114 protein-coding genes, 1 tRNA gene and 3 pseudogenes (2 of these 118 running past the window's edge) are annotated in these 110,899 nt (G+C 59.2%); 54 read left to right on the plus strand and 64 right to left on the minus strand.

What is annotated here, in order from left to right; genetic code table 11:
* A protein-coding gene (locus tag P1M51_RS08085) for an FAD-binding oxidoreductase (RefSeq protein ID WP_276247695.1) crosses the window boundary here: on the plus strand, window positions 1-402 show its final stretch. Its footprint begins 747 nt before the window's first position; the window shows 402 of its 1,149 coding nt (coding positions 748-1,149); its start codon lies off the left edge, out of view; it ends in the stop codon at window positions 400-402.
* A 1-nt stretch (window position 403) separates the two neighbouring features.
* Here P1M51_RS08085 and P1M51_RS08090 read toward each other — a convergent pair whose 3' ends face one another.
* The gene (locus P1M51_RS08090) at window positions 404-583 is read right to left on the minus strand and encodes a hypothetical protein (protein WP_276247696.1); all 180 of its coding nucleotides are present in this window, start codon (window positions 581-583) and stop codon (window positions 404-406) included.
* A gap of 100 nt (window positions 584-683) precedes the next feature.
* Here P1M51_RS08090 and hisF point away from each other — a divergent pair, with 100 nt between their 5' ends.
* A complete protein-coding gene (gene hisF, locus P1M51_RS08095) occupies window positions 684-1,496 on the plus strand; it encodes an imidazole glycerol phosphate synthase subunit HisF (protein ID WP_276247697.1) in 813 nt (270 codons plus the stop codon).
* Between the two features lie 12 nt (window positions 1,497-1,508).
* Here hisF and P1M51_RS08100 read toward each other — a convergent pair whose 3' ends face one another.
* The 4 genes from P1M51_RS08100 to P1M51_RS08115 form a co-directional block, all read right to left on the minus strand.
* Entirely contained in the window at window positions 1,509-1,793 is a 285-nt protein-coding gene (locus tag P1M51_RS08100) for a DNA-directed RNA polymerase subunit L (RefSeq protein ID WP_276247698.1), read from the minus strand.
* A gap of 108 nt (window positions 1,794-1,901) precedes the next feature.
* A complete protein-coding gene (locus P1M51_RS08105; RefSeq protein WP_276247699.1) occupies window positions 1,902-2,276 on the minus strand; it encodes a YlbF family regulator in 375 nt (124 codons plus the stop codon).
* 47 nt (window positions 2,277-2,323) lie between these two features.
* Window positions 2,324-3,598, minus strand: a complete 1,275-nt coding sequence (locus P1M51_RS08110; RefSeq protein ID WP_276247700.1) for a glycosyltransferase family 2 protein — start codon at window positions 3,596-3,598, stop codon at window positions 2,324-2,326.
* Window positions 3,599-3,640: 42 nt separating this feature from the next.
* Window positions 3,641-4,255 carry a LysE family translocator gene (locus P1M51_RS08115; protein ID WP_276247701.1) on the minus strand — a complete coding sequence of 205 codons (615 nt, stop codon included), beginning with the start codon at window positions 4,253-4,255 and terminating at the stop codon, window positions 3,641-3,643.
* Between the two features lie 110 nt (window positions 4,256-4,365).
* On the opposite strand from P1M51_RS08115, the gene P1M51_RS08120 reads away from it, so the two are divergent.
* Window positions 4,366-5,712: a hypothetical protein gene (locus tag P1M51_RS08120; RefSeq protein ID WP_276247702.1), complete on the plus strand. Its 1,347-nt coding sequence runs from the start codon at window positions 4,366-4,368 to the stop codon at window positions 5,710-5,712.
* Window positions 5,713-5,739: 27 nt separating this feature from the next.
* Here the strand turns inward: P1M51_RS08120 and P1M51_RS08125 are convergent, their stop codons facing one another.
* Together P1M51_RS08125 and P1M51_RS08130 are read right to left on the minus strand one after the other, a co-directional pair.
* Window positions 5,740-7,029: a hypothetical protein gene (locus P1M51_RS08125; RefSeq protein WP_276274346.1), complete on the minus strand. Its 1,290-nt coding sequence runs from the start codon at window positions 7,027-7,029 to the stop codon at window positions 5,740-5,742.
* 287 nt (window positions 7,030-7,316) lie between these two features.
* Window positions 7,317-7,787: a hypothetical protein gene (locus P1M51_RS08130; RefSeq protein ID WP_276247704.1), complete on the minus strand. Its 471-nt coding sequence runs from the start codon at window positions 7,785-7,787 to the stop codon at window positions 7,317-7,319.
* Window positions 7,788-8,014: 227 nt separating this feature from the next.
* Here P1M51_RS08130 and dph2 point away from each other — a divergent pair, with 227 nt between their 5' ends.
* Window positions 8,015-9,052, plus strand: a complete 1,038-nt coding sequence (gene dph2, locus P1M51_RS08135) for a diphthamide biosynthesis enzyme Dph2 (protein WP_276247705.1) — start codon at window positions 8,015-8,017, stop codon at window positions 9,050-9,052.
* Window positions 9,053-9,099: 47 nt separating this feature from the next.
* Window positions 9,100-9,594 carry a hypothetical protein gene (locus P1M51_RS08140; protein ID WP_276247706.1) on the plus strand — a complete coding sequence of 165 codons (495 nt, stop codon included), beginning with the start codon at window positions 9,100-9,102 and terminating at the stop codon, window positions 9,592-9,594.
* A gap of 1 nt (window position 9,595) precedes the next feature.
* Here P1M51_RS08140 and P1M51_RS08145 read toward each other — a convergent pair whose 3' ends face one another.
* A complete protein-coding gene (locus tag P1M51_RS08145; RefSeq protein WP_276247707.1) occupies window positions 9,596-9,853 on the minus strand; it encodes a hypothetical protein in 258 nt (85 codons plus the stop codon).
* A gap of 165 nt (window positions 9,854-10,018) precedes the next feature.
* On the opposite strand from P1M51_RS08145, the gene P1M51_RS08150 reads away from it, so the two are divergent.
* Both P1M51_RS08150 and P1M51_RS08155 read left to right on the plus strand, forming a co-directional pair.
* Complete coding sequence (locus tag P1M51_RS08150; protein ID WP_276247708.1) at window positions 10,019-10,408, plus strand: hypothetical protein; 390 nt, start codon at window positions 10,019-10,021, stop codon at window positions 10,406-10,408.
* The gene (locus P1M51_RS08155) at window positions 10,408-11,028 is read left to right on the plus strand and encodes an METTL5 family protein (RefSeq protein WP_276247709.1); all 621 of its coding nucleotides are present in this window, start codon (window positions 10,408-10,410) and stop codon (window positions 11,026-11,028) included. The genes P1M51_RS08150 and P1M51_RS08155 overlap by 1 nt, the downstream gene beginning before the upstream one ends.
* Here the strand turns inward: P1M51_RS08155 and P1M51_RS08160 are convergent, their stop codons facing one another.
* Entirely contained in the window at window positions 11,029-12,672 is a 1,644-nt protein-coding gene (locus tag P1M51_RS08160) for a rhomboid family intramembrane serine protease (protein ID WP_276247710.1), read from the minus strand.
* Window positions 12,673-12,770: 98 nt separating this feature from the next.
* On the opposite strand from P1M51_RS08160, the gene P1M51_RS08165 reads away from it, so the two are divergent.
* From P1M51_RS08165 to aceB, 6 genes are all read left to right on the plus strand, one after another.
* Window positions 12,771-13,601 (plus strand): MBL fold metallo-hydrolase, encoded by an 831-nt coding sequence (locus tag P1M51_RS08165; RefSeq protein ID WP_276247711.1) that lies wholly within the window; start codon window positions 12,771-12,773, stop codon window positions 13,599-13,601.
* Between the two features lie 81 nt (window positions 13,602-13,682).
* Window positions 13,683-14,996, plus strand: a complete 1,314-nt coding sequence (locus P1M51_RS08170) for a hypothetical protein (protein WP_276247712.1) — start codon at window positions 13,683-13,685, stop codon at window positions 14,994-14,996.
* Window positions 14,997-15,038: 42 nt separating this feature from the next.
* Window positions 15,039-15,965, plus strand: a complete 927-nt coding sequence (locus tag P1M51_RS08175; protein WP_276247713.1) for a hypothetical protein — start codon at window positions 15,039-15,041, stop codon at window positions 15,963-15,965.
* Window positions 15,966-16,222: 257 nt separating this feature from the next.
* Complete coding sequence (locus P1M51_RS08180) at window positions 16,223-16,372, plus strand: hypothetical protein (protein WP_276247714.1); 150 nt, start codon at window positions 16,223-16,225, stop codon at window positions 16,370-16,372.
* Between the two features lie 4 nt (window positions 16,373-16,376).
* Window positions 16,377-17,390: an isocitrate lyase gene (gene aceA, locus P1M51_RS08185; RefSeq protein WP_276247715.1), complete on the plus strand. Its 1,014-nt coding sequence runs from the start codon at window positions 16,377-16,379 to the stop codon at window positions 17,388-17,390.
* Window positions 17,391-17,475: 85 nt separating this feature from the next.
* Window positions 17,476-18,777: a malate synthase AceB gene (gene aceB / locus P1M51_RS08190; protein ID WP_276247716.1), complete on the plus strand. Its 1,302-nt coding sequence runs from the start codon at window positions 17,476-17,478 to the stop codon at window positions 18,775-18,777.
* Between the two features lie 114 nt (window positions 18,778-18,891).
* Here the strand turns inward: aceB and P1M51_RS08195 are convergent, their stop codons facing one another.
* Together P1M51_RS08195 and P1M51_RS08200 are read right to left on the minus strand one after the other, a co-directional pair.
* Window positions 18,892-19,143 (minus strand): translation initiation factor eIF-1A, encoded by a 252-nt coding sequence (locus tag P1M51_RS08195; protein ID WP_276247717.1) that lies wholly within the window; start codon window positions 19,141-19,143, stop codon window positions 18,892-18,894.
* 126 nt (window positions 19,144-19,269) lie between these two features.
* The gene (locus tag P1M51_RS08200) at window positions 19,270-21,147 is read right to left on the minus strand and encodes a zinc-binding dehydrogenase (RefSeq protein WP_276247718.1); all 1,878 of its coding nucleotides are present in this window, start codon (window positions 21,145-21,147) and stop codon (window positions 19,270-19,272) included.
* A 171-nt stretch (window positions 21,148-21,318) separates the two neighbouring features.
* Between P1M51_RS08200 and P1M51_RS08205 the strand changes: the two genes are divergently transcribed.
* The 3 genes from P1M51_RS08205 (at window position 21,319) to P1M51_RS08215 (ending at window position 25,103) form a co-directional block, all read left to right on the plus strand.
* Window positions 21,319-22,935, plus strand: coding sequence for a long-chain fatty acid--CoA ligase (locus P1M51_RS08205; RefSeq protein ID WP_276247719.1), 1,617 nt, complete (start codon window positions 21,319-21,321; stop codon window positions 22,933-22,935).
* Window positions 22,936-23,085: 150 nt separating this feature from the next.
* A complete protein-coding gene (locus P1M51_RS08210) occupies window positions 23,086-24,588 on the plus strand; it encodes a Na+/H+ antiporter NhaC family protein (RefSeq protein ID WP_276247720.1) in 1,503 nt (500 codons plus the stop codon).
* A 161-nt stretch (window positions 24,589-24,749) separates the two neighbouring features.
* Window positions 24,750-25,103: a DoxX family protein gene (locus P1M51_RS08215; RefSeq protein WP_276247721.1), complete on the plus strand. Its 354-nt coding sequence runs from the start codon at window positions 24,750-24,752 to the stop codon at window positions 25,101-25,103.
* A gap of 40 nt (window positions 25,104-25,143) precedes the next feature.
* Here the strand turns inward: P1M51_RS08215 and P1M51_RS08220 are convergent, their stop codons facing one another.
* Together P1M51_RS08220 and P1M51_RS08225 are read right to left on the minus strand one after the other, a co-directional pair.
* The gene (locus P1M51_RS08220) at window positions 25,144-25,716 is read right to left on the minus strand and encodes an OsmC family protein (RefSeq protein ID WP_276247722.1); all 573 of its coding nucleotides are present in this window, start codon (window positions 25,714-25,716) and stop codon (window positions 25,144-25,146) included.
* 118 nt (window positions 25,717-25,834) lie between these two features.
* Entirely contained in the window at window positions 25,835-26,800 is a 966-nt protein-coding gene (locus P1M51_RS08225; RefSeq protein WP_276247723.1) for a glycerophosphodiester phosphodiesterase, read from the minus strand.
* A 123-nt stretch (window positions 26,801-26,923) separates the two neighbouring features.
* Between P1M51_RS08225 and P1M51_RS08230 the strand changes: the two genes are divergently transcribed.
* Window positions 26,924-27,655, plus strand: a complete 732-nt coding sequence (locus P1M51_RS08230; protein WP_276247724.1) for a tetratricopeptide repeat protein — start codon at window positions 26,924-26,926, stop codon at window positions 27,653-27,655.
* A 37-nt stretch (window positions 27,656-27,692) separates the two neighbouring features.
* On the opposite strand, the gene P1M51_RS08235 is transcribed toward P1M51_RS08230, so the two are convergent.
* Window positions 27,693-27,944 (minus strand): hypothetical protein, encoded by a 252-nt coding sequence (locus P1M51_RS08235; RefSeq protein WP_276247725.1) that lies wholly within the window; start codon window positions 27,942-27,944, stop codon window positions 27,693-27,695.
* Between the two features lie 148 nt (window positions 27,945-28,092).
* Between P1M51_RS08235 and pheA the strand changes: the two genes are divergently transcribed.
* Entirely contained in the window at window positions 28,093-28,896 is an 804-nt protein-coding gene (pheA, locus tag P1M51_RS08240; RefSeq protein ID WP_276247726.1) for a prephenate dehydratase, read from the plus strand.
* A 1-nt stretch (window position 28,897) separates the two neighbouring features.
* Window positions 28,898-31,867, plus strand: a complete 2,970-nt coding sequence (locus P1M51_RS08245) for an FAD-binding and (Fe-S)-binding domain-containing protein (protein ID WP_276247727.1) — start codon at window positions 28,898-28,900, stop codon at window positions 31,865-31,867.
* 27 nt (window positions 31,868-31,894) lie between these two features.
* Here P1M51_RS08245 and P1M51_RS08250 read toward each other — a convergent pair whose 3' ends face one another.
* The 4 genes from P1M51_RS08250 to P1M51_RS08265 all read right to left on the minus strand — a co-directional run bounded on the left by P1M51_RS08250 (window position 31,895) and on the right by P1M51_RS08265 (window position 36,137).
* On the minus strand, window positions 31,895-33,142 hold the full coding sequence (locus P1M51_RS08250) for a PLP-dependent aspartate aminotransferase family protein (RefSeq protein WP_276247728.1): 1,248 nt from the start codon (window positions 33,140-33,142) through the stop codon (window positions 31,895-31,897).
* 698 nt (window positions 33,143-33,840) lie between these two features.
* Window positions 33,841-34,437 carry a cysteine hydrolase family protein gene (locus P1M51_RS08255; RefSeq protein WP_276247729.1) on the minus strand — a complete coding sequence of 199 codons (597 nt, stop codon included), beginning with the start codon at window positions 34,435-34,437 and terminating at the stop codon, window positions 33,841-33,843.
* Window positions 34,434-35,201, minus strand: coding sequence for a YqcI/YcgG family protein (locus tag P1M51_RS08260; protein ID WP_276247730.1), 768 nt, complete (start codon window positions 35,199-35,201; stop codon window positions 34,434-34,436). Before P1M51_RS08260 ends, P1M51_RS08255 begins: the two co-directional genes overlap by 4 nt.
* Window positions 35,202-35,333: 132 nt before the next feature.
* Window positions 35,334-36,137: an MOSC domain-containing protein gene (locus P1M51_RS08265; RefSeq protein ID WP_276247731.1), complete on the minus strand. Its 804-nt coding sequence runs from the start codon at window positions 36,135-36,137 to the stop codon at window positions 35,334-35,336.
* Between the two features lie 139 nt (window positions 36,138-36,276).
* On the opposite strand from P1M51_RS08265, the gene P1M51_RS08270 reads away from it, so the two are divergent.
* Entirely contained in the window at window positions 36,277-37,335 is a 1,059-nt protein-coding gene (locus P1M51_RS08270; protein ID WP_276247732.1) for an NAD(P)/FAD-dependent oxidoreductase, read from the plus strand.
* 175 nt (window positions 37,336-37,510) lie between these two features.
* Here P1M51_RS08270 and P1M51_RS08275 read toward each other — a convergent pair whose 3' ends face one another.
* The 7 genes from P1M51_RS08275 to P1M51_RS08305 all read right to left on the minus strand — a co-directional run bounded on the left by P1M51_RS08275 (window position 37,511) and on the right by P1M51_RS08305 (window position 46,570).
* Entirely contained in the window at window positions 37,511-38,713 is a 1,203-nt protein-coding gene (locus tag P1M51_RS08275; protein ID WP_276247733.1) for an orc1/cdc6 family replication initiation protein, read from the minus strand.
* A gap of 1,380 nt (window positions 38,714-40,093) precedes the next feature.
* Window positions 40,094-40,558 carry a hypothetical protein gene (locus tag P1M51_RS08280; protein ID WP_276247734.1) on the minus strand — a complete coding sequence of 155 codons (465 nt, stop codon included), beginning with the start codon at window positions 40,556-40,558 and terminating at the stop codon, window positions 40,094-40,096.
* On the minus strand, window positions 40,555-41,433 hold the full coding sequence (locus tag P1M51_RS08285) for a ParA family protein (RefSeq protein WP_276247735.1): 879 nt from the start codon (window positions 41,431-41,433) through the stop codon (window positions 40,555-40,557). Before P1M51_RS08285 ends, P1M51_RS08280 begins: the two co-directional genes overlap by 4 nt.
* A gap of 807 nt (window positions 41,434-42,240) precedes the next feature.
* Window positions 42,241-44,505 (minus strand): amino acid permease, encoded by a 2,265-nt coding sequence (locus P1M51_RS08290; protein WP_276247736.1) that lies wholly within the window; start codon window positions 44,503-44,505, stop codon window positions 42,241-42,243.
* Window positions 44,506-44,507: 2 nt separating this feature from the next.
* Window positions 44,508-44,918 carry a universal stress protein gene (locus P1M51_RS08295; RefSeq protein ID WP_276247737.1) on the minus strand — a complete coding sequence of 137 codons (411 nt, stop codon included), beginning with the start codon at window positions 44,916-44,918 and terminating at the stop codon, window positions 44,508-44,510.
* Window positions 44,919-45,093: 175 nt separating this feature from the next.
* On the minus strand, window positions 45,094-45,870 hold the full coding sequence (locus tag P1M51_RS08300) for an AsnC family transcriptional regulator (RefSeq protein WP_369685095.1): 777 nt from the start codon (window positions 45,868-45,870) through the stop codon (window positions 45,094-45,096).
* Between the two features lie 385 nt (window positions 45,871-46,255).
* The gene (locus tag P1M51_RS08305) at window positions 46,256-46,570 is read right to left on the minus strand and encodes a BCCT family transporter (protein ID WP_276274347.1); all 315 of its coding nucleotides are present in this window, start codon (window positions 46,568-46,570) and stop codon (window positions 46,256-46,258) included.
* A gap of 597 nt (window positions 46,571-47,167) precedes the next feature.
* Between P1M51_RS08305 and tnpA the strand changes: the two genes are divergently transcribed.
* Genes tnpA through P1M51_RS08320 form a run of 3 tightly spaced genes read left to right on the plus strand, consistent with a single transcriptional unit; the run spans window position 47,168 to window position 49,237 of the window.
* On the plus strand, window positions 47,168-47,572 hold the full coding sequence (tnpA, locus tag P1M51_RS08310) for an IS200/IS605-like element ISHmu6 family transposase (protein ID WP_015763788.1): 405 nt from the start codon (window positions 47,168-47,170) through the stop codon (window positions 47,570-47,572).
* Window position 47,573: 1 nt separating this feature from the next.
* Window positions 47,574-48,818 (plus strand): transposase, encoded by a 1,245-nt coding sequence (locus P1M51_RS08315; RefSeq protein WP_276274348.1) that lies wholly within the window; start codon window positions 47,574-47,576, stop codon window positions 48,816-48,818.
* Between the two features lie 38 nt (window positions 48,819-48,856).
* Window positions 48,857-49,237: a PadR family transcriptional regulator gene (locus P1M51_RS08320; RefSeq protein WP_276247741.1), complete on the plus strand. Its 381-nt coding sequence runs from the start codon at window positions 48,857-48,859 to the stop codon at window positions 49,235-49,237.
* Window positions 49,238-49,253: 16 nt separating this feature from the next.
* Here P1M51_RS08320 and P1M51_RS08325 read toward each other — a convergent pair whose 3' ends face one another.
* The 3 genes from P1M51_RS08325 to P1M51_RS08335 all read right to left on the minus strand — a co-directional run bounded on the left by P1M51_RS08325 (window position 49,254) and on the right by P1M51_RS08335 (window position 50,950).
* The gene (locus P1M51_RS08325) at window positions 49,254-49,874 is read right to left on the minus strand and encodes a hypothetical protein (protein WP_276247742.1); all 621 of its coding nucleotides are present in this window, start codon (window positions 49,872-49,874) and stop codon (window positions 49,254-49,256) included.
* 270 nt (window positions 49,875-50,144) lie between these two features.
* Window positions 50,145-50,618, minus strand: a complete 474-nt coding sequence (locus P1M51_RS08330) for an SRPBCC domain-containing protein (protein ID WP_276274349.1) — start codon at window positions 50,616-50,618, stop codon at window positions 50,145-50,147.
* Window positions 50,615-50,950, minus strand: coding sequence for a helix-turn-helix transcriptional regulator (locus P1M51_RS08335; RefSeq protein WP_276247744.1), 336 nt, complete (start codon window positions 50,948-50,950; stop codon window positions 50,615-50,617). Before P1M51_RS08335 ends, P1M51_RS08330 begins: the two co-directional genes overlap by 4 nt.
* 99 nt (window positions 50,951-51,049) lie before the next feature.
* Here P1M51_RS08335 and P1M51_RS08340 point away from each other — a divergent pair.
* Window positions 51,050-51,183: pseudogene (locus P1M51_RS08340) on the plus strand (IS5/IS1182 family transposase); the annotation flags it as partial.
* Window positions 51,184-51,974: 791 nt separating this feature from the next.
* Here P1M51_RS08340 and P1M51_RS08345 read toward each other — a convergent pair.
* The 6 genes from P1M51_RS08345 to P1M51_RS08370 form a co-directional block, all read right to left on the minus strand.
* Window positions 51,975-53,357 carry an FAD-binding oxidoreductase gene (locus P1M51_RS08345; RefSeq protein WP_276274350.1) on the minus strand — a complete coding sequence of 461 codons (1,383 nt, stop codon included), beginning with the start codon at window positions 53,355-53,357 and terminating at the stop codon, window positions 51,975-51,977.
* Window positions 53,358-53,479: 122 nt separating this feature from the next.
* Entirely contained in the window at window positions 53,480-54,238 is a 759-nt protein-coding gene (locus tag P1M51_RS08350; RefSeq protein ID WP_276247746.1) for a winged helix-turn-helix domain-containing protein, read from the minus strand.
* 453 nt (window positions 54,239-54,691) lie between these two features.
* Window positions 54,692-55,087, minus strand: coding sequence for a hypothetical protein (locus P1M51_RS08355; RefSeq protein ID WP_276247747.1), 396 nt, complete (start codon window positions 55,085-55,087; stop codon window positions 54,692-54,694).
* 270 nt (window positions 55,088-55,357) lie between these two features.
* Window positions 55,358-56,035 carry a plastocyanin/azurin family copper-binding protein gene (locus tag P1M51_RS08360; protein ID WP_276247748.1) on the minus strand — a complete coding sequence of 226 codons (678 nt, stop codon included), beginning with the start codon at window positions 56,033-56,035 and terminating at the stop codon, window positions 55,358-55,360.
* Window positions 56,036-56,381: 346 nt separating this feature from the next.
* A complete protein-coding gene (locus P1M51_RS08365; protein ID WP_276247749.1) occupies window positions 56,382-57,464 on the minus strand; it encodes a transcription initiation factor IIB family protein in 1,083 nt (360 codons plus the stop codon).
* 625 nt (window positions 57,465-58,089) lie between these two features.
* Window positions 58,090-59,028 (minus strand): hypothetical protein, encoded by a 939-nt coding sequence (locus P1M51_RS08370; RefSeq protein ID WP_276247750.1) that lies wholly within the window; start codon window positions 59,026-59,028, stop codon window positions 58,090-58,092.
* Between the two features lie 269 nt (window positions 59,029-59,297).
* Here P1M51_RS08370 and P1M51_RS08375 point away from each other — a divergent pair, with 269 nt between their 5' ends.
* A complete protein-coding gene (locus tag P1M51_RS08375; protein ID WP_276247751.1) occupies window positions 59,298-59,579 on the plus strand; it encodes a helix-turn-helix transcriptional regulator in 282 nt (93 codons plus the stop codon).
* A 1,410-nt stretch (window positions 59,580-60,989) separates the two neighbouring features.
* On the opposite strand, the gene P1M51_RS08380 is transcribed toward P1M51_RS08375, so the two are convergent.
* Together P1M51_RS08380 and P1M51_RS08385 are read right to left on the minus strand one after the other, a co-directional pair.
* The gene (locus tag P1M51_RS08380; RefSeq protein WP_276247752.1) at window positions 60,990-61,181 is read right to left on the minus strand and encodes a hypothetical protein; all 192 of its coding nucleotides are present in this window, start codon (window positions 61,179-61,181) and stop codon (window positions 60,990-60,992) included.
* Between the two features lie 61 nt (window positions 61,182-61,242).
* Window positions 61,243-61,899: a site-specific integrase gene (locus P1M51_RS08385; protein WP_276247753.1), complete on the minus strand. Its 657-nt coding sequence runs from the start codon at window positions 61,897-61,899 to the stop codon at window positions 61,243-61,245.
* Between the two features lie 369 nt (window positions 61,900-62,268).
* Here P1M51_RS08385 and P1M51_RS08390 point away from each other — a divergent pair, with 369 nt between their 5' ends.
* Complete coding sequence (locus P1M51_RS08390) at window positions 62,269-62,550, plus strand: DUF6516 family protein (RefSeq protein ID WP_276247754.1); 282 nt, start codon at window positions 62,269-62,271, stop codon at window positions 62,548-62,550.
* A complete protein-coding gene (locus P1M51_RS08395; protein WP_276247755.1) occupies window positions 62,547-62,978 on the plus strand; it encodes a transcriptional regulator in 432 nt (143 codons plus the stop codon). The genes P1M51_RS08390 and P1M51_RS08395 overlap by 4 nt, the downstream gene beginning before the upstream one ends.
* 173 nt (window positions 62,979-63,151) lie before the next feature.
* Here the strand turns inward: P1M51_RS08395 and P1M51_RS08400 are convergent, their stop codons facing one another.
* Window positions 63,152-63,556 carry a hypothetical protein gene (locus tag P1M51_RS08400; protein ID WP_276247756.1) on the minus strand — a complete coding sequence of 135 codons (405 nt, stop codon included), beginning with the start codon at window positions 63,554-63,556 and terminating at the stop codon, window positions 63,152-63,154.
* A 43-nt stretch (window positions 63,557-63,599) separates the two neighbouring features.
* Window positions 63,600-63,914 (minus strand): hypothetical protein, encoded by a 315-nt coding sequence (locus P1M51_RS08405; protein WP_276247757.1) that lies wholly within the window; start codon window positions 63,912-63,914, stop codon window positions 63,600-63,602.
* A gap of 93 nt (window positions 63,915-64,007) precedes the next feature.
* Here P1M51_RS08405 and P1M51_RS08410 point away from each other — a divergent pair, with 93 nt between their 5' ends.
* On the plus strand, window positions 64,008-64,349 hold the full coding sequence (locus P1M51_RS08410) for a hypothetical protein (protein WP_276247758.1): 342 nt from the start codon (window positions 64,008-64,010) through the stop codon (window positions 64,347-64,349).
* A gap of 99 nt (window positions 64,350-64,448) precedes the next feature.
* Here P1M51_RS08410 and P1M51_RS08415 read toward each other — a convergent pair whose 3' ends face one another.
* Entirely contained in the window at window positions 64,449-64,892 is a 444-nt protein-coding gene (locus tag P1M51_RS08415; RefSeq protein ID WP_276247759.1) for a hypothetical protein, read from the minus strand.
* 143 nt (window positions 64,893-65,035) lie between these two features.
* Between P1M51_RS08415 and P1M51_RS08420 the strand changes: the two genes are divergently transcribed.
* Window positions 65,036-65,524: a hypothetical protein gene (locus P1M51_RS08420; protein ID WP_276247760.1), complete on the plus strand. Its 489-nt coding sequence runs from the start codon at window positions 65,036-65,038 to the stop codon at window positions 65,522-65,524.
* A gap of 104 nt (window positions 65,525-65,628) precedes the next feature.
* On the opposite strand, the gene P1M51_RS08425 is transcribed toward P1M51_RS08420, so the two are convergent.
* The 5 genes from P1M51_RS08425 to P1M51_RS08445 form a co-directional block, all read right to left on the minus strand.
* Window positions 65,629-66,228: a hypothetical protein gene (locus P1M51_RS08425; RefSeq protein WP_276247761.1), complete on the minus strand. Its 600-nt coding sequence runs from the start codon at window positions 66,226-66,228 to the stop codon at window positions 65,629-65,631.
* 134 nt (window positions 66,229-66,362) lie between these two features.
* Window positions 66,363-67,418, minus strand: a complete 1,056-nt coding sequence (locus P1M51_RS08430; protein WP_276247762.1) for a hypothetical protein — start codon at window positions 67,416-67,418, stop codon at window positions 66,363-66,365.
* 99 nt (window positions 67,419-67,517) lie between these two features.
* Window positions 67,518-67,886, minus strand: coding sequence for a hypothetical protein (locus P1M51_RS08435; RefSeq protein ID WP_276247763.1), 369 nt, complete (start codon window positions 67,884-67,886; stop codon window positions 67,518-67,520).
* Window positions 67,887-69,353: 1,467 nt separating this feature from the next.
* Window positions 69,354-69,731 (minus strand): hypothetical protein, encoded by a 378-nt coding sequence (locus P1M51_RS08440; protein ID WP_276247764.1) that lies wholly within the window; start codon window positions 69,729-69,731, stop codon window positions 69,354-69,356.
* A gap of 459 nt (window positions 69,732-70,190) precedes the next feature.
* Entirely contained in the window at window positions 70,191-71,186 is a 996-nt protein-coding gene (locus P1M51_RS08445; protein WP_276247765.1) for a DUF368 domain-containing protein, read from the minus strand.
* 321 nt (window positions 71,187-71,507) lie between these two features.
* Between P1M51_RS08445 and P1M51_RS08450 the strand changes: the two genes are divergently transcribed.
* From P1M51_RS08450 to P1M51_RS08460, 3 genes are all read left to right on the plus strand, one after another.
* Window positions 71,508-72,077 (plus strand): hypothetical protein, encoded by a 570-nt coding sequence (locus P1M51_RS08450; RefSeq protein WP_276247766.1) that lies wholly within the window; start codon window positions 71,508-71,510, stop codon window positions 72,075-72,077.
* Between the two features lie 148 nt (window positions 72,078-72,225).
* Complete coding sequence (locus P1M51_RS08455; RefSeq protein WP_276247767.1) at window positions 72,226-73,062, plus strand: hypothetical protein; 837 nt, start codon at window positions 72,226-72,228, stop codon at window positions 73,060-73,062.
* Between the two features lie 67 nt (window positions 73,063-73,129).
* A complete protein-coding gene (locus P1M51_RS08460; RefSeq protein ID WP_276247768.1) occupies window positions 73,130-73,618 on the plus strand; it encodes a hypothetical protein in 489 nt (162 codons plus the stop codon).
* 437 nt (window positions 73,619-74,055) lie between these two features.
* Here the strand turns inward: P1M51_RS08460 and P1M51_RS08465 are convergent, their stop codons facing one another.
* Window positions 74,056-74,316, minus strand: a complete 261-nt coding sequence (locus tag P1M51_RS08465; protein ID WP_276247769.1) for a hypothetical protein — start codon at window positions 74,314-74,316, stop codon at window positions 74,056-74,058.
* A gap of 215 nt (window positions 74,317-74,531) precedes the next feature.
* On the opposite strand from P1M51_RS08465, the gene P1M51_RS08470 reads away from it, so the two are divergent.
* Window positions 74,532-75,005 (plus strand): hypothetical protein, encoded by a 474-nt coding sequence (locus P1M51_RS08470; RefSeq protein ID WP_276247770.1) that lies wholly within the window; start codon window positions 74,532-74,534, stop codon window positions 75,003-75,005.
* A gap of 325 nt (window positions 75,006-75,330) precedes the next feature.
* Window positions 75,331-75,810, plus strand: coding sequence for a hypothetical protein (locus P1M51_RS08475; RefSeq protein WP_276247771.1), 480 nt, complete (start codon window positions 75,331-75,333; stop codon window positions 75,808-75,810).
* A gap of 209 nt (window positions 75,811-76,019) precedes the next feature.
* Here the strand turns inward: P1M51_RS08475 and P1M51_RS08480 are convergent, their stop codons facing one another.
* Window positions 76,020-76,775, minus strand: a complete 756-nt coding sequence (locus P1M51_RS08480) for a hypothetical protein (RefSeq protein WP_276274351.1) — start codon at window positions 76,773-76,775, stop codon at window positions 76,020-76,022.
* A 325-nt stretch (window positions 76,776-77,100) separates the two neighbouring features.
* Between P1M51_RS08480 and P1M51_RS08485 the strand changes: the two genes are divergently transcribed.
* Both P1M51_RS08485 and P1M51_RS08490 read left to right on the plus strand, forming a co-directional pair.
* Window positions 77,101-77,592, plus strand: coding sequence for a hypothetical protein (locus tag P1M51_RS08485; protein WP_276247773.1), 492 nt, complete (start codon window positions 77,101-77,103; stop codon window positions 77,590-77,592).
* 340 nt (window positions 77,593-77,932) lie between these two features.
* The gene (locus P1M51_RS08490; protein ID WP_276247774.1) at window positions 77,933-78,460 is read left to right on the plus strand and encodes a hypothetical protein; all 528 of its coding nucleotides are present in this window, start codon (window positions 77,933-77,935) and stop codon (window positions 78,458-78,460) included.
* Between the two features lie 302 nt (window positions 78,461-78,762).
* Here the strand turns inward: P1M51_RS08490 and P1M51_RS08495 are convergent, their stop codons facing one another.
* Entirely contained in the window at window positions 78,763-79,473 is a 711-nt protein-coding gene (locus tag P1M51_RS08495) for a hypothetical protein (protein WP_276247775.1), read from the minus strand.
* Between the two features lie 954 nt (window positions 79,474-80,427).
* Between P1M51_RS08495 and P1M51_RS08500 the strand changes: the two genes are divergently transcribed.
* The 3 genes from P1M51_RS08500 (at window position 80,428) to P1M51_RS08510 (ending at window position 81,863) form a co-directional block, all read left to right on the plus strand.
* Window positions 80,428-80,892: a hypothetical protein gene (locus P1M51_RS08500; protein ID WP_276274353.1), complete on the plus strand. Its 465-nt coding sequence runs from the start codon at window positions 80,428-80,430 to the stop codon at window positions 80,890-80,892.
* 125 nt (window positions 80,893-81,017) lie between these two features.
* Entirely contained in the window at window positions 81,018-81,338 is a 321-nt protein-coding gene (locus P1M51_RS08505; protein WP_276274354.1) for a hypothetical protein, read from the plus strand.
* Window positions 81,339-81,863, plus strand: a complete 525-nt coding sequence (locus tag P1M51_RS08510; RefSeq protein ID WP_276274355.1) for a hypothetical protein — start codon at window positions 81,339-81,341, stop codon at window positions 81,861-81,863.
* Between the two features lie 52 nt (window positions 81,864-81,915).
* On the opposite strand, the gene P1M51_RS08515 is transcribed toward P1M51_RS08510, so the two are convergent.
* Complete coding sequence (locus tag P1M51_RS08515; protein ID WP_276274356.1) at window positions 81,916-84,123, minus strand: hypothetical protein; 2,208 nt, start codon at window positions 84,121-84,123, stop codon at window positions 81,916-81,918.
* 510 nt (window positions 84,124-84,633) lie between these two features.
* Here P1M51_RS08515 and P1M51_RS08520 point away from each other — a divergent pair.
* A complete protein-coding gene (locus P1M51_RS08520) occupies window positions 84,634-85,668 on the plus strand; it encodes a site-specific integrase (RefSeq protein ID WP_276274357.1) in 1,035 nt (344 codons plus the stop codon).
* 733 nt (window positions 85,669-86,401) lie between these two features.
* Here P1M51_RS08520 and P1M51_RS08525 read toward each other — a convergent pair.
* A tRNA-Thr gene (locus P1M51_RS08525) sits at window positions 86,402-86,474 on the minus strand.
* A gap of 75 nt (window positions 86,475-86,549) precedes the next feature.
* A complete protein-coding gene (locus P1M51_RS08530; protein WP_276247780.1) occupies window positions 86,550-87,524 on the minus strand; it encodes a class I SAM-dependent methyltransferase family protein in 975 nt (324 codons plus the stop codon).
* Window positions 87,525-87,623: 99 nt separating this feature from the next.
* Between P1M51_RS08530 and dph5 the strand changes: the two genes are divergently transcribed.
* Window positions 87,624-88,457, plus strand: coding sequence for a diphthine synthase (dph5, locus tag P1M51_RS08535; protein WP_276274358.1), 834 nt, complete (start codon window positions 87,624-87,626; stop codon window positions 88,455-88,457).
* A 20-nt stretch (window positions 88,458-88,477) separates the two neighbouring features.
* Here dph5 and artA read toward each other — a convergent pair whose 3' ends face one another.
* The 6 genes and pseudogenes from artA to P1M51_RS08560 all read right to left on the minus strand — a co-directional run bounded on the left by artA (window position 88,478) and on the right by P1M51_RS08560 (window position 95,022).
* Window positions 88,478-89,440 (minus strand): archaeosortase A, encoded by a 963-nt coding sequence (artA, locus tag P1M51_RS08540; protein ID WP_276274359.1) that lies wholly within the window; start codon window positions 89,438-89,440, stop codon window positions 88,478-88,480.
* A gap of 174 nt (window positions 89,441-89,614) precedes the next feature.
* A complete protein-coding gene (locus P1M51_RS08545) occupies window positions 89,615-91,903 on the minus strand; it encodes a BGTF surface domain-containing protein (RefSeq protein WP_276274360.1) in 2,289 nt (762 codons plus the stop codon).
* 201 nt (window positions 91,904-92,104) lie between these two features.
* A pseudogene (locus tag P1M51_RS20120) lies at window positions 92,105-92,170 on the minus strand (surface glycoprotein); the annotation flags it as partial.
* Window positions 92,171-92,634: 464 nt separating this feature from the next.
* Complete coding sequence (locus P1M51_RS08550; RefSeq protein ID WP_276274361.1) at window positions 92,635-93,408, minus strand: VOC family protein; 774 nt, start codon at window positions 93,406-93,408, stop codon at window positions 92,635-92,637.
* Window positions 93,409-93,450: 42 nt separating this feature from the next.
* A complete protein-coding gene (locus P1M51_RS08555) occupies window positions 93,451-93,912 on the minus strand; it encodes a TIGR04206 family protein (protein WP_276247785.1) in 462 nt (153 codons plus the stop codon).
* Window positions 93,913-95,022, minus strand: a complete 1,110-nt coding sequence (locus P1M51_RS08560; RefSeq protein WP_276247786.1) for a GTP-binding protein — start codon at window positions 95,020-95,022, stop codon at window positions 93,913-93,915. It abuts the gene before it with no gap.
* A gap of 100 nt (window positions 95,023-95,122) precedes the next feature.
* Between P1M51_RS08560 and P1M51_RS08565 the strand changes: the two genes are divergently transcribed.
* The 11 genes from P1M51_RS08565 (at window position 95,123) to P1M51_RS08615 (ending at window position 103,171) form a co-directional block, all read left to right on the plus strand.
* Window positions 95,123-95,326 carry a hypothetical protein gene (locus P1M51_RS08565; RefSeq protein WP_276247787.1) on the plus strand — a complete coding sequence of 68 codons (204 nt, stop codon included), beginning with the start codon at window positions 95,123-95,125 and terminating at the stop codon, window positions 95,324-95,326.
* A gap of 59 nt (window positions 95,327-95,385) precedes the next feature.
* Entirely contained in the window at window positions 95,386-95,862 is a 477-nt protein-coding gene (locus P1M51_RS08570) for a 50S ribosomal protein L11 (RefSeq protein WP_276247788.1), read from the plus strand.
* A 134-nt stretch (window positions 95,863-95,996) separates the two neighbouring features.
* Window positions 95,997-96,632, plus strand: a complete 636-nt coding sequence (locus P1M51_RS08575; protein ID WP_276248486.1) for a 50S ribosomal protein L1 — start codon at window positions 95,997-95,999, stop codon at window positions 96,630-96,632.
* Window positions 96,632-97,678 carry a 50S ribosomal protein L10 gene (locus tag P1M51_RS08580; protein WP_276247789.1) on the plus strand — a complete coding sequence of 349 codons (1,047 nt, stop codon included), beginning with the start codon at window positions 96,632-96,634 and terminating at the stop codon, window positions 97,676-97,678. The genes P1M51_RS08575 and P1M51_RS08580 overlap by 1 nt, the downstream gene beginning before the upstream one ends.
* A 6-nt stretch (window positions 97,679-97,684) precedes the next feature.
* Complete coding sequence (gene rpl12p, locus P1M51_RS08585; protein ID WP_276247790.1) at window positions 97,685-98,020, plus strand: 50S ribosomal protein P1; 336 nt, start codon at window positions 97,685-97,687, stop codon at window positions 98,018-98,020.
* Window positions 98,021-98,147: 127 nt separating this feature from the next.
* The gene (locus P1M51_RS08590) at window positions 98,148-98,327 is read left to right on the plus strand and encodes a hypothetical protein (protein WP_276274362.1); all 180 of its coding nucleotides are present in this window, start codon (window positions 98,148-98,150) and stop codon (window positions 98,325-98,327) included.
* Entirely contained in the window at window positions 98,297-98,647 is a 351-nt protein-coding gene (locus tag P1M51_RS08595; RefSeq protein ID WP_276274363.1) for a tripartite tricarboxylate transporter permease, read from the plus strand. The genes P1M51_RS08590 and P1M51_RS08595 overlap by 31 nt, the downstream gene beginning before the upstream one ends.
* Window positions 98,648-98,744: 97 nt before the next feature.
* A complete protein-coding gene (locus P1M51_RS08600; protein ID WP_276274364.1) occupies window positions 98,745-100,298 on the plus strand; it encodes a uracil-xanthine permease family protein in 1,554 nt (517 codons plus the stop codon).
* A gap of 166 nt (window positions 100,299-100,464) precedes the next feature.
* On the plus strand, window positions 100,465-102,219 hold the full coding sequence (locus P1M51_RS08605) for an Nramp family divalent metal transporter (protein ID WP_276274365.1): 1,755 nt from the start codon (window positions 100,465-100,467) through the stop codon (window positions 102,217-102,219).
* Window positions 102,220-102,237: 18 nt separating this feature from the next.
* Window positions 102,238-102,654: a hypothetical protein gene (locus P1M51_RS08610; RefSeq protein WP_276247794.1), complete on the plus strand. Its 417-nt coding sequence runs from the start codon at window positions 102,238-102,240 to the stop codon at window positions 102,652-102,654.
* Entirely contained in the window at window positions 102,647-103,171 is a 525-nt protein-coding gene (locus P1M51_RS08615) for a hypothetical protein (RefSeq protein ID WP_276274366.1), read from the plus strand. Before P1M51_RS08610 ends, P1M51_RS08615 begins: the two co-directional genes overlap by 8 nt.
* Here the strand turns inward: P1M51_RS08615 and P1M51_RS08620 are convergent.
* From P1M51_RS08620 to P1M51_RS08640, 5 genes are all read right to left on the minus strand, one after another.
* Window positions 103,132-103,770, minus strand: a complete 639-nt coding sequence (locus tag P1M51_RS08620) for a CFI-box-CTERM domain-containing protein (RefSeq protein WP_276274367.1) — start codon at window positions 103,768-103,770, stop codon at window positions 103,132-103,134. The genes P1M51_RS08615 and P1M51_RS08620 overlap by 40 nt on opposite strands.
* Before the next feature lie 51 nt (window positions 103,771-103,821).
* Entirely contained in the window at window positions 103,822-104,379 is a 558-nt protein-coding gene (locus P1M51_RS08625; RefSeq protein ID WP_276274368.1) for a thioredoxin family protein, read from the minus strand.
* A gap of 86 nt (window positions 104,380-104,465) precedes the next feature.
* On the minus strand, window positions 104,466-104,954 hold the full coding sequence (locus tag P1M51_RS08630) for a hypothetical protein (protein WP_276274369.1): 489 nt from the start codon (window positions 104,952-104,954) through the stop codon (window positions 104,466-104,468).
* 40 nt (window positions 104,955-104,994) lie between these two features.
* Window positions 104,995-105,411 carry an EamA family transporter gene (locus P1M51_RS08635; protein WP_276247799.1) on the minus strand — a complete coding sequence of 139 codons (417 nt, stop codon included), beginning with the start codon at window positions 105,409-105,411 and terminating at the stop codon, window positions 104,995-104,997.
* A 36-nt stretch (window positions 105,412-105,447) separates the two neighbouring features.
* Window positions 105,448-106,707 carry an MFS transporter gene (locus tag P1M51_RS08640; RefSeq protein WP_276274370.1) on the minus strand — a complete coding sequence of 420 codons (1,260 nt, stop codon included), beginning with the start codon at window positions 106,705-106,707 and terminating at the stop codon, window positions 105,448-105,450.
* A gap of 100 nt (window positions 106,708-106,807) precedes the next feature.
* Between P1M51_RS08640 and P1M51_RS08645 the strand changes: the two genes are divergently transcribed.
* On the plus strand, window positions 106,808-107,623 hold the full coding sequence (locus P1M51_RS08645) for a carbon-nitrogen hydrolase family protein (protein WP_276274371.1): 816 nt from the start codon (window positions 106,808-106,810) through the stop codon (window positions 107,621-107,623).
* 1 nt (window position 107,624) lies between these two features.
* Here the strand turns inward: P1M51_RS08645 and P1M51_RS08650 are convergent.
* A pseudogene (locus P1M51_RS08650) lies at window positions 107,625-107,840 on the minus strand (glycine cleavage system protein H); the annotation flags it as partial.
* Window positions 107,841-107,899: 59 nt separating this feature from the next.
* On the minus strand, window positions 107,900-109,096 hold the full coding sequence (locus tag P1M51_RS08655; RefSeq protein ID WP_276247802.1) for an iron-containing alcohol dehydrogenase family protein: 1,197 nt from the start codon (window positions 109,094-109,096) through the stop codon (window positions 107,900-107,902).
* Between the two features lie 209 nt (window positions 109,097-109,305).
* Here P1M51_RS08655 and P1M51_RS08660 point away from each other — a divergent pair, with 209 nt between their 5' ends.
* Window positions 109,306-109,587, plus strand: coding sequence for a hypothetical protein (locus tag P1M51_RS08660; protein ID WP_276274372.1), 282 nt, complete (start codon window positions 109,306-109,308; stop codon window positions 109,585-109,587).
* Between the two features lie 112 nt (window positions 109,588-109,699).
* Here P1M51_RS08660 and ilvA read toward each other — a convergent pair whose 3' ends face one another.
* A protein-coding gene (gene ilvA / locus P1M51_RS08665; RefSeq protein WP_276274373.1) for a threonine ammonia-lyase crosses the window boundary here: on the minus strand, window positions 109,700-110,899 show its 3' portion. The gene runs 21 nt beyond the window's last position; 1,200 of the gene's 1,221 nt are visible here — the last part of the coding sequence; its start codon lies off the right edge, out of view; its stop codon occupies window positions 109,700-109,702.

A 110,899-nucleotide genomic window follows, 5' to 3' on the forward strand; every position in this document is an offset into this window, starting at 1 on the left:
GAGCGCGAGGGACAGGCCATCGTCGGCGGGCACTTTGCTGACGCTGATAGGGACGTCTCACCGGACCGATTCAGCGAGAAACTGGACATGGACTGGGCGGTGCGGGCAGTGGAGAACGCCGGAGACTGCGCGACCAACTTCGGCCTCGATTCGCGCATCGTCCGCGGATGGGCGGGCCTCTACGCGGTGACCCCTGACCACCACCCGATAATCGAGGAGTCGATGCCGGGATTCCTGACGGTGGCTGGCTTTTCCGGCCACGGCTTCCAGCACTCACCCGCCGTTGGAAACGTAGTCACAGAGCTCGTCTTCGACGGGAAGGCGTCGCTCGTGGACGTTTCAGGATTGTCGAGCGAGCGATTCGAAAGGGGCGAGGGACACGTCGAACAGAACGTGGCCTGACCTACGCCATCACGAACGCGAGGCCGAAGACGAGGGCGACGCCGATGAGCGTGACGATGAACCCCGTCGTGACCTGTCCCATCGTGAACTCCTGCATCGGCGAGGTGACGCGGCCGACCGATTCTCCTTCGTGGTGTTCGCCGTGACCGTCGTGGTCGTCGTCGTGTGAATGCTCGTCCATATCCGCACATTCGCCCGGTCCTACTTTGCTATGTCGGAGTCGGGTGGTTACCGCAGGCGAAACAGTCTAACCCCGAGGTTCCCTTGCCCAAACCAACTGAATGCTCACGAAGCGGATCATCCCCTGTATCGACGTGGCGCTGGACGACGACGGGAACGCGGCGGTCTACACGGGGGTCAACTTCACCGACCTCAAGTATACCGGCGACCCCGTAGAGATGGCGAAAGCGTACAACGAAGCGGGCGCAGACGAGTTCGTCTTCCTCGACATCACCGCGAGTTCGGACGGCCGAGAAACCATGCTCGACACCGTCTCCCGGGTGGCAGACGAGGTGTTCATCCCGCTGACCGTCGGCGGCGGCATCCGAACGAAAGACGACATCAAAGAGACCCTCCGGGCGGGCGCAGACAAAGTCTCGATTACGACTGGGGCGCTCGAACGCCCCGAACTTATCAACGAGGGCGCGGCCGCCTTCGGGAACCAGTGTATCGTCATCAGCGTGGACTCGCGGCGCGTTTTCGACGAGCAGGGCGAACACTACGTCGAAGTGGACGGTGAGTCCTGCTGGTTCGAGTGTACCGTCAAGGGTGGCCGCGAGGGCACTGGCGTGGACGTCGTGGAGTGGGCGAAAGAGGCAGAATCGCGCGGCGCTGGCGAGCTGTTCGTGAACTCCATCGACGCAGACGGCACGAAAGACGGCTACGACATTCCGCTGACTGCGGCGGTGTGTGATGCGGTTTCGACCCCGGTCATCGCCTCGTCGGGCTGTGGCGGACCGGAGGACGCCTACGAGGTGTTCACCGAAGCCAACGCGGACGCGGCGCTCGCGGCGTCTATCTTCCACTTCGACGAGTACAGCATCCGGGAAGTCAAGGAGTATCTCGCAGAACGGGACGTCCCAGTGCGCCTCTGAGAAACCGAATTTTCACTGCGCTGCTTCGAACGCGTCGCGGAAGGCCGAGGCCTTCTCTCGAACGCGGGCGGCACCCGCTTCGAGTGCTTCGAGTGGGTCTACCCCCTCGACCGTTTTCACGGTGAGGATGGGGTCCGTCTGCCCACCGGACTGCTCGGGGTTCATGTCGTACGTCGCCGCAGAGACGTCCTCGAGTTCGAGGAGGGCCCCCTTCAGGACGTTCATGAACGTGTGGTCTTCGCCCGCAATCTCGATGGAGAGTTCGTTCTCCGTCTTCTCGATGACCCGCAGTTCCATACTCCTATGTCCAAAAGCCGGGCGTTTGTACCTTTCGAAGGGCCACGCCCGCACGCCGGACGACGCAGGGGCTCAGGGTTCGCTGAAACCGGCCCAAAAGCGGGAGAATCAGTCCTGACAGCAGCCACCGGCCTTCTCACCGAAGTCGACGGCGAGTTCGGCGGAGATGGCGTCGTTTACGGCTGCGAGTTTTGCATCGAGGTCGGCCTGTGCGGAGAGGTAGTCGTCCATCACGGGCAGGTCGTGGAGGTCGGCCTGTGCGTTCTGGAGCTGGTGGAGGTCTTCCTGGGTCGCCTCGCCGGATTGGCGGGCGAGCATGAACTCCTGGCGGAGTTGTTCGAACTCCTGGACTCGGCGCTGGGCCTCTTCTGAGTTCTCGACGGCTTCTTTGGTCTCCTCGAACCGCTTGTACTCCGGCGACTCGGCGATTGCCTTGCCGAGTTCCGTTCCCATGTCCTCCAGTCGTGCGGTTTCTACGCTCATGGACGGCGCTAAGTGAGCGAAACGTTTGAAAGTGCCGGTCTGGGCGGTTATTTTGGCGTGACGGTGAAGCCAACGGCCCGCCGCTGGAGACGGAGTTTGACCGCTTGCAGGATGGGAATCGCCCAGAGCGTCGAATAGAGTGCCTGCGTGAAGGGGTTCGAGACGAGGAAGTACCGCCATTTCTCCGCACGGCTTTCGAAGGCGATGGCACGGTCTGCCGCACGGTACATGTCGACGGAGTAGAGCGTCCAGGTGAACAGGTTGATGGCGAGGATGACGCCGAACGGTTCTGGAATCGGCAGCGGTCCGTAGAGCGCGAGGTGGGCAAGCGCGTAGAAACCGGTCGGCACGCCGATGACGTTGACGACGGCCGTCACCTGGTTGATGAGGGCGTACGTGGCGAAGCGAATGCGGTCTTCGACCGAGAGTTTCGACGAAACGAACACCGAGTACGGGCCCGACACCCAGCGGCGCTTCTGTCGAATCCAGTCGCGAGATTTGGGTGGACAGAAGTCCTCCACGTAGCGGTCGATGATGCCGAGTCGATAGCCCTTCGCGTAGGCGTCGATGCCGAGAGCGAGGTCTTCCGTCGCCTCGTAGGGGTCCCAGCCGATGAGGTCGTAGAGGGTCGATGCCTCGATGAAATAGCCCTTCCCGAGCAACTGATACGGCCAGGTCGCAGCGCGCTCGTAGATATTCTGTGACCACGCGGCGATGCCCATCGCTTCAAGCAGCGGGAGCCACCCCGCCCGTCGGTTCGCCACCGTCTGTTTTGCCTGCACGATTTCGTACTCCTCCAGTCCCACGACGCCGAGTGAGAACAGGTCTGTGGGGATGGCCGTATCCGAATCGAGAACGGTGACAACTTCGTCCAGGTCGAGTTTGTAGAGCGCGTAGGTGAGCGCCCGGGCCTTGCCGCGTGGGAAGGCGAGTCCCGTCCACCGGAGCCGAGTCACCTCCTCCCAGACGGGGTCGTCTTTGCGAACCTCCACGAGGCGAATGTCGAGGTCCGGCAGCGAGTCGGCAACCGAGTCGGCGTAGGAAGTCACCACCTTGTCGTCGTCTTCGTAGATGAGGTACACGGTGATTCGGTCGAGCGGGTAGTCGCCGGCTGTGATTCGTTCGAGGGTCGATTCGAGGACCTCACGGCGCTCGCGGTAGGCCGGAACGAGCGTGTGTATCTGTCGATAGCGGTTGGGCGGCCGCTCTTTGACACGGCGTCTGGGCGTCGTGCGCAACCAGAGAAACGCCAGATTCGCCACGAAGTAGCAACTCTGGCTCATGAGAAAGAGCAAGAAAACGATGGGCACGAAATGTGACATACTGTCTCAACAGACGCCAGAAAAATATACCTTCACGTTGGCTTAGGTGTGGCTTCCACCGACGGCGAGGCGAAGTCCGAGTGCGACGAAGATGCTACTCGTCACCCACCGGAGCCCGCGATTTATCGACGGGCGAGCGGCGAGCAGGGTTCGCACGCGCCCCGAGAGCAGCGCGATACCGGTGAGATACGCGAGCGTCAACACCGCGTAGATGCCACCGAGTGCGAGAAACTGGCCGGTTGCGGCGGCCGAGTCGACGAACTGCGGGAGGAAGGCGAGGAAGAACAGTGCGACCTTCGGGTTGAGGACGTTGATTGCGACACCCTGGAGATAGCTGTGGCCCGCCTGTTCTTCGTTCTCGATGCTGAGCGGCTCGTCGTCGCGGAACGTCTGGATACCGAGATAGACGAGGTAGAGCGCCCCGACGTACTTGACCGCGGCGAACGCGGTAGCAGAGGTCTTGAGCAGCACTGAGAGCCCCAGAACGGCTCCGAGAGTGTGGACGAGGATACCCGTGCTGATGCCCGCCGCAGAGAGCACGCCCGCCCGACGGCCGTCGCTCACGCCTCGCGTCAGGACGTAGATGGTGTCCGGGCCGGGAGCGAGGATGAGCCCGACCGACGCGAGCACGAAGAGGTCGAGCGAATCGATTGCCATTGGGTCTTGGTGAGTCGCATTGAGATAAAAACATTCGGCCGGCCAGAACGGTCTTGAACCCCGTCCAGTCTGCCACAATTGTTAAGTGAACACAGTCGATGACCGTCTCAATGGCATGGGTGCGGACGCTGGTGTTGGTAGGGCTTCTACTAGCGCTCGCGCCGATGGCCGGCGTGGCCGTGGACCCTGCAACGTCGCCATCACTCACGGCTACGTCTTCTCGAACACCCGACGGCATTCGATACGACATCACGGTCGAACCGGCATCCGTAGAGGGTCTCTGGGTTGACCCGGGTGACGAGTTCGACGTCGTCGGGGTTTCCGGCCTCGAAGAAACGACGCGTGGGGAGCGGCGCGTCTACCGCTGGGACGGCGAGTCGTCGGTCGCGACACTCAGCCTCGAATACGAAATTTCCAACTCCGACGGCGTGACCGCTGGCCCTGAATTCACGCGGGCTGACGACTGGATGCTCGGCCCGGTTCCCGACCTCGAACTGTCGTGGAACGAGGACGGGCAGCTCACCACCCGTCGACCCTTCTCGGACCCGACCGACCCGGGCGTGACGATTACGACAGACGGTCCCGGCGTCGTTGGGGAACGCTACGCGTTCCTCGGGGCTCACGACCGCTTCGAGCAGCGCGGGTCGGGAACGACGGTGCAACTGGTCGTTCCGCGTGGCGTCGAGCTGGACCAGGCACCTGATACGATTCTCGATGCACTTCTAGCGAGCGAATCGATGCTTGACGTCGGTTCACCGTCAGAGGAAGTGCTCATCTTCGCGCTCCCGGACCCCGCACGAGGTGGCGGCGAATCGTTCCTCGGGGCGAACGAACTCTGGGTCCACGCTGAGTCACGCCTCGACACCCCCAACAACGTCTGGCTCCACGAGTACATCCACACGCGCCAATCGTTCATGCTGGCTCCGGAGATGGTCTGGTTGCGCGAAGCGTCGGCCGAGTACTACGGCGCGAAGTTGGCGCACGAGCACGGCTTCGTGAGCGAGACAACCGTCCACGAGTACGTCAGGAGGCCCGGGCACGAAGACACCGTGCTCGCGGACACGGAGACGTGGACCGAACCGGGCGTGCCCTACACGAAGGGAACCCGAACCCTCGCAAAACTCGACGAGCGAATCCGCGCCGCCACCGACGGGGAGCGGTCGCTCGACGACGTGATGCGCAGACTCAACGAACACGACGGCGTCGTCACCTACGCCGTCTTCGAACGGACGGTGGCGGCCGTCGCCGGCCAGTCGATGGACGAGTGGCTGTGGGAGCAGGTCCACGGGAGCGAAAACCCCAGGCCACTCACGACTCCGTGGGTCGTCCACCAGGCGAAAGCCCTGACCGGACCACTGACGCCACTCCCCACTGACTTCGGCTCGAAATCGCCCGCCGCTGGTCTCGGGGGCGTGCTGGCTGTGGGGTCTGGACTCGCGCTTCTCTCGCGAAAATAGCGTGACAGGTTGGGGACCGTCTGTCGCTCAGGGTTTGACCATGTAGCGGAGCACGAGTCCGACGCTGAGCAGCGCCCCGATGAGGATGAGCATCGTCGCGAGGCTGACGATGTTCATCCCGAACGAGCCGTACTGGTCGTCGAACAGTTCGCTGTGCGGCGGAGGCGGCTGGTTGAACACGTCGTCGACCGCCGGGGTCGTGTCGCCACCATCGACGTCCTCCACCACAGTCGGAAGGTCGGGCTCCGACGTCACCGGGTCGATGTCCGAGGACGAATCGTCGTTCGTACCGCCCTTCTTGTCGTCGTTCGGGTTCTTGTCACTGGCGTCGCCGCCGCCAGTCGCACCACTGTCAGCACCGCCAGTTGCTTGCTCCCCGTCGGTCGTTTCCCCGGACGAGCCTGACTGCTGGTCACCCGAGCCACCGGTGGCACTCTCGTCGGATTCACTACCGCCCGTGTCCGGGTCAGCGACGGCGTCAGATTGACCGTCGTCACCCGTATTCGTGTCTGGTTGCTCGCTCGGCTCAGGTTCTGGCTCGGGGGCTGGTTCTGGGTCCGGCTCTGGCGCTGGGTTCGGGTCAGCACGGTCCTCGGTGTCAGGGTCCGCCACGTCCTCGATTCCCTCGTCGCGTGGGGTTGGCTCGGCCGGTTCTGGGTCAGCGCGATTGTCTGGCTTCTTCTCGGGCCGTTCCTTTTCGGGTGGCCCGCGCTTGTCTTCGCCGTCCCATTTCTCGTGGAACTGCGCGTGTTTCTCTGCCCAGCGTTCGGCGAATTCACGGGCTTTCTCGTCCCATTTCGCGTTCAAGTCTGCGACTTTTTCAGCGTCAGCACCGTACTTCTCGGTCGCCTTGTCGATCCTATCGCGCTTTTTGTCCTCAAACTTCTTCGTGTCCTCTCTCGCCTCCTCGTGGAACTCCGCGTGCTCCGACTTGGATTTCGCTGCCTCCTCGCGTGCCTTCTCGGCCTCCTTGCGCTCCTTCTCCGCGCGTTTTTCGGCCTCATTTCGTTCTTTCTCCGCTTTCTTTTCTGCTTCCTTCTGTTTCTTCTCTGCCTCTTTGCGTTCCTTTTCTGCTTGCTTCTCCGCTTCCTCGCGTTCCTTCTCGTCTTCGTCCGCGGAGCCTGCGTTCAGAGCCGACGAGTGATAGTCGTCTTCGTCATCGTCATCGTCTCGTTCCCACTCGTCGTCATCGTCGTCATCGTCGTCGAACGTGCCGAGCGTTTGCACGTCGTTCGTCTGTTCAGTCGGGCCGAACGGTGCGGCTACAGCGACACTGGGGGCGAACAGAAGCGCGGCCACGACGACGAGAACGAACAATCGGCGTAGCAAATGTCGAGGAGCAGTCACAGCGTCCCTCCCCGTCGCTCGTTCGTGGGGACGTTCGTCTCGGATGACGCACCAATCATGACAACAAGTCTGCCAGCGGGTCGCTTTGTTATGGGCAGCGTGAATGTCGTCGTTCGGGCATTGAAGTCGGTAAGTAGAGATTAATTTGTAGACAGGTTCGCTGCACGGAGCGTCGAAAAATCGGTTGAGATAACTCTCACGCGTCGAATTTCGCGGAATTCAGATACGTGGCGGTCGGGAATCGAGGTCGTCGATCCTCACGCGGTCCCATTCTCGAGGCGAGCAATCGTTTCCTCGTACTGCGAGATGAGGTTCTGGCGCTTCGTTTCGTAGATAGCCACTTTTTGCTCCTGTTGGGCTTCGAACTGTCGGGCCGCCTTCGCGAGTTCGGATTCGAACCGATGGGCGTCACGCTGTTGCTGGGCTTCGAATTTCCCCGCTCGCGTGTCCAGTTTCTGCTCGAAAATGTTCGCGTCGCGGTCCTGCTGGTCCTCGAACGCGCGGGCTTCGCGTGCCAGCTTTTCCTCGAACGCGTTTGCATCGCGGTCTTGCTGGCCGGCGAAGTCTTGGTCGAGTTTCGCCAGGTTACGTTCGAACACCTCGGTCACCGCTTGAATCTGCTCCTCGGTCGAGGAGTCCGTCTCGCTAGCCGCCGCGAGGCCGGGCGTGGCAACGAGTGCGAGCGCGAGCAACACAGCGACAAATTTCGAGAGGCCCCGCTGTGTCATCGGTCCATCACCCGGTGGCGTTCATCAATCAGCAGGACGTACTCGTCGTGTGGAGAGTCATCTATTGAGGAGAGTCAGTGGTCGTTACCCTTTGTTATAGACAGGCCGACGAATTTGGGTCCGGCCTGCGATTCTGAAGGGCGCGCCTAACCCGCGTCTGGGGCTCTCACACACGGTCAGACGGGGAAACGCCGCTGTTAAACGTCAGTAGCCGCTACGAATCCGCAATGACCAACGAATCGGAGTACTCAGAGGGCGACCTCCGAAACACGGGACTCAGTCTCAAACACGACCGGGAGTGGGACTACGAGCTCGAACGCATCATTGAGGCGGTCGAAGAACGCGACGCGAAGAAAGTCGGGCTCCAGTTCCCAGAAGGGCTCAAACGCCGTGGCCCGGCCGTCGCAGACGATCTCCGCCAGCTTCTGCCCGACGACGTGACCGTGATGATTTCCGGCCAGCCGTGTTATGGCGCGTGCGACTTAGATACCTTCCTCATGCGCCGCACCGACGTGTTCGTCCACTTCGGTCACTCGCCGATGAAGGAATCTGACAAGATTATCTACGTCCCCCTGTTCTCCAACGTCGAAGTCACGCCCATCATGGAGGAGGCGCTCGCCGAACTCGACGGCGACGACGTCGGCCTCGTCACCACCGCCCAGCACATGAACCGCTTCGACGAGATGCGCGATTTCTTAGAAGACGAGGGCTTCACCGTCCACACCCGGCGCGGCGACGACCGCCTCACTCACGAGGGGCAGGTCCTCGGCTGCAACTACGCTTCGGCAGATATCGACGCAGACCAGGTCCTCTACGTCGGCGGCGGCAAGTTCCATCCGCTCGGCCTCGCCATGGAACACCCCGACAAGAAGGTGGTCATCGCAGACCCCGTCAACATGGTCGTCACCATCGCGGACACCGAGAAGTTCCTCAAACAGCGCTATGCCTCCGTCCACAAGGCAATGGACGCGGAGACGTGGGGCGTCATCTTCTGTACCAAAATCGGGCAGGGTCGCTGGGAAATCGCCCAGGAAATCCTTGAAAATAATGAGAACGCCTACCTCATCACGATGGACGAGGTCACCCCAGACCGCCTGCTCAACTTCGGCTTCGACGCCTACGTGAACACGGGCTGTCCGCGTATCACGACCGACGACGGGCCCCGGTTCAACAAGCCGATGCTCACGCCCGGCGAGTACGAGATTGCCATCGGCGAAAAACCGCTCGACGAACTCGAATTCGACACCTTCCACGGCACCTGGTAGTCGCCCGGAAGGCGGGATTTATCCGCCCAAACCTCGTATTTTTACGTATGGGAAGTGGGGAAACAGCGAGGCTGCACCGGACGGAAACGGACGTCGAACTGCGCACCATTGGATTCCGATTGCGCGAGATTCAACGCCTGTTGAGCATGCGCGTCGTCCAGGAAAACCGCAGGCTCGAAGCCGATGGCCTGACGCCAGTCACGGAGGCAGACTTTTTCAAGCAGGAGATAGACGAAGAGCGAATCTCCAGACAGGGAGTTTCACGGCAGGCAGAGCGCCTCGGAGGTCTCGAACTCGGTGCTGGGGTCCGGCTGACGCTGGTCGACGGAACAGTTATCGCGGGGACGGCCGGTCCAATCGAGTTCGTCCCGTCAGAGCGACTCCGACTCGAACTGCGACCTCGTGACGATTCGGCGGTTCGCTTCGAGGTTCGGACGGCCTTCGACGAGACGGGATGGGCACCGGTTACGGTCAGACGCTACGAGATCGGGGACAACGACTGGGACGTCCTCGGCGTCGTGAGGGAGGTTTCGACGCCGTGAGTTACCCCTCGCCCTCCGACTGGTAGGGTTCGCCCACGGCCTGCTGGGGCAAGAGGCCGAGAATCTCGTTTCGCAAGTCGTCGCGCGACTCGAACCGCTCGTCGTTCGAGTGCGTGAGGAGTTCGCCGAGGTTCTCCTCGCCGTCCGCGAGTTGGAGCGTTACGTCTCCGCAGCGTTCGACGGCTGTGGCCCGTGAAATCGGGTAGGACAGTTCGTCGAGGAGCGCGTCGAGGTGGTTCAGCTTGACAGTGTCGTCCATCAGAGAAGGTACGAGAGCGGCCGGTAAAGCCACGCGTATCGGTCAGACACCGATACGTTCAGCGTAGCTGAGAAGACGCGGCACCGACAGTGAGTCCAACTCGCACGGGAATAACTACTGTGCATACACAAAACTATTAGTATGTCTATGAGGAATGGACTTGTAATGAGCGCCACTCCAGACGTCAGCCGAGCACTCGATTGTTGCAAACCAGACGACGCCGTTTCGGTCACGATCGACGCGACCGAACTCGAATCGACCAGTTCCGACTACTTGCGTACGTTCCGACGCGCCCTCCGCGAGCAAAACTTTTCACCGTCTCGCATCCGCCTGTCCGCGTCGTTCGACGAGGACTGCTCGCTCGCCACCCAGCGCGAAGTCGACCGCGTCCGCGAGTACGTGCGCGTGGCGGACTTCCTCGGCGCGACGACGGTCACGCTCACGATTGAGTCGGTCGCCAACCCGGAGAAGGTCCGTCCCGCACTCGCCGCCTGCCGCGAGCGGGCGGACCGAGAGGGAATCACCCTTGAGGTGACAGGCCAAACCAGCCTCTGATGGGAACGAAACGCGCCCTCGAACAGCAACTGGCGGTCGTCGCCGGGTTCGAACGGCCGAAAACGAGCCTCGAACAGTACCGCACACCCCCCGACCTCGCAGCCCACCTCATTCACGTTGCAGACCTTCAGGGCGACGTAGAGGACCGTCTCGTGGTCGATTTGGGCACCGGTACGGGGATGCTCGCGCTCGCCGCCGCACTCCGCGGGCCGACTCGCGTCGTCGGCGTGGACGTAGACCCCAAACCGCTGCGCACGGCGCGGGCGAACCAGAACCGAGTGGGCACCCGAACGGACATCGCGTGGGTGAACGCCGACGCGACGCGCCTCCCGCTGTGCCCCGACGAGGAGACAACCGTTGTGATGAACCCGCCGTTTGGCGCACAGGACGACAACGTCCACGCAGACCGCGCGTTCCTCGAAACGGCGGCGAAGATTGCAACCGTCTCATACTCCGTCCACAACGCCGGCAGCAAGCAGTTCGTCGAATCGTTCGCTGAAGACCACGGCGGGGAGGTCACCCACGCCTTTCAGGCGGCGTTTGACGTGCCAAAACAGTTTGACTTCCACACGGAGGCGTCGAAGACGCTCGACACCGAAGTGTTCCGCATCGAGTGGTAATTAGCGGTTGTACGTCTCGCGGGCCGCCACCTGGATGCGCGTCCCGTTGTCGCTCACGTAGATTTTGTCGTCGGTCCGGCGGAAATCCAGGCCGCCAACCGCGACCGACTCGTTCGGGGCGGGAAGTAACGCCCGTTCGAGCGTATCGTTTCCACGGGTTACGATGACGTCGTAGCCCGTCCGCGAGGGGGTGAACGTGATGTTCCGATTGGATACCGTGAGGTCCGCTCGCGACTCGTCAGAGGTGAACGCGAGCACCTTGTCGGCACCGCCGCGCTGGAGGTGAATCTTGTACACAGCGGAGTTACCGGCGACCGTCCAGCCGTCTCTGGTCACGGTGACCGTCTCCTGCCAGCCGACCCCGCCCACCCGGACGGTTTCCTGCCCGGAGAACGCCAATCGCCCACTGGTCACCGCCGTCGTCCAGATGTGTCTCTCCTCGCTGATGACGATGACCCCTGAGGTGTTCACTCGCGTCGTCTCGTTGAACGCGCTGATGTTGACTGCCGACACCATCTGATTGGGTACGTCCTCAGCGTACGAGATGGAGTAGTCGCGTACGTCTACGGGGTTCATTCCCGGAGCCGTCGCGTCGTCCACGGTGGTGAAGTTGACCGGAACCGTCGGCACGCTGATGAGCAGTAGGCCGAGGACGAGGAGGCCTGCGGCGGTCTCCCACCGGGAGAGGTCGATGTTCCCGACGAGCGGGCGGTCAGAAGCGGTCACCCCGGCGGCGATGAGAACCGCGAGGGCGAACACCAGCGCCGTCCCGAGCGCCCGGTAGAGGACGAACGTCTCAGAGCCGCGGAACCAGTAGACCGCCCAGAGGCCCTGCCCGACCGAAAAGAGGAGCGCACCGAGCCAGAGCCGAAGGGCATTCGGGCGGACGGACCGCCGACGGAGGAGCAACACCCCGAGGACGACGCCGGCGAACAGTCCGAGGGCGTGGCCCTGAATCGCGATAGAAGCCCACCATGGCGACTGAAAACTCGGTCCGGCCTGCGCTTCCAAGACGGGCATTCTGAGCGCGTTATAGATTAGGCTGAAGACGCTGCTCACCGAGAGCGCGATGATGGTAGAGAGCGGGTAGCGGACGAGTGCGAACCCCGCGAAGGCGAAGACGACGCCTGAGAAGCCGATGACCGGACCGAGCGCGAACAGGCCGGTGAAGATGCCGACGACGGTGACGGCGACGACGAACGCGAGAATGCGGGCGAAGGGGTTCGTTCGAAGCGAGGTGAACGTCTGCGTGCCGCGTTTGGTGGGGTAGTGACTCCACGCGTATTCGGCGAGGGGTGCGAGTGCGAGCGTCCCGATGAGGTTCCCCATCAGGTGGCCCGAATTCGCGTGAGAAAACGGCGCGGCGACGAGGCCGAGTGGATAGAGGTAAGACCACGCCCGGAAGGGAATGACGAGGGGGTTGTACCAGTCGTCGATGCCGCGCTGGACGAACAGATAGACCGCGAGGACGCCGAGGATGACGAGGAGCGTTCCCCACGGTACGCCGAGGACGAATCGTTTACGCAGCGTTGCACCCCACCGACCGTTCGGACGGTCGAGGAGCCAGACCGCAACGAACGAGACGAGAACCGCAAGGGCAATCGCGAGTTGCCAGAGGGGAAGTCCAGAGGGAACGGAGACCATTACCCGTCTCTGAGAACCTGCGACCTCTTTGTTCTGGCGTCACACGGCGTGGGCGGAGAGACGACACGTTTAGGCCGGTGGTGGGCACAGTGTGGCACATGATTCACTCAGACTGGGGCGACTGGCTCCCGAACGAGGTCGCGGCGGCGGACCCCGAGGGTGTGGACATCTGGTACCTCGGCTGCAATGGCTTCATCCTGAAAGGCAACGAGGGAACGACCATCTTCATCGACCCGTATCTCGGGACGGGCGACCCGGGCCGGACGACTCGGATGGTTCCGGTTCCGTTCGACCCTGAGGACGTACAAGAGGCGGACGCGCTGCTCTGCACCCACGAACACACGGACCACGTCCACGGCGAGAGCCAGGCCCCCATCCTCGCGAACACGGGGGCGACGATGTACGCTCCCGACGACAGCCTCGCGGTGGCTCAAGAGGAGGGCTGGACCGACGAGTGGGACGTCTCGGAGAGTCAGTTCCACGAAGTTGCCGAGGGTGATACCGTCACCGTCGGCGAGTTCGACATCACCGTCGAGGTGGCCCACGACCCCGATTCGACACACCCCGTCTCCTACGTCATCTCCCACGACGCTGGAACGTTCTTCCACGGCGGCGACTCGAAACCCGACGAGAAATTCGAGCGCGTCGGCGAGCAGTACGACATCGACCTCGGCGTGCTCGCGTTCGGGTCCGACGGGATGATTCCCGACAAACAGACTCGCAAGCCGACGCACAAGAAGTGGTATTCGGACGAGAACGAGATCGTCGAGGCGGCCCGCGCACTGCAGCTAGACCGCCTACTGCCGAGCCACTGGGACATGTGGAAAGGGCTGACCGCAGACCCGACGACGCTTCACCCACACATCCGGAGTTTCGAGTATCCGAAACGACTCGAACTCGTCGAAATCGGCGACTGCGTCTCCCTCTGAGCGGTTTCGTGAGATGAGTACCTATATTTTTAACTGAATATCCCGGGTAGTTTTATGTGTGCTGGCGGAGGATTTCTCTGCATGAACGACGCGCCTGCATCCGACGGGGTCGCCGTCTCGCTCGGAGACGTCACGATAACGAAAGCCTATCAGGCGGAGAAGTTTCCGGTTCCGGCCATCGAATTCGTCGTCGAGTCCGACCGAGACGACGACGTACTGGTTCGCGTAATCGACTATCCGCCCGAGACGGTGTCGAAAGACGACCTCGGATTCCATCCGGATTTCGGGGCCGATTACTGGACGGTCGCAGACGACCACATCGTCTTCGAACGAACCCTCGGTGCAGGCGAATCCTACACCACCGTCTACGGAATCCGCGAGGTGGAGGGTGACGGCATCGAAGCCTTTCTCGCGGAACCGGAACTCGTCGTCGTAGACAGCGAAGCCGACGTCGAGGAAGTCGTCGGCGAGGACAAGAGCAAAGTCGTCCGTGAGGTGCTCGCGGGTACGTCGGAGACGGTTCCGGGGGCGGAGTCGGAAGACACAGACCAGGAACCCATCGACGTGCCGGAACCGGAGGTCGGAGCGGAAACAGAAGAAGGAGAGGAGGATGAGCCCGAACCCATCGACCTCGAAGAACCGGCTGACCCGGCCACGGCCCCCGAACCGGCCGCCGCAGACGACCCAATCGACGGCGAGGCCACGCCCGCTGCGCGTCCGTCCGAGTCTGACCGAAGCGGCCCGTCGGTCATGCCAGGAAGCGTCGCCGCCGCACTCGCAACCGAAATTCGACAGGGTCGCGTTTCGGGTGACGACCTCGATGTCCTGCGCGAGGAACTGGACATCGCGGAGCGCGACGACAGCAAAGACGTGCGAATCAACCACCTCCAGTCGCAGGTGGCCGACCTCGTCGCCTACACGTCGGCACTCGAGGAGTTCATCGACGAGAACGGGCCGGGTCGCCAGCTTTTAGACGACCTGAAAAACGAGTTCGCGAACGTCAACGACGACCTGCGAGACCTAAATCTCGACATCGAATCGAACGAGCGCGCCATCTCGACGCTCGAAGACGACTCCCTCGAACTGCGCGACAATATCGACGACTTAGACGAGGATACGGCGACGATTCGCGGCGACCTCGCCACCGTGGAAGAAGACGTCCTCGACGTTCGCGGTGACGTAGACGAACTCGAAGACGACGTGAGCCGTCTCGACGCCACGATAGACGACGTGGTCGCCCAACAGGAAGAACAGGTCGCCGAACTGGCCGAAACCCACGAGGAACGGCTGGATTCGCTCAGAGCAGAGCAGGCGGCGCTCGCGGAGACGGTCGCCGAAATCAAAGAGTGGCGCAACCAACTCGCCGGTGTGTTCGGGAGTGGGAACGGCGAGTAACAACCGCAACCGGTTTTAGAGCCAGTCCCTTGCGTGCGTACAATGACCGAGACGATTCCGGTCGCCGTGCCGCGCAAGGGCCGTCCCCTGGAAGCCGTCTTAGAACGGCTCGCTGCCCGTACCCGAGAACTCGACGAAACCGCACCGTTCGACGACGTTGCAGACCACGTCATCTCTACGCTGCGTTACGAGAAAGCCATCACGAAGGGAAACCAGTCCACCGACGAAACCGTCTACGAGCGACTGGCGTCCTACAGCGACCTCGCAGCCGACGAGGCACCTGAGTTCACGCTGCTACGCGACGACCGCGAGGCGATGCCACGGCGCATCGTCTTCGACAGCGTCACCGTCCCCGTCGGCGACGTGGAAGTCCAGCTCGTCGGCCGCGAGGAACCGTTTCGGGCGCTCAGAAAACACGAGTTCGCCCTCGGCTTCGACAGCGCAGACCTCGTCTTAGAGGAGGTCGTCGAACTGCGCGAGGAACCGCTCGTGAGCATCGCCGACCTGAACGCGCGAATCAGTCCCCGCGATACCGACGTTCGCGTCGTCACGGGACTTGGTGATACCGTGTATCACACGCTGCTCGTCCATCCCGAGATGCGCGAGGCGATCCCCGACGTGCCACTTGGCCACGAGTTCGTCGAGGCCCACGAGGGACCGCTTTGCATCTCGCCGCGGTACGAGCGACTCGTGGAGGCGATTCTCGGAACCGAGGCAATCGAGGACGTCACGTTTTGCTACCCCAACGAGAGCGAGGAGGAAGAAGCGGCAATCGCGGATGTCGGGCTCGGCGTCTACCTCACGGTGACCGGTTCGACCGCCCGCGAATACGGCCTCCAACTCGGCGAACAGCTGTTCCCGAGCGAAACGGTGTTACTCGAAAATCACAAGGAAGCGACGACCGAGGCAGCGCGAAAGGCGAAGGCGCTGTTCGAAGCGCCGAAACTGGACACCGAGCTTTCGGTCTGAAGGCGGCAGTTTTTCCGTAATCGATAGCCGACGAGCAGTGACACTCGGTAGTCTGTCACGGTTTGTCACTTATATTGATTGGAGGAGTCTAATGATTCCAATGCGATTATAGAATATTAACATTATAAATCATAAAGTTTTTTTATTGACTCGTAGTTCGCTGTGGTGTAGTGACACATCATGACTGTACACGGAGCGGCACACCACTGGTCCGCACAGCGCGACGACCATCCCGCGAAACCACCCTGTCCACGCGCATGCCCGACCACGACGACTTGACAGCACCACTCGTGCCACACGTGACGGCGGAAGACGCCGACAGCGAACCCACGCCGACCGAACTGTACGAGGAACTGAAAGCACTCCGTGCGCAGTTAGAACGACTCGAAACACAACTCCAGGACTAATCCAATGCTAGAAGACTACATCACCGACACGAATTTCGACATCAAAAACATCGACAACCCGAAGGCCCGACTGCTTCGAGAGAAGCTGAACAAGCAGGACTTCGTGTTCGCCCCCGGCCTCTACCACGCCTTAGACGCCCGTCTCGCCGAGATGGCTGGCCACGACGCCGCCTACATGTCCGGCTACTCGACTGTCCTCGGCCAGTTTGGCTTCCCTGACCTCGAGATGGTTACCATGACCGAGATGGTCGAGAACGCAAAGCGCATTGTGGAGGCGACGAACCTCCCGGTTATCGCCGACTGTGACACCGGCTACGGTGGCATCCACAACGTCCGTCGTGCCGTCCGCGAGTACGAGAAGGCCGGCGTCGCCGCCGTCCACATCGAAGACCAGGTGTCGCCAAAGCGCTGTGGCCACATCGCTGGCAAGCAAATCGTCTCCCGCGACGAGGCGCGCGCTCGCTTCGAGGCCGCCGTGGACGCAAAGCAGTCAGAAGACACTATCATCATCGCCCGCACCGACGCCTACGGCTCTGCGAATGGCGACTGGGAAGAACACTTAGAGCGCGGTCGCATCTACGCCGACGCTGGCGTCGACATCGTCTGGCCGGAGATGCCCGACCCGTCCCGTGAAGACGCCGTCAAGTACGCAGAGACCATCCACGAGACCCACCCGGACCTCAAGCTCGCGTTCAACTACTCGTCGTCGTTCAAGTGGTCCGAGCAGGAAGACCCACTCACCTTCCAGGAACTCGGCGACCTCGGCTACAAGTACATCTTCATCACCCTGTTCGCCCTGCACTCAGGCGCGCACGCCGCCTACGAGGACATGAAGAACCTCGCCGAAAACGACGAGCAGGCCCAGTTCGACTTAGAGAAGAAGTACATCGGTCACCCGACCGAGAGCCACCACGAACTCTCGAACGTCCCGCGGTACCAGAACATCGAAAAGCAGTTCGACCCACTGGCCCGCGAGCGCATCGAGTCCTCTGAAGGCTTCGCCGAGAGCGACGACTAACCGCCTTCGGACACCCGTGGGCTTCGTTTTTTAGTCGGACTCTCGACATAGTATTTTAACAAACGACACACCATACCACACACACATGGCAGAACGCAAACACGCACGGAAATTCGTTCGGACGTTCTTCACCACGCCGACGGCCGTCGAAGGCGAGGAAGACTCCGCGAAGATGCTTCGAAGCGCCATCAAACTCCGCGGCATGAAAGCCCCCGACGTCTGGGTCCCCGACAACGAGGACGCCACCGCACCCTCCATGCGCGACCAGGGTGCACGGAACATCGTCGAAGTCGTCGCAGAGGAAGGCGCAGACTTCCCCGGCGAGATTCACCCCCGCGTCGTCTGGCACCGCGACAGCCCCGCGACCCGGTATCAGGGATTGAAACACATGCTCGAAATCGCCGACCCGGAAAACGGAGCCATCGAGAACATCGACGGCTTCGTCATCCCCGAGGTCGGTGACATCGACGACTGGAAGAAGGCAGACGAGTTCTTCACCATCGTCGAAACCGAACACGGCCTCGAAGAGGGGAGCCTCAAGATGTCCGTCATCATCGAGAGCGGACAGGCAGAACTGGCCATGGGCACACTCAGAGAAGAGATGGGCAAGCCCACGAACAACTTAGAACGCCTGTTCATGCTGGTCGACGGCGAAGTCGACTACACGAAGGACATGCGTGCCATCACCCCGACGGGTGCGCTGCCGCCGTGGCCAGAACTGCGCCACAACACCTCTCGCGGGGCGAGCGCCGCCGGCCTCATCGCCGTGGACGGCCCCTACGACAATATCCGCGACGTCGAGGGCTACCGCGAGCGCATGACCGAGAACCAGGCGAAAGGGATGCTCGGCATCTGGTCGCTCACGCCCGGTCAGGTCATCGAGGCGAACAAGGGGCCGCTGCCGCCCGAAAACGGAAGCTGGCACATCGAACTCGGCGACCGGCAGTTCGAACTCGAACGAGACGGCGACCGCTGGACGTACAGCGGTGACCGCATCTCGCTTTCGACGACGGACGAGGGCTACCACCTCCGCCACAGCGGCGACGAACTGGACCTCTCCGAAGACGAACTGCGCGAAGAACTGCTCGACTTGACCGTCTACGTCCCGAGCATGGACGACATCGTGGACTCCATGGAGGAGTTCGAAGCCGCCAAAGACGCCGGACGGGGCGCAATTGCGATTACGCAATCTGCGACCATCGTCATCGACGGTGTTGAAGTCGACATCAGCAAAGACCGCATGTGGGACGAGGCAACCTATCAGGCGGCGATGACGCCGATTACCCTGTTCCAGGACGTGTACAAAAATCGGTCCGACCAGCACGAAGACCTCGCAGAACTCTACAGCAAAGACGTCGTCGAGCGCGCGATGGACGTCGGGAACTGAGCACACCCACTCACCCTGTTTTTCGCATCGCGCTGGTGACAGCGCCGTAGCTCGTCGTCGAAGTTTCAAAAGAACCATCACACGACCCGGTCCGCGTTCGCGTCGGGCGGGGTGTTACTGGATGTGGCCTTCGCGGCGCAGCTGGGCTGCGTCCTGCTTGGTGTAGCGCCACTCGATGTTGGCCTTCTCGTCTTGCCACGACCACGGTTCGATGAGGACGACGTCGTCCTCGTTAATCCACGTTCGGTACTTCATTCGACCGGGAATACGACCGAGTCGCTCCTCTCCGTCCTGACACTGGAGACGGACGTGGTTGCCACCGAGCATCTCGGTGACGACCGCGAACATCTCGTCACTGTTTGGCATGCGGAGGTTCCTCCGCCCACCGTCTTCTTCGCTCACGGGCCTACTATGTGGTCACGACGGATAACTCATTGGAGATAGCTGCCAGCGTGTCACACGCAAAAAGAATTGGCCGAATTTCGCGGTACCTTACTGCTCGTCCCAGGCGGCGTGGAGCGCTTCCTCGTCCTCAAGGCCATCCTCGGGCAGTGCGTGGTTGATGACGTAGGAGCCTTCCTCGTGGGTGTTGTCCCACATGTCCTGATGGGCTTTCTGTGCGTCGTCCCACGCCGTCAGATGCGTGTTCGGGACGCCAAAGGCGCCGAGTTCGATGGCCTCGTTCATCTCGGCGACCTCCCACGGGTTCTTCATGTGGGTGCCGAAGATTTCGGTCGTCGGCATGTAGATGCGCCGCTGGCGCATCCAGACCTGGGGCGCGTAGAACGAGTATCGACTGCCGGCCATCTCCTCCGCGAACACGACCTTACCCTGGAATGGGAAACAGAGCATCGTGGAGACGGCGAGCGTGTTTTGCCCTGCGCGCTCGAAGACGACGTCTGGGTTCCCGCGTGGGTTGTTCGGCGTCTTCAGGATGCCGCCGAGCGCGATGCCCAGTGGCTTGAACATCTTCCCCATGTAGGCCCCGAGGTTGCTCGGGTCGTCGATGTCGGGGAATGAATCCATGTACTCGAACGAATCGTTCTCGTCGGCGAGCGTCTCGAGGCTAAGCACACCTGCAACGTCGTATTCGTCTTCGACGTACTCGGCCTGCTCGTCAGTCTCGGTGATGACGGCGACGCGGGCGCGACTGCCGAGGGCGGATTCGATTGCGGTTTCCGCCATCTCGTCGCTCGTTCCAGAGACGTCGTCGGGCGTGCCATACCAAACGAGCACGGACTGTCCGGGACGGAGTTCGGCCCGGGAGAACATCGTTTCGGGGTCGCTGGATCCGCCCTTCCCGAGGAACGAGAGTTCGTGGCCCGTCGATGCGCCGTAGAAGGTGAGTCGGCCGCCCTCGCCGAGTAGTTGGTACGAGCGCGAGAAGGCGAGTTTACCCGCGTGAGAGACGGCGTAGTCTGCGAGTTCGCCGTCGTTCTGGTCGCGGAACGCAGAGAGCAGTGGTTCGCCCGCTGCTTCCCATTCAGCCCACTCGTCCGGGTCGTGGGGCACGTCGGTCATTGCGTCCACGATGGCCGCGTCCTTGCGGTTGACCGTCGCGGTGGCCCCGGCTTCGCGGGCACGTTCGGCACGTTCCTCGCTCGAAACCATGCCGGTCACGTCGAGACCCTGGCTCGCGGCCATGACGACGGCGTCGCGGCCCGTCCCCGTGGACGCGCCTTCGACGAAGAGGTTGGAGTTCGGCTTCACGTCGAGGGTGGTGAACAGGGCGCGGTAGATGGTCCCCATCGTGAGGATGTACGACCCGGCTTCGGTGAGGTTCAGGTTCTGTGGGGGCTTGAACAGTTGCGTGCCCTGTGCGAGCATGAACTGCTGGTGTGAGCCATCGGGCGTCTGATAGCCCTGAATCTCGTAGGAGGAGAACATCGGGTCCTTCGACGCCTTCGGGTCGATTGGGTCGAACTGCCCGGCGTAGACGTTCACCATGTCGCCGACTTCGATACGACCCTGTTCTTCGAGTGCGTCGCCCACGGCGGCGACGTACCCGAGACCGCCCGACCCGGTGATGTGCCACGGCGTGTCGTGACCCTTGAACGTAGAGACGGGGTCGCCCGCGATGGCCCACGAGTCGTTGAAGTTGACCTCGGAGGTGAGCAGATAGACGAGTGCCTCCATCGGCCCGGGTTCCTCGACGGGGACGATGATCTCCTTTTCGGCGTCGTCGTTGAGCGGTTCGCCGTGAATCGGCTCACCGTCTTCGTCGCCGATGATGCCCCATGCAAGCTGATAGGCGGGGATGTCGGTCTCACCGGGGTAGAACGGTGTTCCGACCGGCAGCAGGTCGCCAGCGTCGATGAGTTCCTGGGTCACATCTTCGTCGGCGAGCACTGGTGGTTCAATCGTTCCCATGGCTCACACCTTTCTTGAGGAGGTTGATAAACGTACCTTGTCTAAAATCATATACAACTGTTAATCATCCATGTCATATGGTGCGAATTTTCAGATATTAATACCTGACAAGAATTGGCCGCAACCCAACGTGTTATATGCTACGATAGGCCAAGTGTGAGTCAGTATCGTATGCCATCATCGAACATGACGCTCCAGTCTTTCTTTTCGCGGGCGACGCGCCTGTTTCCCGAGAAAACGGTCGTCTCCTGTCCACCGGACGGAGACGTTCGATACACGTACGAGGACTTCGCAGACCGGGTGGCCGGGCTTGCTGCTGGCCTCACAAAACTGGATTCGCTCGAGGGGACTCGCGTCGGAACCATCGGGTACAACCATCACCGTCACTACGAAGCCTACTTCGCCGTCCCGCTCGCGGGCGGGCAACTCCACACCATCAACGCCGTCCTGCCGGACGAACACGTTTCCTACATCGTAAACGACGCCGCAGACACCATCCTGCTCGTGGACCCCGGCGAGCCGTTCGAGACGGTCGAACGGGTCTGGGACGACCTCGAATCGGTCGAACACGTCGTCGTGATGGACAGCACCGTCCCGGCCACCGCGCTTCCGGTAACGGCCTTCGACGACCTCGTCCTAGAAGAGGCGACCGTCGAGTGGCCGGACCTCGACCCCGAACGGCCGGGGAGTATGTGCTATACGTCGGGCACGACAGGCAAGCCGAAGGGCGTCGAGTACACCCAGTCGATGCTGTATGCCCACGGGATGATGCTCATGTCGCCCGCGAGCATGGGCGTCGGCGAGTCCGACGTGGTGTTACACACCGTCCCGATGTACCACGTCAACGCGTGGGGACTGCCCTACGCTGCGACGGTGGCGGGCGCGAAACAGGTGTTCCCGGGGCCGTCGCCAAGCATCGAAACGCTCGCCATGCTCATCGAAGAGGAGGGCGTCACGCTCACCGGAGGTGTCCCGACGGTATGGATTTCCATGCTCGAATATCTGGACGAACACGACGCAGACATCTCCTCGCTCGAACGCATCGTCGCCGGCGGGAGTGCCGTCCCCGAAGGCGTCATGCGCCGGTACGAAGAGGAATACGGCGTCACCATCGACCAGGCGTGGGGGATGACCGAAACGATGAGTATCTCGACCGTCTCGCGCCCGAAGTCCTACATGGCCGACTGGCCGAAAGCAGACCAGTTCGAGAAACGTGCGAAACAGGGTATCCTCACGCCGAGTCTCGACATGACCGTCGTGGACACGACGGGCGAGGAAGTGCCGTGGGACGGCGAGACGTTCGGCGAACTCTGGATTCGCGGGCCGACCGTCGTGAGCGAGTACTACAACCGGCCCGACGCGACGGCGGAGAGTTTCGAGGGTGACTGGCTCAAAACCGGTGACATCGTCACCGTGGACGAACACGGCTACATCGAACTCGTAGACCGGGACAAGGACATCATCAAGAGCGGCGGGGAGTACATCTCGAGCATCGAGCTCGAAAACCGCCTGATGGAACACGACGGGGTTTCGGAGGCTGCCGTCTTCGCCATCCCGCACGAGAAGTGGCAGGAACGCCCGGTGGCGACGCTCAGCCTCCGGCCGGGGAGCGACCTGACGGCAGATGAGGTCAGGGAGTTCCTCGCACAGTCCTATCCGAGCTGGTGGCTTCCCGACACGATTCTGTTCGTAGACGAGGTACCAAAAACCGCAACTGGAAAGTTCGACAAGAAGCGACTGCGAAACCAATTCGAAGCGGCCACGCTGGAGCAGACGCCGGACCGCTAGTCTGGCGAACACGACTGTTTTCAAAACCGTTCACTCGGGCAAAATATGGCACCAATACCCGCGAGAGGCATCGACTCCCGCGTCACTCGATACCTAAGGTGCATACGATGGATACGTTAATATGCACCTTGGGAATAAGCGGAATCAGAGATGGCAACACTGTCATTCGAACCGCTGTCGTACGACGAGATCCCCGACGACGAGCGACCAACGCTCGTCCAGGCGCTTGTGCCCGTCGTCGGGATGCTCGCGTTCCTGAGTATCGGGGCCATCGGCCTGGGCCTCGACGCGCACATGCCACTCCTGTGGGGCATCGTGCTCACCGGCCTCGTGGGCCGGTACTGGATCGGCATCTCGTGGGACCGGATGTACGAGGGAATCGTCGACGGACTGCGCATGGGAATGCAAGCGATACTCATAATTTTCATCATCTACCTGCTCATCGCGACGTGGACTGGCTCGGGAACAATTCCCGCGCTCATCTACTACGGGCTGGACATCCTGAACCCGCAGATTTTCCTGCCCGCGACCGCGCTGCTCGCCGCTGTCGTTGCGTTCGCAATCGGGTCTTCGTGGACCACTGCCGGGACGCTCGGCGTCGCGTTCATCGGCATCGGTGCGGGCCTCGGCGTCCCCGAGCAGATGACCGCCGGCGCGGTCCTCACGGGCGCGTACACGGGTGACAAGATTTCACCACTCTCCGACACCACGAACCTCGCCGCCGCGGTGACGAACACCGACCTCATGACCCACGTTCGGACCATGCGCGTCGGCACCTCCATCGCGATGGCAATTTCGCTCGTCCTCTACGCCTACATCGGTCTCAACGCCGCGGGCTCGATTCCCGCAGAGAGCGTCGGCGGAATCCAGTCGGCCATCGCCGGGACGTACAATCTAACCCCACTCGTCTTCTTGCCACTGCTCATCACCTTCGGCCTCGCCCTCTCCGGGTTCCCGGCGCTTCCGGCCCTCGGTGCGGGAATTTTCGCGGGCGTGTTCACGCAGTTCTTCTTGCAGGGAGCGCTCACCGTAGACAACTTCATCGCCGCCTGGGAAGTGCCGATGTACGGCACGTCCCCCGAAACTGGCTCCGAACTCGTAAACGGCTTGCTCTCCTCGGGCGGCGCAGTGGGCGACTCGGCGTGGACCATCATCATCGTCGTCGCCGCCCTCTCGCTCGGTGGGATTCTCGAACGCACGGGCATCATCGCCGTGCTGACCCACCACCTGAGTAAAGCAATCACGTCTGTTGCGGGCCTCACTATCGGGACCGCTGCCTCCGCGCTCGGGATGAACATCCTCGCCGCAGAGCAGTACATGAGCATCGTCGTCCCGGGAATGAGTCTGCGGGGGCTCTACGACGATTTCGACCTCGAGAGTCGCAACCTCTCGCGGGGTATCGAAGCGGCCGGAACGACGACCAGCGCCCTCATCCCGTGGAACGCAGGCGCAATCTACATGACCGGCGTGTTCGGCGTCGCGCCGTTCGCAGGGTCGTGGGGCCTCCAGGGGTACGGCCCGTACTACTTCCTTGGCTTCCTCTCGCCACTCATCCTCGTCACAATGGGGCTAACCGGGTGGCGTATCACGAAAAAGTCTGCTGACACGACCGCTGGCATCAAGGGCGCGATTTCCTCGATTGGCGACGATTGAACGGTCTTGTGGGGTCCCTAAGCAAACCTTAGGCCTGCTCCTAAACGTTTCTTAGCAACAATATAATGAATTTACATTAGTTCGCAGGTAATTCTATGCGAACTCGTTTCACCGAACTGGCACCGCTTCCGGTGCGAGCTATCCTGGTGGGGGTATTGACGATGCCTGCGGTCTCGAAGTTTCTCGACTTCGGTGGGAGTGCTGAATTCTTCGAATCACTCGGCCTCCCGGTCCCGGCAGCACTCGTCCTCGTCGTCGGCGTCGTCGAAGTCGCCGCCGTCGTCATGATTGCGTTCGGTATCGCCGGGCGACTCGCCGCTATCTCGCTCCTGCCCGTGATGCTCATCGCCATGGCGATAGCCGGACCGGGGTGGAAAAACGTCGTCGTCCTGCTCTGTGCCATCGTCCTGTTCGTCATGGGCACGGGCGCCTACTCGCTGTACCGTCTCGGTGAACTACCCGGGCGCACATCGTCGAGAAAGCTCTCGCGGAGACGTGCGGGCAGCGGACGATAGCGAAAAAGACAGACAGCGGACGGGTGGGTCGGCTTCCCCGTTACTTCGTTACCAGTTCCGTCGAAACCGTCACCGCGTTCGTGACGTTGTCCATGATAGACGACGCGCCCTCCGCAGCGTCTCTGAGTTCTTCGAGTTCTTCTTCGGTTCCGTCGGCTTCGAGGTAGGTCGTCACTTCGATTTCGTCAAACCCGTTGCGAACCTCCTCGGAGAGGCCGAGGAATCCGCGCAGGTCGATGTCGCCTTCGAATTCGAACCGGAGGCTCTCCAGTTGAACGCCGAGTGCCGCGCCGTGGGCGGCATAACTCACCGTTAAACAGGACCCGAGGGCGGCGAGCAGCAACTCCGCCGGGTTCGGCGCAGAGCGCTGGCCGAGCAGTTCTTTGGGTTCGTCACCCTCGATGACGAACTCTGGAGAGTCGACGGTTTCCCCGGCGTGGTCGAAGTCACTGACGCGCGTTTCACAGGCGACGCCGCCCGTCCACACCGTCTCCGCGCGGAACGTGACTTCGCCGAGTTCGTGGTCGTCGTCCACGGCGTCGATGGTCGAAAAGAGGGCGTCGAGGTTCAGGTCGTTAATCGTCTCGGATGACTGGTCGTTGGTCGTGGCCATTGAGTGCGTTCCTCACGTCACCGTTTCACAATGGCGGGTAAAACGGTAGGCAAACACCCCTTATTTCGCCGGAACATTCGAGAAAAATACAGGAACGTTCGTGAACGTTAGGCGGCGATTACTGGTCGCCGAACGGGTAGTCTGCGATGATGCCGTCCACGCCAGCCTGTTCGAGTTGCATCGCCTCGTACCACGTTGCAATCGTCCAGACGTTCACCTCACGCCCTTCCTCATGGGCGACGGAAACGAGGTCTACGTCCGCGAACGGGCCTTCGAGGTAGTACTCGTCGCCGAAGAAGGGCGTTCCCTTGACCATGTTCTTCGGCGGATGAATCGCTTCGCAGTCGTAGGTGCGCGTGATGTCGAGGCCTTTCTCGAGGTCGTCCCAGAACAGCGTCCCGAGGGGCACGTCCGGTGCAACGTCCGAAACGGCGGCGAGCGCGCCTTCGTAGAACGACGAGACGAGGACGTCGTTGTGGTAGTCGTCGAGCACGTCGAAAACGTTCTCGGCGAAGGGTTCCCAGAGCGCCTTCTGGTCTTCGAGGTCCGCCCCGGAGAGGTTCGCCGCGAACTTCGTGTTCGGCGACCCCGGATTCTTGAACTCGACGTTCACGCCCACGTTGCCGGGCAGTGCGTCCATCACCTGTTCGAGCGACGGAACGAGTTCGCCGCTTTCGAGGACTTCTGCCTCCTTGACCGTGTCCCACGGCGTCTCCCAGACGAGACCACTCACGTCGGTGAGCCCCTGGGTACCGCCGTCGCGCTCTGCGAGCCCGTCGTCGTGGAAGACGACGACTTTGTCGTCGGCGGTCGCCATCACGTCGATTTCGACCATATCTGCGGCGTTTGGGCCGCGCGTGGCGTTACGGACGGCGCCGACGGTGTTCTCGGGGTACATCCCGGCGAATCCACGGTGGGCGATGAGCGACGGGGAATCCATCTCGAGTTCGTCTTCTCGTTCGTCGTCTTCGTCCTTTTCGCCTTCGACGTCCTCGTCTGCAGCAGCGGTTCGGGCGACCAGCGACCCGGCGAGGGCGATTCCGGTTCCGTGCAGGAAGGTTCGGCGGCTTGCATTTCCAGGCATACATTAATTCATGTTGCAACAGTCAGCAAATAGTTTGCTAAGAGTGCTTAAAAAAGGTCCCGTGTGGTAAATACGCACACCGAGCGCCACGGCTAAGCCTCCGCGGCGCGTAGTTCGTCTCTCGTGGCCTCGAATCGTAAACACCGCTATTCGGACAGTCGCGGGTTCGGCGACCCGTACGAGGGGTTCACACTGGACCCGCCGGAACTCCGAGAAGACCCGACGAAGGTAGACCCGGTGGACGACTACGCCCTCGCTGACCTTCTAGATGATTGGAACGTGAAGCGTGACGACATCACGCCACAGGAGCTCATCGACCTCGGACTCACCTACTTCCAGTTTGGTTTCCATCCGGAGGCGGCAGACGCCTTCGAACGTGCAGCCCGACTCGCTGACGAGGATTCGATCGTCGCCCAGGAGGCCTGGGTGAACAAGGGCGTCGCCCACTCGCAGATAGAGGAGTTCGACGAGGCCATCGGTGCGTTCAGAGAGGCGCTTCGCATCCACGACCATAACGAGTTCGCCGCGCTTGCGGAGATGAACCTCGCCTTTGCCCTCTGGGAAGACGGCAACTCCTCAGAGCCACTCGAACACGCAGAGCGGGCCGTCGAACTCGACTCGCGACTGCCGCAGGCGTGGTTCAACCTCGGCTTTTTCTACACCGAACGGGCGCTCTGGGAGGACGCAGCCGAATGTTTCGAGAAGGCGATTACGCTCGGCTATCGCACGGCGACCGTCTTCGAAGAGCAGGCCCGGGCGCTCGAAGCCCTCGGGAACTACGTGGACGCGGAGACGGCGGCCGAAGCGGCCGCGACCATCCGCGCCGAAGGACAGAAACAGTTGCTCACCGAGTGAATCGAGTTCTTCCGTCGATTCCCACGCCAGTTCGTTTTTACGACGACTCCCACGCCAGTTCGAGCGTGAGGTCCGCATCGCAATCGAGTTCGTCTGTGTCCATTCCAACCTCCGTGACCTGGTGGTCCTCCGGAAGGCCGTTGCTGCACGTCCCGTAATCCACGATGGTGGCGAGCGTCGCGGGCGCACCGCAGGCCGGGCAGTCAGTGAAGTACCCCTGTTCCCCCTCGTGCCACGCGTCCTGCGTGAGTTCGATACGAGCGGCCTCGTCGTCGGTGGACTCGGACATGATACACGCTCGATTTGGGTCGCCGGACGGGTAAGTGCAAGGGCCGTCGCCAAGCGAGGAGGCCGGGGCGGATACGCCCCCCGGCAACCACCGGCATGGGTCGCATCCACCGATGACTACTTGTGTTCCTCTCAGTGAAGTGAGTCATATGAAAGCAGTCACCCTGGGTCCCGCTGGGACGTACTCACACCGGGCGGCCAAAGCGGTCGCAGACGAGGTGGACTTTCGCGAGTCGATGACGGCCATCGTCGAGGCCGTCGTCGCAGGCGAGTACCGCCGCGGAGTCATTCCAATCGAGAACAGCATCGAGGGGAGCGTCACCGAGAGTCTCGACGCGCTCGCCTCGAACGACCTCGCCGTCGTTGCGGAACTGGTCACGCCCATCCGTCACGCGCTACTTGCCCAGTCTCCCGAGTTCGAGACGGTCGCAAGTCACTCACAGGCTCTCGCCCAGTGTCGTGGTTACCTCACCGAACACTACCCGGACGCGAAACTGGAGGCCGTCGCGAGCACCGCACGCGGGGTCGACCTGGCCCGCGAAGACCCCACCGTCGCCGGCATCGGCCACCCCGACACCGCAGGCGACGGACTCACCCTGCTCGCAGAGGACATTCAGGACCGTTCGTCGAACGAGACGCGCTTTCTCGTCATTGCGCCGCCAGAAGAGCGCACCACCGCCGGCGGTAAATCGACGGTCGTCGTCCACCCGAACGCCAACTATCCGGGCCTCTTGCTCGACATCCTCGAAGCGTTCGCCGACCGCGACATCAACCTCTCTCGCATCGAATCCCGTCCGAGCGGCAACCGCCTCGGCGACTACCTGTTCCACCTCGATTTCGAGGCCGGGATGTACGAAACTCGCGCCAAGGAGGCCATCCAGGACGTGCGGTCGACGGTGAAACACGGCTATGTGACCGTTCTCGGTTCCTACGACACCCGACACATCGTCTAACATGAGCGACGCACCTACCCACAATCCGGCGACAGACCGCCGTGCGAACTACGATTACACCGACGACAGCGTCGACCGCCCTGCCGTCGTGAAAGACTTAGAGCCGCGCGTGGCGGGCGACGTGCGGTTCGATTCCTACTCGCGACAGCAATACGCCACCGACGCGAGTTCCTACGAGGTGACGCCAATCGGCGTCGTCTTGCCCGAATCGACCGACGACGTGGAGACGGTCATGGAGTACTGTGCCGACCGAAAGATTCCCGTCCTCCCCCGCGGCGGCGGGACGAGTCTCGCCGGGCAGGCCGTAAACGAGGCCGTCGTCCTCGATTTCACTCGCTACATGGACGGTCTGCTCGACATCGACCCGAACGCGAAGACGGCGCGCGTCCTGCCCGGCATCACGCTGTCCGTGCTCAACGAGGCCCTCGCTCCCCACGGACTGAAGTTCGCCCCCGACCCGGCCGCAGGTGACCGCAGCGTCATCGGCGGAGCCATCGGGAACAACTCGACGGGGTCGCACTCGCTCAAATACGGCCTGACAGAGGCGTACGTCGAGGAGTGTGAAGTCGTCCTCGCTGACGGGACGGTCACGACCTTCGGCGAGGTGACTCTCGACGAACTGCGCGAGGGAGCAGGCGGCGACGACCTGGAGAGTCGCATCTACGCCGAAGTGCTGCACATCGTCGACGACCTGAGCGAGGAGGTAGAGGCGCGGTATCCCGACCTGAAGCGCAACGTCTCCGGGTACAACCTGGATTCGCTCGTCGAAGAGGCCGAGTCTGGGTCGGTGAACCTGGCCCGTCTACTGGCTGGAAGCGAGGGGACGCTCGCGCTCATCACCGAAGCAAAGATTTCGCTCGTGGACGTCCCCGAGGCGAAGGCGATGGCACTGCTCGCCTACCGCGATATCATCGACGCGATGCACGACGTGGCTCCCATCGTGGACCACGACGCCGCGGCCGTGGAACTCGTAGACGACGTGTTGCTCGACCTGGCGAGTCAGACCGCCGAGTTCGAAGCCGTCGCCGAGCTCGTCCCCGAGGGAACCCAGGCGATTTTACTCGTCGAATTCTACGCAGCAGACGACGACCACGGCAGAGAGCAGGTGACTCGCCTCATCGAAGACCGGGTCGAGGGGGCAGGCCACGCCTTCGACTCCGTAGAGGCTCACACGAAAAAAGAACAGGCCGACCTCTGGAAACTCCGGAAGGCGGGTCAGCCTATTCTGATGTCGCGTACCTCGGACGAGAAGCACATCTCGTTCATCGAAGACGCGGCGGTGCCGCCGGAACACCTCCCCGAGTACGTCGAAGGGTTCCAGCAGATTCTCGAAGCCCACGGCACGTTCGCGAGTTTCTACGCCCACGCCGGGCCGGGCGTACTCCACGTCCGTCCACTCGTGAGTCTCAAAGACGAAGCCGACATCGAGATGATGGAGTCCATCGCCGACGACGTGACCGACCTCGTGGTCGAGTTCGGCGGGTCGGTTTCGGGCGAACACGGCGACGGCCGGGCGCGCACGCAGTGGAACGAGAAACTCTACGGCGAGACGCTCTGGCAGGCGTTTCGTGACCTGAAGACGGCCTTCGACCCCGACTGGCTGTTGAACCCGGGGCAGGTCTGTGGCGACGTGAAGATGACCGAGAACCTGCGCTACGGCCCCGACTACGAGTTCGATGCCGGCTTCTCGCCGTCGCTCAACTGGGAGAACGACAACGGTTTCCAGGGCATGGCCGAACTCTGTCACGGATGTGGCGGGTGTCGCGGTCACCAGGAGACCACCGGCGGCGTGATGTGCCCGACCTATCGCGCGGCCAACGAGGAGGGCCTCTCAACCCGCGGACGGGCGAACATGCTCCGCCAGGCGATGAGCGGAGACCTCTCGGAGGACGAACTGTTCGCAGACGAGTTCCAGCACGAGGTTCTCGACCTCTGTATCGGCTGTAAGGGCTGTGCCCGCGACTGCCCCTCGGAGGTGGACATGGCGAAGATGAAAGCCGAGATTCAGCACGCCCACCACCAGAAAGAGGGGTCGAGCCTGCGCGACAAACTGTTCGCCAACATCGACCGGCTCTCCGCGCTCGGGAGCCTGTTCGCGCCCGTCTCGAATTTCGGGACGAAGATTCCTGGTGCACGAGCCGTTCTCGAAGGGACGCTCGGCATCGCGAAGGACCGGACCCTCCCCGAGTTCCACCGCGAGACGCTGCGCAAGTGGTATCGGGCGCGGGGGTCGCAGGTGAGCGAGGCGCAAGCGGAGAGAAAGGTGGTGCTGTTCCCGGACACGTACACGAACTACAGCCACCCCGAAGCGGGGAAGGCAGCGATTCGCGTGCTCGAAGCCGCAGGGGTGCACGTCCGTCTCGCAGAACAGACCGACAGCGGCCGGCCTGCCCACTCGAAGGGGTTCCTCGGCAAATCGCGAAACATCGCGGCGCAGAACGTCGAGGCACTCGCCCCGCAGGTCGAAGACGGCTGGGACGTGGTGCTCGTCGAACCCTCCGACGCCGTCATGTTCCAGTCCGATTACCTCGACTTGCTCTCTGGGGAAGACGTAGAGACGGTCGCGGCGAACACCTACGGCGTCTGTGAGTACCTCGACGGGTTCCGCCTCGACGAGAACATCACCTTCGGTGGAGGCAACGCCTCGCTCACCTACCACGGCCACTGTCACCAGAAAGCCACGAAGAAGGACCATCACGCTGTGGGCGTGCTGCGGCGAGCGGGTTACGACGTGGACCCGCTCGATTCGGGGTGCTGTGGGATGGCCGGGAGTTTCGGCTACGAGGCAGAACATTTCTCGATGAGCAAGGCAATCGGGAACCTATTGTTCGACCAAGTGGACGAGAGTTCTGGCGACCAGGTAGTCGCTCCCGGCGCGTCCTGTCGCACCCAACTCGGTGACCGAGAAGGAGCGACCAGCGAACCGATGACGCCAATCGAGATGGTTGCCGTCGCGCTCGGGGAGTACTGATGGGTGAACTACTGACCGTTCAGAGGTTCAGTCGGCGGTCGTGACCACGCGGTCACGGACGGCGTCGAGTGCGGATTCGAGGTCCGCGAGCAGGTCGGCTTCGTGTTCGACGCCGACGGAGAATCGCAAGAGTGTGTCGGTGATGCCGAGGTTCTCGCGCTCTTCCGGTGTGAGCTCTGAGTGCGTGAGCGTCGCCGGGTGCTCGACGAGCGACTCGACGCCACCGAGACTAACCGCGAAGGTGAACTCGTCGAGTTCGGCGACGAACTGCTCTACGGTTTCGAGGTCGCCTTTGAACACGGCGGTGACCACGCCACCGGGCCCGGACATCTGGCGGTGGGCGAGGTCGGCCTGTGGGTGGCTGTTGAGGCCGGGGAAGTAGACGCGTTCGACGAGTTCGTGGGTTTCGAGGAATTGGGCGACGGCCTGTGCGTTTTCTGCGTGTTGGCGCATTCGCATTGGCAGGGTCTTGATACCCCGGAGCAGGAGGTACGAATCGAACGGGGAGAGCATGTTCCCGAGGCCGATTTGCTGGAGAAACGTGAGTTGGGTGGTGAGGTCGGGGTCGTTGGTGATGGCGACGCCGCCCATCGAATCTGAGTGTCCGTTCAAGTACTTGGTCGTGCTGTGGACGACGACGTCTGCGCCGAGGGCGAGCGGTTGCTGGAAGTACGGCGAGAGGAACGTGTTGTCCACGCCGAGCAGCGCGCCGTGTTCGTGCGCGATGTCCGCGATTGCCGCCACGTCACAGAGGTGGAGCAGGGGGTTGGTGGGCGATTCCATCCAGACGAGGCGCGTATTCTCCTGCATCGCGTCGCGGACGTTCTCGGGGTCGCGGGCGTCCACGAAGGTCACGTCCACGCCAAGGCGTTCTGGCAATAGCAGGGTAAACATGGCCTTGGTCCCGCCGTAGAGGTCGTCGAAGGCGACGACGTGGTCGCCGGGGGTGAGCGTCGCCATGGCGACGGTAGCGATGGCTGCAGTCCCAGAGGCGAACGCGAAGGCCACGTCGCCGCCTTCGAGCGCGGCGAGGCGCTTTTCGACCGCGTTTCGCGTCGGATTCGAGAGCCGCGAGTAGACGTACTCGTTCGCGTCCGGGTCGAGCGAGAGCAGGTCAGCCTCGGGGTCGATTCCCTCGACGGCAAAGGTAGAAGAGAGGTGAATCGGGACCGTCACGTCACCGACAGCGTCGGGGCCAGTTTTCGCTTTCTCGCCACAGGTGACCGAAAGCGTCTCGAATCGTGTTTCGGATGGAGACCGTTCTCGCCAGTTCATGATAGACAATAATGCAAGTTACGTGAAAAAGATTTCACTTTTGTCTGATAATACTGTGATTAATTAAACGAATGTATAGATGAGCATTGGTAATATTTGCGTGAAGGAGTTTGGTTGCCAATACGGTGACGAAGGACGATGTGCGGCGAGCGGCCGACGAAGGCTCGTACTCGCCCGAGAAAATGCAGGAAGGGGGTTCGGTTGCGACGGTCGACCGTCTGGTATGGCACCAAAGCGAGACCGACGCGTCCCCTTCGAAAACACCGGGTAGGTGGAGCGCTACACCGGTTCTGCGCTTTGTACATACGCTATGATATACCATATCCCTACACGTTCCGGTGAGATATGCCGCGGCGGTAGCAGCGAGCAGTTCGTCAGGCTGAAGGTGCGGACCTTCCACCGACGTGAGATTCCGGGACACGCAACGGAGAGAACTCACAGGCTTAATGAAAAAGGCGGGCGACGCCTGGGTCTGCAGGCCGCCAGCAGCCGAGGTGTCGTCGGTCCGGATTACTCAGTTGGCGAGCATATATACTCCCCGCCTGCGAAGAGAGATGTATGCAAGGTGCAGACCGCTTCTTCAGACTGGTCGTCATCCTCACGTTCGTGCTCATTGTACTCGGCATCGTGCTGAGTCTCATCCTCTAGCCATTTTCACCGGAAATCCGGTGTGGGAATCACCGCGTGCGGATCAGTTTCTACGCCTCGGAAAGCGCAGCGAGGAGGGGTGCCGTGTCGATGATGGTGGCGAACTCCCCGTTCAGTTGCGCGAGCGCCAAGTCGTGAACCACCTCCGGTTCGTAGTGCGTCCCGTCGTGGCCCGTTCTGTCGAACGCGGCCGTGGCATCCGCGACGACGTACACCGAAAAGCCGAGATTCTCGGCCATCCGGGCCGTCGTCGAGACGCAGTGGTCCGTCGTCAGCCCCGTCAGAATGAGCGTCGAGATACCCTGTTCGTGGAGCAGTTCCTCGAGATTCGTACCGATGAACGCGCTGTTCACCTGCTTTGTAATGACGGGTTCGCCCTCGTTGATCAGGCCCGCTTTCGGGGCACTCCCCGGATGGTCCGACCTGAGCGGGGAGTCCGGTTCGGTCGAATGGTGCTGAACGTGGAAAAGCGGGAGGGCCGCCTCTCGCCAGGCAGAAAGGAGGGCATCGAGGTTCGTCTCAAAGTCGGGATTGTTTCGAGTTCCCCATCGGGAGTCGGAGAACCCCTCCTGTACATCGATGGTCAGAAACGCGGTTTCCCGGGTCAGCGGCGGGTGGTCCTGCGGGGTGCTGGCTGGCGGCGTCATCGCAATGCCGTGATTTGGAGCGGACAGGTACTCAGTGTATCGTCGGTTTGCTCCGGCAGGAGATACTGTTTCCACTCTCGCGTGTGCGAATCGCCCCAGTCACCGAGGTCAGCGTGCGGACACATCCCGTCGTACGCCTCGATTCGCTCTCGAATCACGCGTCGTGCTTCCTTTCCAGCCGCCGTGTCCCCTGTGATACCAGCGAAGATTGCGCGGGGTTGGGCGGTGATTTCGAGGCCGTGTGCCGTGTACCGACTCCGTCGCTGTTCGTAAAACGGTGCTCTCGCGGTGGGAAACATCGGTTCGCCGGCGAAGCAGAACTCCCAGTATGGGTCCGTCGGGTCCGTCGGCATGTCGTAGGGCCACGGTTCCGGGTCGTGGTCATGCAGATACTGAAGAATCCCCCAGAAGCGCTGGCGGTATTCGGCTTCCGTCAGGGGTACATCCGGCGGCTTGAAGAAGATAACAAGTGAGGTTCGCTCGCCGAAGTCCTCGAACACCTGGACGTACTCGAAGAGCGTGTCCGCGAGGTCTGAGAGCGCCCCCTCGTCAGTCATCGATTCACAGAACGTGTACAGTGCGTCGCCATTCCGCTCGGATTCGACGCCGAAGTAACACGGAAACGGTTCGCCGTCACGTGGTTCGAGCATCGATTCGCGAAACCCCACGTAGTGAGCGACTGCCCATCCGGGGAGGGCGTCAGCACCAATCGCCGCGCGCAGACGCTCCTGGTCGAACAGTTTGTGCAGGAACTCGTCCGGCATCGTGATACCCGAGGTTAGGAAGAACCACGTATGACTGTGGCGGTTCGAGCGGAAATTTCTGCATTCAGTACGCTACGAACGGTCGGTTTTTGACCGGCGTTTGTCCAATTCGTTTCGAGAATGGCAGCCTGATTAGAGAGACACTGTATCGCCGGCGGAGAGTTGCTTGCCCCACTCGGTTTCAGGAACCGTCGTGTTCACCATCACCCGAAAGAAGTGGTCGAACTGCTCACGGTTCGCCCAGTCCGGCAGGGAGGCTTCCCGCCTGTTGACGAACGTCTTTCGAAAGTCGGGGGTCGACTCACCCGTGTCCGGGTCGCGGGTGGGCACGACGCACCGTTGGCAGGGGTTCGTCCCGGCGAACGCCACGTCCCCAATCTCGAAGGGGCATTCAGATCCCGGCGGGCCGTAGAGGTGGTCCTCCCAGAAGGCGGGACACGACCCGAGTTCGAGATTGGCGCGGAATCGCCGCCGGACGTTCTCGACCGGAAGGTCGTACCACGAGGCAATGGAAAAAAGCGTCTCCGTGGAGATAACGGTCGGACCCGACGCTTCGGTGTCGTCTGGAAAGCCACCCGCGGCCTGTTTTTCGAGGGCGACGGGTCGCTCGAAGTATGCAGAGAGCCAAGACTCGAACCGGTCGCGATGGTCGTCCAGGTGGCCGGTTACCGCGTTTACTGCGGCCCGAGCGGTGGTCTGGTCAGACCCGTGACGGCGTATCGTCGCCCGGTTTGTTTCGAGGTCCATCGAGAGGCGAAGGCGGTGAATCGACGCGGTGCGCTTCCCGTTTACGAAGTGGCCCGCTTCGTCTACGATGGCGTACTGTCGGTCGTGTTCGAGGCCACCGTTTTCGACGAGCGTGGCCGCCTCGCAGTCGATTCCGTCGAGCGATTTGATGGGATACACTGTGAGACGGTCGAGGCGTGGGGTGGTCACTGGGTGGCCGTTGGGGCGACGGCAGTATCAACCCTGAGGGTGATTGGCTGCGTCGAATCAACTTGCGTACCGAGGGACGCTGCGCTTCGAAATCGAGACGATGCCATAGACTTTGCCCGTCGCGCCCCGAGTGTCAGCTATGACACATTCGCTTGCGATAGTCGGTGCCGGCGCGGCCGGTTGTGGCGTCGCCTACGCCCTCCGTGAGACGAGCATCGACGTGACAGTGTTCGAAAAGAGTCGCGGGGTCGGTGGCCGCGCGGCAACGCGCAGACGAAACGGCTGTTACTACGACCACGGTGCGAACTATATCAAACCCACGGACGACCGGACCGAGACGCTGCTCGAATCGCTTGGGACGGACGGACTCGTGGACATCGCCGGCCCGGTCTGGACCCACGACGCTGCCGGGCGAATCAACGAGAGTGACGACCAGGAGGCCCACAAGTGGAGTTATGCGACCGGCATCACCCAGTTCGCAAAGCGCGTGCTGGCAGAGACGGACGCGACCGTCCAGAAGAGCACCCGCATTACCAGACTCGAATGGGAGAACGACGGCGATGCGCGAGGTTGGCAACTGGTCGACGAGGCGGACGCTGGCGTTGGCAGGTTCGATGCGGTAGCACTGACCGCACCCGCCCCGCAAACGGCGGACATCGTGCGACGCACGCACTGGGTAGACGAACGTCGGAGAGCCCTCGCCGCCACAATCGACGCAGTACCGTATCGGACCATCCGGTCGGTGATGCTTCACTACCCGTTCGAACTCGACCGCCCCTACTACGCGCTGGTCAATCCCGACCGGAACCACCCGATTGGCTGGCTTTCGAGAGAGGAGTGTAAGACGGGACACGTCCCGGCAGGAGAGAGTCTCCTCGTCGTCCAGATGAGTCCCGAATGGTCAACCGAGCACTACGACCACCCGGAAGAACAGGCCGGAAGGGTCGTTGCGAACATGGTCGCCACGTTGCTCGACGACGACCGACTCGCCGAACCAGACTGGGTCGACACCCAGGGCTGGCGGTACGCGCTTCCGGATGCGAGCGTGGCCGACGGAGACGACGAAGGAGTGGTCCAGCAAGTGGCGGACGCGGGCCTCTATTTCGCCGGGGACTGGGTGGTCGGCGAGGGGCGGGTTCACGTCGCATTCTGGAACGGGGTTTCTGTGGGCCAGCGAATCGGCGAATCGTTGGAGTGAGTTGAGACGCGCGCACCGGATTTCCGGTGAAATGGGAGGATGGTGGGGTGGGTACCTCGGGGTCGAGGATTGGAGGGTTGGGGATTCGAGAGTCGAGGATTGAAGAGACGGGTGTTTCGATATTGCTCGATCGTTTTTGCACGGCCGCTAATGCAGGGCCGCTAATGCAGGGCCGCTATTGCTCGGTCGTTTCGACGAGAACCTTCTTCACGACCGCGGGTTCTTCGAGGAGTTGGTGTTCCGTGTAGCTTCCCTCAGCGCTACCCCCGCTGCGGTGGGCCTGTTCGATAATATCGAGGAAGGCGTGTTCCTTGAGGAGGTCGCGGACGCGTCGCAGTGAGAGGTAGTCAGAACCCTCCTGTCTGCAGATTTCCTTGTAGACATCGTAGATGCGCGTCGTTCGAAAGCCGTCCTGATTCGGGTTGTTGAGCGAGAGAACGGTGAGCGCCTGCAAGACGAATCGAGAGTGAGGGGTAGACCCGCGGATGAGTTCGCGAAAACGGTCAGTTTCCGCCCGTTCGCGTGCCTGTACGATGAATTCTTCTTTGACAGTTTTCGCACCCGTCGATTGGGCGATTTCCCCGGCGTACCGGAGGATGTCGATGGCCTTGCGAGCATCGCCGTGTTCTCGTGCGGCAAGAGCCGCGGCCCGTGGGATGACCGACTCTTCTAACACGTCGTCTCTGAATGAATCGGAGCGGGCCGCCATGATTTCGCGCAGCTGGTTCGCGTCATACGGTGGGAAGACGTACTCACGTTCGCACAGCGACGAGCGGACACGCTCGTCCATCCGGTCTTTGTACTTGATCTTGTTGCTGATGCCGATGACGCCGACCTTGCAGTGATGGAGTTTGCCCGCCTCGCCCGCACGGGAGAGTTGCATGAGGATGCCGTCGCTGTCGAGTTTGTCGATTTCGTCCAGGATGACGAGGACGACGTCGTAACGCTGGTCGAGAATCTTCCAGAGGCGTTTGTAGTACGTCGCCGTCGAGATGCCCTTGTCGGGAATCTTGATGTTCGTCGATGCTGCGTCGTTGACCGCCGTCGCGATGGTTTGGACCGTCTGCGTCTCGGTCGTATCCTGGGCGCAATCGACGTACGCCATCGCGACCGTGACGCCCTCCTCGTCGGCCGTTTCGATGAGCCGGCGGGAGACGTACTTTGCACAGAGCGATTTGCCAGTGCCCGTCTTCCCGTAAATGAGGACGTTGCTCGGGCTTTGCCCGAAGATAGCTGGGTTCACGGCGTTCGCGAGGTGTCCAATTTCCTCGTCTCGCCCGACGATTCGACCGCCGTCCGGTAGATGATTTATCTCGAGAAGTTCCTTGTTCGCGAAGATGGGGTCCTCCCGAGTGAAGAGTTCGTCAGCCTCAGACATTCGTGGTACTCACCCCGTTTCCGGTGAAATGGCTTTACGTTTTCTTTCCGTCAGCGAGACGTGACAGACTTCGGCCGGAAACTGTCTAATTACGGGTTCTCTTCCCGAATCTACTGGCCGCGTGCGTTCTGTAGACTGTTTCGATTCTCAGCTCGAACCGGTTCTAGTGAAAAGACGCGCACACCGGGTTTCCGGTGAAATGGTGGATTGAGTGGTGGTTGTTGTTGGAGGGGCAGCGGAGAACGTCAAGAGAGGGAGCCGGAAAAACATCAAGAGGGAGAGAGAGAGGAGGAACAACGTCAAGAGGAATATCGAGAGGATATACGGGTAAAGTCTACTGTGAAAATTTGCTGGGAACCTCTACTGGGAGAGTATGCCACGAAGGAATGCTGAGCACAGTGAGAAACGAAGACCGACTATTTGAACAACCAAATAGCCGGTTCACTTTGCTGACTTAATGAACTTTTTCCCGAGAGCCCTACTTAGTATTTTTTATTTCAATATTCGAGTGAGTTCGAGCGGGTTTCACCGGAAGCGGCTTGATTTTTTCAGTCACTACATAGAAAGGTTCACCGGAAATGTGGTGTGTACCCTCCAGAGTAAGGGTATCCGGCGGCTAACCAAGAATCAAAGAATCGTATCGACCCAAAATCAAGTGACGACTCGCAATTGAGTATCGACCCCGTACTCCGGCGTCTACTCCTACTCTAGCATCCAGTCGTAATCCAGTAGTTTCCCTCCGTAATTCCACTGCACTGGACCCTCCCTGACTCCACAGCACTGGATTTTCCTTGATTCCACCGAGTTGACCCCTCTCTAACCCCGCCAAACTGAATTCTATTCCTATTCGCCCTTCTATTCCTATTCGCCCACCACCTTCTGAGCCGGTACCCCTAGCACCCACTCCCCCACTCCGTTTCACCGGAAACCCGGTGTGCGCGTGCCAATCTTATTCAACTCCACAATTCGCCCCCCATTGGTAGTCCACACGTATCCCGGTCCCACTCGATATCGTATTTTGATCCCACCCTCTACCCCCCGACCAACCACACTCATCCACTCCCCCACTCCGTTTCACCGGAAACCTGGTGTGCGCGCGCTATCATCTCCTATATCGACCGAGAACCATGCCGATTTCACCGGAAATCCGGTGTCTGTGGTATCTGTACCATCGAGAAGTCAGTCGGTCACGAAACTTCGCCTGCGTCGGGTCGAATACTCCAGCAACCGGCCACCGATTTCACCGGAAACCCGGTGTGCGCAAGATGACGACCCCTTCACGGAACCCCATCTCAACAATTCACTAGTGATAGAATGTCTATCCGCACTACTTTCACCGGAAACCAGGTGTCAGTCCGTCGGTTTCCGGGCAACTTGCGCTCAGTCGAAGTAGTTGTAACCCCAGGATTCGAGAACCGAGACGACGAGTTCTGGATGTTGCATCCCGACGAGGTACGCAGCCTCCCGAACGTCGAGCCTGCTCAGGTCGGTGTCCATCGCCTCCTCTAAATCGCTCTCGAACCGCCGATAGGCTCGGTCTGTCTCCGGGCGGACGAACAGTTGGTGGACCTTGTCGCGGTCTGATTTTACCTTGTCGCGGCGGAAAATCCACGGAATTTCCGGATCGTCTGCTGAATCCGCAGCTGATTGCTCGTCAATACCAGACGATTCTCCGCCTGATTGTTCGCGACCCGAGTCGTTTTTCACCGCGGAATGGCCGTCGCCCTCATCCGGCATCTCGGTGGAATCTCCTGCTGACGATTGCGCTTCAGGATCCAACGTGTTCTCGTCGGCTTCGGTATCGAAGATGTCCTCGAACGGGTCGTCCCCGGCTCCGGATTTCATGCCGACACCTCCGATTCAGATTCGATCGGGCTGCCAACCTGCGCTGCGACGAAGGCGGCGAGGTCGTCGAACTGCGAGAGGGTATCGAGTTCGTATTGCCGCTTGCGGTCACGGAACTCTTCGACGTAGGTGAACGCATCGACCTGCTGTTTCCAGCATCCTTCGAACAATGAGGTGCGGTCCCGAATCGACACCGGGACGGAGAACCCCAGTTCCGAGAGCGTGGCTTCGTACTCCCGCTGGTCTGCGGTGTCTTTCACTTCGTTTGGTACCACCGCGAGAACGCCGACCTCCAGATTCAGTTCGGCTTCCAGTCCCGCGACGATGTCCTGAAGACCTTCGACACTTTGGTGGCCCTTCCCCGAAAGTTCGAGGGGGATGACGACGTTCCGCGTCGCGTAAATCGCGTTGTAGAGGTGGTCGCCCGTCGTCGCTGGAGGGTCAACGATGAGCACATCGTACTCCTCGTGCACTCGCGCCGCCGCGAGCACGCGATGGAGCTGTTCGTAGCGGGGGTACTCGAAGTCCGGGTCTGGGTTCGTCTGCTCCTCGATTTCTGCAGTGCGGAGCAACAGTTCGGTCAGTCGTTCGAGCATGTTGTGACTCGGGAGAACGTCGATGCCCGGTTCCGCAGTTCGGATAAGGTCTTCGAACGCTCCACTCGGCCGCCCAATCATGTGCCGAACGAGGTTGTCAGACCCGCCGTCGTTCCGCCCCGCTTCCACGTCGAGGAGGTAGGTAAGGCTCCCTTCCTGTGGGTCTAAGTCGATGACGAGCACGTCCTGGCCAGCCCGAGCGTGCGCCTTCGCGAGATTCGCAGAAATCGTGGTCTTGCCCACTCCGCCGGCTTCCGAATACACCGTGTACGTAAGCATTAGCGAGTGATGGTCGAACTGCTACAAAAACACCCGTCAGACGCAAAATTGTTACTGGTCAGTAATACTGGACAGTGTTACTGTACAGCATTATCGAAAATGAAGCACAGTCGATAGCTGCTCTGGCACGCAACGGTGATACGCCTCCGAATCCGTACCTCAGGCGACATCGGAAACAAGTTAAAAATACATACTCAGTCAAGTAGGCGGGAGCGGGCGACTGGGCATATGCTGCTCACGAAAGCAGATCAACAGTCAAAAACCCTTGAATCGCTCGTTAAAATGCGCTTAGCTGCCTTTCCGCCCCCAACTGACAACCAAAACGAACACATGTGAGGGACGGTACCGTGGAAACAAAATAATATTACAGAGATTCGAGGAGAAAGCCCACGACTGCAGTCGTGGGATGCATCCGACAGGTGCCGAAACAGCCATATTGGAGCAGTTTGAAGGTTGTGCCACCGAGTCCGAGGTAAGGATATGCACCCCACCGAGGGGGTAGATGAAGCCCGCTATCTCGGTCGGGGACCGTACTGACTCGGCCCACAACTCCACCGCGCGATGCGTCGAGTGGGGAACCTCTCCGCCGTGGGACCCCGTCTGTGACGGGAACCCCACGACTGCAGTCGTGGGAGGAAGTCAGTCTCCCCAGTATCGTTTTACGGTTTTCCTAGACGCAGGAGTTTGGCTTCAAGGCTTAATGTCGAATTGAACGAAGACACGCTCAAGGTAGACGCTGGAAATTCAGTATTGTGAGTCACGACGGTGTATATTTGTGTAATTCCTAATTCAAAGTATTATGGACGGTTAGCGACCAAACAGGCGTTCACGAACCGTCCGTGTACGCTTTTTCTCTGCGAGGAGGACCGAGCACTCTACGTCGTCGACGACACCCATGACCAACGACCCATGAACTAACCGGGAGAGTAGTCCACGTTCGGTGGCCCCGATGACCAGCAATGAACAGTCCGAAGCAACGCCCTCGATAGCGGTTTCTACGTCACCCGTCTCGATACGGAGATTTGCGTCTCCGAGATCGTGCTCTTGCGCCCACTCCGTGAGGAAACGCTTGCCCTCTTCACGGTTACCTTCCTCGGCCACGTGCAGCACGACGATTTCGGAATCGTACTCTGCTTGAAGCAGGTTGGCAATAGTAGCGCTCAGGTCCGAATCAGGCCCACCGGCGGTCGGGACCAGCACTCGTTCTGGGTCGAAGCCACGATTTTTCAGTACGAGGAAATCACACGGTAGGTCGTGTGCGAAGTCATCGATTGCGCTCTCGGCTCGTCCTGGCGAGCCGTGGGAGTTATCACCCCAGCCCATGACAACGAGGTCCGCCTCGTGTGTCTCAGCCGCCGTGAAGATCTCTTCGAACGACCGGTGGGAGACGATCGTGTGTGTCTCCACTTCAACGCCGAAGGTCTCCGCATCTCGCCTGGCCTGGTCGAGGAGGCGTGCGGAGGTCGCATCGAGTTCGTCGATATGCGCTGCTGCACCCGCAAGCGCCGTTTGGTCGGGCACGGTGACGATGTGGACCGCATCCACAGTGCCGCCGCGTTGCTTCGCGAGTGCGCTGGCGAGGGTGATGAGGTCTTGCTCGTGTTCGGGGTTCGCAAGCGGGACCAGCACTCTGAACTGGCCGCCATCTGGCTGGACGCTACTAGCAGCCGACACCGCTGCGTCCGGCATGGCCTCCTGTCGTGAGAGGACGTATTGGGTGAGAATTCCCTGTTTGTCGACCTTGCTACGAGCGTAGGCGAAATACCAGATTGTGCCCCCACCGATGAACAGTGCCGCGAGTCCGATCTCGACTGGATCCATAAACGCGATGAGTCCGAATGACGTGACGGCACCGAGAATTGGGACGAAGGGATAGAAGGGAACGGTCCATTCCGGCTGATACTCCGGGGTATTTGCCTCCCGCATCACGATGAGCGCGACGTTGAGAAGCCCGTAGACGATGAGGTGCAGGACGCTTCCTGCCTTCGCGAGCGTTTTCACGTCGCCGACGAATACGAACAGAATGATGAGCCCGCCCGTCACCGCAATACTGCGATAGGGTGTGGCGAAGTTCGGGTGGATGGCGTTGAGCTTCGCGCTGATGAGCTTGTCCCGCCCCATCGCGAAGTTGATGCGCGACGACGCCAGGATTGACGCGTTCGCGGAAGAGGCTGTCGCAAGCAGTCCGGCGAAGGTCAACAGCCCGATGCCGACACTTGCGAGTCCGACCGCTCCGAAGGAGACTTCCGCAACGTCGAGGACTGGCGTGGTGGTGAATTCCGGGGCAAGCTGACGCCAGTTGATGACGCCCATCAGAACGACCATGATGATCGCGTACATGATCGTCACGATGACGACGCTTCCGACGACAGCCAGCGGGAGGTTCCGTCCGGGATTCTTCAATTCCTCAGCGACGGTCGTGATTTTGGCGAAGCCGAGAAAGGAAACGAACACCAGTCCGGTGGCTGGAAGAATCGCAGTGGCACCGCCGGTTTCGGGTGGGAAGAGCGGCTGGAGCGTCGAGAGGTCTGCCTGGAGGAAGCCAAGCACCGAAAAGAGGGTGAGGATGCCGACCAACAGCGTGACAATTACAATCTGGATGCCACCGGTCTCCTTCGCGCCGATATAATTGATTGCGATGAACGCCAGTCCGGCGAGAAGTGCACCAACCTGGAATGAGGTGAGTCCGAAGGGACCGAGCGCCAGCGCAGGCAACGGAAGGAACGTTGCGAGGTATTCACCAAATCCGAGCGTATAGAACGCGCTCGCGAAGGCGAGACCCATCCAGTTACCCCAGCCCGCAATCGAGCCAAACAGCGGCCCGAGCGCGTGGTTCACATAGTAGTAACTGCCGCCCGCTTTGGGCATTGCGGTGCCAAGTTCGGATGCCGACAGCGCGGTGAACAGCGAGATGACACCGCCGACGACGAACGAGAGTGCAACGGCTGGCCCCGCTGCAGCCGCGGCCTGGCCTGGCAGGACGAAGATGCCTGCACCAATCATCGTTCCGACACCGATGGTGAGCGCGGAGAGCAACCCAAGGTCCTTCGCGAGCTCCTGATTGTTTTCCATCCTCAGTCCTCCTCTGGGATGCAGATGACGGGAACACCCGCCTCGGTGATTAACCTGAGAGAACGGTCACCGGCGAGGAATTGGACGATTCGCCCGCCACCTCTCGGTCTGAAGAGAATCGCGCTCGCATCCCGACCGGTGGCCACGTCGAGGATACCCGCAACTACGTCACGACGGTACGCGGTCGCGGTTTCAGCAGTCGGGAAAATCTTCCGAAACGCGGCGTACGCCTCAGCGGCAATCTGCTCTGCCTGTTCGACGGAAATTTTGTCGGGAACTCCCTCACCCTTCTCAATGACGTGAACAACGGTAATTCGCTCGAAATTGTACGGAGCTAAGGCGACAGCAGTGTCACGTGCGTCATTCTCATCGGCAACGGGGACGATAATGTGCGCTGTTAAAGAATGGTTCATTGTCTCGATAGTTACTCGAGGTTGTATCGGACGCTTTCGTCTGACCCACACGCGGGACATGTGGACAGTTGTTCTTCGAGGGTCGTGCCGCAGTTCCGACACTCGCAAACCATTGTCTCAGTGGTGAACAAGCGCCGGAGGAATGCTTTGAGTAGGTGCATGGGTGTGCAAATAGTCACCCGATGCGTTCGGAGCGGGGCACCTGGAACGCCTCAAGGTCGTCCAGGCTCGCGCCGTTCCGCGAGAGGAGTGTCACGATGTCATCGGGACGAATTACCGTGGCACCATGGGGGGTGAGTTCCCGGTCGTCGCGCTCGATGGCAATGACCAGCGTGTCCTCGTCGAGGATTCCCTGTTGCCCGACTTCTTCGAGGGAGAGGCCAGCGATAGAAGCGTCCTGCTTGACGGCGACCTCGACGACGTTCGAGTCACCGGTCAGACTAATGAAGTCGTTCGGTTTGGGTTGTGAGGGTGTTATTTCTGGGACGAACGGGGTGTAGGGTTCGATAAATTCGTCTTCGACGAGTTCTTCGTCTTCGATTTCTATATCGAGTTCCGAGAGGGCGCGCGCAACGCGTCGAAGATCTGTGGTGTCTTCTCCCACGGCCAGAATGTGAAGGTTCCGTCGACCCGTCATCAGCGCGCGAACGTTGATAACGCCCGGGACCATTCGGGCTTCGTTCGCGAGAGCCTCCCGGTCAGAAACGGGTACATTGCAAAGGTAGAGATTGGTGAGCTTGCCGCCCGCCCGTTCGAAATCCAGGTGAGCTGTGTACCCCCGGATGATGCCGGAGTTTTCGAGTTTGTGAATCCGGTTTCTGACGGTCGCCCCCGAGACACTCAGCTGTTCGGCGAGGGAGGTGGCGCTCGTGTTCCGTGAATCCTGCATCAGGGCGTGAAGGATTCGACGGTCGATTTCGTCTAGTCGATGGGAGTTGTTTCGATGGGGCATTGTGATTCCCTTCGTACAAGAATTTCGCTTCCGTGAATATTGTAGCCTAATATTGCTTAACTCTTACCCACAGATATGGATATTTTCGAATTCGGAAAAAGCATGGGAATCTACTATTTGAAAGTGGAAGGTGTGAGGACCTTGAGAATCTGTGAACCCCACAATAGAGAGCCACACAACACCGGGCTCTGTTGACTCATTAGTAATAAGGCGGCTTGGGTTAAATTGACCAACATATTTTCCGCCCTAATTCCGTGATTGTTAGCCTCGTCGAGCAGGGCTTCTAGCTGTATCCCCGGAGAACAGAGCGGCAACCGCTAGTACTATCGCTCAGGCGAACAGTCGAACGACCCAAATCGTCCACTTACTTTGGCGGTGGACCCTCCTAGAACGCCGCCAACAACATCGCGCGTAGTCGGCTTGTCATCACGCCGAGCAGATCTGCACGCCCAGTGGTCTGCGCCCACAACGCTGACCCACCCAGGGTGATGAACCACGGGAACGAGGTGGCGGACGTGCCGATGATTCCGACGAAGACAACCTGGCGAATCGTTCTGCCACGACAGATGTGTGCGATGAAAATCCCAATCATCGGGCCGAGCGCGAGCCACCACGCCCAAAAGAACATGGTCCAACTCCCAACCCACTCAACGCCCTTGCTGAAGTTGGTGTAGAGGCTCATGCCGACGGAGTCGCTCACGAGCGAAGGCCGCTATCACATACGGAGGTGCCAAAAACTCACTCTTCGGTTGTCGTTGGCACAACCTTCTGAGCGCCGCACTTTGGGCACTGATCCTGCTTGGTGTGAAATCGTGCGTCACATGCTTGGCACTGGTAGTCTGCGTCCTCCTCAGCGACCTCTTTCGCAGTCTGCTTGAACTGCTCAACCTGCCTACCGATTCGCTTGAAGAAGCCCATCTCTGCTCTCCAAGGAAGGCGACGTGAGGGATAAGCCTTCGCCGCATAGCAAGAAAGCATTCTATCGGTTGCCTTTGCAGTGGCGGTCAGTGATGATTCCCACAAAGTGGCGTGACCGAGGCGCAATGTGAGGACGACTCGATTATCCACGTGGAATTTTAGCTGAATTGAGGCGCTAAGCCCCCTTCCTCAGCGAGCGCCGAAGGCGCGAGCAGGGAGGGGATACAGCGTTCACGAGAGCTTTTCTCTCGTGTGCGAACGAGACGCGACGCGTCTCGTCAACGCCGCACAGTTCACATACACGATTCGGTGGCAGGCCCACAGCCCCACGCAGTCGCAATTCGTTTGCAGTAGGGTAGCATAGTATTGAACGAACCCAATGGAATACGACCTCGACTCGGGAGCGCACTCGACGTTTTCGCTGCACTACCACCTGATACTCACTACGAAGTATCGGCGCGGAGTGCTAACCGAGGAGCGAACCCAATTCATACACGAGGTCATCAGCGGGTTCACGGACAACTACGGTGTCGAACTGACGAACCTCGACGGCGAGGACGACCACGTACACATCCTATTCCGAGCGAAGCCAACCACAGACCTCGTGAAGTTCATCAACACGGTCAAGGGCGCGACTGCCCGCCGTATCCGCAACGAGTACGCGGACGAACTAAAGACCGAACTGTGGGGCGACTCGTTCTGGAACGACTCGTACTGCCTCATCTCGACGGGGCAGGTGTCGCTGGATGTGCTGAAACAGTACGTAGAGGACCAACGCGAGTAGAATGTACTACGCCTACAAGTACCGTCTCACGCCGTCCGACGCCCACCGCGAGGAGTTGGACCGCCACCGAGACATTTGTAGGCAACTCTACAATCACGCGCTCTACCGCTTCGACCAAATCCCTGAGGACGCAGGCACTCTCAACCAGCGTGTTCGGTCCATCCGTGATGAAATTCCGTCCCTGAAAGACTGGTGGGGCGACCTCTCTGACGTGTACTCAACAGTTCTACAAACAGCAGTCATGCGAATCGAGCAGAACGTCAAATCACTCGGGGGACTCAAACAGAACGGCTACGGCGTCGGTCAACTCACGTGGAAGCCGCCACGGGAGTTCCGCAGTTTCACGTACAGTCAGTCTGGCTTCAAGCTCGACAAGAAGGGCGGTCAGACTGTGCTGTCACTCTCGAAACTCGCGGACATACCAATTCGGCTTCACCGCGCCATCCCCGACGACGCGACACTCAAGCAGGTCACGGTCAAGAAAGACCCGACGGGCGAGTGGTTCGCCACGTTCGGCATCGAAATGGACCGTGAGCCGCCCGAACCGCCTGCGAATCCCGAGCGGTGCGTCGGTATCGACGTGGGGATTCTCAAGTACGCTCACGACACGGACGGTACGGCGGTCGGGTCGCTCGACCTCTCCGACGAGCGTGAACGCTTGGAGCGCGAGCAACGGAAGCTCTCGCGGAAGCAACACGGGTCGAACAACTACGAGAAGCAACGGCGGCAAGTTGCTGAGTGTCACGCAGACCTCCGTCGGAAGCGCCGCGACTTCTTGCACAAACTCTCGAACTACTACGCTCGGGAGTACGACCTCGTGGCAGTCGAAGACCTGAACGTCGAGGGGATGATGGAGTCGCCGTCGAACAGCCGCAACACGGCGTCTGCCGCATGGCGGACGTTCATCTCGTTGCTCGAATACAAATGCGAGCGAGAGGGGACGCACTTTGTGGCGGTCAACCCGAGAGGGACGACCAAGGAGTGCGCGTCCTGTGGCGTCTCGACGGAGAAGCCGTTGTGGGTCCGTGAACACTCCTGTCCTGCCTGCGGGTTTGAGGCGGACAGGGACGCGAACGCGGCGTGGAACATCCTTTCTCGCGGCCTCGAAGACGTAGGAGTGGGATACTCCGAATCAACGCCTGTGGAGACTGCGCTCCCTGTGGATACGCCTGTATCTGCAAAGCGCGTCGTGGAAGCAGGAAGCCCTACCCTCAAGGAGCGAACGGCGTCAGCCGTGAGCGAGTAGGGTAGGGTAGTTCACGTGCCGGTAGTGAATACCGAGGTATGACCACGTCAGACTCGTCGGACGAGGCGGAGTCCTCTGCTGATGATTCGACGGACACCCACTCGATTGATTTCTCAGCGTATAATCTTCCGACTGACCTCACCGCGTTTCAGGTCCACCTCCTCTGGTTGATCTACCGGCTCGGGCCGGCAGAAGGAGTGAACTTTCAAGACGCGCTTGAAGAACTCTATCCTGAAGACATCAATCACGGTCGGCTGTATCCGAGTCTCGATCGGATGGTTGACTCCGGGTTGGTCAATAAGCGAACGAAGGAAAGCGATAAGCGACGGAAGCAGTACACGCTCACGGGCCGGGGTGAGTGGGTTGCCGAAGAGTATCGTGACTTCATCGATGAGATGGTTAGACCGGACGATAGCTGAGGCGAATAGCTGTGTATTATTTGTGAATGGGCTCGGGGATTCCGATCGCAGTAAACCGGACGTTGATGGTGCCACAGGCTGCGCAGTCGTCGACGAACGCACACATCTGTAACGAGGTTTCTAATTCTCGGATGCTTCCACACACCGAACACTCGTAGGACGTGAGGTATCGAACTGAGATTCGGTCGGCTTCCCCCTGTGTGTGGGGAGGTGTTGTCAACGATGTCGATTGACCAAGAACTGACGGCGTCTTGTCCTTGGCAGCGTTATACTGGTCAAGCCGACTGTACCACGCGTCGTCGGGGAGGTCGTCGTATCGTCGGCAGGGGTCGCTGTCGGCGTCGTCGACGGAAACAGTGTCAACTGGCCATGTTGGTTCTTCTGATTCCTGATGCGGTGGTGAACCGTCGTCATCGACAACTGTAACGTGGTCAGTCGATGGGAAGACTGCCGTTGATGCGCTGATTTCGACGTATTCCGTGTTGTCGTGGAGTTCGCTATCGATTGCAGCGGCGAGTTCAGCGAGTGGATTCGCGATCTGTGGCTTGGCGTGGTTCTCGACGCCTGTCTCGAACAACCAGTCGCGAAAGGCAGCTGCTGTCTCAACGTCGAGCGTAACCGATGGGGTTGGTGACATCTGTGACTCCCTCCGCCCCTCCTGGGAACGACAAACCAGCGCTCGTTCTATCTCAACGAAAGCGTGATAGTAATGGTAGCGAGGGTGTCATAGAACCCGTGGCATAGTCGGTAGGTTTCACGGGAAAGTCAGTGCGAAGCCGTGGTACGTAGAGTGTGCGTAGGTACACAGGATGGTGATAAACTGCCGGTTCTTGAAATGGGTGGGCGGACTGTCGGTCCGTATCATCACTGCGGCGTGGGGTCCTCGGCTTGGGTGGCGATGACTAATTTACTCGGCCTCCGGGTACTCTACCAGTCGGGCCAGGTTCTCCAGGCTCATGCCCCAGCCCACAGCGGCATCCTCTTCGGGGATTGGCTTTGGAATGCCTTCCTGACGGACGGTTACCTTGGTTCCATCCGCAACTTCTTCGAGGGTGATGGTCACGGTCATCTGGCTTTGCATCTCGGGGGCATCCGTCTCGAAGCGGTCCGTCTGGACGATGCGCTCGTTGGGCACCAGCTCGATGTACTCGCCACTGAAGCTGTGCTCGTCGTTCTTGTCGAGCGAGGTGAACGTCCCGCGGTACGTGCCGCCGACCTCGCCGTCGGCGTGGTCGTACCTCGCGGTGTAGCCTGCTGGCGGTGAGAACTTTGCCAGCGCGTCTGCATCCAGGAACGCCTTGTAGATGCGCTCGGCCGGTGCCTTGATCACGCGGCTCACTTCGATGCTTCCAGTCTCCGGTTCGTTAGTTTGGTCGTTCATGGCTGATCGCCTTCTTCAACTTCTTGCGCGATGGCCTCCAGCGTGTCCTCCCAGAAGATTCGGTATTGAACGATCCAGGAGAAGGCTTCGGACAGGGGTTTGCCCTGGAGTGCGCACCGGCGCACTCGGCCGTCGCGGGTCTGCTCGAGCAGCCCAGCGTCTTCCAACACACGCAGGTGCTGGCTGATTGCTGGCAAGCTGACGTCGTGGGGTTCGGCTAGCTCGCTTACGCTTTTCTCACCCTCCGAGAGTTGCTCGATGAGCGAGCGTCGGGTGGGGTGGGAGAGTGCAGCAAAGACCGCGTCCAGGTCAACGTCAGGATGCTTAAGCATCTTCTAAACTATCGCGTCCACTATACTTAAGCATTTGCTTAAACAAACAATTCCGGGGCCACAATCCTGCCCCGATCGACGCGCACGCATCCCGCGTGACGCAGTCAAAGCGAGACAGTAAACTCCCGTCTCAAACGGAAATATGGCGCATTCATCCGCTCACGGCGCTGGTGAAGCAGTTCCGTGAACTCGCTGTTGGCTGTCCCACTCATACCATCGACAAGGCGCTCTGAACGGTAGATAAAGCGCGTAGCTTGAGCGACGACGGGCGGCGGACGCTTGGTGTGCATGGGAGGATACAGTTATCTCTGAGGAACCCAACGGAACCACCGAGATCTATAGTGGACGGGAGAGGGGCAGGAAACACTCGTTCGTCCGCATCGCCGCCCACTATTTCGCTCACGAGGCGTGGCTGGAAGACGGTATTCTCCTCCGAAACGCTGACCGGTTAGCTGGTATCCCGGGTGTATTGATTCACGGTCGCCTTGATTTGGCCGCCCCACTCGATACGGCGTGGGAGTTGCACCGTCGGTGGCCCGATTCGGAGCTGATTATCGTTGAAGATGCAGGCCATACCAGCAGCGACACGACGACTGAGCGGAAGGTTGAGATGCTTAACGAATTCGCTGCCCACTAGCCGATAACTCGGGATTCACTTGGTTGTCCACTCTATCCGTTGCGACGGTGCGTCACACCACAGTAAGGACTCGTGCCGGTAACAGGTGGACCCGTTAGAGAAGGCGAACCGCGAGGCATTCTAGTGATGCACATGCACACCTACCGAATGGCTGTTTCAGCGACGGTGATGTCGAACGAATAGGATTTCAACAGAGCCAGTTATTTCAGTACAGATTGGTGTCTAATTGACCTCAAGATGCAAGATTTAGAGGATGTATTCGGCAGCACCACACTGCCTCGGGAAATGGCTCGTTCGGCTACTTCGGGCCACCCATGACGTCTAGCGACGATTCCCTTTCTGTGGCCGTATCGCCGTTTGCTAATGGTTCGAGTTTCATGACTCTGGTCACACCGTGGGTAAGATGTTCTGGTTGACGCGGAACCGGTTCTCCGGGTCGTATCTGCTCTTGACCTCGACCAGACGCTCGTAGTTCTCACCGAAGGTAGCTCGTGCGACGTCTTCGCCCTCCTCGTTCATGGCGAAGTTGAAATAGATCCGTTCGGTGGCGTGTGGCGCCATCGCGTCCCACAGCTTGCGAGTCCATTCGACGTTCACGTCGTCCTCCTCCGGGTCTGTCCACGTCGAATCGATGCTGATCATGAACGGCGAGTCACGGTCTGTGAACGCAGTCTCAGTCGGGTCGACGCGGGCAATCTGTCCACCGAGCGCTCGAACCGTCACGAGGGTGCGAGGGGACGGACACTTCGTCATGTACTCGACCATCGTATCAATCGCTTCACCGCTCAGATCGCCCATAAACCGGGACTTCCAGTAGTAGCGGTCGCCTGCTGGGAAGAACGGGTCGAACTTCCTTTGTAGTTCCAGATAGGACTCCGGGCCACTCGGGTCCACGATTGGTGTTCCGAGCTCTCGTAGCGGCTGCATCGCCTTCGCCCCTTCCTCGACAGGGCCAGCGTACACGGACGAGGGGATAAACACCGGTTTGCCACGAAGCGGCTCCGGGAACACCGTGTGATCCGGAATCCGCCAGAGAGCCGCACTGCTCGATATCTCGTCGGCTGCGTCTGCTACGACATCCCGCCACTGTCGCATGAGTGCGGGTGCTTCCTCAAGCGGATACATCGTCCCGACGGTCATCACCTCGGGTCCGAGTTCGTACAGGTCAAATTCGAAGGCAGTGACGACGCCGAAGTTCCCTCCACCACCCCGGAGCGCCCAGAACAGGTCCTCATGCTCGGTGGGACTGGCCGTGAGGAACTCTCCGGCGGCGGTGACGAGGTCAATGGACCGGACGCTGTCCGAGGTCAGTCCGTACTTCCGTCGCGTGTGACCGTATCCTCCACCGAGGGTCAGTCCCGCGACCCCTGTCTCCGAGACGACGCCACCCGGTGCGATGAGCCCAAACGCCTGGGTCTCCCGGTCGACGTCGCCCCAGATGGCACCCGCCTCGACGCGGGCCGTTCGGTTCTCGGGGTCGACGTGGACGCTGCGCAGTTCCGAGAGGTCGATGACGAGCCCGTCGTCACACACCGCCAACCCCGCGACGTTGTGACCACCACCGCGGACTGCCGTCAGCATGTCGTGTTCGTGGGCGTAGGTTATCGCGGTGATGATGTCCGCAACCCCGGTACAGCGAGCGATGAGCGCCGGGTGTTTGTCTATCATCCCGTTCCAGACCCGACGAGCGCTGTCGTACTTCTCGTCGCCGGGCTGGATTATCTCTCCATTGAACTGTTGTCGGAACGAGCCGAGCGCGTCCCCGTCCACTATTGAATTGTCAGGATTCATTGTGCCTTACCAGATCATACTGATGTTCCCCGACGGTCATGTAGGCATTCCGTGGAAACAAGACGCCCCCTGTTCGCGTTGCACGGCGTGCAACGGAACGCTCAGGCCACCGGAGCGTCGTCCTCGAAGATCCGTCGGATGCTGTCGGTGGTGAGGAGCGTGGCCTGGCTTCTGTACTCCTCGAACGCATCCGACACGATCCCGACTATCGTCGGATTCGGCGTCTCAACGAGCGAGATGGCGTCGGTCTTCTTGTCTCTCACCACAAGGCAGGCTGTCCCGTCGTTGACGGATGCGAGAGGCTCGATGCTACCGTGGTAAAGGTGGACTTCACATCGGTCGGCGTCGACCAGTTCCATGAACTTGTGGCTGCAATTCGACGAGAGTGCCGCCTCGACGACGGTTGGCGAGACGACCACCTCGAAGCGCTGCGAGTCACCGACCACCGCGGCATGTCTGGCGTCGATACAGGGCTCGGGGAACAGTGAGGCGAGGCCGAGAGATTTGAACGAACCAAGTTCCAGTTCCCGGAGTCGTACCATCGCAGCCAGCGGGTTCGAGGCGGTCGGTGAGGTGACCGTGGCCCCGGTCAAGTCATCGATTTCGAGTCCGAGTCGTTCGAGTGGGAGCGCGCTGTTCAGCCCCTGGAGGTTTTTCGCCGTCTCCATACGACCGTGAAACTCTCCGAGTGCGGTTGAGACGTAGGCTCCGAGCTCCGTCAGGTGATACTGCTCTCCCCTCCGTGCCACCCATCCGCGGTTCTCGAAAGCTCCCAGGAGTCGGCTGATTGTCGCCTTCGAGGCACTGGTCGCGTCTCGGAGCTCCAACCTCGTTCTGGGACCCGCTGCGAGTTCCGCCATCGCAGTTACCCGATTCTGCGAATCGGCGAGGAACCGGATGTCTTCTAGTGGTGAGCTCACCCCTTTTCTAACGGTAGGAATCCAAATAAGTATGTATACTGATTTCACTATCAGGGCTTCTACCTCGGGGTCGAGGACTACTTGAGGCGTAGACTGGACTTGTCGTCACGCGAGAACCGTAGCGCCGAGAATCTGAACGCTATCTCCGCCGGGAGAGCTTCTAAGATATCCTTCGCCAGACTGGCGGTGTGGATGGGCCCCCCTCAACGCCGATGGTCACCTGTACTGACACGCGCGCTACATTCAGCATGATCTCTGAAATCTACCCCAACGCTGTCAGAATTGCCGTGCAAGATAGAGAGGAAGAGTCTATCACCAAAAGTCGTAGAGTGAACACTCGTGTGTTTGTTCTTCAAGTGGTATAATCGGAGAGACTACTCCGAACTTAGAGAATTAATGCTGTGTCAATTCCGTCGAAAGGTTTCTATCCGTATCAATTCGAACTTCGATATCAAGATGCTGAGTCCCAACATGCGCCTTCTGCACTGTTTCTTTACCTCCGAGGGACACGGTGATCTCGAAGACTCCTGAACGGTACTCGAACAGCGTCTCATTTCGTGAACCACCTGCCTCAACCGTAAACTCACGATTCACAAGTGGCTCAGGAGTTGACTCTCCACTGAGATCGGCAAGGCTAACAGAAATCGTCTCGTCCGTATCACTCTCGTTGCTGATTACCAAGAACACAGAATACGTAGATGAATCGGTTCTCTGATTCAAGCACCCTGTGAGAGTCACCATTGCGCTGCAACCGATGCCGAGAAATTCACGGCGGTTGGAGGAGGGCATCTATCAGCACGTTCACATCAGTGAGAGATAACATTTCGGCATTTCGAGGACAGTAACTAATGAGAGACTAGTTCGTGAAATATATCTGGTACAGACCCCGATTTTGCAAGATACGTGCGCTACATTCAGCACGATCTCTGAAATCTACCCCAACGCTGTCAGAAGTGCCGTGCAAGATATAGAGCGCATATGCAGCAATAGATTCGTCCAGTTCCTCTCTCGATCGTCGGAAAGACTGCGTGGGTATCGGGCTCGTACCCGGTGCTGGCACTACGCCGATCGGACCGTTATCGTCCCCCGCATCCAGAGGTCGTGGAGGATGCAGTAATACTCGTACTCGCCCACGGTCTCGAAGGTGTGCGTGAACGGGGCGCTGGGAAGGACGTCGCCTTCGCGTGGGCCACCCCAATCCCGACGAGCAGCGGTTTCTGACACGAAGCCACCGCTTGCGAAGTAGGCCGCCCCGTCCGGGATGCTACTCGCCGTGACAGAGTGGGCAATGCCCGTCCCGTTCACCCAGCCAACACTCTCGCCTGTCTGAATCGTCAGCTCTTCGGGGAAATATGAATGCGGCCCCATCTGAACGACGTGGTCGGTGTCTGGAATGACGACCTCCGGAGGCTCCGGAATTTCACCGTCCGGAGTGGTTACGATTATCGTCCCGGCCATCGTGTCCCACGTCTCGTGGGGGATGCAGAAATAGTGATAGTGGCCAGGCACTTCAAACGTGTGTCGATACAGCCCTCCGTCACTGATGAGCTTCGCATCACCATCATTGCGTGCCTGTTCCTCGGACTCAAAGCCGCCACTACTGAAGTACGCTGCCCCCTCGGGGATTCGCTTCTCGTAGGCGGTGACGGTGTGGTCGTAGATGCTCTGGTTCCACCAGGTCACGGTCTCAGTGGGCTTGATGACGAGCCGGGGTGGGTTGAAGTCCGCCGCGACCATTCGGACGAGTGGTCCCGATAGAGGGAATGAGACGGGTATTCGTGCGAGACAGCCTGCAAGACCAACGACGCCACCCCCACCGATCGCCTGGAGGAGCTGCCGTCGAGACACGAACGGGACCATACTGAGTACTACGTGCTCGTGTTGATTAGAGTCTCTGTATCTCGCACGCTGTATCTCCCAACCACAAGAGAGGATTCGGGCAAAACTGTGGATCACTCCGATAGTCCCTTTCAGTAGGGGTCGCGAGGTTGTGGCTGCCGACGCCTCTGGCGTCGGGAGCGGAGGGTGGGGAGGTGGGTGTCCGTTGGGCGGCGGTCACAAGAAAAAACGAGAGAGGTTTCGCTCAGTGCAAGGTGTCCGGCTCTTGCTCCAGGACGATACCCGGGTCGTTGCCTCCATGTCGGGCCTCGAAGGCGTCAACGAGCTCGCAACTGTACCGACTGATCCGACTTTTCGACGTCTGCACGACCCTACTGGCCGCCTCCGCAACCTGTCCCTGGGTGAGATGTTTGTGAGGCGTCAACCGATCTGCGCCATAGAGTGCCGCCGCCGCGATAGTGAGCCGCGACGTCCCCGGCCCAACCGGTTTTTGGTCGCCGAGGTGCATGAGATACTTCGCCAGCCGCCACGTCCGCACGGCTGCACTCCCCGAGAGTGCATCCTCATCAAGCGCGTCCATGACCACCATCACGGCGTTCGGCCGAGTGGCAGGGACTGTGTCAACTCCGAGTTCGCACCGAATCTTCCGTGCCGCGGCACACACTCGCTCGTGAGGCGCCTTCGTGTAGGTTGCCACTCCGACGTCAATCTCGTTACGATCAACCCTTGATTCACGTGTTGCAATGAGTACGGCACCGCCGGCGAGTGCCTCCCATGCCATCCGCCCGCCGGCTAATCGTGCCTCCGAGGCGCGTCGCAGGTACTTCGCTGCCGTCTTGACCACGTGGTCGGGAAGCCTCAGATTGCCGCCGATCATCTCGACGTCACGCAGCCCCTCATTGAGCCGTTTCGTTCGCTTGCGCTCGTCTCCAAACTGGTAGCGCCTGTGCCACTTCCGAAGACGCTGGAACTTCCTCCACTGCTTGTTACTGAGCGGATTCCCGTATCCGTCAGTACTCTTCGTAATCTTCGTGTGTAGGCCCTTGTCCGTCCGCAGCGGATCCACCGTCTCGATGCTCTGCAACGCATTACCAATCATTCCCAGATCGACCAGCGTCGGGCTTAGGTCGACCCACTCAGCTGCGACGACCAGCCCGCAATCAGTACAGAACGACTCCTCGTCTTGGGTCACCACTCGACCATCACACTCCGGACACTTCGACCGTCCTGCAGGCTCTCGCTCGATTGTGAGTTCACGACCGCACTGATTGGTGGTTGTTGTCTGTTCCTCCGAAACCGTCTTTTCGCTCGCGTTGGTACTCGACATTGGTGTTACGACACCTGAAGGCGCTCACGCGCCCGACACCGCGATGCCATTACATCGCGGATTTCTCAACGACACCGACCGACAGATACGTCTACGCGCTCTCGCTCGCGCCTTCGCGAGCGCCCCTATGGGCGTGAGCGAGAGCGCGTTCACATGAGACTAAAGAATCAGCACCGCGCGTCGTCCTGCCAAGCGCAGCGAGGCAGGGCTTGTCGCACGAGTGCAGTGAGTGCGACAGCGACCCGCCCGGAGCGAGCGGCCAGCAGAGTACGCGTGGGGGGTGAGCACCAACTGGAGCACAATCCCTCGCGGGTACCTGCTGGCGTCGAAGGCACATGCACTTTAGCCCGGAACGGTGAGCGACGTGAGAAGCGAACCGCAGCCCGGAATGGTCGGTCGCGAGCGAAGCGAGGCGCGACCGTAGGGAGCGCCTCGACGCGAGCGGCGAACGGAGTGAACCGCGAGCAAGCGGAGGGCGGAAAGCGGCGAGCGGGGCGGGCCGAATGTAGACGCAGGGAGGATGAGTACTCAAGAATTAACCAACAGAACGAATGAATACAGACAGATGTTGGTTAAGGACACCGACCACCACACAACACCGTGTCAGACCCGACGATCAAAACCTCTACGAGCGCGTTCTCTGGTGGTGACAGGCGTCGTTAGCCGGGTGATACCGCCGCCAAACCCAGCCTGGCGTGGTCGACTGAAAGTCGTTGATAAATTCCCCCCATGGATGTTCGCCATGGAACGCTCGCGCGTACGTCTCAGACACGTCCATCGTCTCACTCACGAGAAGGAGTGAGCCGAACAGGTGATACTCGGGAAAGAACGCGATACTACTCCACCGATACCGAGGCCGGAATCGTCCAAGCACCCGCCATGGAAGCGTGGCTCGAAGGCCAACCAGTTCGCGCTTTGTGACACCGAGTTGGCGCACAGCTTTCTGCGTGATGCCACCCTGGCGGGTACCGTGTGCGAGTACCCCCTGTAAGAGGACAATTACCCGCTGTCGAGCGGCAACGTGCGCCAGCGATGAATCGTCCCATTCGTGAGCAAGATGCTCCAGTGCGCGAATCGACGCAGCCACCTCAAGGCCTTCGAGAAGATACGGGTGGTCCCACGTCGGCGACCCAAAGCGGTGCTGGTAGGCGTGACACAGCTCCGAGGCGAGATACGAGTACGCCACCGGCGCGGGGAGCTGTCCCCCACTGACGCCGATATAGCCTGTACTCCGTGAGTACCGCCCCTCGATACTCACGAGCGTTAACGACCCCGGGAGATTGCCCGTTGTGAGTGCGACTCGCTTCCGCCACGAATAGTCATACACGAGGTGGTCTCGCCAAAGAGGGTGAAACGGCGTCGAATTCACTTCGAAAAGCGCATCATAGAACTCGGTGAGTTCCGCAAAACAGGTGCAGATATCGCGCTTGCTGGCTGGGGCGCTGTGCGAGTCGTAGGTATGGAACTCGGACAGCGGAGAAGCCTCTGGATATTCTCGCCGATACGTGTCAATCGCGTCGGCGCACGTCTCTTTGAGGTGGCCAAGAAACTCCTCGCTGTTCATCGCTACCTAGAGAGGGGGAGGTCGAATAAGCCGTATTCGGTGCATAGGTATCAAGCAATTTTCCCCATTTTCACACAAGAAGGAAATCTCGCCCTTTAGCATGGGAAAGAATTCGACAGCTGCTAAACTAACCACGGTCTGACGATCGGTGCCACAACCAGACTTCGTGTTGAGCAACGGCAGTCAACACGATTCAAAGGTAGTGTTGTTGCCATTGGCGATATGTTGACCAATAGAGATTTAAATCTCTGCGAACCATCAGCTTACCAATGCATGATTTGACCGGGTTCCAACGCGACCTGCTGTATGTCATTGCTGGGAGCGAAGACCCTCACGGGCTCGCTATCAAAGAAGAACTCGAACCGTACTACGAGAAGGAGATTCACCACGGACGTCTCTACCCGAACCTCGACACGCTCGTCGAGAAAGGCCTTGTTGAGAAGGGTGAGCTCGACCGGCGGACGAATTACTATGCGGCTACTCGACGCGGGCGCCGTGAGATCGAAGCTCGTGAACGATGGGAACGTCAGTATCGGAACACCGAAGACTGACGACTGACGCCACCGACACTCCAAAACCTCGAGAGGGCGGAGACAAGCCCTGTACTACCTCAAAAATAGGTCACCCAGTCACACACGCCTGCAGGTTTTTGCCGTGTTCCCGAGTGACCAGACGATCGGCATTCCAATCGAATGGTCTCCTTGCGAACTGCGGTCGGGTTGCATCTTGGTGAAAAGAACGCTACAGGCGATTGTCAGGGTCTTTCTCAGATATGACAGAGAGTTCAACGCGTGAGATTTACTAACGAAACTGGATTTAATTCTGGCATGAGGTTCATTATATCAATAAATAAACTAATAACCATGTTCAAAAAACATTATTTGAATACAAGTTATAGAACATTATGGCGTAGTTACGTGGAACTCAGTTTCAGAGTTCGCTGTTTATTCCTACGCCAACCCCACCCAACCCCCCTCTCATTGACAGAGGCCCCGTTTTCTCCCCGTTCTGGCACGAAGGATTACAGAAGCACCGAACCACTGTCAGCTACTCGCGACTGAACTTCTGAGCGGGTTGCATGAGGCCAACAGTCTCGTGTACGCTGGCAGAGGGGTTCATCTCATGAAACCATGTGAGAGTCATTTGCGAGGATGTTTCGTTTTGCTCACGCGTACGAGAGAAAGAGACGAGATTGAATTCCTCGTGGTTTGTGAGAGTGAGGAGGGCTGTTATCCACTCTCGAAAGCGTTCGAAGGACCATCACACCCGTTTGGCTTGTCGTGTTCTCACACGACTTACGAAGAATGGTGTGCTGTGAAGATAAACTATACTATTAATTGAACAGTATGATAGATAGTCAACTTTGCTGAGTCCTCATCGCCTGAAGGCCGGGTTTTCCACACGTTCAGACAATGAGTGGTGTTAAATCCTAATAAACCATACATAATTATAATCTATTATATAGACAGTTTTATGTGTTGTTGCGTCCATTAGTAGTTCGACGCAGGGCCCACAAACACCCGTTTGTATTCCCCCAGCGGTCTGCGTTCACCTGGGCGATTCCCCCACGAATCCCCCTCAACGGGAGCCCAGTAGGCCATCCCGTTTTTCCCGACCCCAACTTTCCTAATACTGGTTACAACAGTTTGTGAAACTGCCCATCTTTATCTCATTTATAAATTGAAGATTAATTTTATAAATTGCAAATATAAGAATAAAATGTAGTCTTCCACACGACACCATTCAAGGCAGGTGCGTAAGGGGATTGTGGAAGGCTGCTAACCCACCTAAGCCCTAATTGAGTGTTCCCGCATGAGGATGGTCCACCCATCCTCAGTTTCATTCTTGCCTCTATATGTTTGACCCGACGCGCGATGAAGGCAGCACTGACGGGTGAGCCTACCGATTCCGAGTTCGCTGTCGTGTACCGACCCGTTGGGCGAAGTTGACTGGCTGTCGTATTACAGGAGTGGGCGCTGCTCGCCGTACTTCATCCCGAGCCAGAATGCAACTGCCCCAAAGACCACCATCGACGGGAGCACCATCATAAGAACCGTCTGGAAGGTCATGACGCCGCTTGCAGCCAAGCCGCCGACACCAAGGATGATGATTGCGACCAGAATTCCTGCCGTTCGTGGAAGGTCGAATTTCATATCCACTCGTTGAATATCTGGATGCTAATACATTCAGGAATCAAGTACCATTCTCTGGAAGTCACTGACGATACTGCGTTCGCGGCTGTGGCATCGTCCCGACCTGCAGGCGGTCTACTTCCGGCTCACCACCAAGGAAATCAACTTTCGCACACTCACGCCGAATCGCCTCAGGTGAGAACTCACCGAGATAGTGCCGCCGAAAGGTATCCCAATCATCCCAGCCACCGAACGCCATGACTACGCTCGGGAGCACTCCCTGCTCGAGGAGATGCGTCCCCCATGTTCGGCGTAAATCATGTGGACCGACGAACTGCCAGCCTTCGTCGCCAGTTTGCACCTGTAACCGGTCGGCGGCGCGTCGCACCCAACGGTAGACGTACTTGTCGGGCACATCAACCACAGGAGCATCGTCGTCGCGATTCCACGCGAAGGTCTCGACGATGCTGTACAGATTGTCGGGAACAGGCGGTTCGCGGTAGTGCTCGCGCTTGGCGTAGTCTTCCCAGATACGGACGTGCTTCCCGGTCGGGCCAGTGACGAAGTCCTTCGGGCAGACCTGCGTGATTTCGCTCCGCCGGAGTCCACACCGACCGCCGAGCAAGAATGCAATCTTCTGTTGGGGGCCGTCAGCTTCGTTGATGAGCTGTTGCATCTCCTCTTTGCTGAGCCAGACGCGCATGCCGTCGTCGCGGGTGGGGTAGGGGTCGAGTCGCATGGGTGTCCTCTATTCTAGTTTTCAGGACAGTGATACTTAAAGGATGGTTCAAGAGAGGGTGTGTTTGGTGGTGTTCACAGGGGGGATCTGGGTGAGAATCACGGGTTCTCGGACAATTGCGCGACACCGCACTCGCCACTGACGAATCACTCGCTAAGAGGCTGGTTGAAAGAATAGCTACAGAGTTCACCTTCGATGAACATACCCTCTGCCTCTCGTACGCCGCTTCTGGCAGTGACTAGGTCGGTTTCCGAGGTCGTGCTGAATTCAGAGCGCACGTCGGTCACAGAACTTTAGAATACCTGCTCATCTTTGATGGGGTGTTTCCCATAGTCTTATTTTGATGGGGTTCATACCATAGAGTGAGGAATGACGTTCCAGGTCATCGAGAACACCGAAGACAGGACGAGCAACACGGTCATTCGCCGGAAAATCTACCGAACTGACGACCCACAGTATCCCAGCGGGTACCGACACGCCCTTCACTACGGGTTTCTCGATGGCCAGGGCGTCATTCTCCGCTACGACAACGAGAACCAGACACCCGGGCGCCACGAACGCCACACGCCCGGCGGCATCGAAGAAATCGAGTTCCCCGGAATGATAACACTCCGTGACCGGTTCTTAAAGGAAATCCAGGACCTCCCATGACCACGAACACACTCAAAATCACATATGGACAGCGCGAGAATAATCAGCGAGCCGCTCACGAGCGACTCCGTCGGGCGGAAGCTGGAAAAGCGTTCGACGAACAGGAGGCAGCGTTCATCCTCAATTTTGAGGATCTCGACGACGTCGAACGACTCATGCGTCGGTTGAACCTCCAGCTTCTGGATGTCATCGCCAGTGAGCGCCCGAAAAGTATCCGAGAGACGGCTCGACTCGTCAATCGCGATTACAAAGAGGTCCACCGGAACCTCAAAGAACTCGAAGCGCTCGGTGTTATCGAATTCACGACAGCGGGAAACAGCAAGCGTCCGATTCTTCGCGATGGGGCCGAGGCGATCGATCTCTCGATTACGTTTCCCATCGACTCCGACACGGCAAACGCCAAGTCTCACCACGGGACGTCGGCGTGAGCAACGAATCAGTGCGTAGACTGTCTGCTGGCGTGTTGGGTTGATTGTGACCCCCACCCGCTGCTGATTTTTCGAGGCTGTGCTGTATAGAGCGCGTGTCGATCACTGAACGTGAGCGGGGGCGAAATCAATTACGGGGTCACGTACTCGTTTCGACGTGCGTGTGACGAACACTATTCTTGGTCGAATCGACCCATTGTGAAGTGGAGGTCTGCCTCCTCAGAGGATGGGTTCAGAGTAATGTGATATTCGGGGTTGTCTTGTTCGACAATCCAGGTTTCACACTGCTCGGAGATGCCGTCCGTGGCAGCGCAGATGTCGTAGTCTCCAGTTGACGGGAACACTTCTTTGGCGGTGATATGCGGGCCGCCTGGTGGAATGCGGAATTCATCGTCAATGTACGTGTTCCCGGTTATCGCGCTGGTGAGTTGGACGGTGATCGATCGTTTCTCGGAAGTCAGGTTACGGATTCGAAGCTCAGGGGGTTTCTCAAACATCGACGTACAGCCGGCAAACCCACCGATACCGACTGCTACACCGAGCTTGAGAAGGGATCGACGAGAGTGAACGGAGACCATACACCAATAAATGTGTCAATTTGATAATATACGTTTCCCCTTTTTACGCCCAGTCGTGGTTTTGGATTCCCTCGTAGTGTTTGAGCCGACTGGCAATCTCCCAAGATTCCCATCCGCACTCGTAGTAGAGGACATCAGCGAGTTTGTCGAAGTGGCTCTTGTCAAGTTCAATGCCGCGTTTCCCGCGGTAGGTGATGTAGGGCTCACTTCGGAGGTCGGCGTAGACCTCACGTGCAGTCGGATAGTCGCCATTGATTGCCGAGAGATTGAGGAGCGCCTCCTCCGTAATCGGTGTGCCCCACTTGTGTTTCGCTATCATCGTCGCCAAGAGGGCACATTTCACCGACGGCTTATCCATAATCGAAGCATGAAGTCACTTCCACATAAAGGCTGTTAATGGTCGTTAACAGTAGTGGAAACTCTTATACACACGCAGAGTCTGAACCCCTGTATGAGCATTGAGCACGTGGACGGCGACCGCGGTCAGAAAAAGGAACTCCGGAAGGAGCATCCGAGTGGGTGGCTCTACCTGACGCAGCACGACGCCATTCCGATCCTCGTAGACGCGCTGCTTGATCTGCCGCCGAACCGCGAGTTCAACAAAACTGAATTCGCGGAGCACGCTGGCGTCACGCGCCAGACCGTCGGTAACTACACCGACCTCCTCCTTGAAGTCGAACTCATCGAGGAGGTCCCGAACACGTCTCCCCGCCGGTACCGAGTCGCCAACAGTAACGTCGTTCGGGAACTCTACGAGTTGAACAGTGCTCTCAATAACGCAGGAAGAGAGTAGATATCGGTGGCCATGCTGACGGAAAACGAAGTGAACCGGGAATCGGTTGATAGAATTGAAAGACCCCAACCCCCTTCCCTACCCAATCAATTCAATGTATCAATCCCCATCCCGTTTCTCGAGCCCGTAGCTGACCAGCACCAGTCCAGATAGCCCGGAGAGGGTGAGGACAAGCACGGTGTGACTCCGGGGGTACGTGTTGTCGCCGTGGATGACTGAATACTCGAAGTACCTCCCATCCTTTTGCACGTAGCGATGGGCAAGGATGCTCCGAACCGCCTCCGGGTCTTCTGATTCATAGACTGCGACCACCGTCCCATCCTGTTGAGCGCCGTCAAACGATGCCTGTGCAGCTGGTGGGAGCTGACTGTACGTGATGACCTTCGTCGTAGGAGGTGTGTCCTCAACTGGTTCGACCGTTGCTATTGCATAGCTCGCCCCGGCGGGTGGCGCTGTTGCCAGCCCGTACACGCCGGTTCCGGCAAAGACGAGGCAGGCTATCCCAAGGATGAGAGCACCACCCCTCAGCCACCCAGAGACCATTTCATGTTAGTTGACTGCCTACTCTATGGGTTTTCCGGTGACTCAGCGGCTGCACTCAGGCTTTCGGACCGAAGAATGGCCAGTTGAGCACTTAGTGGTGTAACGGGCGAAACAACCCTATTGGCTGGGCGCGAACTGATTGTATGATAACGTATTCGACGGAGATTTACCCGCCGACAGACGCCCTCGAACTCACCGTCGAAGCGTCGAGCGCCCCCACAGCAACGAGTCCACCGCTCGTCACGGTCTGCTTGACATACCTCGGAGATACCCCCACGACGCTGTACTACGGCTATACCGCTCCGTTCAATCGCTATTCCGCGTGGAACGACGACGAGACGAAACGAGTGATGATCTTCCCGCCTCGGTTGAACGACGAACAGCATGTGATTCCAGACCAGCCAATCGGGAAGAGCTGGCCAATGGGTCTGTCAGCGCTACAAATCGAAGTTGGGAAACTGTGGAAGGTCACGGCAGGGGATCGCCTCTGTGAGGAGTACGCCATTCTCACGTTTGCGCCCTCTCTGGCTGGCTATCCGAAGGGAACGTACACGGCTCGTGATCGAGTGAAATTTGATGACAAAGAGTTTGAAGTGCAACTCAGAATTAATGTTGATGGAATCGATCAGTAATATCGTCACTCTGGAATCTTCCTCGAGTGTTTCTCTCGGAGACCTCCCGAACCATCCTGTACGAGTGAGCTGTGAATCCACCCGCTTTCAATAGGCGTGGAGAATTACCGATCCAGTTCTGAAACCTGGAGCGTGAATCCCCACGTGAAGTGTTCACCACGAATTGTATGCTGTGACTTGAACCGATAGGTTCCGACAGGGAAACACCCCTGTGCTGTCCAGTCATCCACCACGATGAGTTGGTCGGTGTACGTTTCACCCGGGGCAAGCGTCTGTGTCGGCGTTTCTTCAGTCGTCCACGCCAACTCTCCCGTTTGCTCGCCGAGTTCTGGTCGTGTAAAACACTCTGGAGAGTAATTGGGTGAAGGACTGTCTGGTGCTGAAAATGAATACAAGAGAAGGCCTGGCGCTCCCGCCCACGAACTCGCCCCTTTGTAGTACGGCAGCTGAATGCTGACCTCGCTCTCTCCCACGTTCGTCATCACTGTCTTGAGGCGCGCGGGGGCTTGCGCGGTGATTTCCGCTCGTTCAACCGCGATCGAAAACTCCACACCTGTCTCCGAGGGCACGGCAGCAACGCCGGCCACGCTGACACGCTTTTCTGTGGGGTTCTGGTTGGAGGTGCCGGGTGTGGCAGAAGAGATACACCCCGCTGAGAGCGTGAGACCCACCCCAATCGATTTCACCACCAGACGACGTTCCATACTGACATCTAAACGGCCCAACAATACGAACATTCCCCTTGTCGAAACCTGAACCTACAAAATAGGATGGGTACGACTGAAAACGTGCCCGACTTGCTGAATCCCAGACGTGTAAATCTTGCTTTAATCGGAATCTACAGCCCCAGAACCACGAACGCGACAGTGTAACTGGCCGATACTAACGCGAAAAAGACAACCCATTCGACTACGGCGCGACGAATCGACTGCCGGGGGGCAAACCCAGTGGCCACGCGGTTCAGCACCAGCAGGACGGATGTACTCGTCAGGACGAAAAACACCGGATAAAACGTGAACCGGGACTCCCACCGACAGACGTACAGCGCCCCCATCGGTTGCTGGGTTATCTCCACGAGCACCTCGCTACAGAACGTCACCACCAGCGACGCATACCCCAGCGCTCCCAGAAGGAATCCAATCACGCCGACACTGAGAACCACGGCGTGCCGCCGCCGAAACGAAGCCCCCACCTGCACCGACTCCTCGGGATCGACCCGATAACACCACCCGAGAAACGTTCTGACCACGGGGAGTCGCCGAAGCGCCACGACGGTGACGCCCGCAGCCAGCAACCCACCGCCGACCACCACCAGAAAGAGCGAACCGAGAATCACGATGACCGTGACTGCGATCCAGCCTCCGACAACCGCGCCAAGTCCGACGACGAGCAGGCTCCGTCCGGTAACGACGTCCTTGCTCAGTCGCTCGCGTGCGACGAGGACGAGGAGGCTCGCGAACACACCCATGATCACGGTGAACCCGCCGACTAGGCCCAGCCCCCAGATGATGAATACCTGGTATATCAGGAGATTGCCTTCCGCGTCCCAGACTCCCGTTCGGATGGCGTCAAGGGCGAGGATGAACACCCAGGCGACGGGGTGGACCAGCACGCCGGTTATCAGCCCGACGAGGCCGCCGCGCTCGCGGGTCAAGTGCCCGGGTCGCTCAAAGAGCAGCCACCAGCTGGTTCCGCCGACGAGTCCCGCGGCGAGTCCAGCAAGCAGGGGAAACTCGCGGGTTGGAAGGCCGAAGCCGCCGTAGAAGATAGTGAAAATCGGTGTCCTCGTCAGAGCAGCGGCGGCAAGCCCACCGACCGCTGTAAATATCGCCGTGGCGAGCAACGCCCAGCGGAGCGTCTTCGGGTTCGTGCGGGAGTGTCTGGGCCGAGCCACTCGTCATGTAAGCCGGCCAAGACTATTAGTAACGGACAGCCTATCGCTCGCGACGGCGGGTGTGAGTGATACCGTACGCACCTTCGGAAAAGTTCGTGGCTATGATGCGTCAGCAATCTTCACTGGAGCAGTTCCTCCTCGTCGTGAATGCAGTGTAATCAGCAAGCCGAGACTCCACAGTAGCTTGGGGACAAACTCTACTAGACCAGGGACTCCAATGAAGGTCACTAACGCATCACTCACGGCACCGATACCAAGTAAACTGGCTGCCAAAATGGTCCACGCTCCTCTCCCATGGCGATAGAGTACTTCTATTGCGAGCGCGAGTAGTCCTACTACGAGCAGTTGGGTAATAAACGAACCAGCAATTCTCTGCGAGGCAATTAGGTTGACTGTGATGTCCACCGCACCCAGAACAATGAGAAAGATGAGAAGCACTCCTTCTTTTCGACTTTCTTGCTGATTCATGCTCTATTATTGGTAATGAAGCATGAATGTTTTGCGGTGATTTAACATTAAGGTTTAATAGAATGGTGTCGGGTTTTTATACGGTATATGGCGGTGACCTATTAGTAACGGACAGCCTATCGCTCGCGAAAGCGAGTGAGATTGGGATGGGGAATACGATGTACGAGAGTACGGACTCGAATCTTCAAAGGAATAATCTCGTCTTTCTGTGAGAGCCGCCGTCGGCGCTAGCTCACGTAGCTCGGTTCCAGTGAATCGATGTGTGTATTAGTCACAGATCGCTTCCCCGATTCGGTGCGACGGATAGAACCCTTGATTACCGAAACGTACTTTTCTTGGTTGGGTCCACTACTAGTATGTCATTTGACGTGTTTCTGCGTAACGGCTGGCTAGTGCTGTTTCTGCTCTTAATTGCTGGAGGTCTTTTTGTCGGCGTGTGGAACCAGCAGGATATACGAAACTGCCAACAAATGGCTGAAAATGAGACTGGAGGCGTTGTCGAGTGTGTGGATTCATTCTCGGACGTAGTGCACTATGGGTCGATGGTGAGTGTCGTCACTGGCGTAATTGGCGTCCTTTGGAAGCTAGTAAACTCAGTAAAATAACGGGGACACTCATCCAGACACCACGCAGTTCGCATCCGACACCTAGAACAAACAACGATTGCTTGCCACGACACCCTGTAGGTTCCGTGCGTGCCGTCTGACAGCAGTCAGGGAGGCAACAGCGGTCATGCTGCATAATATGCACGCTGGTCAGGGGCGAGTCAGCACGGTTGACCCAGTCGAATCGTTCGAGACAGAGTGTGGATTGACCACTTCGAACAGTCCCTGTTTTCAAAGGAACGTATTTCTCGCTGTAGTTGAAACACAGTGTATGGTTTCCTATCTGTCACTTGTGGTGGGGATATTTGCGCTGTGGGTTGGCTGGACATTCTATGCAACCCCCCAAACCGCCTTTCGGAGACGTCACTGGCCGTTTCATCCAGAAGGCGATGGACTGACTGAAGAAGGTGAGTACTCCTACCGTGTACTCGGGGTGTTCTTTCTTATTACCGGTGCGGGTCTCGTGCTGTGGGGAGTACTCGCCTGAGTGTCTTCGATACAAACACCACATTCAATAGCTACTGATTCAGCGATCAGCGCGGATTCACCTATCGGCTCGTGTATCGTCTGTATCTAACGTTCAGGAAGCCTGTCGATCGTATGAATGAGCCAGTCGACAGCGATTCATGGAACTGCTTTCACCAGTATCGTGAGCGGACGAATGCGCCACATGTCCATTTGGGACGAGAGTTCACCGTCTTTCTCTACCTGAGCAGACCGAATAGGATAGCAGCCAGTCGAGTAATCCATGCCTTGTGGGCAACCAAAACTCTTGGTTCTTGATGAGCTGACGAACAATTTTTCAAGGACTACCGCGCTACTTTGGGTTAGAAACTCAAATAATCGGAACGTTTACGCATACTCAGTACGCCGCGAAGCCGATATCGATGTTACCCTCATAGATGGTCATGACAAGAATACAGTCACACATCGTGAGTTCTTCAGACCCATCGAGACCACCAGTTGTGGATGCAGAAATCGCATAGGTCTCGTCTATCAAGAGATCAGTATCAAACACTTCAACTTGGCCGGGGTCAAGTGTGTTTTCTGCCTCAAAAACGGCACCATCTTGAGCTGAATTGGCCTCGGAAATTGTAATCGTAATGGTCGCAGTGTTCTTTGTCCTGTTTGTCACTTCGAGTCGTTTGTGGGCTTTCACGTCTGATGAATCGACTAGCGAGAGACAGCCTGCGATGGCTGGAATTCCTGCGGCAGTGCCGAGGAGAGTACGCCGATTCATAGGTACAAAGAATCATAAAGCAGCCAACAAATATTTTCTGGAAAGCACGTGTTGGGATTGATAGTATAATCAGTTTGAGCGGTATTCACCCCGACTTTTCCGGTGTCACACATTGCTATTCACTTGTATGGGTATCTGTGGAAATCGTCAGTTCGACGTATTTGCTTCAAAAATAAGGGTAGTGGAACCCGATTGTGGCACCGACTATAGCGATAAAGGACATAAGGACGTCAAGCTGTGGGCGTCCACTCTGAGCCTTTAGCAACGATTTGAATTGACATCGTGATACTAAGGCGCTCTCTCCACAATCACTCAGAGTAGGGCCTAAGCGATGAATTTAGAGCGTATCCCTCCACAGAAAAAGATGGGTGAAAAGGTCATCACAACTCTTCAATTGGGTCTCGATTAGTCTTCGCCTGGTACTTCAGACCAGAATCCTATCCCAAGCAACAAATCACGCTAGAGTGAGTCGAAATCGAGGTCGACCACGTACCAATCGAGCACCAGAACGATACCGACACCGACCACAGCAGACCCCACGAACACTACGCCGATCGCAGGCGAAAAGCCAACCGTCTCAGCCACGCGCGCAACCGGTGCTCTGAGCGCCCCAACGACCATCATCACGAGAAACGCCAGTGTCCCTCGACGATGGGCGGCCAACGCCCACCGAATCAATCGAGAGACAGACACCAATCCAGTGAACCCACCAAGCACGAACACGAGGACCTCAACTCCGGGTTCGGTCAGACGAGCAAGCGACCCGCCCAACAAGACCGCAATTAGTGCATCGATGAACCCGCTCAGACTGGTCGCCATCCGCGTGTACTGACCCAGTATCACCAGTAGCAAGGACCCAGAGATGCCGGGGAGTATCATCGCACTCACGGCGACTGCTCCCGCGATGAACACCGTTCCCAGCCCGCCACCACCCAACAGCGCGGGCGTCCCCGACAGCATAAAGGCGAGGATAAATCCGAGTCCACCCGCAGCGGCCTGCACTGGTGTTTGGATGCGAAGGGTTCGAAGCAAGATGAGTGCGGAGGCGGCGATGAGGCCGAAAAAGAACCCGTATAAGAGCGCAGGATACGCCTCGCTTGCGTGATGGACGAGGCGAGTCACCACGACGATGGCGGTGGCCATCCCCGCACCGAGCACGAGGACGAAGCCGGCATCCACCTCGTCAGCGAGCGCACGAATTCTGTTGAAAACCCCCTCGCGCTGCGTATGTGGTTGAAGGAGCGTGTGAAAATGGGTTAGAGAGAGGCTGCTGATGGCGGTGATGAGGCGTTCGTAAATGCCGGCGATGAGGGCGACGGTGCCGCCTGAAACCCCGGGGAGGGCGTCGGCGATGCCCATGCACAGGCCGATGGCGTAGGTGCGTCGCCACTCGGGAGAGGTCTGACTCGACTCGGTCAGAGTGCGTGTTTCGGTGTTTGGTGAATCGGATACCATTGGGTGAGGTACAGTGCTTCGCGGCGTTCTGTTAGCTAATTGACTGTATTTGGCTTAAGTTCTCAGTAGCATACCACCGTTCTGTGATAACAAGATCCCGTCACAAGCGCTGAAGTAAATGAGAGCACCCAGTGATCAGGGGTGGATTATCGAGAGAAACATCATCGACACGTGGGGCAAACCAGTCCTGACAGTATCACTCGTGCTGGAACGCTCGTGTGCTAAGCTAGTGGATCCACCGATCACTTCTGTCAGAGAGGGTGTTTTTGATTGGTGTCACTGAGGGTGAACGTACTTGACAATGTAGATTGTGCGCTATATATGGCCGATACGAATCGAATTGCAGGGGTGATCGGTATGATCGGGGGGACACTCTGGGCGCTAGTTCCCTTCCTTGACGACCTGTTCCCGTTCTACATGAAGACCCTTGCAATCATCCCTATCCTTCTCGCGCTGGCAGTCTACGGAATTTGGTCCCAGAATAAACACGATATCTCGCGTGTCGACATAGCCCCGCTGATAAGCGGCTTCGGGCTGTTAGCAATCGTCGCACTCTGGTACGCGACCATCTCCACCGGCAATGTCGCCGCTACCTTTGCAATCGGTATTCCTGCCCTCATCGGTCTGTTGTTTATTGGGATTGGATCAATCCTTCTTGCATATCGTCTACGAATCGTTCGAGGGCTCCCTCGCTGGATCGCGTTCTTGTTCGCACTCGCACTACCGACCGATCCTTTGTTCAATGCCGTTGTAACACCCGTGATTGGTGGTGGGATATCTCTCTACGGGCTCGCGTGGATAGTCCTTGGAGTCCACCTCTGGCGAGATAGTCATCCCGGGATAGAACAGAGTCAGTTCAATGAGAGCCAGTCGCTGTTGTGTTATCTTTGACGGGTAACCCGGATTCCATCGCTAGCGTTTCACTGACTGTTCCAACCCGGATAGCTCAGAACAGGGCCGTTTGGTTTAGAGAACGTAGCTCAGTCGTCAGAGGAACGTATATCTTCAAACCGATAGTAGAGGACGAATACGGACGACGATGTATTCGTGGAAAGTGGGCCCGAAGGAGTCGCTACTTGTACGGGGACTACTGTACGTTGCAAGTGGTTTGCTCCCGGCATATCTGATTGTATTAGGAGTGAATATTCTCACGATAGGTGTATTTTCTCCTGAAATCCTTGCGATTGGCGCTTTAATTGGCGTTCTATTTTCACTCCTCCTTACAAGGACCATACTTGCCCTTCGGCACTCACCAACCCATTGGATACTCACAGAATTTCGCAAGGTGATGAACCCGATCTTGTTCGGCGTTTCGACCGTACTTGCAACGGTAAGTTTGGGAGCGCTTTTTCAATGGGGAATATCGATTCATATCGCGTTTTTTGTGCTGTGCTTCACGTCTTTCTGGCTGGCAGGACTCCTTAGCTCACAAGGCTCGATCGATCCTCACGAACAGACGCTTAGCTTCGTCACCCACACACACCATGAGATTGCTTTAGATTCAATACGAAAGAGAAGACAGCTAGTCATTGGCAACCGAAGCTACAATGTACTTACCTTCCAGCGAGATGACGATGTGCTCGTCGACAGGGTTCTCATGATTCCGACTGACATCCTCCCCCAGATGGCGTCCCTTCTTGCGACCGAGAACGCAACTCCTGCTCGCTCACCACTCTCGAAAACCTCTATTTCAGTTCTACTCGCTGGGCTCCTGGTCTTTGGGACGCTTGGGATCGGATTCTCAATCATCGTGTATCTGGGAAGTGGGTCAGTGATTGGGGCAATCCTCATCTCAGCAGTTCTGTTCGGATTCGTATTGTTCTATTTCCTCCTCGCACACTTCACGAACTTCTTGTCCTCAACCTCCGCAAAATAAGTGGTTGCGTTGGTCCCCTCAATGGTCTGTACATTATTTGCTTGTCTCCCACGAAGAGGCATAGAAGATGGAATGGTCCACCGCCCAGTTTTCGTCGAGGCCCGCCGACTCTCGCCCGGTTCGGGTTGCCTTCTACGTCGGAGAAGGCGCGATGGCCGGTGCCCTTCTCACCCTCGCCATTTTCGTCGGCCTCTTGCTCAGACGCCTCATTTTGTCAGGATTGCTTGCTGAGTCCAACCTGCTCGTGGCCGGGTTCATTGCGGTGGTGTTCTTGTTGCTCACCGTGCGGTCGGTGTGGGCCGTCCGGAGAGCTGGCCGTGAGTCGTCGTCATGGGTTTACGACGAGTGGAGCGAACTCCGTCAGTGGCGGTGGGTGCTCGCGGTCGCACTCCTCGTCACCGGAGCGCATATCGGGCTTTCAGCACTCCTGTTGACCCAGGCGGGGGTTGCGGGACTTCAGGGAATTAATGTACTCGTGTTTGGCACCTTAATCGCGGGGCTCCTCCTCCGACTGCTTGTTCGACGGAAGATAGAATCAACGGTGGACAGACCATAGATGGAGAACGAGACTGGGTGTCTGAACGAGTATTTAGATAGCAGAAGTGGAGGTGGGGTTGGTTATCGTCGAACGACCGCGAGACCGAGCAGAATCAATCCAACCGGGAGCATGACAGGCCCAAGCCCCATCGTACACTCCGACCCGTTCGTACAGTAACTGATGACAACGCCAACGAAGCGAGTGACCTCAATCCCGAAGAGTGAGACACCCTCTCGTCCGCAGTGGTCCGAGCACGACGTAAAAAAGAGAGCAGGGCTCAAGAAAACCAATATACCGCCAGTCACACCCAATATCCACTGTTTCATTCCGCTCCGTAAAGTGGGTTGCAACCGGTAAAACAGCTGTGCCGGCCTGTTCTATGGAGACTTCAGTCAACTCTCATGCGGTTGTGCTCCTGAAGACCCGGATATCAGCTCGATGCAGCCGATGTGGGCCTACGTCGATTGAATGCGGTTGCGCCAGAGGAGGGACTGGGCGAGACCGACCAGAACAATACCGGTGAGCGCGAGAGAAACGCCGCCGAACAACTCCAGCAGACCGGGTTCTTCACAGGCACCGCCAGCGACGTCACCTTCGTGGGTGTCGATACAGGCTGGTGCAGCATAGTCCTGATACACGCCCCAACATACAAGCAAGACGCCAACCAGAATGAGAACTACGCCCAATCGGCGAATCGCATAGAACGTAGAAGCCATTCGTGAGGATTCTCGTACTTCCGCATAGACTTTCTGCTTGAGTGATAACATCAACACTGGCTCCTTTTTGAACCTACGGTATAGAGCCGCACTACAAATGGGGCGCGAGGTTGAACACTACTTGGCTTCTCCAAGAGGACTAATTAACTGAACAACATATCCAAAGATAGTGAATGACGAGAAGTAATCCGCAAAGCTCGCGGCGGGGAAGCGGCATGATCTTTGGCTGGGTGTTGGCTTTGATCGGTGGCCTCGGAGGAGTCGTCGCGTCCGCACTCACTCACCTCGGCGTGATACTTTTCACGTTTACACAGATATACGCCTCTCAACTAGAATACGTAGATCATGCCGTAGGAGATGCTGGAGTTGTGCACTTCGTCCTTATCCTGGGAGGTATCTTCTTCGTAGGAGTGTCAGGAGCACTCCTGTCTCTCGGGATCAGGTTGCTCCAAAAACATTCGGATAAGACGTTTTATGATAGCGACTCGGTGAAGAGTGACTTTCTTGGCGTGGGCGAATTCGCGTTTATTCTCGGCCCTTCACTGACCGGCGTGGCGGGTATTTTTGTTTTTGGAGTGAATGCGATTTTACCCAGCTTGCTCGGCGCTACGATCGTGTATTGCATAGGACTAGGCTTGATGTTCCGATCCTACTGGCCTGCCATTCATCCGAATCAACCACCTGCGTAGTAGGGATTGTTCGCTCGGGTGAAGGCGCAGAAGTGCATGTGCTGATTAGCTGCCCTCTTGCGTGTCCAGGGTTTAGAATCGGGATGTGTGTAACCTGCGAGACGGCAGAAGCTAGGAAATTGGCGTCGCCGTCGTCAAGGTGAATAGTCCCTCTGCCTGTCGCACGTCGCTTCTGGCAGAGATTGGGTAGCTTTCGGTGAGGCCGTGCTGAATTGAGCGCGCGCATGCAGCAGGGTCGTTACTCCAAGGGAGGGGGACCACAGTCGGGACCTCAGGGAACCGTCCTTACAAAGGGTCATTTGTCCCAACCACCTACGTAACGTGAATGCTTGCTACGCTCTCCGTCGAATCAATCAAATTGGAGGACTCGAAATTCACCAACGGAGAGCCCGTTTTCACTATCATCGCAGAAGTACCATCAGGACTGGTGATGAGGCTATACGAAGCGGACCACCTTCACATCCACTGGATCCGTCCGAATATCACTGAGATATGTGTTTTCGCCCATCCAATCGCGGGAGTCAAGCGACGAAGCACGGTCACGCCCCACATAGAACGCCCAGCCGCTCCGATGTCGGAGTGGTCTTACGACCTGTACGGAACGATTGCGAAAGTCAACGTATCGGATCCACACAGTGACCGCGAAGGCTTGTATCTACTTGATGTTGGAGAGGGAACGATTCTCGTCGATTCATCGCTCAGCGAGTTCCTTCCTGCGTCCGAACCTTCTCTGTCAGTTGGAGATGCGCTCTTCATTCCGACCTCCCGTGTCGATATCTACGAAGACCAACCGCTGAGATGCTAACCAAAACTCAGTGGGTGAGGTTGGGCTGATTCGTTTGTACGGCGGGTTGAACTCGAAACGCAGTGAATAAAGGGCAGGCTCTTTGCTGAACTCTTCCTCTAAGTTCAGCATGCCGCTTCTGACAGGGACTGGTGAGGTTTCTACGACTGTGCTGAATAGAAAGCGCATATCTTGCAGACGCACCTTCACTACGATTGGTGGCGTCTCTCTTATTCAGTCGGCCCAATTGCTAATTCGCGTACAACATCGTCGGAGAACCGATGGTCGTCTGTTCCTGTTTCAAGACTCTCAACGCCGGATAGATTATAGATGGACCGAAGGAACCGACTCAATCGCTTACGGTTCTCATCTCCAATCTCCGTCTCCTCAAGCCAGATAGCGGTATTAGACCGAATTTCGAGGTCGTAATAAGACTCAGTACGGTCGGAAAATCCCCGTCGGTGGTGTAGCTCAATCTTGATTGGATCAATGGATGGTGGTTCATCGACTGGAACCCCGTCCTCGAATGCGCGGTAGCGATCTGAATCGATTGAGATCCAGTGGTCGCCGTCTGCCAGTCGAATATGCGTATCTCCGCGCAGCAACTTGACCATCCGAATGTAGGGCAGTGTTCCATTTGGGCACTGGAATCCTTCAACGAGGGCCATGAGGTCGCCGTAGGTGATTGGATTGTCTGCCCGCACCGCGAACCGGTCCTGATGAGAAGGAGACAGGAGGTGTGTTCGCAGGCGCTTTGTTGCAACCGTCTCGAACGTGTCACTGGGATTGACCTCCGGCGGGAAACATGAGATCGGCATATCCACCTCCATAGGTCTGTACAGTTCCTCCGCTGCGTCAAGCACGGTTCGAAGATATCCGAGCAATTCGTCGGTGACGTCTGAAGCCGTATCAGCGTCAGAGCGTAACCTGAATCTCCATGAGATTGCCTCTGGTGTAGGGGAGAGGATATCGTGGTTTCTCTTCATCAGAATTTGTCTGCTTAAGCTTGATGTAGCGATTCACGTCAGCATCAAGCGTTGGTAACTCTACATCCTGTCGATTGATAAAAATATGTGACTATAGTCGAAAGGCGTTGAATCTGTAGTTGCTGATATGCTGAACTCACCCTCTGTATCTCGCACGGCACTTCTGACAGGGACAGGGTAGGTTTCCACAACCGTGCTGAACTCAGAGCGCATATCGGTCAGATGGGTCGATGCAACGTTACACCACTCGAATCGTTCGATACAAGGATGTACGTCCAGCTCCTGTTGCGAGAGTTGATTGTATTAGAACACCAATCTCGTGGGTATGAAGATTGAATTTCGCGAATCGGAACATCGCAACCCCATCGAATCGTATGTCTCCTTAAGCGAATGGGAGATGGAGGCTCGAATTCTGACGGATGAAGGGCCAGTTGAAGCATTTAACGAGGGGTATTTTGATACCTGGATATGGACATTTTTCATCTCGTGTTTGGCTTACCTTCCAGAGATATTGACGGGGGAGGAAGTCAAGATTCAACCAGACGACAACCCGTGGGATTTGGTGGTTCGCTCCAGCGAGCACAAAATCGAGCTATTCATTGACACGGGTGTACGTGGCGGTCGCGGTTCAAATGCCAAGGTTTCACGCTCTGAATTTGCGGAGGGAGTATTCGATGGGACAGAACGATTCCTCACATACATTCAATCCGCTCGGCCCGATTGGGTAGGCTCCCGTGATTATGAGCTTCTGGATAACGTATTGATGCAGAGAAAAGAATGGTACAACTCGGTGTTCTCGCGGGATGAAATCCCATAGACGGAATCAATGGTACGTACACTTGCCTATCGGTTGAGGTACGAATCGCGTGCTGCATACACCCTCTCTATTCAACACGCACCTTCTGACAGGGAATGGGTGGGTTTCTACGACCGTGCTGAACTCAGGGCGCGTATCATGCAAACCACCGGTGGAGATCTCCGATGTTGTGACCGGACATCCAAGCAATACGAAGCAACTACCAAGATGATGTACCGCCAACATCAAGAACAGAATGGGTACTGATGTGTACGGCGCAATCGAAGCTGACACCCAACATGGGTGGGTCTATCTTCAAGCGCTACATCCTCTTATTGGCCGTTCATACAAGACGTTCGGAATGCTGTTCGACGTCCGAAACACTACAGGATTCGAACCAGCGTTCTCCTATCGGGGTCTCCCGTCCGAAAAAGAACGGTCTCGAGAATTAAATCAGCAGATAGAAGAATTTCTGGATGAAGAATACTCGAATAATGAAAGGCATCACCACAATCTGGACGATGAATTTGCGGAGTACCGTCCATCATATTTCTTTCTGGATGAGATACTCGCCATCGAGTGGAACGAACAGTCGGACCTGCTCGACGACGAGTACAGTTTCCTGAATAAGAACAAGGAGCCGATCGGGTACAAGTCCAGACACCCTGGTGGATCTTGGAAAGATATTATCGAAGAATACCAAGCCGAGTTGGACAATGGGAACGCCGTTCCCGCACCTGATAGGCAAAGTTACATTCAGCGTCGAAAACTCACCCGGCGCGAGGTGATTTCAGATGACTGGGAATGGTTGATTTTCGACCTACTCATGGCGTATGGCCGCAAATTCGGATACAATAGCGTTCGAGTTGTTGTCTGGTTCGAGGGATGAATGGTTTCGGGCGCTGTTTGAATCGGGAATAGGGACTCCGGACAACACTTTACGAGTCTGGTGATGACTGGTTCTGTGCCTAACGTTCTGCTGAATCTAGCCTCTAAGTCTTGCACGGCGTTTTTGACAGGAACGGGGTAGGTTTCTGAGGCCGTGCTGAACTCACGGCGCGGATCGGTCACTGGACTCCCTATCGCAACAGTTGAGATGACACGTACAGAGGAGTACGAACCGACGAATCGAAACTGCCGCTGCGTATGGCGCAACGGAGTATTCGCGGGGGTATTGACGACGGTTTCGCCTCACCCTCCAAGTAGGCGGCGGATGCTGCTCATAAATCCGGAGTCAGTTCCATCTTCTGGAACCTCTTCGGGCGAATCGTACGCTGTTACCTCGCCAGTGTCTGTATCGACGACGGTTACGCGGTCAAGCCCACGCTGTTCTGTGCTTGGGGCGGTTGAGGCATCCCTCGTTCCGTGTTCGGGAGGAGTGGCTGCCGGGTCGTTTCGAAGAAATTCGAGGCCAGAGTCAGTTGGTTCGATTCCCGTAGCCTCATGGAGTTCTTCGACGAACGAATTGAGCTCGGATACGAAATCGAATGCAGCTGGGTGAAATGCGATTTGGTTGGTGGGAGACTGGGCGGAGTACGACCGGAACCGGAACTCGTGTTTCATCGCGAGTGCGTACATAACGTCCTGCCCGCCGTAGCCGTCGATACCCCCGAACTGGACTGCCGCGACTTCATCGTCCGCACCCGCGTTTGTATCGATGATGAGCGTCACGTCAGTCGCGGTTTCCGTTCGCCCATCGAACGTAGCGATAGCTGCTCGCTTCCACAGGTGCGTCGTCTCGTGGACGATATTCTCTGCCTTCCCCATGACCGTCACATACAGGTAACGGTCAATCCACGCATAGTCGGCACCTCTTTCACCGCTGTCTGTTTCGACCTTCGCGAACGTGGATTCCTCTTCCGTTGAGAATTCAACCGGGTGGTTCTCTTTAAACCACTCCATCAGTGTCTCCCGAGCACTCACGTCATCACACTCGAAATTGTAAACTGTCCAACTGACCATCAAGAGTCTTACGTCGTTATCTGATAAGTATGTAGTGTTGACACAAGGTGTCAGGGAATTTCCGACACCGTTCTCACTTCAGAAGTGGCCATGTCTGGGATATCCACCAAAGAATGAATTGTATACTGAACGCCTGCTGAATACACCCTCTGAGTCAGTCACGTCAGTTCTGATTCAACCTAAATGATTCAGCCCGACTTTGCCGAACTCACAGCGCAAATCGGTCAGAAGGTTAGATCTGAATCGCGACATTCAGTACCAACAATTGCCGCATCAATCACTCGGCGGAAAGGCGCTAATTGGATAAATCAAAACGAGTCAGTGCCAGCGATAGTTTATTGTTGTATTAATTATACTACACACTGTGAATGAGCCACGAGAATCGTCGTCGGACAAACAAGTGAGCAGCAGGTGGTGGATACCTATCGGCATGATTGTCGTGATTCTCCCGATAATGTCGCTGGCTGCACTCGTATTGCCACCTGACGCGTTCACGTTACTCCTAACTGGTCCGTTACTCATTGTCGGGACCATCCTGAATCTCCTCTCACCGGTATTCGTCTATTTCGATAGTCGCTACCTCACGACCGCTTCGGCGTGGGAGCCATCATCGAAATACTATCTGATGTTTCTCCCGCTAATCGGGTACGTACTCGCCATTGTGTACATTTACAATCGACACAAGCATCTAGGGATCCCGTAGGTCTCCGACGTGCACCTAGACTGGAAGATTACTCCGGAACAAACAGATTTGGTTTGCTGCATACACTCTCTTAGTTAGTCACGTCAGTCCTGATTCACCCCCGAATGATTCGGCGCGACCGTGCTGAACTCACAGCGCGAGTGTATCATTCTTCATAGAAAGTACTTATTGCTCATTGACTATATTGCCGTATGAAGCGCCGTGCCCTCCTCGCACTGCTCGGGGCGACTGCGACTGCTGGTTGTTCGACTGCCTCGGGACTGTTCGGCGGCGAGCAGTACGTCGGACTCGGTGGCCTCGAAGTCGGCAACTTTGACGACGAACCACACACCATCACGGTGCAGGTCGACGCCGATGGAGAAACAGTGCTCGACCGAACGCTCGAAACCGACGCCCACGCGAACGGCATCATCGACGGTGGTGAACTCCCGTGTGTTTGGCGCGACACGCTGGGACCGTACGTCGTCCGGGCACGCCATGAGTCGTCTGACGGATGGGTCGAGACGACCCTTGACGACGGTAGCGACCAGTCTGAACTCGTCAAAGCCTCCGTCCGCGTCGGGTTTCTCGATCAGAGCGACGAAATCGAGGTGCTCTTGCTGAAGGGCGATGTCAAGGACTGTCGGGCTGTCACGCCGACCACCACCTCTGGCTGAGCCGAGATGAGAGGTGGTGATATACCCACCCTCTACGTTCAGCACGCCACTTCTGACAGCGTCTGGCCAAATCAGGCACAATATGCGAGGGAAGTGTTTTACTACTGCGCTCACAATGTACACACATGAGTTCTGGATCGGAGAAAAAACGCGTGCAGTTCCGAGCGCCACGAGGGCTGGTCGATCGCGCCGACACCCTCGCCGCGGTGTTTGAGACCGACCGGACGGACATCCTCATCACGGCCCTTCGCGACTACCTTCGAGACGCATCACACTCCGACGAAGTAAAACAGGAGATTGCCGAGGCCTACTACGACGACGACATCACCTTCGCGGAGTTGAAAGCCCTCGTCGGCCACGAAGAGGCGGCGAACTTCCGCCTCCTCAAACAACAACTGAGCGAGGCGTTCGTCGACGAGGTGGCAGAGGAGCTGGCTGACGGCTAGATGGTGCGCATCGTCGCCGATACGTCCGCCCTTGTTAGTCTCGGGACCGTCGCAGATACCACACCGAACCCGCTTGACCTCCTTCTCGACGCACACGACATCCTCCTCCCCGAGCAGGTCATCGACGAACTCACCGAGACAGCATCCTACGACGACCCGTCGGGAGAGGCAGCACAGGCCGTCCTCGACCGCCAGGCCGCCTTCGACGTCCGCAGTGTTGACTTGGACGAGACGTTTCCGCTCGATGACGGCGAGAACGCGGCCGTTACGCTCGCGAACGAGGTAGAGGCGGTCCAGTTGCTCTGTGACGAGTTCAATCGATTGGCGCTCGTGCATGCATCGCTGGTGGATACACGCCTGGTGACGACGCCGGTCGTTCTTACGGCGCTCGTGTGGAACGACGTGCTCTCTGCGGATGCTGCTGAGGAGTTCTTGGAGACGATGAGTGAGGCCCGGAGCTGGGCAGCGAACACCTACGTCGCACGGGCGAAAGCCACCCTCCAACTGCAACGAGATGATGGGTGAGACGGGGCGAGTGGACCGTCCGTAGCTCTACGTATTAGGCACCGACAAGGCACTACTCCACAGTCCCGCTGAGAAATCGCTTCGTGCGGCCTAAGAGTGACGAACTCTCTGACTCGGCCTCGTCGCCGGCGCTGGCCTGCGGAGATTCAGCGCCACTATGAGTCGATGCATCCGCGTCAGTTCGAGCGGTTTGGGTCGTTTCCACCTGTTCGAGCTGAGTTTCGAGGGCGTCGATTCTCTCGGTCTTGTCCGCGAGTGTTGCTTCGAGTGTGGCGATTCGTTCTCGCAACATCCGAATCTTCTCCACGAGGTATACTCGGCTGCGCTCAGCACCGGCACCGACATCACCGCCGGTACCCATTGAGCCACTCTCTGGTTCAGACTCCGTTGCCGATGCTGGTTCGTAGAACTCCGACGTCGTCGCAACGGCTCGCTCAATCGTCTTCTCACCGTACGTCGACCCATCGGCGTAATGCACAGCGTCCCACTTCTCGCGCATCAACCCTGACTGCTGGAACAGCTGTTCCATCCGCCCAGCCTCGCCTCCAGTCCAAAACGCCAGCAAACAACACAACGCCATATCAGCCTCCGAGTGGCTCGCATACCCAGACGTATTCCCGTTCCAGAGGCGGGCGAACTTTGCCCCGTTCGAGGCGTTCCGTGCTTTTCGGAGGAGTTCCTGGTCGTTGAGATCGACATCGACCCTGGGCCCAGACTCTCCGCCAGCGGCACCAGAGCAATCTGCCTCAATCGCCGAATCGGATTTGGACTCCTCAACGTACTCGCGATGAATCGCCACAAGTGCATCCTGCCGACGGGCAACGCGCATGGGAGTGACGTCGACGTGGTCGCCCGTGACGGTGAAGAACCGAGCCGTGTCGTCCTCTTTCTCCGATGGGTCGTGGGTGCCGTGGGCGACTGGGCAGGCTTCTTTGCGTCCGCGGAGCACGCGGTAGGTCACACCACTCGCTTGCCGGCTGTGTTCGACTGCACTTTTTCGCGAGTCGCGCGTGGGGCTGAGGTGGATGACGGGCTGGTTGCCGGTGGCGTCTGCGTGATTCAGCCAGGGTTCAGTCGAGACGGCGTAGCTCTTTCCGAGACCCGTTGGCGCGTCGATGACGACTTCTTCCTGGTGACGAACGTCGTCAAGGAGGCGATTTCGGAGGCGGTCGCGTGCTTCGCCTGTTGAGGGCCACTCGATATCGCGAGAGGCTGCCGCGCGTTCGCGCTGGTCGCCGTCGAGAGCGTCGAGCTTTCCGAGTGGGAGGGCACTCACTTCTTCATTCGCGTTGGATTCGTACTTCGGGATGTGTGCGCCGCGATCGCGGAGCGCGTCGACGGCCTTCCAGAAGGATTCGCCACTGGGATAGTCGGTGACGGCAGTGATGAGGTGTTCTTCGAGCGCGACGACTTGGAGTGCATCCAAGCCTTGCATGCCTTTGCGGTAGACCCAACCATCACCAACCTCAGCAAGGGGAGTTCCGCTCTTCGATTGCGCCCAGCTTGGATTGAGGTCTTTGCTGCCATCGCATCGTTCGCGGGTGACGGTCGACCGAAGATGGGTGTCTCCGGGGCCGGTGTGTTGGATGGCATCGAAGACGTCCTGAATGTCGGAGGTGGTCTCGATGTAGGCGAGCGCTTCCTTGGACGTGGACGGTTCTGTGGTGAATTGGTCTGGGCGGCCAGCGGGTGGTGCTGCGCGTGTGGCCTCGAGAGCGCCGGGGTTGGTCGCGAGGAGTTCTTCGACGATATCGTGGATGTCTCTGGTGCTCGTTGCGGTGTCAGGGATGTGGTTTCCGGTGATGGTGAAGTAGCGGCGGCCGGGATAGATTTCGAGTTCCGCGTCCGGCCATTCGGGTGTGGAGAGGTCGATGGTGAGGGCGTTCACGCCATCTGGGAGGCAGAAGCCGCCGAGGGCGTGTGCGCCGGTGCCTGAGGGTGACCACTCACAGAAGGTGCCGGCGAGTTTCTCGAGAAGATCTGCTGCGACAGGGGCGACGTCTCCCGTGTCTGGATTGCGGATATCGTCAAAGTCGAGAAGCCCGACGTGAGGTTCTTCGGGAACATCTTCAGCTGGGTCAATGTGGGCGTATTTGTCGTCGCCTTCCCAGTCGTTGCGGTCGGGGCTGGTGAGATAGTAGGCGAGTCCAAGGTCGTCGTCGTGGTCGACCCAGTTTGCTGCGTCGTCAAAATCGAACCATGCGTCGGGTTTTTGGCGCCGACGAAGGCGTAGCCACTCCCGTGGCTTGAGTAGCCCCACACAGGATTGCGTGGGACTTTCCTGTCGTCGCTGTACTGCCAGAGCAGCCAGCGGGAACCGTTTTCGACGAGGTCAATTGGGTAGGTATCAGTTTCGGCCCCGCTGAGGTCGATATCCGATGGTTTGCTCTTGTCGGGCTTCTGGACGCTCGTTTCTGGTTGGGTGGTGGGTTCTGTCTGGTTGCTGGCGGGGGTGTCGTCGGTGTGTTGTGTGGTGGTTTCGAGTTGGTGGTGGTGGGTTTCGCAGAGGCTGGCGGCGTGGTCTGTATCGAGAGCGGGGTTTGTGCACGCGGGAAGTGTGCACTTCTGTTTGGAGGGGAGTCCGCTCATGCCCGGTCACCTCGGTTGTGGGCGTCGTTAAATGAATGTGAGAGGAGGAGAGACCCGTTGGTAGGGGGTTTATTACTTGGCTTGTCAGGAAATTGGTAGAAGCCAAAGGAGGGATTTTCCCCCCGACCACCGAAACCGCACGACAGCACGCGCGTGCGGCTCCGGTTACAGTGTATTCGCAATGCCAGCAGGCACGGAGCGTGGCGATACCATGTCATTGAAGCCAACTCATCCCAAGGACGCTATGAATCGCTGGATAAACGACAGAGAATCAGAACTTTCCCCGAAAAGTATCTACAATTACTCCGGGCAACTCAACCAATTCACTGACTGGCTACTCGAACACGACATTATCAACATGAATGATGTGACGAGCGAGACTCTCCAGAGTTATAAGGAACATCGAAGCGAGTCACTGAAACAAATCAGTTTGAAAAACGACATGCGAACAATTCGTGCGTGGATACGCTTCTGTGAACGAATACTTGCTGTTCCTAAGGGCCTCCATGAGTACGTTCCTATTCCCACAGTCTCAAAGGAGGACTCTATCAACGGAACCTACGTTACGAAAGGTGAATCGGACGCTCTGCTCACCTACCTCAAAAAGTACAAGTACGGGACTCTGTGGCACGTAATGGGCCTAATTCTATGGAAAACTGGAATGCGACGTAGTGGCCTGCATAGTCTCGACCTTGGTGATGTGGATACCGAGCGAAGCGTGCTAAAGCTCCGACACCGGCCTACAACGGGAACCCATCTTAAGAAAGCCTTTGACAGCGAACGTGACGTGATAATCACAGACGAAACAATGCAGGTCATCCAAGACTACATCCACAGTCACCGCATTGACACACCCGATGAACACGGTAGAGAACCTCTACTGACGAGTCGCCATGGTCGCTACTCTATCAGTTCCATCTCCGGCACAGTCTATGCGATGACTCGACCATGTTGGTACACAAACACCTGCCCGTTCGATGAAGACATCACAACGTGTGAAGCGACAAAGCGCGACCATGCGAGTAAATGCCCGGGAAGCCATAGTCCACACGCCTTCCGCCGAGGTCACGCGACCATCGCTGGCAACGTTGGACAGGACAAAGATGTGACCGGGGAACGACTCGACATGAGCCGAGATATTCTCGATAAGCACTACGACCTCGGGAGCGCCAGTGATAAAGCCGAACGTCGGCGTCAGCACTTGAAAGACTTCTGAGGAAAAACGCGAGAAGCCAAAGGTGTTTGATTTTTAGATGTTGTGCTAACGCTCGTGTGTGGACTCAATCCCGCGATGGTAGATAATGGCGAATTCGATGTGCCAAATTCTTGTACGGCCAGATAATACTGCGTGAGTCCGATAATCCCACGTCGCTGAAGATTACCGGAAGTCCAAAAGTCAGGAGTGAAAGCCCAACCAGGACTAATGCAATTCGGTACAGCATATCTTCTAAAAAGGGGAAGGACAACGAAAAAATCAGAGCGAACCCTGACAATAGAAGATAAATAAAGGTGAGTCTGATAGCATGGTAGTTTGCGGCGATTCCATCATTCATTGAAGCCAAATTATGTCTGCGAGAAAGTATTTCTAAGTAAATTGCAACCGCTGGTAGTAACAAAGCAACCAGTTCTAATAGTGCAAGTGTGGTTTCGTTCCCAGCCATATCAATAAATTTACTTATCAAGATAAAAGTTCAGCGAAAATGACTACAGATTCATTCATTCGTTTAACCTATGTAGTCAATTGAGAATCCTGTAATTGTGTGACTGTCCGTACCTTCAGCTACTCCATCGAGATTACCACTATACTGAAAGCCAGTAACCGCTAAAGGGTTCAAATCCTTATCCAGCAATATTTGCAGTTGTAAGGGTTCAAAACTATGCTTTGCTGGGAGGTAAGTATTAATAGAAAAGCCCGACGTATGTGCATTCGCCATACTCCGCTTCGCGGAAGCCAAAGGAGGGATTTGAACCCCCGACCTAATCCTTACGAAGGATTCGCTCTGCCAGCTGAGCTACTTTGGCGCGTTCTACGCATTCTAATGTGGTCGGATAACCGCAATAAGGGTTGCGAATCAGTCCGCCCCACGCTCCGTCGTATCACGCTCTCGTCAGGCGAACGTCGAGGCAGACGTTGAGTTCGTGAGGGGCGTACGAGCGCACCGTATGGAGGGTTTCGACGGTGACGTCGTACTCGGGTGTAGCAGCGTCCCGAATTGCTCGTTCGCCCGGTCCGAAGGGGTCCTCATCCGACTGGAAGTCGTAGTAGTGGAGGACGCACTCGTCTCCGGCGAGCGAGACGGCGGTGTCCAGAAATTCGTTCGCCGTGTGCGGGAGGTTCATCACGATGCGGTCGGCCCAGCCCTCGTAGTCAGCCGCCACGTCGCGAACGTCACCGTGAATCGCGGTCACGCGGTCTTCGACCCCGTTCTGGCGAGCGTTTTCACGCATGTATTTGACCGCGATTTCGTTCAGGTCACAGCCGACCACGTCACAGCCGCGTTTTGCGAAGGGAATCACGAACGGGCCGACGCCGGCGAACATATCGAACACTCGCTCGCCGGGGGCGGCCTGCTCGGTGACGCGGTGGCGTTCGGTGGCGAGTCGCGGCGAGAAGTACACTTTCGAGAGGTCGAGGTGAAACTCACAGCCATACTCTCGGTGAACCGCTTCGGTGCTCTCGCCGACGAGGATGTCCCAGTCGCGCACACGGAGTTCGCCCTGAATCTTCGAGGCGCGATTGATGACTGTATCGAGTGGGAGGTCCGAGGCCGCGATGGCGTCTGCGATTTTCTGGGCTCGGTCTGCGTCGTCCTCGTCGATGATGGCGATGGTGCCGATGCGTTCGTAGGCGGGTTCGAAGCCGAGGATGTCGCCCGGCATGGTGAGCGTCTCCCGTGCTGGGACGTCGTGGCTCACTAGGTCGTAGCCGTCTACCTTTTCCGTGACGGGGATGAAGAGGAATCCCGCTTCGACGGTAATCTCGTAGTCGTCGTCGATGACCCCGGCGTCGGCGAGAGCTCGTCGAGTCGCCTCGCCGTCTGCCACGGGCACGCGAACACACGTCACCTCCATGGATATTCGACCTCACCCGCCTGCGGGCGTAAGGGCTTCGGTCCCCGGGAGACGAGGGCAGTGCGGTTCGCTTAACTCGGCGCGTGGCCGAGAGGGCGTATGCTCACCTTCATCGGCCTCGGTCTCTACGACGAACGCTCGATTACCGTCGAAGGGAAGGAGGCGCTCGGCGAGGTAGACCGCGCGTTCGCCGAGTTCTACACCAGCAAGCTCGTCGGGACGACCATCGAAGCCGTCTCCGACTACCACGGCATCGACATCGAAGTTCGCGACCGGGAGGGCGTAGAGCAACACCCCGAACCGATTCTCGACGCCGCAGAAGAGGAGTCCGTGGCCTTCCTCACCGCGGGTGACACGATGATTTCGACGACGCACGTCGACCTCCGCCTTCGGGCGGCAGAACGTGGCATCGAGACGCGAATCATCCACGGGACGACAGCCGAAGCGGCTGCCAGTTCGCTCACCGGCCTCCAGAACTATCGTTTCGGGAAGGCGACCACCCTGCCGTTTCCCTACACCGAGTCGATGGGCGTCCCCCAGAGCGTCATCGACACTATCGAGGACAACCGCGAGCGGGGCCTCCACACACTCTGCTACCTCGACATCAAAGTCGGGGAAACCCCGACAGGCAATCGGAATTTCGTAAATTCCGCCGACAAATCCGACCGCGACGAGTTCATGACCGCCGACGTCGCCGCCTCGCTGCTCGCAGACGACTGGGACCCAGCTATGCTCGCCGTCGTCGTTGCTCGCGCGGGAAGCCCCGACCCAATCGTCGCCGCAGACCGACTCGCGGCGCTCGCAGAACGAGACTTCGGTGAACCACTCCACTTGCTCGTCATTCCGGGCGATCTCCACCACATGGAGGGCGAGGCGCTCGCCGAACTGGCCGGTGCGCCACGCGACGCTGTCTCCGAACTGAATCCGAACTGAATCGCTGTTGACCGCGTTTTCTACCTGCCGTCGCCGTCCGCTCGCACCGGTTGGTCGAGATTGAACGCTGCTCGCAGGTCGTACTCGTCACCCGTCACGAGGAAGATGAGGTCCTCGATGACGACGAGCACTTCGGGGAGTTCCCGCACGACGAACCAGGTGATGAACACGAGCGCCACGACCGCGAGGCTCTGGCTGATGATGCGGTCTGCGATGATGTAAGACACCCGGTAGGGGTCAGAGAGGGCGAACGCGGACATGACGAGGTCCGGGGCGATGTGGAACTTCTGCTTCCCAAAGCCGATACCGATGAAGATGTTGCGCACGAGATTGAGCGCGTAGATTATCGGAATCGACACCGCGAGCGCGCGGAGTTTGTTCCGCAGCGGTGCCCGAACCGCCCCAATCAAGCCGACGAAGATGGCCATGCTCCCGATGCCCGTACACGCGATGAGGATGGTGTACGTAAGCGAGTGGTTCGGGTCGTCCGCCGCGGTGAAGTAGAACGTAGAGCGGAACGGTGCGTGGCCATACTCCGCCCCCGAGACGACCGTCGGGTCCACGCCGAGCAGCGTCATCAGGAACTCCGTCTGGCGAGTGACCGTCTCGATGAGCACCCGCTTCAGCGGCGTAATCGTCTCGAAGGGCATGAACACGATGCCCATGAGCGCGACGGCGCGCGTCAACACGAACAGCGAATCGCGCCCCTTCCAGAGCAAGTAACCCACGTAGAGGCTCAGCGGCACGGCGGCGGCGCTCCCGATGCCCTCGATGATGCTCTTTGCCTCGAACGCGAAGTGATGGACGAGTGAGAGCCAGAACGCGGCGAACAGCACCCACGCCGCGACGGTTATCGGGCGTGCGAGTTCGCGGTCGCGCAGCTCGACGAGCGCACCCGCCCCGAACGACGCGACGACCAGCCACGCCAGTGGGTCAGAAAATTGCGATACCCACGCCAGCGCCGCCAGTAGCTCTCCGAGCATTTCCAGTGGGAGAGAGTAAGCGAATCTGAACTAAATGCTTTGTCCTTGGCCGGGTTTGTGCGCTAAAACTACCAGCCCGCTCGCTCGTGGCGCAGCAGTCGAGTGCTGTCGCTCGTCGGTTGAGCGCGAAAGAAAAGTGGAAATCAAAGTCGGGACGAAGTCCCGGAGTTACGCTTAGTTGCTGCGGCGCACTGCGAGGAGTGCGGCTGCAATGAGCGCGATGACGGCTGCGAGTGCACCGAAGCCAGGACCGGTTTCCTCGGTCGTGGTTGGCTCGTCGGTGGAGTCAGACGTCGTGGTTGGCGACGAGGTTGCCGTGCCGGTCTCGGTTGCCGTGGCCGTGCCCGTTGCCGTGCCAGTTGCCGTACCGGTCGTGGTCGTACCGTCGCCGATAGTGATCTGAGCGGAGTCAGTCACTGCGGACCCGTCGTCACCAGCGTACGGACCGTCGTCCTCGCCTTCGGAGGTGACGAAGTCGTACTCCTGGTTACCGTTGGTGTCCATGTGAGGCATGGCGATGAGCTCCTGGTCCTCTTCGAGGGTTGCGTTGAGGGAGACCTCAACGTCGGAGTGTTCGCCTGCTTCGAGGTATTCGGAGGTGCCAACGACGCTACCGAGTGCGTCGCCGTCGAGGAGCGTGGAGTCGTGAATGGTCACGAAGCCGCCCTCGGACATGTTGACGGAGGAGACGACGACCGAGTCACCAGAGGTGGACTGGTCGTCGAAGGTGACGGAGGCCGATGGGCCTGCGCCGACCGTCCCGTCAACGCTCTCGAGCTCCATGCCGCCCTTGCGGATGGAAGCGTCGAATTCGGCACCGGATGCGACGTTGGACATGTCGAACTCAGCAGACCACGTACCGTCGGTCTGGACTTCAACGGTGTCCGACTTCAGGAATGGCGAGTCGCTGTTCGAAGAGCGGAGACGGATGGTCAGTTCCGTACCTGGTGCGAGGTTGCTCGTACCGGTGACGGATGCTGCGGAGCTCTTCGGGATGACGAGGTCGCCGTCCTGAAGGTTGTCGAATTCTGCTTCAGCGTCTTCGATGGAGAGGTTCGTCGTGACGGTTTCCTCTTCATCTTCGTCGAGGTACGGGTTCGTACCCTCAACGTCGTCTGCAAGGTCGCTACCTTCACCTGCAACACCGAAGGTAACTTCGTGTTCTTGGCCGTCTTCCATCGCCTCGATGGCGCCAGTGTCAATCACGACAAAGAACGTGTTGTTGTCTTCGTCGGTGTAGAGCTGAGCCTGCGAGGCGCTGAGGCCTGCGAGGTCGTCTTGGTCGATGACGACTTCTTCCTGGTTTGCGTCAGGGTTGGTCTGCTCGAATTTGAGCTGGAGACCGTTGCCCACGAGCGTGCTGAGGTCTTCGTCCTCAACGTAGCCGTAGAGGCCGGATGCTTCGACCTGGACGACCAGGCGGTCGCCCTTCACGACGGTGTCGCTCTCGCTGACCTCACCGAGGAGGTCTTCGAGGTCGTCAGAGTTGGCTGCTGCGTCTGGGGCGACCCACGTCTTGATGGAGTCGGTGGAACGGTCGCGGAGTGCGAGCGTACCGACGTCTTTCTCGTCAACAACGTCGCCGTCGTCGTCGATTTCATCGGAGGAGGCGACGCGGAGGTCGTAGTCGCCCGTTGCGAGTGGGTCCTCAAGGTCTCCCGGGATGTCGCCGCCGAGAGTAAGACGAGTTTCTTCGTTCACAATGTCGTCGCCTTCAGCAGAGTAGCTGTCAACCTCTGCGTCGCCAGCGGTGAACGTGTTCATCTTGATGGTGACCTCGCCGTCCTCGTCATCATCGACGATGTGGACGCGTTCGAGGTAGTTCACGTCTTCGCCACCGATGAAGACCCACGCCTCGGTGGAGTCTTCCATGTTGACGGTGATGTACGCGTTGTCACCGACTTCCTCAGTCGTGACCGACTGATCGAAGGCGATGTCCGTGTCCTTCTCGTTAACCGTGACGGATGCGGAGTCGGACGCGGTGGTATCGTTCACCTGGAAGTCGAACGTGTAGTCACCGACGGTGTCGAATTCGGAGAAGTCAGCAACGACGGTGTCGTCTCCAGTGACCTGGAGCGTGACTTCGTCGTCATCCTCGTTCTCAGAGATGAAATTGTTCTGACCCTGGTTGAAGATGTCCGCAAGATCGTCGCTGTCGAGACCCTCTGCGGTGACGTCGAGCAGGAAGGAGCCACGGTTGGACGTGACGTCGATTTCAGCCGTGCCATCTTGGAGGACTTCCGTGTCGTCCTCGTCGGTCTCTGTCGTCAGGGACTGAACTGCAGACTCCCACTCGGATGCGGTAACCTGCTCTTCTTCGGTTCCATCTGCTGCAGCAGAACCGACACCGTTTGAGTTAACGGTGACAATCGTACCTTTGTAGACAATGACGTAATTGCCGTCAAGGTTGTCCGTATCGATGAGAGTGGCTGCGTTGTCGGTATCGACCGTGAATTCGGTCACGAGTCCACCAACTTCGCCGTCACTGTTCACTTCGCGGATCTGGAAGGTGCGGTCACTTGCTGAATCGCCTGGGCCGGCGAAATTGCTACCATCGAAGTAAACTTCCTGGCCTTGCCAGAAAGTTTCTCCTGAGTCGAGTATGTCATCGGCGTCTGCTGAATTTGCTGCAGCCGCAGAGCCTGCAAAGGCTACTGTGCCAGCAAACACGGACAGGACCATAAGGCCTGCCAGGAACAAACTCCGAATCTTGGTGTTTGTGTCTGTCATGGTTGATTTATGTGTTGTACACACCGGCAACAGCACTTTCACGTCGTCCGCGTTTGGGAGTCGCAATACCCGGGAGAGCCCGGGCCCGGAGAGCGTTACTCCGTACTGTCACCATGGGTAGGGGTACACCACAAAAGATAGCCTGTCATTATAAATGCTTTGTGGTACTCTGCAAATAATGATAACTCGTATCATCCAACGATTCGCCTGTCACCCCGGGGTTTTACAGACCCTATAATCTGCGTCTGACGAAAGTCAGACAATAGTTCAATTCATTCACAGAATGTGGTTTCTCAGACCCAGTGACAGGTCTCTGGTCTGGCGTTCACGCGCGAGGGCGGGCGCAAATAAGATGTATTAGCGAGAGAATGTCGAGTTCCTAGACACTCAATCGGAATCGACTATTTTCACGACAAAATCGCAAAAAACAACTATTACCGGCAGTATTGTCCTGTTTTTCTGGTTCAGAGGTCGGCTGCCGTTTCCGGATTCAGAATCTCGACTTCGTGGCCATTCGCCGTGTGGGTGAACGCATAGCGGAAGTCACAGCTCTCTGGGTCGCGGTACTCTTCGATATCACGGGTTACGAGCGTCTCCCAGTACGATTCTAAGTCGTCCGTCCGGACGGCGATGTGGCCCCACGCGTCGCCTGTGTCGTAGCTGCGCCCGTCGTAGTTGTAGGTCAGTTCGACGGACATCTCCTCTTTGGCGGCCCCGCGCGGCTTCATGAAGTAGAGCGCGAAGCTGTCGTGTTCGGAGCGCCGGAACAGCTCGTAGTCGAGTTTGTGCGTGTACCAGCCAATCGCCTTCTCTATGTCCTCGACGCGGACCATCGTGTGGTCGAGCGACCAGCGCGCGCCGTGGTCGCGCTCGACGATTTCGATTTCGTGGCCGTCGGGGTCTTTGACGAACGCGTAGGAGCCACCGCAGGAGTCGGGGTCGCGGTAGTCCTCGACGCCCGCGTCCATGAGTTCGTCGTACGCTTCGTACACGTCTTCGACGCGGACGGCGATGTGGCCCCACGCGTCGCCTGCGTCGTAGCTTCGTCCGTCGTGATTGTAGGTGAGTTCGATGGTCGCGCCGTCCTCGTGCATGTCTTCCGGTCCGAGGTAGACGTTCGTGAAGGTGTCTGCCTCCCAGCGGCCTTTCTCCTCGTAGCCGAGGTGCGTCTTGTACCAGTCGAGCGATTCGTCTAAGTCTTCGACGCGCATCATCACGTGGTCGAGTGTCCCTTCCATACCCCCGAATGCGGACCGCGGGCCAAAAAGAACACCGGAGCCCTACGTTTCGTGCCGGAAGATGTGGCGCAAATCCGGCCCGTAGAACCACCACGCGACGGTCCAGAGGGCGACCATGCCGAGCGGGAAGACGCGGTTACCAAGCGAGGCGATGAGGCCGATGGTGAGGTAGAACTGCGCCCCGCCCGCGAACACGAGCAGGCCACCGGTGAGACGGCGGTCCTCACGGCCGAGGAAGCCGGTCGCGGCACTCACCAGCGCGCCGAGGTAGAGCAGGGTGCTCGCGGGCCACGCCTGCAACGACCGGGGTAGCCCGAGGGTAAATCGCGTGAGGTAATCGTAGAGATTCGTGAGGTGCAACGGGTTCGTGTTCACGAGACCAAAGGAGAACACGAGCGTGAACTGCCCGTTCAGCAGGATGACGGTCCAGGGCAACAGGCCAACTGCGAGAAGGGCAAGCAGGCGACCGATTGTGGCGCGATTCGAAGGGGCGTCTGCACCCATCTACTTGCGGGCGATGATTCGCAGAATGTCTTCGTCTTCGAGTTTGTGGTCCAGCCCGACCTGTTGTTCGTCGTGTTTCGCACTCGGGCCCGTCACGCGGGCGAAGCGAAACCGGTCGAGCAGGTTCGCGCCGAGTTTCTTACACGCGTCTTCGATGGTGTCCCCGCGCTGGATGATGAGCGGCTCCTCGAAGTCCGTCCCTCGACCGGGCTTGTCCATGTAGACGCGGATGAGACCGAGGCGCTCCCAGATTTCCTCTTTGAGTGCGTCGAGTCCTCGTTCGGCTTCGGCGCTGATGAACACGACGTCGTCGGGGTCGAGCCCCTGCTCGCGGAGGTCCTCGTGGACCGTCTCCAGGTAGTCGCGGTCGATGAGGTCTGCCTTGTTGGCGATGACCATCGACGGCAGGTACACCCGATTTTTCATCAGGCCGTCGATGAGGCGGTCGACGGTGATGTTCTCGCGGATGACCACGTCTGCATTCACGAACCCTTTCTCGCGGAGGATTTCTTTGATGACCTCCTCAGAGAGGTCGAGGTCCACGCTCGACGTGATGTTGATGCCGCCTTTCCCTTTCTTGGTAATCTTGATGGAGGGCGGTTCGGTGTCGAGACGGACCTTGTTGTTATACAGTTCCTCGCGTAGGCGAGCGTAGCGGTCGATTTCGAACACCGACAGCATGAAGATGATGAGGTCCGCCGTTCGGACGACGGAGAGTACTTCTCGACCACCACCACGGCCCCCTGCTGCGCCCTCGATGAGGCCGGGCACGTCGAGCAGCTGGATGTTCGCGCCGTTGTACTGCAACATGCCGGGGTGGACGTTGAGCGTCGTGAACTCGTACGACCCTACTTCGCTTTCTGCGTTCGTGAGGGCGTTGAGGAGCGTGGATTTGCCAACGCTCGGGAACCCCACGAGCGCAACCGTCGCATCGCCGGTCTTCTCGACGGCGTATCCTTCGCCACCGCCCGCGGAGGCTTGCGACTCCAGTTTCTCTTTTTTGTCCGCGAGCTTTGCCTTCAGCCGCCCGATGTGCGCCTCGGTTGACTTGTTGTAGGGCGTGTTGGCAATCTCCTCGCGGATAGATTCAATCTCCTCTTCGAGCCCCATTACATGGCTATCGGCGGTGCCCGTCGAAAAACCCTTTCCATTGGGACGGTTGTCAAGTCGATACGTTAATACGGGGGTGCCGAGTGGGCCTACCTAGTTGATGTCCGATTCAGCTCGCTTCCGCGATAGCACGCAAATCGTGCTTCCGGCAGACGTGTACGCAAACGTCCGCGACTCGCTGGAGGCAGAGTTTACGCTAACCGCCACCGAGGAGCGACCGGGTTCGGTTCGCCTCATCGGGAGTCCAATCGACATTAAAGCCGCGAGCGACTACCTCGTACGGCAGGGCATCCCGGTTCGCTGAGTGCCCGGCGCTGTGGTCAAAAGACAATTCTTAAAACCAACCGAGCGGTTGTGTCGGATATGGCTGGAACTATCGAAGCACTCGTACCCGGCGGTAAGGCCAACCCTGGCCCACCGCTCGGTCCCGAGCTCGGTCCGACCCCCGTCGACGTGCAGGCGGTCGTTAACGAGATTAACGACCTGACCGCCGCCTTCGACGGCATGGAAGTGCCCGTCACCATCACGTACGAAGACGACGGTTCGTTCGACATCGACGTCGGTGTGCCGCCAACGGCAGCACTTATCAAAGACGAGGTCGGATTCGAGACCGGCAGCGGCCGCCCACAGGCCGACTTCGTCGCCGACATCACGGTCGAACAGGTAAAGAAAATCGCAAAGCAGAAACAGACCGACCTCCTCGCCTACGACGTGAAGAACGCGGCGAAGGAAGTCGGCGGCACCTGCGCCTCGCTCGGCGTCACCATCGACGGTGAGGACGCCCGAACCTTCAAACAGCGCGTCGACTCGGGCAAGTACGACGACATCCTCGTCGAATAAACCGACACAACTGTTCTCACGGTCACGCGCCGTTCGACGCTTTTAAGTTAGTCTTGGGCGTGAAATCGGGTGAGGCAGGCACGCAGCCTGTTTCATCCCGTAGAAGCTACGAAAGCGTACTACGGAGGTGAATGATGGCAGAATATGATATAGTGCAAGCAGTCTCTCGCGCACTCGAGGAGGCACCTGAGCGGAAGTTCCGCGAAACGGTGGACCTCGCGATTAACCTGCGCGACCTCGACTTAAACGAACCGTCGAAACGTGTTGATGAGAGTGTAGTCCTCCCAGCGGGGACCGGTCAGGAGACCCAGATTGTGGTCTTCGCCGATGGTGAAACCGCACTCCGAGCAGAAGACGTCGCTACCGTCATGGGTAAGGACGATATCGAAGACCTCGGAGATGACACAAACGCAGCCAAGGATCTGGCAGACGAGACCGACTTCTTCGTTGCAGAAGTCTCGAAGATGCAGGACATCGGTCGCCACCTTGGTACCGTTCTCGGACCACGCGGTAAGATGCCAACACCACTCCAACCCGACGACGACGTCGTCGAGGTAGTGAATCGTATGAAGAACACCGTCCAGCTCCGGAGCCGTGACCGGCGGACCTTCCACACCCGCGTTGGTGCAGAAGACATGTCCCCAGAGGACATCGCCGAGAACGTCGACGTTATCCTCCGGCGTCTGGAAGCGAACCTGGAAAAAGGGCCGCTCAACATCGACAGCGTCTACGTCAAGACGACGATGGGCCCGAGTGTGAGGGTGGCATAATGTCTGCAGAATCCGAGCGCAAAACAGAGGTCATTCCCCAGTGGAAGCGTGAGGAAGTCGACGCACTCGTCGACATCTTCGATGACTACCAGAGTGTCGGTGTCGTCCGTATCTCCGGCATCCCATCGAAGCAACTGCAGGCGATGCGCAGCGAACTCCACGGCAGCGCAGAACTGCGCGTCAGCCGTAACACGCTGATGACGCGTGCGCTGGAAGAAATCAACGACGGGCTCGAGCAGCTCGTAGAGCACGTAGACGGGCAGGTCGGCCTTATCGGCACCAACGACAACCCGTTCGGCCTCTTCAAGAAGCTCGAAGCCTCGAAAACGCCAGCCCCAATCAACGCTGGCGAAGTCGCACCCAACGACATCGTCATCCCAGCAGGTGACACCGGCGCGGACCCCGGTCCGTTCGTGGGTGAACTCCAGCAAGTTGGCGCAAACGCCCGCATCCAGGATGGCTCCATCCACGTCTTGGAGGACTCGAAGGTTCTCGAAGAGGGTGAGGAAGTCACCCAGCAGCTCGCGTCCGTCCTCGCGGAACTCGGCATCGAGCCGAAAGAGGTCGGTCTCGACCTGCGCAGTGTGTACTCCGAGGGCGTGCTGTTCGACCCAGCCGACCTCGCAATCGACGTGGACGAGTACCGCAGCGATATCGAGCGTGCCGTGGCCCAGGCCCGGAACCTCTCTATCAACTCGGTCTACCCGACGGCGCAGACGGCCCCCGACCTCATCGCCAAGGCATCCGCCGAGGCAAAGAGCGTGGGTCTCCAGGCCGCCATCGCGAGCCCGGACCTCGCCGACGATCTCATCAGCCGTGCCGACGCGCAGATGCGCGCACTCGCGGCCCTGATCGACGACGAGGAGGCCCTGCCCGAGGAGCTTCGCGGCATCGAAGCCGCCGCTCCCGCGCAGTCGGCTGAAGCTGAAGAAGACGCAGCAGACGAATCGACCGACGACCAAGCCGCTGAGACCGACGCCGCGGACGACGACGACGATGACGACGAAGACGACGCAGGTGAGGGTCTCGGCAACCTATTCGGATAAGCAACAATGGAATACATCTACGCAGCGCTCATCCTGAACGAGACGGACGCAGAGATCAACGAAGAAAACCTCACCGCAGTGCTCGACGCAGCAGGCGTCGACGTCGAAGAGTCCCGTGTGAAGGCGCTCGTCGCCGCACTCGAGGACGTCGACATCGAGGACGCAATCGAGCAGGCCGCAGCAGTTCCTGCCGCCGGCGCCGCCGCAGCCCCAGCAGAGGGTAGCAGTGACGACGGAGACGACGACGAAGCCGACGAAGCCGATGCTGCAGCCGAAGCGGACGACGACGACGAGGAAGACGAAGAGGCCAGCGGCGAAGGTCTCGGCTCCCTCTTCGGTTAAACGTCGATTCGACCAACCTTCTCCATTTTTTCAGTTCCCCGAGCGACAGCGCCCGTCGCCGGCCGACGAGTTACGCAATCGGCCCATCCGCGAGTTTATACCTGAAGCCGGGACCAGTCCGTCCTGAATGCCGCTCCCGAGCGTGAGTGTCCCCGTCGCCCCCGAAGCCACCTTGACCACCCTCGGGTTCGTCGCCGGCGGGATTTACCTCGGGACGATAAGCGGCCCCATCCCCGGCCTCCACGCGAACAACTTCGCCCTTTACTCGCGGCTGGCGTGTCGTTCGTCCCCGGCCCGCCGGCCCTAGTTGGCGTCGCGATGCTCGCCGCCATCGCAATCGCTGCCGCCGTCGCCTTCGTGCTCGTGAGGGTGGTCGGCGACTGGTATCTCGAAGCGGTCGGGTCGCTCGACTACGCGACACTCTCCGTCGTCGTCCTTTGCCTGCTCTGCCTGCTGGCGTGGTTGTTCGCCGGGGGAGTCGGCGTCGTGGTGCTCTGCGTCGCCACGCTGGTCGGACTCGTCCCCGTCTGCCTCGGCACGCGACGTGTCCATCTCATGGGCGTGTTGCTTGGCCCGATAATTCTCGGTGACGTGTGTGCGAAATTCCTCCTCTTCTGCCAGTTGTGAGGCATCCACATGCGGATACACCGATGTGTTTAAAAGCATTCCATACAGGATTGTGGATAGATGTTCGAATTGGCAAAACCGTGGCAGGAGGGCACCAATGGCAGATAACGAGCCGACGCAAGAGGCCGGGTTCGTCGAGTACGGAATCGAGGACAAACCGCCGCTCGGTGAATCGGCACTCCTTGGTATGCAACACTACCTCACGATGGTCGGAGCGAACATCGCGGTGCCACTCATCCTGGCCGGAGCAATGGGTATGCCCCCGGAGATTACCGCCAGACTCGTCGGGACGTTCTTCGTCGTTTCCGGGATTGCAACGCTCGCCCAGACCACGTTCGGCAACCGCTATCCAATCGTCCAGGGCGCGCCGTTCTCGATGCTCGCACCAGCGCTCGCCATCATCGGCGTCGTCGGCAGCTTCCCCGGGGACCCCGGCTGGGAAGTGATGATCGTCCACTTACAGGGCGCTATCATCGCGGCCGCGCTCGCAGAGGTGGCAATCGGTTACTTCGGCGTCGTTGGCAAACTCAAGCAGTTCCTCTCGCCTGTCGTGGTCGCGCCGACCATCGCACTCATTGGCCTTTCACTCTTCTCCGTCCCACAGGTTACCCGAGCAGACCAGAACTGGTGGCTTCTTGGACTGACGTTGTTCCTTATCGTCCTGTTCAGCCAGTACATGAAAGACAATAACAAAGTGTTCAAACTGTTCCCCGTTCTGCTGGCAATCGTTGTCGCATATCTCGTTGCGGTCGTTCTCTCGGTGACGGGCGTCTACACGTCGAGTACGCTTGGATACGTGGACCTTGCCACCGTGACCGAGGCTCCCCCACTGCTCCCAATCTACCCACTCCAGTTCGGCATGCCCGTCTTCGAAACGTCGTTCATCGTCGGCATGTTCGCGGGCGTCGTCGCTTCCATCGTCGAATCCTTTGGCGACTATCACGCCGTTGCTCGCCTCTCAGGCGTCGGTGCGCCGAGTGAAAAGCGCATCAACCACGGCATCGGGATGGAGGGGCTGATGAACGTCTTCGCGGGCATCATGGGTGCTGGCGGTTCGACCTCCTACTCCGAGAATATCGGCGCAATCGGCCTCACGGGTGTGGCCTCCCGCTACGTGGTGCAGGTCGGTGCGGCCGTCATGCTGGTGATGGGCTTCATCGGCTACTTCGGCCAACTCATCGCCACCATCCCCGACCCGATTATCGGCGGCCTGTTCATCGCCATGTTCGGGCAAATCGTCGCCGTTGGCCTCTCGAACCTGAAGTACGTCGACTTGGATTCCTCGCGAAACATCTTCGTCCTCGGGACGGCCATGTTCGCGGGCCTCGCGATTCCGGCCTACATGAGCAACGTCGCCGCAGTAGACCCGAACATCTCCGGACCGGAGATGCTGCGCATGGGTCTCGAAGGAATCCCACTCCTCGGTGCGGTCCTCGGCAACCAAATCGTCGCGGACACGCTGTTCGTCTTCGGCGGCACGGGCATGGCAGTCGGCGGCCTCGTCGCGCTCGTCCTCGACAACACCATCCCCGGGTCTGACGACGAACGCGGCCTCACCGTCTGGCAGGCAATCGCCGAGGACGACGAGGACTTCCAGACCTTCTTCGAGCGCCGCGGAAGCGACAGCGGGTCGCCCGAAAGCGCAGACTGACTCGCGGACACGGCGGTTCGTCGTACCTTCTCGCCCGCTGTTTGTTTCAACTCTCCTACGTCAATCGTAAATCATTATATACGGGGCGTCGCATGGTAACACGGTTCAGTCGAAACTCGCAGATAAACGCGTTGGCCGGTGTGACGAGGAGGGCCGGAGGAATCCGATGCCAGACGACGAATCAGACACACAACACGGGACGGATGCCGAGTCTGTCGGTGATGTCGACCACGACATCTACACGACCGAAGACGTCGGCAAACAGTATCGAGAGACAGTCTATCGCGACCTCGACTACGAATCGCTCGATGTCGCACCCGCGACGGCCGACTATCCAGACAGCAGCGAAGGGGGTTACCGATTGGCCGACCTCCCGAAGGTGCCGAAGGTGCGCCACATCGTCGGACCGAGCGCCATCATGCTCGGGGCGTCGCTCGGCAGCGGCGAGACGATGTTCTGGCCGACTATCGTCGCCGATTACGGTTGGGCGCTCTACTGGGCGTTCTGGATCGGTGTCATCACGCAGTTTTTCATCAACACCGAACTCCAGCGGTGGACGATGGCCACCGGGGAGAGCATCTTCCGCGCATTCGAGCGGTTGAACGGCATCTGGCCGTGGTTCTTCCTCGCCGCCGGCTTCTTCCACCTCGGGTGGCCGGGGTGGGCCGCAGGTGGTGCTGAAGTGCTCGCGGCGTGGACCGGCATCGTCCCTCGCGGGGATTGGTGGATGATTGGCGTCGTCACGATGTTGCTCATCTGGGCGTCCTACATGGCTGGACCAGTCATGTACAATGTCATCGAGAACATTCAGCTCGCTCTGATGGCTGTCGCCATCTTCGGTGCGGTCGTCCTCGTGTTCGCCGTCGGGACGGTCGGACAACTGGCGAACGTGCCAGCGGGTGCGGTCAACTTCGGCGCACTTCCCCCGCAAAACGAGATGAACATCGCCGTGTTCCTCGGCGGCCTCGCCTACGCCGGGGCGGGCGGCTACATCAACCTCTCACAGGGCGTGTGGGCTCGCGAGAAGGGGTACGGGATGGGGACCTACCAGGGCCGAATCAAGAATCCGCTTCGGGGCGCGACCCCGGAGACCGTCCACGACGGCTTCGCATTCGAACCGACCGACAAGAACCTCAAACGCTGGCGCGGATGGTGGAAGGTCACCCAGCGCGAACACTTCCTCACCTTCGTGATTGGGCTACTCGTCGTCGCGACGGTCGCGATGACCATCGCAGCCGAGTTCGCCACCTCGGTTCCAGGCGGCGATGGTATCGCCATGTGGGTGGACGTCGTCATTCCGAACCTGCCGGGCGGCGCGCTCGTCGGGAACCTGATGTACGCCGTCATCTTCATTGCGCTATTCAGCACGCAGTACGCCATCGTCGAATCGTTCGTCCGCAACAGTGTCGACATCCTCTACGAGGGCTACGGGCGAGATGCGGGCTGGGACCTCTCACGGACGTTCCTCGGCCTCCTTACCCTGTTCACGGCGTGGGGTATCCTCATCATCGTCGGGACCGGCCTCCTCAACTGGGGTCAACCGTGGATTCTCCTCGTCATCGGCGCGGCCATCGCGGGCGTGATGATGTGGCCGTACAACGCACTGACCATCATCCTCAACACGACGCGACTGCCGGAACACACCCAACCGGGATGGGGCCGCGTCGTCGCGATGTGGTGGGCAACCGGCTTCTTCGGCTACTTCAGCGTCCTGCTCATCGGGAGCCAACTCGTGTCCGTCACCGGGAGCGCAGCGTTCGAAACGACACTCGGCGTCGTCGGCAGCGGCGTCGGTGGCTACGCCCTCTGGGCGATTGCCCTCATCGTGCAGGTGTACACGATGTATCGCAGCGCCACGGCGAAACTCGAAGCCAGTGGCACCGTTGAGGACGCAGAGAAGGCGAGCAGCCTCCTCTCCTGACTCCACATCATCTTTCAGATGACCAGTACACAGACCGCACCTCTCTCGAAGTCGATGTTCGCCCTGTTCGTGAGATACCGGTACGCGATTTACGCGGCGGGACTCGTCGCCATCGCCCTGCCCGCGGTCCTCGCACGAGGCGTCGGCTACACCGTCGCCCCGACGATTCGGACGGCGCTCGTCGTCGGCAGTCTCACGGCAATGGCCGTCACCTACCTCGCAGAGCGGAGTGCAGGCGACGAACGCGACGCAGTCGGAACCGAATCCACAGGCTATTCGCTGCGCCGTCGCGCGAGCGCCGCGGGTGCGGTCGCCGGCATCGCTCTCGGCGCGTATCTCGCCGTCACCGGCGAACTCGTCGTCGGCCTGCTGTTCATTGGGGGTGCGCTGCTGTTCGGACAACTGGCGTTCGGCGGAGGACGACGCGATGAGTGACGCACCACCAGCGTCGGCGAACCCGGACGACGACCTGCCAAGCACAAACGTCACCGTCGAGTGCCACGTCCACTTCGGGATGACCGGGTCGTTCCCGCTTCGACTCGCGGAACTGTTCTTCGCGGACGACGGCCTCTACGTCGCCGAATACGCCTACATCACGCCGATGTTCGGCCTCGGCACGAAGAAACACCACCGCGAGGCGGGCGCGATGCAGGCCATCTACGACCATCACGGCTTAGACGAGGTACTGTTGCAGGCGGACGCGGTGACGTGGCACAACTACGAGAACGTCGTCTCGATAACCGTCTACGACGGCGGGCGCGTCGGGCGACCAAAACTCACGATCGAAACCGCGAGCGGAAAGGGACACGCCTACCGCCTTCATGACGTGTCGAACCTGCCGAGCCTCGTCGCCGACCTCCAGTCAGTGGGCGACCATCACGGCTTTACGGTCACAGAAAAAGACGGCGTGGGCTACTCGCTGCGCGAGAGCGTCTCGCGCGCCTTCGGGTGAACGTCTCGCCCCAGCGCGCCCTCTCCTCGCCGATTCTCGCTCGCCTCGATGAACGCGTGTCCAAAGAGCGCGACAAGCATCCCAATCGCGTACAGCACCGTGAGCGTCACTGCGAGGCCGCGCCGAACGGCCGGACTGTTCGCCGTCGTTCGTCTGCGTTCGAGCTTCGCACACCGGACGATGAGCCATCGGACCGCCTGCGCTGTGTGCGAGTCGGGATGTGCTGCGAGCGTCGCTGCGACTGGTGGACTGGTGCGGTAATAGAATTCGACGAGCGTGCGGCCCACTCGATTCCCCGCGAGCACCTCGTCTCTGAACTGCCGGAGTGCATCGAGCGTCTCGCCCTCCCCTGCGACGGCAGTGGTGAGAAAACACGACGAGTGGTGTTGGATTACGTCGAGGCGGCGAATGTCGTCTTTCTCGTAGCGCGTGGACTGCTCGCCCTCGAACTCCCACTCCGGCGAGACGACGAACCCGTCGTCGGTGTGGCGGAGGTAGACGTCAGCGTGCTCGATTTCCTCGCCGTCGCGGGTGACGACAGTGACGTGCTTTCGCCGTCCGTCACCGACGCCAACCGGGGAGGACTCCTCGTCGGGCATTAGAACGGTGGTTCGCAGAGGACCGTGAAAAACGTTCGCCGGGTTAGGTATTCAGTTGCGCCATTTGATGGAACAACCACGAGACGGCAGGAACCCCTTCTCTACCTCTTCGCCCGCGCGGACGGCCTCGATGGCCTCCCGCATGTCGTGTTGGGTCGGTTCCTCGTCCGGTGAGAGGGCGTCGTCTAAGCGACCCTGCCACGCGAGTTCGAACGACCCATTCTGCCGACGGAACAGGAACGGGTCGGGCGTGCACACCGCACCGTAGTCTCGCGCCACGTCCTGGGATTCGTCGAACAGGTAGGCGTCGTACTTGACCGTGCCGTCGGCGACGAGTTCTTGCATTCGCTCGAAGGAATCGTCCGGGTACTGCGCCGGGTCGTTCGGGTTGATGCCGACCACATCCACGTCGTCGTACTCGGCGGCGAGGGCGTTCAGCACGCCGATTTTCGCCTTCGCGTAGGGGCAGTGATTGCACGTGAACACGACGAGCAGGGCCTCGTTGTCGGCGAACGAGTCGAGCGAGTAGGTTTCGCCGTCGGTTCCCGGCAGCGAGAACGCGGGTGCGTCGTCGCCAATCGAGAGTTTTGCTTCGGATTCGAGCGCCATGTGCTGAGAATGGCGCTCCGAGAAAAAGTGTGTTCTGTCAGGTACAGTACTCTTCTTCTCGCGCCCGGACATAGCGAAGTGAAGATTCAGTGTTCCGTTAACAGGTCAGGTACACGGCCACGACCGAAGAGAAGCGTCGAGACGTGGTTCCACACCCTCAAAAGGGCCACCGCACCAAAGAATGGGACGAATACCAGCAGCATGTTCCCGGTGAATCCCGCCGGTGAGGAGGTGGAGGCCGCCGTCACGAAGGTCCACAGCCAATAGAACGCGACCACGCCGACCAGAAACAGGGTCAGTCGAATCGCGGATTCGAGAACCATGTTGAGCGAGGAATTCTCCGTGAAGGATGGTGGCGGGCGGTTCCACGTCGAAAAGAGGACGGCACCGCCAGCGAGGGAGAGGACGAGGGCGTACGGACCGCCCGTGCCTGCGTCGTGGGACATCCCCACGGACGCGGCGAGGTTCGCCCACACGAGGAAGGTGAAGATGGCACCGACCACGAGCTGGAAGCCCCGCTTGAACGAGAGGAAGGTAAAGTCCTCGGAGTACACCTCCGCGTAATGTGAGTCCATTGCTCAAACTGCGCTGTACCGTGACAAAAGCGTTCTGCCGCTACTCGACGGTCACGAGGTAGACGGCGACGCCCGCGAGTACGATGCCGAGGGCCTTCCGCGCGGTCAGCGACTCGCCGAGGAAGGCGATGCCGACGACGGAACTCGTGACGAGGAACATCCCGAAGATGGGGACGACGACGCTCACCGGGCCGAGGGCGAGCGCGCGGTAGTAGGCGATGATGCCGACGGTGAGGCAGATGCCCGCCCCGAGCAGGTAGGGTGCGTTCGCGGGCGTGACCGCGTCGATGACCGATTCGTCGTTGTAGACGACGAGGCCGAGCGCGACAACGACGAGCATCCCGTTCGTAATCGTCGCGACCACGTCGCTCGAAAGGTCTTGCGTCGCAACCTTCGTGAGGGGGGCGACGAGGGTGTAGGAACCGAGCGCGAGAAGGGCGTACCAGACGTAGTTCATCGTCACTCTCTCAGAACTGGTCGTTTAGATGTGTGTCTACTCGCTCGTGGTTGGGGCCGTGGTGTCGTGTGCCGCACTCACAGAGCGGATGGCGAGCGCGAGTGCGACGGCGACGGCGGCGAGCGCGGCAACGAGGTAGAAAGCGAGGCCGACACCCGCCACGTCGATGACGTACCCGAACACGGGTGGGCCGATGGCCCCGCCTGCCGAGATGCCAATGGTCATGAGCGCGAAGTTCTTGCCCACGTCTTTCCGGGCCGAGGCGCGGTCGGTCAGCTTCGCCCGGGCGGGACGACTTACGTCGATGGTACTCGCGAGGACGAGGACCAGTGCGAGCGCGAGCAGAACGGGAACCGACCCGGAGGCGAGCACCGCCGCGAGCACGGCAAGCGCACCGTACCCGGCGAGCAGGACGTTATCCGTGAGGGTGCGGTCTGTGACCCACCCGCCGAGCAGGATGAAGCCGGCCCCGACGGCGAGCATGGCCGAGGAGGCGAGGCTGGCGTCTGCGGGGGCGAAGCCGTACCCGGCGGCGAGAAGCGTCTGGGAGTAGGTCCGAACCCCCCACGCCGCGAGCGAACTCACGAACCAGAGCGTCGTGAGCAGGAGGATGACCGGCGTCGTGATGAGCGTCCGCAGTTCGCTCGCGAAACTCGGGGCGATGGCGTCGGGTTTCGACGCCTCAGCCGGCGGATGGGTCACGTCGCGCCCGACGTACCGGGCGAACGCGCCGAGGCAGACGACGGCATAGAGGCCGCCGAACAGAGCGATGGCGAGGAACGCCTCGCGCCAGCCAAACCCAAGCACCAGCGCGAGCGGGACGAGAGCGAACGGCGCGGCGAGGCCGAGCGCGCCGGTGAAGCCGTGGACGCTGTACGCCCGGCCGCGTTTGCCCTCTGTCGTCGCAGCGGCGAGCAGCGGGTAGTGGGCAGGGTGGTGGCCCGCGACGCCGATGCCGAGGACCACCTGCGAGACGAGCAACCACTCGTAGGTCGGGGCGATCGCGGCGAGAAACGCGCCAAGTGCGCCAAAGCCGAGCGACAGCGAGAGGACGAGTGTCCGACTGTGCGCGTCAGAGAGGTAGCCGTAGGGCAGTTGCAACAGGGTGACAACGGCCCCGAGGACGCCCACGGCGAGTCCTAACTGGGCCGTGGAGACGGAAAAGACAGGCCCGAGCAGCGCGAAGGCTGGCGGCAAGAGCATGAGATACATGTGATTCACGAAGTGTGAACCGCCGACGAGTGAGACGACGAGCGACGACTCGTCTGTGCCGAGGGGTGCGCGAGGAGGTGACACGATGGATACAGGTCGTAGTTCAGGGGGCTTAGCCCTCTCGACTGTGACAAACCCACTCGTGAAGGCTAGTGATTTTACGCTCCGCTGCGAACCTCCGAATATGAGTCAGTTCACCGTCGCCGCCTGCCAGCTCGACTCCCGAGACGACAAGGAGGACAACGTCCGCCGGGCGCTCTCGTTCGTCGACGAAGCCGCGAGCAAAGACGCAGACATCGTCGCGTTTCCCGAGATGTTCCCGTACATCGGGCCGAAAGACGCCTTCTCCGACGTCGCAGAGGAGATTCCCGGGTCGCTCACCGAACGCCTCGCCGCTCGCGCCGAGGACTACGGGATGTACATCCACGCCGGGAGTATGTTCGAACCAGCGGACGACGGGCGAGTGTACAACACCACGGCCCTCATCAACCCCGACGGCGACATCGCCGCGACCTACCGCAAGGTCCACCTGTTCGACATCGACGTGCCCGGGGGCGTCACCTACCAGGAATCAGAGCGCGTCGCCGCCGGGAACGAGGCCGTCGTCGCGGAGACCGCCCTCGCGAACTTCGGGCTCTCTATCTGCTACGACCTGCGCTTCCCCGAACTGTTCAGCACGCTCGCGCGAAGCGGCGCAGAAGTCATCTTCCTCCCGGCCGCGTTCACGCTCTTTACCGGGAAAGACCACTGGGAACCGCTGCTTCGCGCACGCGCCATCGAGAGCCAATGCTACGTCGTCGCGCCAGCACAGATTGGTGAGAAACCAAAATCCGCCCAGACGTACGGCAAAACGATGGTCATCGACCCGTGGGGCAACGTGGTTCGTCAGGCAAGCGACCGGGAGGAACTCATCACCGCGCCGATAGACCTCGATTACGTCGCAGACGTTCGCCGGGATTTACCGTCGCTTCAGCACAAACGCGACGACGTGTACTTCTGAGTCAGGTCGTCTGCGCCTCGTAGGCGGCCGGGTCGAGCAGCGCTTCGAGCTCTGCGTCGTCCGCGAGGTCGAGGGTGACGAACCAGCCGTCGCCGTACGGGTCGTCGTTTACGAGTTCTGGTGCGTCGGTCAGATCGTCGTTTACCGCCTCGACCGTGCCCGAAACCGGCGCGTACACGTCGGAGACGGCTTTGATGGACTCGACCACGCCGAACTCGGTCGTCCGGGCGTCTCGCTCGGCGTGGCGCTCCCGGAGTGGTGGTTCGGGAAGAGTCATCACTCGAGTGCTGTTTCGTACTCGAACACGCCGTCGAAGGCGCGTTCGAGGATGCCTTCTAAGTCCTCGCACGTCGTGACGCGCGGGTTGCCGGTGAGACTCCCGTCTTCGAGGGCTTGCTCTGCGAGTTCGGGAATCGCCTCACGCTCTGCGTCCGTCTCGGAAAGCGTTCGGGGAATGCGAACGTCGTCGCCGAGTTGCCGCGTGGCGCGGACGGCCTTGTACCCCTCATGGCGAGCTGGGGCCTCCTCGTCGACTGATTCTCCGAGTGCAGCCGCGATGTCGGTCAGTTTATCTGGTACCTGCGGGAGGTTGAACTCCATCACGTAGGGCAGGATAATCGCGTTCGCGAGACCGTGTGGGACGCCGAATTTTCCGCCGACCTGATGGGAGAGGGCGTGGACCGCGCCGAGGCCAGCACCGTTGAACGCCATTCCCGCCTGTGTACTCGCACGGGCCAGTTTCGCGAGCGCCTCGTCGTCACCGCCGCGGTACTCGACGGCCCTCGTCAAGTGGGTTCCGACCTTCTCGATAGAATCGAGAGCGAGCGCCGAGGTCTGACTCTGGGCGTTGATGGAAACGTAGGCTTCGACGGCGTGCGTGAGCACGTCCATCCCCGTCGCGGCTTTCACCAGCGGCGGGGCGCTCTTGGTCAACTCGGGATCGACGAGCGCGAGGTCCGCGAGGAGCGTCACGTCGCCGATTTCTTCTTTGACGCTAGTCTCCGCGTCCTTGACGATACACCAGTGGCCGACTTCGCTTCCGGTCCCCGAGGTGGTGGGAATGTAAATGCTCGGCGGCGTGGGGTTCGGCACGTTGCCAGAGCCCTTGAAGTCGAGAATGTGGCCGTCATTAGTCGTGAGGATGCTCGCGGCTTTCGCGGTGTCCATCGACGACCCGCCGCCGATACCGAGCATGAGGTCCGCGTCTGCGTCCTCGTAGGCGTCCGCCGCGGCGTGGACGACCGTATCGGTTGGGTCGGGTTCGACGCCGTCGAACACCGCGTAGTCTACCCCCGCCTCGGAAATCGATTCGAGCACCGGTTCTAACACCCCAGCCTCTCGCACGCCGCTGTCGGTGACGACGAGGACGGTATCTGCACCGAACTGTTTTGCGTACGTGCCAGTCTGGGATGCCGTTCCGGCACCGAACAGCACCCGGTTCGGGACGTTCCACATGTGAGATTGCTGTGTCATGATAGGCTTCGTTGTCGTGTCGTGCGTCGCAAGCTACCCCGCCGGAAGGAGTGTTTCCCGAAAGCGGCGGGAACTGGCAGATACGCACTGGACGCGCGTCCTGTGTGTTGCTCTCTAGCGTGCAAGGTGATTCTGCCACATACCTGCGGACATATAAATATTCACCACCGACCAGCCTAAGTGTCCTGCAGGTGATATAGCGGTGGAGAATGGCAGAAATCACCGCACAAGATGACTTCGAAGTCCGTTTCATCCGCACTCCGGAGCAGTACGCCATCGGCGTTCGCGTGAGGGCCGAGGACGGAACGTGGTCAGCGCAGGCGATGCTCACGGCGGGACAGGTCGACCAGTTCATCGACGAACTGGCGACCGCACGCGATAAATCTCGCCGCGCGTCGATGCGCGAACTCGCCCAGGCAGCGGGCGCAGACGATGAGGAACTCGAAGAACTCTTAGACGAAGCACTGCCACTCGACGAGGACGAACCCTGAATTATGCGTCTTCGTCGAGCGGGTACAGCGGCCGCGAGAGATGTTCGTAGGTGAACTGGCTGAGGTCCGGGATTGCCATGCCCGGGGTCGTGAGAAAAGAGGCGGCCCGCGGTCAGTTCATCCGTTCGACTTCGTACCCTGCACCCTCGATTGCACCACGAATCGACTCTGCGTGTTCGGTCCCGCTCGTGACCACCTGGAAGACCAGATAGGCTTCGCCGACTCGCAGGTCGTCGACCGCCCGGTCGTGGCGCACGTCGCGGATGTTCGCCCCCTGTTCTGCGATAATGCCGGAAATTTCGGTCATCTTGCCCGGCTGGTCCTCGATCTTCACGCGCAGGCGCAGGAGCTGGCAACGTTCGGTGAGCGCGTGGGTCAACACGGTCTGGAGCATGGACATGTCGATGTTCCCGCCACAGAGCAGTGGAACGACGGTTTCTCCCTCCACGTCGAGTTTGTCGCTCAGAAGAGCGGCGATGGAAACCGCACCCGCACCCTCGACCAGTTGCTTTGCGCGTTCCAGAAGAATGAGAATCCCGTTCGAAATCTCGTCGTCAGAAACGGTGATGACCTCGTCTACGTGCGCCTCGATGAGTTCGTACGTTAGCTGGGAGATGCCACCGGTGGCGATGCCGTCGGCGATGGTGTTCGGGTGGTCGATTGAGTGTGGCCCACCCTTGTCCAGACTTTCGGGAACTGTAGACGCCGAATCCGCCTGCACCCCGACGACGCGGATATCCGAATCGAGCGCCTTGAGTGCGGTCGAGATGCCACCGATGAGGCCCCCGCCGCCGATGGGAACGATGACCGTGTCCACGTCGGGGAGGTCCTCGTAGATTTCGAGGCCGATGGTTCCCTGCCCGGCCGCGATGTCCGGGTCGTCGTATGCGTGGACGAAGATGGTGTCGTCAGCCTGCGTGAGCGTCCGGGCGTAGGTCATCGCCTCGGGGAAGTTGCTGCCGTGTAACTCTACGTCTCCGCCGTAGTCGCGGGTCGCGTCGATTTTCGCCTGCGGTGCGTTCTTCGGCATGACGATCGTCGAGTCGATGCCGACTTTCGTCGCGGCGAGGGCGACCCCCTGGGCGTGATTCCCCGCGCTCGCGGCGACGACTCGGGTCACGCCACCGGCTGCTGCAACTTGCTTGAGTTTGTTGTACGCCCCGCGGGTCTTGAACGACCCCGTCCGTTGGAGGTGTTCCATCTTGAGGTGGACGTCCGCGCCGGACATCCGACTGAGCGAGCGACTCGTCTCTACGGGCGTGTGGCGCACGACGGCCTCGTCGTCGAACCGCTCGCGGGCCGCCTGAATGTC

The sequence above is a fragment of the Haladaptatus sp. QDMS2 genome, from assembly GCF_029338295.1.
Taxonomy (GTDB): Archaea; Halobacteriota; Halobacteria; order Halobacteriales; family Halococcaceae; genus QDMS2.

What these genes read in the sequence shown, in the direction of transcription:
- pheA (WP_276247726.1), top strand. Translation starts at nt 28,093, where the DNA reads ATGAAAGCAGTCACCCTGGGTCCCGCTGGGACGTACTCACACCGGGCG.
- P1M51_RS08325 (WP_276247742.1), bottom strand. Translation starts at nt 49,874, where the DNA reads ATGTCACCAACCCCATCGGTTACGCTCGACGTTGAGACAGCAGCTGCC.
- dph2 (WP_276247705.1), top strand. Translation starts at nt 8,015, where the DNA reads ATGACCAACGAATCGGAGTACTCAGAGGGCGACCTCCGAAACACGGGA.
- P1M51_RS08445 (WP_276247765.1), bottom strand. Translation starts at nt 71,186, where the DNA reads ATGGTATCCGATTCACCAAACACCGAAACACGCACTCTGACCGAGTCG.
- P1M51_RS08155 (WP_276247709.1), top strand. Translation starts at nt 10,408, where the DNA reads ATGGGAACGAAACGCGCCCTCGAACAGCAACTGGCGGTCGTCGCCGGG.
- P1M51_RS08110 (WP_276247700.1), bottom strand. Translation starts at nt 3,598, where the DNA reads ATGTCACATTTCGTGCCCATCGTTTTCTTGCTCTTTCTCATGAGCCAG.
- P1M51_RS08615 (WP_276274366.1), top strand. Translation starts at nt 102,647, where the DNA reads ATGAGTGACGCACCACCAGCGTCGGCGAACCCGGACGACGACCTGCCA.
- P1M51_RS08605 (WP_276274365.1), top strand. Translation starts at nt 100,465, where the DNA reads ATGCCAGACGACGAATCAGACACACAACACGGGACGGATGCCGAGTCT.
- P1M51_RS08145 (WP_276247707.1), bottom strand. Translation starts at nt 9,853, where the DNA reads ATGGACGACACTGTCAAGCTGAACCACCTCGACGCGCTCCTCGACGAA.
- P1M51_RS08435 (WP_276247763.1), bottom strand. Translation starts at nt 67,886, where the DNA reads ATGAATCAGCAAGAAAGTCGAAAAGAAGGAGTGCTTCTCATCTTTCTC.
- P1M51_RS08260 (WP_276247730.1), bottom strand. Translation starts at nt 35,201, where the DNA reads ATGCCGGACGAGTTCCTGCACAAACTGTTCGACCAGGAGCGTCTGCGC.
- P1M51_RS08550 (WP_276274361.1), bottom strand. Translation starts at nt 93,408, where the DNA reads ATGGAAGGGACACTCGACCACGTGATGATGCGCGTCGAAGACTTAGAC.
- P1M51_RS08090 (WP_276247696.1), bottom strand. Translation starts at nt 583, where the DNA reads ATGGACGAGCATTCACACGACGACGACCACGACGGTCACGGCGAACAC.
- P1M51_RS08500 (WP_276274353.1), top strand. Translation starts at nt 80,428, where the DNA reads ATGAAGCGCCGTGCCCTCCTCGCACTGCTCGGGGCGACTGCGACTGCT.
- P1M51_RS08400 (WP_276247756.1), bottom strand. Translation starts at nt 63,556, where the DNA reads ATGGTCTCCGTTCACTCTCGTCGATCCCTTCTCAAGCTCGGTGTAGCA.
- P1M51_RS08165 (WP_276247711.1), top strand. Translation starts at nt 12,771, where the DNA reads ATGATTCACTCAGACTGGGGCGACTGGCTCCCGAACGAGGTCGCGGCG.
- P1M51_RS08180 (WP_276247714.1), top strand. Translation starts at nt 16,223, where the DNA reads ATGCCCGACCACGACGACTTGACAGCACCACTCGTGCCACACGTGACG.
- aceA (WP_276247715.1), top strand. Translation starts at nt 16,377, where the DNA reads ATGCTAGAAGACTACATCACCGACACGAATTTCGACATCAAAAACATC.
- P1M51_RS08270 (WP_276247732.1), top strand. Translation starts at nt 36,277, where the DNA reads ATGACACATTCGCTTGCGATAGTCGGTGCCGGCGCGGCCGGTTGTGGC.
- P1M51_RS08300 (WP_369685095.1), bottom strand. Translation starts at nt 45,870, where the DNA reads ATGCCCCATCGAAACAACTCCCATCGACTAGACGAAATCGACCGTCGA.
- P1M51_RS08150 (WP_276247708.1), top strand. Translation starts at nt 10,019, where the DNA reads ATGAGCGCCACTCCAGACGTCAGCCGAGCACTCGATTGTTGCAAACCA.
- P1M51_RS08360 (WP_276247748.1), bottom strand. Translation starts at nt 56,035, where the DNA reads ATGGTCGCGGCGGACTTCAACCCACCCCGGCTCGTCATCAAGCCCACT.
- P1M51_RS08575 (WP_276248486.1), top strand. Translation starts at nt 95,997, where the DNA reads ATGGCAGAATATGATATAGTGCAAGCAGTCTCTCGCGCACTCGAGGAG.
- P1M51_RS08330 (WP_276274349.1), bottom strand. Translation starts at nt 50,618, where the DNA reads ATGAACGACCAAACTAACGAACCGGAGACTGGAAGCATCGAAGTGAGC.
- P1M51_RS08465 (WP_276247769.1), bottom strand. Translation starts at nt 74,316, where the DNA reads ATGGCTTCTACGTTCTATGCGATTCGCCGATTGGGCGTAGTTCTCATT.
- P1M51_RS08630 (WP_276274369.1), bottom strand. Translation starts at nt 104,954, where the DNA reads ATGGACTCACATTACGCGGAGGTGTACTCCGAGGACTTTACCTTCCTC.
- P1M51_RS08390 (WP_276247754.1), top strand. Translation starts at nt 62,269, where the DNA reads ATGACGTTCCAGGTCATCGAGAACACCGAAGACAGGACGAGCAACACG.
- P1M51_RS08350 (WP_276247746.1), bottom strand. Translation starts at nt 54,238, where the DNA reads ATGGCGGAACTCGCAGCGGGTCCCAGAACGAGGTTGGAGCTCCGAGAC.
- P1M51_RS08570 (WP_276247788.1), top strand. Translation starts at nt 95,386, where the DNA reads ATGGCTGGAACTATCGAAGCACTCGTACCCGGCGGTAAGGCCAACCCT.
- P1M51_RS08200 (WP_276247718.1), bottom strand. Translation starts at nt 21,147, where the DNA reads ATGGGAACGATTGAACCACCAGTGCTCGCCGACGAAGATGTGACCCAG.
- P1M51_RS08420 (WP_276247760.1), top strand. Translation starts at nt 65,036, where the DNA reads ATGATAACGTATTCGACGGAGATTTACCCGCCGACAGACGCCCTCGAA.
- P1M51_RS08170 (WP_276247712.1), top strand. Translation starts at nt 13,683, where the DNA reads ATGAACGACGCGCCTGCATCCGACGGGGTCGCCGTCTCGCTCGGAGAC.
- P1M51_RS08395 (WP_276247755.1), top strand. Translation starts at nt 62,547, where the DNA reads ATGACCACGAACACACTCAAAATCACATATGGACAGCGCGAGAATAAT.
- P1M51_RS08470 (WP_276247770.1), top strand. Translation starts at nt 74,532, where the DNA reads ATGATCTTTGGCTGGGTGTTGGCTTTGATCGGTGGCCTCGGAGGAGTC.
- P1M51_RS08520 (WP_276274357.1), top strand. Translation starts at nt 84,634, where the DNA reads ATGCCAGCAGGCACGGAGCGTGGCGATACCATGTCATTGAAGCCAACT.
- P1M51_RS08600 (WP_276274364.1), top strand. Translation starts at nt 98,745, where the DNA reads ATGGCAGATAACGAGCCGACGCAAGAGGCCGGGTTCGTCGAGTACGGA.
- P1M51_RS08120 (WP_276247702.1), top strand. Translation starts at nt 4,366, where the DNA reads ATGGCATGGGTGCGGACGCTGGTGTTGGTAGGGCTTCTACTAGCGCTC.
- P1M51_RS08510 (WP_276274355.1), top strand. Translation starts at nt 81,339, where the DNA reads ATGGTGCGCATCGTCGCCGATACGTCCGCCCTTGTTAGTCTCGGGACC.
- P1M51_RS08380 (WP_276247752.1), bottom strand. Translation starts at nt 61,181, where the DNA reads ATGAAATTCGACCTTCCACGAACGGCAGGAATTCTGGTCGCAATCATC.
- P1M51_RS08495 (WP_276247775.1), bottom strand. Translation starts at nt 79,473, where the DNA reads ATGGAGTGGTTTAAAGAGAACCACCCGGTTGAATTCTCAACGGAAGAG.
- dph5 (WP_276274358.1), top strand. Translation starts at nt 87,624, where the DNA reads ATGCTCACCTTCATCGGCCTCGGTCTCTACGACGAACGCTCGATTACC.
- P1M51_RS08490 (WP_276247774.1), top strand. Translation starts at nt 77,933, where the DNA reads ATGCTGTTCGACGTCCGAAACACTACAGGATTCGAACCAGCGTTCTCC.
- P1M51_RS08660 (WP_276274372.1), top strand. Translation starts at nt 109,306, where the DNA reads ATGGCAGAAATCACCGCACAAGATGACTTCGAAGTCCGTTTCATCCGC.
- P1M51_RS08485 (WP_276247773.1), top strand. Translation starts at nt 77,101, where the DNA reads ATGAAGATTGAATTTCGCGAATCGGAACATCGCAACCCCATCGAATCG.
- P1M51_RS08210 (WP_276247720.1), top strand. Translation starts at nt 23,086, where the DNA reads ATGGCAACACTGTCATTCGAACCGCTGTCGTACGACGAGATCCCCGAC.
- P1M51_RS08215 (WP_276247721.1), top strand. Translation starts at nt 24,750, where the DNA reads ATGCCTGCGGTCTCGAAGTTTCTCGACTTCGGTGGGAGTGCTGAATTC.
- P1M51_RS08315 (WP_276274348.1), top strand. Translation starts at nt 47,574, where the DNA reads ATGTACTACGCCTACAAGTACCGTCTCACGCCGTCCGACGCCCACCGC.
- P1M51_RS08130 (WP_276247704.1), bottom strand. Translation starts at nt 7,787, where the DNA reads ATGACACAGCGGGGCCTCTCGAAATTTGTCGCTGTGTTGCTCGCGCTC.
- P1M51_RS08335 (WP_276247744.1), bottom strand. Translation starts at nt 50,950, where the DNA reads ATGCTTAAGCATCCTGACGTTGACCTGGACGCGGTCTTTGCTGCACTC.
- P1M51_RS08425 (WP_276247761.1), bottom strand. Translation starts at nt 66,228, where the DNA reads ATGGAACGTCGTCTGGTGGTGAAATCGATTGGGGTGGGTCTCACGCTC.
- aceB (WP_276247716.1), top strand. Translation starts at nt 17,476, where the DNA reads ATGGCAGAACGCAAACACGCACGGAAATTCGTTCGGACGTTCTTCACC.
- P1M51_RS08655 (WP_276247802.1), bottom strand. Translation starts at nt 109,096, where the DNA reads ATGACACAGCAATCTCACATGTGGAACGTCCCGAACCGGGTGCTGTTC.
- P1M51_RS08405 (WP_276247757.1), bottom strand. Translation starts at nt 63,914, where the DNA reads ATGGATAAGCCGTCGGTGAAATGTGCCCTCTTGGCGACGATGATAGCG.
- P1M51_RS08410 (WP_276247758.1), top strand. Translation starts at nt 64,008, where the DNA reads ATGAGCATTGAGCACGTGGACGGCGACCGCGGTCAGAAAAAGGAACTC.
- P1M51_RS08635 (WP_276247799.1), bottom strand. Translation starts at nt 105,411, where the DNA reads ATGAACTACGTCTGGTACGCCCTTCTCGCGCTCGGTTCCTACACCCTC.
- P1M51_RS08625 (WP_276274368.1), bottom strand. Translation starts at nt 104,379, where the DNA reads ATGGCGCTCGAATCCGAAGCAAAACTCTCGATTGGCGACGACGCACCC.
- P1M51_RS08475 (WP_276247771.1), top strand. Translation starts at nt 75,331, where the DNA reads ATGCTTGCTACGCTCTCCGTCGAATCAATCAAATTGGAGGACTCGAAA.
- P1M51_RS08320 (WP_276247741.1), top strand. Translation starts at nt 48,857, where the DNA reads ATGACCACGTCAGACTCGTCGGACGAGGCGGAGTCCTCTGCTGATGAT.
- P1M51_RS08645 (WP_276274371.1), top strand. Translation starts at nt 106,808, where the DNA reads ATGAGTCAGTTCACCGTCGCCGCCTGCCAGCTCGACTCCCGAGACGAC.
- P1M51_RS08205 (WP_276247719.1), top strand. Translation starts at nt 21,319, where the DNA reads ATGCCATCATCGAACATGACGCTCCAGTCTTTCTTTTCGCGGGCGACG.
- P1M51_RS08295 (WP_276247737.1), bottom strand. Translation starts at nt 44,918, where the DNA reads ATGAACCATTCTTTAACAGCGCACATTATCGTCCCCGTTGCCGATGAG.
- P1M51_RS08450 (WP_276247766.1), top strand. Translation starts at nt 71,508, where the DNA reads ATGGCCGATACGAATCGAATTGCAGGGGTGATCGGTATGATCGGGGGG.
- P1M51_RS08370 (WP_276247750.1), bottom strand. Translation starts at nt 59,028, where the DNA reads ATGAACAGCGAGGAGTTTCTTGGCCACCTCAAAGAGACGTGCGCCGAC.
- P1M51_RS08365 (WP_276247749.1), bottom strand. Translation starts at nt 57,464, where the DNA reads ATGTCGAGTACCAACGCGAGCGAAAAGACGGTTTCGGAGGAACAGACA.
- tnpA (WP_015763788.1), top strand. Translation starts at nt 47,168, where the DNA reads ATGGAATACGACCTCGACTCGGGAGCGCACTCGACGTTTTCGCTGCAC.
- P1M51_RS08530 (WP_276247780.1), bottom strand. Translation starts at nt 87,524, where the DNA reads ATGGAGGTGACGTGTGTTCGCGTGCCCGTGGCAGACGGCGAGGCGACT.
- P1M51_RS08460 (WP_276247768.1), top strand. Translation starts at nt 73,130, where the DNA reads ATGGAATGGTCCACCGCCCAGTTTTCGTCGAGGCCCGCCGACTCTCGC.
- rpl12p (WP_276247790.1), top strand. Translation starts at nt 97,685, where the DNA reads ATGGAATACATCTACGCAGCGCTCATCCTGAACGAGACGGACGCAGAG.
- P1M51_RS08505 (WP_276274354.1), top strand. Translation starts at nt 81,018, where the DNA reads ATGAGTTCTGGATCGGAGAAAAAACGCGTGCAGTTCCGAGCGCCACGA.
- P1M51_RS08115 (WP_276247701.1), bottom strand. Translation starts at nt 4,255, where the DNA reads ATGGCAATCGATTCGCTCGACCTCTTCGTGCTCGCGTCGGTCGGGCTC.
- P1M51_RS08415 (WP_276247759.1), bottom strand. Translation starts at nt 64,892, where the DNA reads ATGGTCTCTGGGTGGCTGAGGGGTGGTGCTCTCATCCTTGGGATAGCC.
- P1M51_RS08235 (WP_276247725.1), bottom strand. Translation starts at nt 27,944, where the DNA reads ATGTCCGAGTCCACCGACGACGAGGCCGCTCGTATCGAACTCACGCAG.
- P1M51_RS08580 (WP_276247789.1), top strand. Translation starts at nt 96,632, where the DNA reads ATGTCTGCAGAATCCGAGCGCAAAACAGAGGTCATTCCCCAGTGGAAG.
- P1M51_RS08480 (WP_276274351.1), bottom strand. Translation starts at nt 76,775, where the DNA reads ATGAAGAGAAACCACGATATCCTCTCCCCTACACCAGAGGCAATCTCA.
- P1M51_RS08440 (WP_276247764.1), bottom strand. Translation starts at nt 69,731, where the DNA reads ATGAATCGGCGTACTCTCCTCGGCACTGCCGCAGGAATTCCAGCCATC.
- P1M51_RS08290 (WP_276247736.1), bottom strand. Translation starts at nt 44,505, where the DNA reads ATGGAAAACAATCAGGAGCTCGCGAAGGACCTTGGGTTGCTCTCCGCG.
- P1M51_RS08175 (WP_276247713.1), top strand. Translation starts at nt 15,039, where the DNA reads ATGACCGAGACGATTCCGGTCGCCGTGCCGCGCAAGGGCCGTCCCCTG.
- P1M51_RS08195 (WP_276247717.1), bottom strand. Translation starts at nt 19,143, where the DNA reads ATGCCAAACAGTGACGAGATGTTCGCGGTCGTCACCGAGATGCTCGGT.
- P1M51_RS08455 (WP_276247767.1), top strand. Translation starts at nt 72,226, where the DNA reads ATGTATTCGTGGAAAGTGGGCCCGAAGGAGTCGCTACTTGTACGGGGA.
- P1M51_RS08250 (WP_276247728.1), bottom strand. Translation starts at nt 33,142, where the DNA reads ATGAACTGGCGAGAACGGTCTCCATCCGAAACACGATTCGAGACGCTT.
- P1M51_RS08255 (WP_276247729.1), bottom strand. Translation starts at nt 34,437, where the DNA reads ATGACGCCGCCAGCCAGCACCCCGCAGGACCACCCGCCGCTGACCCGG.
- P1M51_RS08160 (WP_276247710.1), bottom strand. Translation starts at nt 12,672, where the DNA reads ATGGTCTCCGTTCCCTCTGGACTTCCCCTCTGGCAACTCGCGATTGCC.
- P1M51_RS08275 (WP_276247733.1), bottom strand. Translation starts at nt 38,713, where the DNA reads ATGTCTGAGGCTGACGAACTCTTCACTCGGGAGGACCCCATCTTCGCG.
- P1M51_RS08140 (WP_276247706.1), top strand. Translation starts at nt 9,100, where the DNA reads ATGGGAAGTGGGGAAACAGCGAGGCTGCACCGGACGGAAACGGACGTC.
- artA (WP_276274359.1), bottom strand. Translation starts at nt 89,440, where the DNA reads ATGCTCGGAGAGCTACTGGCGGCGCTGGCGTGGGTATCGCAATTTTCT.
- P1M51_RS08100 (WP_276247698.1), bottom strand. Translation starts at nt 1,793, where the DNA reads ATGGAACTGCGGGTCATCGAGAAGACGGAGAACGAACTCTCCATCGAG.
- P1M51_RS08385 (WP_276247753.1), bottom strand. Translation starts at nt 61,899, where the DNA reads ATGCGACTCGACCCCTACCCCACCCGCGACGACGGCATGCGCGTCTGG.
- P1M51_RS08620 (WP_276274367.1), bottom strand. Translation starts at nt 103,770, where the DNA reads ATGCCCGACGAGGAGTCCTCCCCGGTTGGCGTCGGTGACGGACGGCGA.
- P1M51_RS08610 (WP_276247794.1), top strand. Translation starts at nt 102,238, where the DNA reads ATGACCAGTACACAGACCGCACCTCTCTCGAAGTCGATGTTCGCCCTG.
- P1M51_RS08560 (WP_276247786.1), bottom strand. Translation starts at nt 95,022, where the DNA reads ATGGGGCTCGAAGAGGAGATTGAATCTATCCGCGAGGAGATTGCCAAC.
- P1M51_RS08285 (WP_276247735.1), bottom strand. Translation starts at nt 41,433, where the DNA reads ATGCTTACGTACACGGTGTATTCGGAAGCCGGCGGAGTGGGCAAGACC.
- P1M51_RS08220 (WP_276247722.1), bottom strand. Translation starts at nt 25,716, where the DNA reads ATGGCCACGACCAACGACCAGTCATCCGAGACGATTAACGACCTGAAC.
- P1M51_RS08555 (WP_276247785.1), bottom strand. Translation starts at nt 93,912, where the DNA reads ATGGGTGCAGACGCCCCTTCGAATCGCGCCACAATCGGTCGCCTGCTT.
- P1M51_RS08245 (WP_276247727.1), top strand. Translation starts at nt 28,898, where the DNA reads ATGAGCGACGCACCTACCCACAATCCGGCGACAGACCGCCGTGCGAAC.
- P1M51_RS08590 (WP_276274362.1), top strand. Translation starts at nt 98,148, where the DNA reads ATGCCGCTCCCGAGCGTGAGTGTCCCCGTCGCCCCCGAAGCCACCTTG.
- P1M51_RS08105 (WP_276247699.1), bottom strand. Translation starts at nt 2,276, where the DNA reads ATGAGCGTAGAAACCGCACGACTGGAGGACATGGGAACGGAACTCGGC.
- P1M51_RS08225 (WP_276247723.1), bottom strand. Translation starts at nt 26,800, where the DNA reads ATGCCTGGAAATGCAAGCCGCCGAACCTTCCTGCACGGAACCGGAATC.
- hisF (WP_276247697.1), top strand. Translation starts at nt 684, where the DNA reads ATGCTCACGAAGCGGATCATCCCCTGTATCGACGTGGCGCTGGACGAC.
- P1M51_RS08280 (WP_276247734.1), bottom strand. Translation starts at nt 40,558, where the DNA reads ATGAAATCCGGAGCCGGGGACGACCCGTTCGAGGACATCTTCGATACC.
- P1M51_RS08565 (WP_276247787.1), top strand. Translation starts at nt 95,123, where the DNA reads ATGTCCGATTCAGCTCGCTTCCGCGATAGCACGCAAATCGTGCTTCCG.
- P1M51_RS08355 (WP_276247747.1), bottom strand. Translation starts at nt 55,087, where the DNA reads ATGCCCTCCTCCAACCGCCGTGAATTTCTCGGCATCGGTTGCAGCGCA.
- P1M51_RS08375 (WP_276247751.1), top strand. Translation starts at nt 59,298, where the DNA reads ATGCATGATTTGACCGGGTTCCAACGCGACCTGCTGTATGTCATTGCT.